98 protein-coding genes and 2 tRNA genes (1 of these 100 cut by a window edge) are annotated in these 115343 nt (G+C 67.7%); 62 read left to right on the top strand and 38 right to left on the bottom strand.

Annotation, left to right across the window (positions count from 1 at the left end; all coding sequences use genetic code 11):
* The 5 genes from H5368_RS06385 to H5368_RS06365 form a co-directional block, all read left to right on the top strand.
* Positions 1-280, top strand: the 3' end of a protein-coding gene (locus tag H5368_RS06385; protein WP_182822491.1) for a S9 family peptidase. 1799 nt of this gene lie to the left of the window's left edge; only the last 280 of its 2079 coding nucleotides appear in the window; the start codon falls outside the window, past its left edge; the stop codon is at positions 278-280.
* Positions 281-362: 82 nt separating this feature from the next.
* Positions 363-1667: a DUF819 family protein gene (locus H5368_RS06380; RefSeq protein WP_182822489.1), complete on the top strand. Its 1305-nt coding sequence runs from the start codon at positions 363-365 to the stop codon at positions 1665-1667.
* The gene (locus H5368_RS06375) at positions 1664-2863 is read left to right on the top strand and encodes a glycosyltransferase family 2 protein (RefSeq protein WP_182822487.1); all 1200 of its coding nucleotides are present in this window, start codon (positions 1664-1666) and stop codon (positions 2861-2863) included. Before H5368_RS06380 ends, H5368_RS06375 begins: the two co-directional genes overlap by 4 nt.
* Positions 2860-3597, top strand: a complete 738-nt coding sequence (locus H5368_RS06370) for a class I SAM-dependent methyltransferase (protein ID WP_182822485.1) — start codon at positions 2860-2862, stop codon at positions 3595-3597. Before H5368_RS06375 ends, H5368_RS06370 begins: the two co-directional genes overlap by 4 nt.
* 31 nt (positions 3598-3628) lie before the next feature.
* On the top strand, positions 3629-5608 hold the full coding sequence (locus tag H5368_RS06365) for a hypothetical protein (protein ID WP_182822483.1): 1980 nt from the start codon (positions 3629-3631) through the stop codon (positions 5606-5608).
* Here H5368_RS06365 and H5368_RS06360 read toward each other — a convergent pair.
* The 5 genes from H5368_RS06360 to H5368_RS06340 form a co-directional block, all read right to left on the bottom strand.
* Positions 5532-5756, bottom strand: a complete 225-nt coding sequence (locus H5368_RS06360) for a CstA-like transporter-associated (seleno)protein (RefSeq protein ID WP_182822480.1) — start codon at positions 5754-5756, stop codon at positions 5532-5534. The two genes, H5368_RS06365 and H5368_RS06360, sit on opposite strands and share 77 nt — an antisense overlap.
* On the bottom strand, positions 5756-7831 hold the full coding sequence (locus tag H5368_RS06355) for a carbon starvation CstA family protein (protein WP_182822478.1): 2076 nt from the start codon (positions 7829-7831) through the stop codon (positions 5756-5758). Before H5368_RS06355 ends, H5368_RS06360 begins: the two co-directional genes overlap by 1 nt.
* Positions 7832-7954: 123 nt before the next feature.
* Positions 7955-8953 carry a magnesium and cobalt transport protein CorA gene (locus H5368_RS06350; protein ID WP_182822476.1) on the bottom strand — a complete coding sequence of 333 codons (999 nt, stop codon included), beginning with the start codon at positions 8951-8953 and terminating at the stop codon, positions 7955-7957.
* Between the two features lie 7 nt (positions 8954-8960).
* Positions 8961-10166 (bottom strand): DUF4105 domain-containing protein, encoded by a 1206-nt coding sequence (locus H5368_RS06345; RefSeq protein ID WP_182822474.1) that lies wholly within the window; start codon positions 10164-10166, stop codon positions 8961-8963.
* A complete protein-coding gene (locus tag H5368_RS06340; RefSeq protein ID WP_182822472.1) occupies positions 10156-11022 on the bottom strand; it encodes a transporter associated domain-containing protein in 867 nt (288 codons plus the stop codon). Before H5368_RS06340 ends, H5368_RS06345 begins: the two co-directional genes overlap by 11 nt.
* A 121-nt stretch (positions 11023-11143) precedes the next feature.
* Between H5368_RS06340 and H5368_RS13495 the strand changes: the two genes are divergently transcribed.
* The gene (locus H5368_RS13495; protein ID WP_255486365.1) at positions 11144-11272 is read left to right on the top strand and encodes a hypothetical protein; all 129 of its coding nucleotides are present in this window, start codon (positions 11144-11146) and stop codon (positions 11270-11272) included.
* A gap of 43 nt (positions 11273-11315) precedes the next feature.
* Here H5368_RS13495 and ybeY read toward each other — a convergent pair whose 3' ends face one another.
* The 4 genes from ybeY to miaB are packed head-to-tail and all read right to left on the bottom strand — an operon-like array spanning position 11316 to position 14548.
* Positions 11316-11804: an rRNA maturation RNase YbeY gene (gene ybeY / locus H5368_RS06335; RefSeq protein ID WP_182822470.1), complete on the bottom strand. Its 489-nt coding sequence runs from the start codon at positions 11802-11804 to the stop codon at positions 11316-11318.
* Positions 11801-12844, bottom strand: a complete 1044-nt coding sequence (locus tag H5368_RS06330) for a PhoH family protein (RefSeq protein ID WP_182822468.1) — start codon at positions 12842-12844, stop codon at positions 11801-11803. Before H5368_RS06330 ends, ybeY begins: the two co-directional genes overlap by 4 nt.
* A 38-nt stretch (positions 12845-12882) precedes the next feature.
* Entirely contained in the window at positions 12883-13089 is a 207-nt protein-coding gene (locus tag H5368_RS06325; RefSeq protein WP_182822466.1) for a hypothetical protein, read from the bottom strand.
* A 25-nt stretch (positions 13090-13114) separates the two neighbouring features.
* Complete coding sequence (miaB, locus tag H5368_RS06320) at positions 13115-14548, bottom strand: tRNA (N6-isopentenyl adenosine(37)-C2)-methylthiotransferase MiaB (RefSeq protein WP_182822464.1); 1434 nt, start codon at positions 14546-14548, stop codon at positions 13115-13117.
* A 232-nt stretch (positions 14549-14780) separates the two neighbouring features.
* Here miaB and H5368_RS06315 point away from each other — a divergent pair, with 232 nt between their 5' ends.
* The 6 genes from H5368_RS06315 to H5368_RS06290 all read left to right on the top strand — a co-directional run bounded on the left by H5368_RS06315 (position 14781) and on the right by H5368_RS06290 (position 19758).
* Complete coding sequence (locus H5368_RS06315) at positions 14781-15740, top strand: lytic transglycosylase domain-containing protein (RefSeq protein ID WP_182822463.1); 960 nt, start codon at positions 14781-14783, stop codon at positions 15738-15740.
* A 142-nt stretch (positions 15741-15882) separates the two neighbouring features.
* Positions 15883-16518, top strand: a complete 636-nt coding sequence (petA, locus tag H5368_RS06310; protein ID WP_182822460.1) for a ubiquinol-cytochrome c reductase iron-sulfur subunit — start codon at positions 15883-15885, stop codon at positions 16516-16518.
* A 3-nt stretch (positions 16519-16521) separates the two neighbouring features.
* Positions 16522-17781, top strand: a complete 1260-nt coding sequence (locus tag H5368_RS06305; protein WP_182822458.1) for a cytochrome bc complex cytochrome b subunit — start codon at positions 16522-16524, stop codon at positions 17779-17781.
* Positions 17774-18529 (top strand): cytochrome c1, encoded by a 756-nt coding sequence (locus tag H5368_RS06300; RefSeq protein ID WP_182822456.1) that lies wholly within the window; start codon positions 17774-17776, stop codon positions 18527-18529. Before H5368_RS06305 ends, H5368_RS06300 begins: the two co-directional genes overlap by 8 nt.
* A gap of 85 nt (positions 18530-18614) precedes the next feature.
* Positions 18615-19250 (top strand): glutathione S-transferase N-terminal domain-containing protein, encoded by a 636-nt coding sequence (locus H5368_RS06295; protein ID WP_182822454.1) that lies wholly within the window; start codon positions 18615-18617, stop codon positions 19248-19250.
* Positions 19251-19278: 28 nt separating this feature from the next.
* On the top strand, positions 19279-19758 hold the full coding sequence (locus H5368_RS06290) for a ClpXP protease specificity-enhancing factor (RefSeq protein WP_182822452.1): 480 nt from the start codon (positions 19279-19281) through the stop codon (positions 19756-19758).
* A gap of 33 nt (positions 19759-19791) precedes the next feature.
* Here H5368_RS06290 and H5368_RS06285 read toward each other — a convergent pair whose 3' ends face one another.
* Complete coding sequence (locus H5368_RS06285) at positions 19792-20124, bottom strand: DUF3301 domain-containing protein (RefSeq protein ID WP_182822449.1); 333 nt, start codon at positions 20122-20124, stop codon at positions 19792-19794.
* Positions 20125-20228: 104 nt separating this feature from the next.
* Here H5368_RS06285 and H5368_RS06280 point away from each other — a divergent pair, with 104 nt between their 5' ends.
* Positions 20229-20705: an FHA domain-containing protein gene (locus tag H5368_RS06280; protein WP_182822447.1), complete on the top strand. Its 477-nt coding sequence runs from the start codon at positions 20229-20231 to the stop codon at positions 20703-20705.
* On the opposite strand, the gene nadC is transcribed toward H5368_RS06280, so the two are convergent.
* Together nadC and H5368_RS06270 are read right to left on the bottom strand one after the other, a co-directional pair.
* Entirely contained in the window at positions 20702-21562 is an 861-nt protein-coding gene (nadC, locus tag H5368_RS06275) for a carboxylating nicotinate-nucleotide diphosphorylase (RefSeq protein ID WP_182822445.1), read from the bottom strand. The two genes, H5368_RS06280 and nadC, sit on opposite strands and share 4 nt — an antisense overlap.
* The gene (locus tag H5368_RS06270; RefSeq protein WP_182822443.1) at positions 21559-21828 is read right to left on the bottom strand and encodes a Trm112 family protein; all 270 of its coding nucleotides are present in this window, start codon (positions 21826-21828) and stop codon (positions 21559-21561) included. The genes nadC and H5368_RS06270 overlap by 4 nt, the downstream gene beginning before the upstream one ends.
* 56 nt (positions 21829-21884) lie before the next feature.
* On the opposite strand from H5368_RS06270, the gene purE reads away from it, so the two are divergent.
* Together purE and H5368_RS06260 are read left to right on the top strand one after the other, a co-directional pair.
* Positions 21885-22391, top strand: coding sequence for a 5-(carboxyamino)imidazole ribonucleotide mutase (gene purE, locus H5368_RS06265; protein WP_182822440.1), 507 nt, complete (start codon positions 21885-21887; stop codon positions 22389-22391).
* Between the two features lie 34 nt (positions 22392-22425).
* Positions 22426-23568 (top strand): 5-(carboxyamino)imidazole ribonucleotide synthase, encoded by a 1143-nt coding sequence (locus H5368_RS06260; protein ID WP_182823824.1) that lies wholly within the window; start codon positions 22426-22428, stop codon positions 23566-23568.
* Here H5368_RS06260 and H5368_RS06255 read toward each other — a convergent pair.
* The gene (locus tag H5368_RS06255; RefSeq protein ID WP_182822438.1) at positions 23561-24145 is read right to left on the bottom strand and encodes a Fe-Mn family superoxide dismutase; all 585 of its coding nucleotides are present in this window, start codon (positions 24143-24145) and stop codon (positions 23561-23563) included. The two genes, H5368_RS06260 and H5368_RS06255, sit on opposite strands and share 8 nt — an antisense overlap.
* A gap of 72 nt (positions 24146-24217) precedes the next feature.
* On the opposite strand from H5368_RS06255, the gene grxD reads away from it, so the two are divergent.
* From grxD to ppnN, 5 genes are all read left to right on the top strand, one after another.
* Complete coding sequence (grxD, locus tag H5368_RS06250) at positions 24218-24544, top strand: Grx4 family monothiol glutaredoxin (protein WP_182822436.1); 327 nt, start codon at positions 24218-24220, stop codon at positions 24542-24544.
* Complete coding sequence (locus tag H5368_RS06245; RefSeq protein ID WP_343203885.1) at positions 24541-25293, top strand: SDR family NAD(P)-dependent oxidoreductase; 753 nt, start codon at positions 24541-24543, stop codon at positions 25291-25293. The genes grxD and H5368_RS06245 overlap by 4 nt, the downstream gene beginning before the upstream one ends.
* A complete protein-coding gene (locus H5368_RS06240; RefSeq protein WP_182822434.1) occupies positions 25290-25886 on the top strand; it encodes a MarC family protein in 597 nt (198 codons plus the stop codon). Before H5368_RS06245 ends, H5368_RS06240 begins: the two co-directional genes overlap by 4 nt.
* Positions 25887-26126: 240 nt before the next feature.
* Positions 26127-29432 (top strand): carboxypeptidase regulatory-like domain-containing protein, encoded by a 3306-nt coding sequence (locus H5368_RS06235; RefSeq protein WP_182822431.1) that lies wholly within the window; start codon positions 26127-26129, stop codon positions 29430-29432.
* A gap of 136 nt (positions 29433-29568) precedes the next feature.
* Entirely contained in the window at positions 29569-30957 is a 1389-nt protein-coding gene (gene ppnN, locus H5368_RS06230; RefSeq protein ID WP_182822429.1) for a nucleotide 5'-monophosphate nucleosidase PpnN, read from the top strand.
* 2 nt (positions 30958-30959) lie between these two features.
* On the opposite strand, the gene H5368_RS06225 is transcribed toward ppnN, so the two are convergent.
* Positions 30960-32018 (bottom strand): histidine kinase, encoded by a 1059-nt coding sequence (locus tag H5368_RS06225; RefSeq protein WP_255486361.1) that lies wholly within the window; start codon positions 32016-32018, stop codon positions 30960-30962.
* 82 nt (positions 32019-32100) lie between these two features.
* Between H5368_RS06225 and H5368_RS06220 the strand changes: the two genes are divergently transcribed.
* The 6 genes from H5368_RS06220 to H5368_RS06195 are packed head-to-tail and all read left to right on the top strand — an operon-like array spanning position 32101 to position 38742.
* Complete coding sequence (locus tag H5368_RS06220; protein WP_343203884.1) at positions 32101-32667, top strand: GspH/FimT family pseudopilin; 567 nt, start codon at positions 32101-32103, stop codon at positions 32665-32667.
* The gene (pilV, locus tag H5368_RS06215; protein ID WP_343203883.1) at positions 32664-33158 is read left to right on the top strand and encodes a type IV pilus modification protein PilV; all 495 of its coding nucleotides are present in this window, start codon (positions 32664-32666) and stop codon (positions 33156-33158) included. Before H5368_RS06220 ends, pilV begins: the two co-directional genes overlap by 4 nt.
* Positions 33155-34033 (top strand): prepilin-type N-terminal cleavage/methylation domain-containing protein, encoded by an 879-nt coding sequence (locus H5368_RS06210; protein ID WP_182822425.1) that lies wholly within the window; start codon positions 33155-33157, stop codon positions 34031-34033. Before pilV ends, H5368_RS06210 begins: the two co-directional genes overlap by 4 nt.
* A complete protein-coding gene (locus H5368_RS06205; protein ID WP_182822423.1) occupies positions 34030-34572 on the top strand; it encodes a PilX N-terminal domain-containing pilus assembly protein in 543 nt (180 codons plus the stop codon). The genes H5368_RS06210 and H5368_RS06205 overlap by 4 nt, the downstream gene beginning before the upstream one ends.
* Before the next feature lie 3 nt (positions 34573-34575).
* Positions 34576-38328: a PilC/PilY family type IV pilus protein gene (locus tag H5368_RS06200; protein WP_182822421.1), complete on the top strand. Its 3753-nt coding sequence runs from the start codon at positions 34576-34578 to the stop codon at positions 38326-38328.
* A 3-nt stretch (positions 38329-38331) separates the two neighbouring features.
* Positions 38332-38742 (top strand): type IV pilin protein, encoded by a 411-nt coding sequence (locus H5368_RS06195; RefSeq protein WP_182822419.1) that lies wholly within the window; start codon positions 38332-38334, stop codon positions 38740-38742.
* Positions 38743-38772: 30 nt separating this feature from the next.
* On the opposite strand, the gene H5368_RS06190 is transcribed toward H5368_RS06195, so the two are convergent.
* The 4 genes from H5368_RS06190 to H5368_RS06175 form a co-directional block, all read right to left on the bottom strand.
* Complete coding sequence (locus H5368_RS06190; protein WP_182822416.1) at positions 38773-39300, bottom strand: GspH/FimT family pseudopilin; 528 nt, start codon at positions 39298-39300, stop codon at positions 38773-38775.
* 220 nt (positions 39301-39520) lie between these two features.
* Positions 39521-39793 carry a hypothetical protein gene (locus H5368_RS06185; protein ID WP_182822414.1) on the bottom strand — a complete coding sequence of 91 codons (273 nt, stop codon included), beginning with the start codon at positions 39791-39793 and terminating at the stop codon, positions 39521-39523.
* Between the two features lie 49 nt (positions 39794-39842).
* Positions 39843-41534, bottom strand: a complete 1692-nt coding sequence (locus H5368_RS06180) for an AarF/UbiB family protein (protein WP_255486358.1) — start codon at positions 41532-41534, stop codon at positions 39843-39845.
* Between the two features lie 67 nt (positions 41535-41601).
* Positions 41602-42765 (bottom strand): zinc-dependent alcohol dehydrogenase, encoded by a 1164-nt coding sequence (locus H5368_RS06175; RefSeq protein ID WP_182822410.1) that lies wholly within the window; start codon positions 42763-42765, stop codon positions 41602-41604.
* Positions 42766-42978: 213 nt separating this feature from the next.
* Between H5368_RS06175 and H5368_RS06170 the strand changes: the two genes are divergently transcribed.
* Positions 42979-43494 (top strand): ferritin-like domain-containing protein, encoded by a 516-nt coding sequence (locus tag H5368_RS06170; protein WP_182823816.1) that lies wholly within the window; start codon positions 42979-42981, stop codon positions 43492-43494.
* 139 nt (positions 43495-43633) lie between these two features.
* Here the strand turns inward: H5368_RS06170 and xth are convergent, their stop codons facing one another.
* A complete protein-coding gene (gene xth, locus H5368_RS06165) occupies positions 43634-44431 on the bottom strand; it encodes an exodeoxyribonuclease III (RefSeq protein WP_182822408.1) in 798 nt (265 codons plus the stop codon).
* 418 nt (positions 44432-44849) lie between these two features.
* On the opposite strand from xth, the gene H5368_RS06160 reads away from it, so the two are divergent.
* Positions 44850-46055: a site-specific integrase gene (locus H5368_RS06160; RefSeq protein WP_182822407.1), complete on the top strand. Its 1206-nt coding sequence runs from the start codon at positions 44850-44852 to the stop codon at positions 46053-46055.
* An 87-nt stretch (positions 46056-46142) separates the two neighbouring features.
* Here the strand turns inward: H5368_RS06160 and H5368_RS06155 are convergent, their stop codons facing one another.
* The gene (locus H5368_RS06155) at positions 46143-47123 is read right to left on the bottom strand and encodes a reverse transcriptase family protein (protein ID WP_182822405.1); all 981 of its coding nucleotides are present in this window, start codon (positions 47121-47123) and stop codon (positions 46143-46145) included.
* Positions 47124-47444: 321 nt separating this feature from the next.
* Positions 47445-47678, bottom strand: coding sequence for a hypothetical protein (locus H5368_RS06145; protein ID WP_182822401.1), 234 nt, complete (start codon positions 47676-47678; stop codon positions 47445-47447).
* 519 nt (positions 47679-48197) lie between these two features.
* On the opposite strand from H5368_RS06145, the gene H5368_RS06140 reads away from it, so the two are divergent.
* The 5 genes from H5368_RS06140 (at position 48198) to H5368_RS06120 (ending at position 51780) form a co-directional block, all read left to right on the top strand.
* A complete protein-coding gene (locus tag H5368_RS06140) occupies positions 48198-48761 on the top strand; it encodes a recombinase family protein (RefSeq protein ID WP_182822399.1) in 564 nt (187 codons plus the stop codon).
* The gene (locus H5368_RS06135; protein ID WP_182822397.1) at positions 48758-49573 is read left to right on the top strand and encodes a hypothetical protein; all 816 of its coding nucleotides are present in this window, start codon (positions 48758-48760) and stop codon (positions 49571-49573) included. The genes H5368_RS06140 and H5368_RS06135 overlap by 4 nt, the downstream gene beginning before the upstream one ends.
* A gap of 88 nt (positions 49574-49661) precedes the next feature.
* A complete protein-coding gene (locus H5368_RS06130) occupies positions 49662-50117 on the top strand; it encodes a hypothetical protein (protein ID WP_182822395.1) in 456 nt (151 codons plus the stop codon).
* Positions 50107-51198 (top strand): DNA-primase RepB domain-containing protein, encoded by a 1092-nt coding sequence (locus H5368_RS06125; RefSeq protein WP_182822393.1) that lies wholly within the window; start codon positions 50107-50109, stop codon positions 51196-51198. Before H5368_RS06130 ends, H5368_RS06125 begins: the two co-directional genes overlap by 11 nt.
* A 297-nt stretch (positions 51199-51495) precedes the next feature.
* Positions 51496-51780, top strand: a complete 285-nt coding sequence (locus H5368_RS06120) for a hypothetical protein (protein ID WP_182822391.1) — start codon at positions 51496-51498, stop codon at positions 51778-51780.
* Positions 51781-51987: 207 nt separating this feature from the next.
* On the opposite strand, the gene H5368_RS06115 is transcribed toward H5368_RS06120, so the two are convergent.
* The 5 genes from H5368_RS06115 to H5368_RS06095 all read right to left on the bottom strand — a co-directional run bounded on the left by H5368_RS06115 (position 51988) and on the right by H5368_RS06095 (position 60510).
* Entirely contained in the window at positions 51988-55152 is a 3165-nt protein-coding gene (locus tag H5368_RS06115) for a DEAD/DEAH box helicase family protein (protein WP_182822389.1), read from the bottom strand.
* Positions 55149-56897, bottom strand: coding sequence for a DUF262 domain-containing protein (locus H5368_RS06110; protein ID WP_182822386.1), 1749 nt, complete (start codon positions 56895-56897; stop codon positions 55149-55151). The genes H5368_RS06115 and H5368_RS06110 overlap by 4 nt, the downstream gene beginning before the upstream one ends.
* The gene (locus H5368_RS06105) at positions 56894-59632 is read right to left on the bottom strand and encodes a site-specific DNA-methyltransferase (RefSeq protein WP_182822384.1); all 2739 of its coding nucleotides are present in this window, start codon (positions 59630-59632) and stop codon (positions 56894-56896) included. The genes H5368_RS06110 and H5368_RS06105 overlap by 4 nt, the downstream gene beginning before the upstream one ends.
* A 228-nt stretch (positions 59633-59860) precedes the next feature.
* Positions 59861-59937 (bottom strand) — tRNA-Asn (locus tag H5368_RS06100).
* A gap of 48 nt (positions 59938-59985) precedes the next feature.
* Positions 59986-60510 (bottom strand): GspH/FimT family pseudopilin, encoded by a 525-nt coding sequence (locus H5368_RS06095; RefSeq protein WP_182822381.1) that lies wholly within the window; start codon positions 60508-60510, stop codon positions 59986-59988.
* Between the two features lie 187 nt (positions 60511-60697).
* On the opposite strand from H5368_RS06095, the gene uvrB reads away from it, so the two are divergent.
* The 3 genes from uvrB to H5368_RS06080 all read left to right on the top strand — a co-directional run bounded on the left by uvrB (position 60698) and on the right by H5368_RS06080 (position 63525).
* Positions 60698-62740, top strand: coding sequence for an excinuclease ABC subunit UvrB (gene uvrB, locus H5368_RS06090; RefSeq protein ID WP_182822379.1), 2043 nt, complete (start codon positions 60698-60700; stop codon positions 62738-62740).
* Between the two features lie 43 nt (positions 62741-62783).
* A tRNA-Val gene (locus H5368_RS06085) sits at positions 62784-62858 on the top strand.
* Positions 62859-63033: 175 nt separating this feature from the next.
* A complete protein-coding gene (locus tag H5368_RS06080; protein ID WP_220486505.1) occupies positions 63034-63525 on the top strand; it encodes an MgtC/SapB family protein in 492 nt (163 codons plus the stop codon).
* A gap of 44 nt (positions 63526-63569) precedes the next feature.
* Here the strand turns inward: H5368_RS06080 and H5368_RS06075 are convergent, their stop codons facing one another.
* Positions 63570-64097, bottom strand: coding sequence for a hypothetical protein (locus H5368_RS06075; RefSeq protein ID WP_182822376.1), 528 nt, complete (start codon positions 64095-64097; stop codon positions 63570-63572).
* Between the two features lie 130 nt (positions 64098-64227).
* On the opposite strand from H5368_RS06075, the gene H5368_RS06070 reads away from it, so the two are divergent.
* The 4 genes from H5368_RS06070 to H5368_RS06055 all read left to right on the top strand — a co-directional run bounded on the left by H5368_RS06070 (position 64228) and on the right by H5368_RS06055 (position 76984).
* Positions 64228-65922: a type IV secretory system conjugative DNA transfer family protein gene (locus H5368_RS06070; RefSeq protein WP_182822374.1), complete on the top strand. Its 1695-nt coding sequence runs from the start codon at positions 64228-64230 to the stop codon at positions 65920-65922.
* Between the two features lie 92 nt (positions 65923-66014).
* Positions 66015-66323 carry a hypothetical protein gene (locus tag H5368_RS06065; protein ID WP_182822372.1) on the top strand — a complete coding sequence of 103 codons (309 nt, stop codon included), beginning with the start codon at positions 66015-66017 and terminating at the stop codon, positions 66321-66323.
* Positions 66324-66415: 92 nt separating this feature from the next.
* Complete coding sequence (gene hutU / locus H5368_RS06060; protein ID WP_182822370.1) at positions 66416-68080, top strand: urocanate hydratase; 1665 nt, start codon at positions 66416-66418, stop codon at positions 68078-68080.
* 225 nt (positions 68081-68305) lie between these two features.
* Positions 68306-76984: a glucoamylase family protein gene (locus H5368_RS06055; RefSeq protein ID WP_182823814.1), complete on the top strand. Its 8679-nt coding sequence runs from the start codon at positions 68306-68308 to the stop codon at positions 76982-76984.
* Positions 76985-77004: 20 nt separating this feature from the next.
* Here the strand turns inward: H5368_RS06055 and htpG are convergent, their stop codons facing one another.
* Both htpG and H5368_RS06045 read right to left on the bottom strand, forming a co-directional pair.
* Positions 77005-78894, bottom strand: coding sequence for a molecular chaperone HtpG (gene htpG / locus H5368_RS06050; RefSeq protein WP_182822368.1), 1890 nt, complete (start codon positions 78892-78894; stop codon positions 77005-77007).
* Between the two features lie 81 nt (positions 78895-78975).
* Positions 78976-79488: a DnrO protein gene (locus H5368_RS06045; RefSeq protein WP_182822366.1), complete on the bottom strand. Its 513-nt coding sequence runs from the start codon at positions 79486-79488 to the stop codon at positions 78976-78978.
* Positions 79489-79658: 170 nt separating this feature from the next.
* Between H5368_RS06045 and H5368_RS06040 the strand changes: the two genes are divergently transcribed.
* The 3 genes from H5368_RS06040 (at position 79659) to H5368_RS06030 (ending at position 82382) form a co-directional block, all read left to right on the top strand.
* The gene (locus H5368_RS06040) at positions 79659-79931 is read left to right on the top strand and encodes a hypothetical protein (RefSeq protein ID WP_182822364.1); all 273 of its coding nucleotides are present in this window, start codon (positions 79659-79661) and stop codon (positions 79929-79931) included.
* Positions 79932-80013: 82 nt separating this feature from the next.
* Positions 80014-81549, top strand: a complete 1536-nt coding sequence (locus tag H5368_RS06035; RefSeq protein ID WP_182822362.1) for an amino acid permease — start codon at positions 80014-80016, stop codon at positions 81547-81549.
* 8 nt (positions 81550-81557) lie between these two features.
* Positions 81558-82382 (top strand): MOSC N-terminal beta barrel domain-containing protein, encoded by an 825-nt coding sequence (locus H5368_RS06030; protein ID WP_255486357.1) that lies wholly within the window; start codon positions 81558-81560, stop codon positions 82380-82382.
* A gap of 48 nt (positions 82383-82430) precedes the next feature.
* Here the strand turns inward: H5368_RS06030 and H5368_RS06025 are convergent, their stop codons facing one another.
* Together H5368_RS06025 and dbpA are read right to left on the bottom strand one after the other, a co-directional pair.
* Positions 82431-83087: an NAD-dependent epimerase/dehydratase family protein gene (locus H5368_RS06025; RefSeq protein ID WP_182822360.1), complete on the bottom strand. Its 657-nt coding sequence runs from the start codon at positions 83085-83087 to the stop codon at positions 82431-82433.
* A 19-nt stretch (positions 83088-83106) separates the two neighbouring features.
* A complete protein-coding gene (gene dbpA / locus H5368_RS06020) occupies positions 83107-84489 on the bottom strand; it encodes an ATP-dependent RNA helicase DbpA (RefSeq protein ID WP_182822358.1) in 1383 nt (460 codons plus the stop codon).
* A gap of 42 nt (positions 84490-84531) precedes the next feature.
* Between dbpA and H5368_RS06015 the strand changes: the two genes are divergently transcribed.
* Complete coding sequence (locus tag H5368_RS06015) at positions 84532-87018, top strand: DEAD/DEAH box helicase (protein WP_182822356.1); 2487 nt, start codon at positions 84532-84534, stop codon at positions 87016-87018.
* Positions 87015-87929, top strand: a complete 915-nt coding sequence (locus tag H5368_RS06010; protein ID WP_182822354.1) for a ribonuclease H-like domain-containing protein — start codon at positions 87015-87017, stop codon at positions 87927-87929. Before H5368_RS06015 ends, H5368_RS06010 begins: the two co-directional genes overlap by 4 nt.
* A 49-nt stretch (positions 87930-87978) precedes the next feature.
* Here the strand turns inward: H5368_RS06010 and H5368_RS06005 are convergent, their stop codons facing one another.
* Positions 87979-88746 carry a BON domain-containing protein gene (locus H5368_RS06005; protein ID WP_182822352.1) on the bottom strand — a complete coding sequence of 256 codons (768 nt, stop codon included), beginning with the start codon at positions 88744-88746 and terminating at the stop codon, positions 87979-87981.
* 190 nt (positions 88747-88936) lie between these two features.
* Here H5368_RS06005 and H5368_RS06000 point away from each other — a divergent pair, with 190 nt between their 5' ends.
* The 6 genes from H5368_RS06000 to H5368_RS05975 are packed head-to-tail and all read left to right on the top strand — an operon-like array spanning position 88937 to position 95745.
* Complete coding sequence (locus H5368_RS06000) at positions 88937-89422, top strand: pyridoxamine 5'-phosphate oxidase family protein (RefSeq protein ID WP_182822350.1); 486 nt, start codon at positions 88937-88939, stop codon at positions 89420-89422.
* A 12-nt stretch (positions 89423-89434) separates the two neighbouring features.
* Entirely contained in the window at positions 89435-90430 is a 996-nt protein-coding gene (locus H5368_RS05995) for a ligase-associated DNA damage response exonuclease (protein ID WP_182822348.1), read from the top strand.
* Complete coding sequence (locus H5368_RS05990; RefSeq protein ID WP_182822346.1) at positions 90430-92043, top strand: ATP-dependent DNA ligase; 1614 nt, start codon at positions 90430-90432, stop codon at positions 92041-92043. Before H5368_RS05995 ends, H5368_RS05990 begins: the two co-directional genes overlap by 1 nt.
* 32 nt (positions 92044-92075) lie before the next feature.
* Positions 92076-94568, top strand: coding sequence for a ligase-associated DNA damage response DEXH box helicase (locus tag H5368_RS05985; protein ID WP_182823810.1), 2493 nt, complete (start codon positions 92076-92078; stop codon positions 94566-94568).
* Entirely contained in the window at positions 94552-95193 is a 642-nt protein-coding gene (gene pdeM / locus H5368_RS05980) for a ligase-associated DNA damage response endonuclease PdeM (RefSeq protein ID WP_182822344.1), read from the top strand. The genes H5368_RS05985 and pdeM overlap by 17 nt, the downstream gene beginning before the upstream one ends.
* A 57-nt stretch (positions 95194-95250) precedes the next feature.
* Positions 95251-95745 carry a TspO/MBR family protein gene (locus tag H5368_RS05975; RefSeq protein WP_182822342.1) on the top strand — a complete coding sequence of 165 codons (495 nt, stop codon included), beginning with the start codon at positions 95251-95253 and terminating at the stop codon, positions 95743-95745.
* Between the two features lie 50 nt (positions 95746-95795).
* Here the strand turns inward: H5368_RS05975 and H5368_RS05970 are convergent, their stop codons facing one another.
* Together H5368_RS05970 and H5368_RS05965 are read right to left on the bottom strand one after the other, a co-directional pair.
* On the bottom strand, positions 95796-96368 hold the full coding sequence (locus H5368_RS05970) for an NADPH-dependent FMN reductase (RefSeq protein ID WP_182822340.1): 573 nt from the start codon (positions 96366-96368) through the stop codon (positions 95796-95798).
* Between the two features lie 46 nt (positions 96369-96414).
* Positions 96415-97773: a PQQ-dependent sugar dehydrogenase gene (locus tag H5368_RS05965; protein ID WP_182822337.1), complete on the bottom strand. Its 1359-nt coding sequence runs from the start codon at positions 97771-97773 to the stop codon at positions 96415-96417.
* Positions 97774-97895: 122 nt separating this feature from the next.
* Between H5368_RS05965 and H5368_RS05960 the strand changes: the two genes are divergently transcribed.
* The 10 genes from H5368_RS05960 to H5368_RS05915 all read left to right on the top strand — a co-directional run bounded on the left by H5368_RS05960 (position 97896) and on the right by H5368_RS05915 (position 110415).
* Positions 97896-99698: a sensor domain-containing diguanylate cyclase gene (locus tag H5368_RS05960; RefSeq protein WP_182822335.1), complete on the top strand. Its 1803-nt coding sequence runs from the start codon at positions 97896-97898 to the stop codon at positions 99696-99698.
* 86 nt (positions 99699-99784) lie between these two features.
* On the top strand, positions 99785-100054 hold the full coding sequence (locus H5368_RS05955) for a hypothetical protein (RefSeq protein ID WP_182822333.1): 270 nt from the start codon (positions 99785-99787) through the stop codon (positions 100052-100054).
* Positions 100055-100210: 156 nt separating this feature from the next.
* Positions 100211-100864, top strand: coding sequence for a L,D-transpeptidase (locus tag H5368_RS05950; protein WP_182823807.1), 654 nt, complete (start codon positions 100211-100213; stop codon positions 100862-100864).
* 98 nt (positions 100865-100962) lie between these two features.
* Positions 100963-102177, top strand: coding sequence for an FAD-dependent oxidoreductase (locus H5368_RS05945; RefSeq protein WP_182822331.1), 1215 nt, complete (start codon positions 100963-100965; stop codon positions 102175-102177).
* Between the two features lie 105 nt (positions 102178-102282).
* Entirely contained in the window at positions 102283-102909 is a 627-nt protein-coding gene (locus H5368_RS05940) for an ATP-binding protein (RefSeq protein WP_182822329.1), read from the top strand.
* Positions 102910-103109: 200 nt separating this feature from the next.
* A complete protein-coding gene (gene lexA / locus H5368_RS05935; RefSeq protein ID WP_182822327.1) occupies positions 103110-103781 on the top strand; it encodes a transcriptional repressor LexA in 672 nt (223 codons plus the stop codon).
* A gap of 29 nt (positions 103782-103810) precedes the next feature.
* Positions 103811-104470 carry a translesion DNA synthesis-associated protein ImuA gene (imuA, locus tag H5368_RS05930; protein WP_182823805.1) on the top strand — a complete coding sequence of 220 codons (660 nt, stop codon included), beginning with the start codon at positions 103811-103813 and terminating at the stop codon, positions 104468-104470.
* Between the two features lie 7 nt (positions 104471-104477).
* Positions 104478-105953 carry a DNA polymerase Y family protein gene (locus tag H5368_RS05925; protein WP_182822325.1) on the top strand — a complete coding sequence of 492 codons (1476 nt, stop codon included), beginning with the start codon at positions 104478-104480 and terminating at the stop codon, positions 105951-105953.
* Positions 105950-109246, top strand: a complete 3297-nt coding sequence (locus H5368_RS05920) for an error-prone DNA polymerase (protein WP_182822323.1) — start codon at positions 105950-105952, stop codon at positions 109244-109246. Before H5368_RS05925 ends, H5368_RS05920 begins: the two co-directional genes overlap by 4 nt.
* An 80-nt stretch (positions 109247-109326) precedes the next feature.
* Positions 109327-110415: a hypothetical protein gene (locus H5368_RS05915; RefSeq protein ID WP_182822321.1), complete on the top strand. Its 1089-nt coding sequence runs from the start codon at positions 109327-109329 to the stop codon at positions 110413-110415.
* Positions 110416-110449: 34 nt separating this feature from the next.
* On the opposite strand, the gene H5368_RS05910 is transcribed toward H5368_RS05915, so the two are convergent.
* The 4 genes from H5368_RS05910 to H5368_RS05895 are packed head-to-tail and all read right to left on the bottom strand — an operon-like array spanning position 110450 to position 114837.
* Positions 110450-112273 carry an ABC transporter ATP-binding protein gene (locus H5368_RS05910; RefSeq protein WP_255486464.1) on the bottom strand — a complete coding sequence of 608 codons (1824 nt, stop codon included), beginning with the start codon at positions 112271-112273 and terminating at the stop codon, positions 110450-110452.
* Positions 112274-112289: 16 nt separating this feature from the next.
* Positions 112290-114056, bottom strand: a complete 1767-nt coding sequence (locus H5368_RS05905; protein ID WP_182822319.1) for a DUF2207 domain-containing protein — start codon at positions 114054-114056, stop codon at positions 112290-112292.
* A complete protein-coding gene (locus H5368_RS05900) occupies positions 114053-114613 on the bottom strand; it encodes a LemA family protein (RefSeq protein ID WP_182822317.1) in 561 nt (186 codons plus the stop codon). The genes H5368_RS05905 and H5368_RS05900 overlap by 4 nt, the downstream gene beginning before the upstream one ends.
* Positions 114610-114837: an RNA-binding S4 domain-containing protein gene (locus H5368_RS05895; RefSeq protein WP_182822315.1), complete on the bottom strand. Its 228-nt coding sequence runs from the start codon at positions 114835-114837 to the stop codon at positions 114610-114612. The genes H5368_RS05900 and H5368_RS05895 overlap by 4 nt, the downstream gene beginning before the upstream one ends.
* Positions 114838-114950: 113 nt before the next feature.
* Here H5368_RS05895 and H5368_RS05890 point away from each other — a divergent pair, with 113 nt between their 5' ends.
* Complete coding sequence (locus tag H5368_RS05890) at positions 114951-115340, top strand: MAPEG family protein (protein ID WP_182822313.1); 390 nt, start codon at positions 114951-114953, stop codon at positions 115338-115340.
* Positions 115341-115343 lie beyond the last annotated feature (3 nt).

Raw genomic sequence — 115343 nt, 5'->3', positions numbered from 1 at the left:
CGGCGGTACGCCGTACGACAACCCGAAGGGCTACGAGAAGTTCAACCCGGTCAACCACGTTGCGAAGTGGAAGGTGCCGATGCTGGTGGTGCAGGGCGAGAAGGACTACCGCGTGCCGGTCGACCAGGGCCTTTCGACGTTCACCGCATTGCAGCGGCGCGGCATCGATTCGCAGCTGCTGTACTTCCCCGACGAGAACCACTGGGTGCTGAAGCCGCAGAACAGCGTGCTCTGGCACGACACGGTCAACGCCTGGCTGAAAAAGCACATCGGCCAGTGACCGCGCCCGCGTGGCCGGCCGCGTGCCGGCCACGCGCGATCCTCCACGACTTCCCCATACCGCTCCGACAGGACTGACGCCGATGGCCCCTGCCTCCGACGCGCCCGCGACTGCCGCCGAAACGGCGCTGGCCGCCGACGCGATTGAAGCCGCTGCACCACTGATCACCAACGACATCGTCGTATTCGGCCTGATCGCCGCCACGCTGGGGCTGATCTTCTGGCTGGCGTCGGGCCCCACGCCGTTCTGGAAGAAGTTCTTCGCCTGGATACCGGCGCTGCTGCTGTGCTACTTCATACCGGCGGTCTACAACACGGTCGGGCTGATCGACGGCACGCAAGGGGCGGTCTACAACCCGATCGGCAGCCGCGTGCTGTTGCCGGTGGCGCTGGTGCTCTTGACCATGACCATTGACCTCAAGGGCGTGCTCAGCCTGGGGCCGAAGCTGTTGTTCGTGTTCTGCATGGGCACGCTCGGCATCGCGCTGGGCGCGGTCGTGTCGTTCCAGCTGTTCGAGTGGTTCAAGCCCGACGTGGTCGCCGGCGACGTGTGGATGGGCATGGCGGCGCTTGCCGGCAGCTGGATCGGCGGTGGCGCCAACATGGTCGCGATCCGCGAGGTCTATGGCGTAGACGCCACGCTGTTCGGGCAATTCGCAGTCGTGGACGTGGCCATCGCCAACCTGTGGATGGCCACCCTGCTGTTCCTTGCCGGCCGCGCGGCGACGATCGATGCGCGCAGCGGCGCCGACACGCGCGCCATCGACGAGATGAAGACGCGCCTCGAGGCGCACGAAGCGGAGCACGCGCGCATCCCCACGCTGACCGACCTGATGGTGATCATCGGCATCGGCTTCGGCATCGTCGGCGCGGCCCACGCGGTGGCCGCTCCCCTGGCGGCGTGGTTCACCGCCAACGTGGAGAACGCCGCGCGCTTCAGCCTCGACTCCAGTTTTGTCTGGGTGGTGTTGTTCTCCACGGGTGCCGGCCTGCTGCTCAGCTTCACGCCGCTGCGGCGGCTGGAAAACGCGGGCATGGCCAAGATCGGCAGTGCCTGCCTGTACTTCCTGATCGCCAGCATCGGCATGCAGATGGATTTCATGCAGCTGGCGGACCGTCCGTGGCTGCTGGCGCTCGCCGCGGTGTGGATGGGCGTGCACATCCTGGTGCTGTGGGCTGCCGCCAGGATGGTGCGTGCGCCGCTGTTCTACTTCGCGGTCGGCTCGCAGGGCAACATCGGCGCCGCGGCGTCGGCGCCGGTGGTGGCCGCCGCGTTCCATCCCACGCTGGCACCGGTCGGCGTGCTGCTCGGCACCATCGGCTATGCCACCGGCACGGTGATCGCCTACGGCATCGGCCAGGTGTTGCGGGTGATGGCGGGGGCATGAGCGCCGCTGCCGACCCGCGCGCGCACCGCGTGGACGCGGCTCCCGCGGGCCTCGAACTCACCATCCTCATGCCGTGCCTGGACGAGGCTGAAACGCTGGCCAGTTGCGTGCGCAAGGCGCAGGCGTTCCTCTCCGGTTCGGGCGTGCGCGGAGAGGTGCTGGTGGCCGACAACGGCAGCGTGGACGGTTCGCAGGCGATCGCGCTGCGCGAGGGCGCGCGCGTCGTCGACGTCGCGGAGCGCGGATACGGCGCGGCGCTGATGGCGGGCATGCAGGCCGCGAGTGGCCGCTACGTGGTCATGGGCGATGCCGACGACTCCTATGATTTCTCGCGGCTCATGCCCTTTGTCGACGGCCTGCGCGGCGGCAGCGACCTGGTGATCGGCAACCGCTTCCGCGGCGGCATCGCACCCGGTGCCATGCCGTTCCTGCATCGCTACCTCGGCAACCCGGTGCTGAGCTTCCTCGGGCGGCTGTTCTTCGGCGTCGGCGTGCGCGATTTCCACTGCGGCCTGCGCGGGTTCGACCGCGAGCGCTTCCTCGCCCTGGGACTGGCCGGGCGCGGCATGGAGTTCGCCAGCGAGATGGTGGTGAAGGCCTCGCTTGCCGGCTACCGGATCACCGAGGTGCCGACCACCCTGCAGCGCGACGGCCGTTCGCGCGCGCCGCACCTGCGCACCTGGCGTGACGGCTGGCGGCACCTCCGCTTCCTGCTGGTGCACAGCCCGCGCTGGCTGTTCATGCTGCCCGGTGCCACGCTGGTGACGGTGGGCGTCGCGGCGATGGCGGTGATCGGCGTGCGCAGCGTGAACATCGGCGGCCTGAACCTCGACGTGCATACGCTGTCCTATGCCGGCGCCGCGATCATCCTCGGCGTGCAGATGGTGCTGTTCGCGGTGCTGGCCAGCTCGATGGGGATCCGCAACGGCTGGTTGCCGGGCGACGCACGCAACCGGCTGCTGTCGGCGATCACGCTGGAGCGTTGCCTGGTCGCCGCGGCGGTGCTGTTCCTGGCCGGGATCGGGATGTCGCTGTATGCGGTGTTCCTGTGGGCCGCGCGCGACTTCGGCGTACTCGACCCGAGCGCCACGATGCGCTGGGTGATCCCGTCGGTGACGCTCATGGGCGTCGGCGGGCAACTCGGCCTGGCGGCATTCTTCCTGGAGGCGCTGCGCCTGCCGGATGCTCCGAGGTGAGCCGCGGGCGCGGCATCGGCGCGCAGTACAACAGCGCGCGCGGCGGCAGCGCCACCGATCGCGTGTCCACGCACATGCGGCGCAGGATGTACGCGCGGTTCATCGCCGCCGGGGTGGCCGACGACGACCACATCCTCGACGTGGGCGTGACCAGCGACCGCGAGCAGCTCGCCTCCAACTACCTGGAGGCCTGGCACCCGCGCAAGGACAGGATCACGGCGTGCGGGATCGACGACGCCGCGTTCCTGGAAGACGCCTACCCGGGCATGCGCTTCGTGCGTGGTGACGGCAAGGACCTTCCGTTCCCCGACGCAAGCTTCGACTGGGTGCATTCCAGCGCGGTGCTCGAGCATGTCGGGTCGGCGGGGGAGCAGGCGCGGTTTGTCTCCGAGCTGTACCGGGTGTGCCGCAAGGGCATCTTCATCACCACGCCAAACCGCTGGTTTCCAGTGGAATTCCACACCGTGCTGCCGGTGGTGCACTGGCTGCCGAAACCCTGGTTCCGCGCGCTGCTGCGCACGCTCGGGCACGACGCGCTGTCCCGCGAGGACAACCTCAACCTGTTGGGGCGACGCGAGCTCGCGCAGGCATGCGCGCAGGCCGGGCTGCCGGCCTGGCGCATCGGCAGCGTCTCGCTGCTTGGTTGGCCCAGCAACCTGCTGCTGGTCGCGCGGCGCGCGCAGGCGCCGCCGCAGGCAGCCGACCCCCACGGGGACGGCGCGCGTGTCCGGTAGCGCCGGCCGCGATGCTTGGGCAGTGCAGGCGATGGCTGTCGCCCTGCTGGTGTCGTCCATCCTGTTCATCACGCTGGTCCACCACCTTCCGGTGTCGATCCTCGCAGGCGCCGGCTACGACGATGCCTGGTTCTGGCAGCGCGCGGAGAGCATCGCCGCCGGAGGCTGGCTGGGCGCATTCGACTCGATGACCCTGATCAAGGGTCCCGGGTATCCACTGTTCCTTGCCGCAAGCCATGTGCTCGGGCTGCCGGCCACCACCCTGCAGGCGGTGCTCTACGCCGTCGCCTGCCTGCTGCTTGGCGGCGCGGTGTACCGCATGTCCGGCCGCCCGCTGCTGGTGCTGGTGCTGGTGCTGGCCGTGCAATGGCATCCCGCGGCACTGGGCTGGAACCGTGTGATCCGCGACAACATCGGTGGCTCGCAGATCCTCCTCGTGCTCGCCTGCCTGCTGTTCTTCCTGCATGGCCCGCGCGCCGGCAGGCACGGGTGGGGATGGGCCGTGTCTGCGGGATTGGCGCTGGCCTGGTTGTGGACCACCCGCGAGGACGCGGTCTGGGTGGTGCCCGGAATCACCTTGCTGCTGCTTGGACACGCGGTTCCCGCCTGGCGCGAGCGCGTCGCGCGCCGCCGCCTGGCGCTCGGGCTGGCGCTCGTCGCGCTGGCATTCGGCGGGGCGCTGTCGGTCGTCGCCGGCATCAACATGGCCCGGTACGGCGTGTTCGCCACCGTCGACACGCGGGGCACGGCGTACCGCGACGCGCTGACGGCGCTGCATCGCGTGCGGGTCGGGCCGCCGGTGCACCAGGTGCCGGTGCCGGAGCCCGTGCGAAGCGCGGTGTACGCCGCCAGCCCGGCCTTCGCGCGACTGCGTCCCTACCTCGAAGCCCCGGATCACCGCGGTGGCGACGCCTGCAGGCTTGCGTCGCATGCCTGCAGCGACTACAGCGGCGGGTGGTTCATGTGGGTGCTGCGTGCCGCCGCGGCGTCGACCGGCGAGTACCGTTCCGCGCCGGCGGCCGAGGCGTATTTCCGCACGCTTGCCGATGAGATCGATCGCGCCTGCGACGACGGCCGCCTGGCATGCACGGGTCGGCTGGCCGCCAGCATCCCGCCGGTCGACCCCGCGCAGTGGACGACCCTGCCGGATCGCCTGGGGAAGGCGGCCCGTCTGCTCGCCTGGCAGGGTGTCGGCGGCGGGCAGCCGCCGAGCGACACCGCGGCAGTCGGCGCCCGGGCGATGTGGAACTTCGTCGGGCGCCCGCCGGTGCGCGACCCCGCCGACGTGCTCGGCACGCAGGTCGCGGGCTGGTTCCATGACGTGCGACCGGGATGGCTGGCCGTGCGCTGCACGGACCCGGACATGCTGTTGCCGGTCGAGCGCCAGCCGAGTCCGGACATCGCGCTGCATTTCGCCGACCCCGCCGCCGGGATGAGCCGCTTCAGGGTCGTGGTGCCTGCCATCGCCGGCTGCGCCTTCGAATCCACCTCGGGTGCCGGCGCCGTCGCGCTCGCGGCCTTTGCCGCTGCGCCGGCAACGTCGGCCCTGGGTTCGGGCACGGTCACCGTCGATTCACTGGTGGAGGGCATCCCGCCCACGGCGCGGGAGCGGGCCTGGCCGCGCGCGGTGCGACATGCGGTGTGGAGCGCGTACGCGCGCGTGCTGCCATGGCTGGCGGCCGCGGGCCTGCTGGGGTTCCTGTGGGCAACATGGCGTGCGGCGCACAGCCGGAGCCTGCAGCCGCTGTACCTGCTGGCGGCCACCGCCTGGTGCCTGGTGGCCGGGCGCGCGGCACTGCTGGTGCTGGTGGACCTCTCGGCGTTCGCCGCCATCCGGGTGGACTACCTGCAGCCGGCATTCGGCCTGCTCGTCGTGGCGATCGTGGCGTCGCTCGCCGCGGCCGGTGCCGGACGCCAGCCTCGCACCCGCACCTTCAGCAGCAGCGGAAGCCGCCGCGCGCGCCGTAGCGCGCATCCTGTCGCTCGCGGAAAAAAGTGGGGTAGTCCATGACGTCGCGGTCCGGGTGCGTCTCGAGCATGTGGCGCACGTAGTTGTCGTAGTCCGGGATTCCGCAGCACAGGCGCGCGGTCTGCACCAGCCTGCGCCACACACGCCGGTGCGTGGCGTAGTACTCGAGCGGGACCAGCGCGCCGGCCATCAGAGCCACATCTTCTGCTGTTCGGGCGTCAGCGCGACATACGGCGTCTCGCGATCGGTGCGCACGTCGCTGCGCCGCGCCTTGCGGACCGCGCCGATCGAATACACCAGGATCGCCACCACCACCAGCATGAACAGCACGGTGAGACCCGCGTTGACGTAATTGTTGATCATGATCTGCTGCATGCCGCCGAAGTCCTTCGACGGGGCGATCAGTTCACCCGCCGCCAGCGCGTCCCGGTACCTGTTGGCCTGCGCCATGAATCCGACTGCCGGGGTGGGGTCGAAGATCTTGATCCAGCCGGCGGTCAGCGTGCACAGCAGCAGCCAGACGGTCGGCACGATCGACACCCACGCGTAGCGGTCCTTCTTCATCTTGAACAGCACCACCGTGCACAGCATCAGCGCGATGCCTGCCAGCATCTGGTTGGCGATGCCGAACAGCGGCCACAGCATGTTGATGCCGCCCAGCGGATCGTTCACGCCCTGGTAGAGGAAGTAGCCCCACAGCGCGACGCAGCCCGCGGTGGCGAGCAGGTTTGGCCCCCAGGATTCGGTCTTGCGCATCACCGGCACGAAGTTGCCCAGAAGGTCCTGCAGCATGAAGCGGCCCGCGCGCGTGCCGGCATCGACGGCGGTGAGGATGAACAGCGCCTCGAACAGGATCGCGAAGTGGTACCAGAACGCCATCATCCCTTCGCCCGGGATCACGGCATGGAAGATCTGCGCGATGCCCACGGCGAGCGTCGGCGCGCCGCCGGCACGCGACAGGATCGAGTTCTCGCCGATGTCCGCGGCGGTCGCGACCAGCACGTCGGGCGTGACCGTGAAGCCCCAGCTGGACACCATTTCAGCCACCGCCACCGGGTCGGTGCCGATGATCGCCGCCGGGCTGTTCATGGCGAAGTACACGCCCGGATCGATCACCGACGCCGCCACCATCGCCATGATCGCCACGAACGACTCCATCAGCATGCCGCCATAACCGATGTAGCGCGCGTGGCCCTCGTTGGCGAGCAGCTTGGGCGTGGTGCCCGAGGCGATCAGCGCGTGGAAGCCCGACACCGCGCCGCAGGCGATGGTGATGAACAGGAACGGGAACATGCTGCCCTTCCACACCGGGCCGGTGCCGTCGGTGAACTGGGTCAGCGCCGGCATGCGCAGCTCCGGCATGACGATGAAGATGCCGATCGCCAGGCCGAGGATGGTGCCGATCTTGAGGAACGTCGACAGGTAGTCGCGCGGCGCCAGCAGCAGCCAGACGGGCAGCACCGCGGCCACGAAGCCGTAGCCGATCAGCATCCAGGTGATCTGCGTGCCGGTGAAGGTGAACGCCGGGCCCCAGGTCGGGTGTGCGCCGACCTTGCCGCCCATCCAGATCGCGCCGACCAGCAGGATGATGCCCACCACCGAGATCTCGCCGATCCTGCCCGGGCGGATGAAACGCATGTAGACGCCCATCATGATCGCGATCGGGATGGTGGCGATGACGGTGAACATGCCCCAGGGGCTGCCTTCCAGCGCCTTGACCACGATCATCGCCAGCACCGCCAGGATGATGATCATGATCAGGAACGCGCCGAACAGCGCGATGGTGCCGGGCACCTGACCCATCTCCTCGCGCACCAGGTCGCCGAGCGAGCGCGCGTCGCGGCGGCTGGATACCACCAGCACCATGAAGTCCTGCACCGCGCCCGCCAGCACCACGCCGGCGATCAGCCAGAGCGTGCCGGGCAGGTAGCCCATCTGTGCCGCCAGCACCGGGCCCACCAGCGGGCCCGCACCCGCGATCGCGGCGAAGTGGTGGCCGAACAGCACATGCTTGTTGGTCGGGACGAAGTCGAGTCCGTCGTTGCGGCGGATCGCAGGCGTCGCGCGCGTCGGGTCGAGGCCCAGCACCTTGTCGGCGATGTACAGCCCGTAGAAGCGGTAGGCCACCAGGTAGATCGACACCGCCGCCACCACGATCCACAGGGCGTTGATGGGTTCGCCGCGGCGCAGGGCCACGGTGCCGAGGCAGAACGCCCCGAGCAGGGCGAGCGCCGCCCAAGCGAGTTTCCCGAGTCCACCCTTCATGCGATTCCCCGTCTGTATTCCGGCTGCGCCAAGGGTCTACCCATGGCCCGGCGCGGTCAATCGCGGGTGCTGCAATGCGTGAACACGCAGCCTACGACTTTGGTCGCAGGCAGCAAGCCGTATTCAGAGCCAGCGCACCCGGCGCAGGTAGACGTACAGCCCGGCCACCACCCCGACCACCACCCCGACCAGCAGCGGATAGCTCCAGCGTCCGGCGAGCTCCGGCATGTGCACGAAGTTCATGCCATACCAGCTTGCAATCAGGGTGGGCGCGGCCAGCAGCGCGGCCCAGCCGGCCAGGCGCTTCACCACCTCGCCCTGGGCCAGCGTCACCAGCGCCTGGTTGACGCTCAGCGCGGTGCCCAGCATGTCGCGCAGCATGTCAATGCTGTCGTTGATCCGCACCGAATGATCCAGCACGTCGCGCAGGTACAGGCGGATCTCGTCGTGCAGCAGCGGGGTGTTGCTGCGCAGCAGCTGTGAAAGCACGTCCTGCATGGGCGTCAGCGCCACGCGCATGTAGGTCAGCTCGCGCTTGAGGTCGTACAGCCGGCGCACGATGCCGCGGTGGAAGGTGTCGCGGAAGATGTCCTGTTCCAGCGCCAGCAACGTGGCCTTGAACTCGTCCACGATCGGCACGTAGTCGTCGACGATGGCATCGAGCACGGCATACAGCGCGAAGCCGGGCCCCAGCGCGAGCAGCCCCGGATTGCGCTCCACGCGTGCGCGGGCGGCTGCATACGACGCCGATGCGCCATGGCGCACCGTCACCAGGTAGCGCGCGCCGAGGAAGGCATGGGTCTCGCCGTAACGGATGTGCTCGTCGACGACCTGGGCGGTGTTGCCGGCGATGAACAGCGAATCGCCGTAGGCTTCCAGCTTGGGGCGCTGGTGGGCGTGGTGGGCGTCCTCGACGGCGAGCGCGTGGAGGTTGAATTCCTCCTGCAGCTTGGCGAGCACCGTTTCGTCAGGCTCGTACAGCCCCACCCAGACAAAGCTGCCGTCGTCGACATCGAGGACGTCGCTGATTTCGTCAAGGCTGATGTCGCGGCGCCGGCCATCGCGGTCGTAGGCGGCGCTGTTTATCACGCAGGCCGGCAGGGCAGGGGCAGGGGCGGTCATTGCCGCATCATGCACCTGTTCGCCGCTGGCGCCAGAGCACCGCGGTCAGCGCCAGCTGCAACGGCAGCATCAGGGCGATCCAGTGGCCGTTGCGCTGCGACTGCAGCGGCATCCACAACAGGAACGGCGACAGCAGCACCAGCACGCCGATGCCCGCCAGCAGCACCCGGAACACCGTGCCGCCATCGCCGCCGCGGGCGATGCGCCAGGCACCGGGGACGAGCAGCAGGCACAGCGGATTGAACAGGATCAGGTTGTGGTTGGCCCAGGCGAAGCGGTGCGCGGTGCCCAGCCAGAGGTAGAGCATCAGCCCGCCGAGCAGTGCGCATGCCAGCCACGTTGCGATCGCCGCCCACGCCACGACCGCGGGGCGCCTGCGCTGCGACCAGGCGAGCGCCGCCAGCACCAGCCCGGCGACCAGCCAGGGGAGCCAGGCCACCGCGCGGGGCTCGGGTTCGGCGCCGATGCGGTGCGGCAGCAGCGCTTCCTCCGACGCCACCAGCGGGCGGCCATCGGCGTGCCGCATGTCGCGCAGCGCGCTGGCCAGGCGCATCGGCACGAAGGCATCTTCCCAGAGCGCGTTCGGGCGGTCGGCGGCCGGCCCGAGCCCGAGGTCGAAGCCCAGCGCCATCCACGCCGCGGGGCGCGCCAGGCGCACCGCTTCGCTGCGGAAGGTGTTGCCCTGCGAGCGGCCCTGCATCTGCCGGCGCAGGGCGCCGCCAAGGGTCGCGTCGAGCGCGTCGCGCACGCGCGTGGAGCAGTTGTCGGTGAAGTAGTCGTAGGCGTAGTGCGCGTTCTCGGGGCGCGCGTTGTCGGCGAGTCGGGCGGCGAGGGATGTCGCCGCGGCCTCATCCAGGTCGAGCCACTGGATCGACACCCCGCGTCCGACATCGCGGTAGTAGGCGAGGTCGTCGGCCAGCGGCAGCGCGGCCAGCCGGTAGCGCATGTCGCCGCGCACGAAGCGCGCCACGAAATCCGGCTCGTCGGGGTCGAAGAAGCCGAAGTTGTACGAGATCGGCGGGCCGGCCGCGGGGTCGTCGACCACGATCGCGTTGTGGCCGAAGCGCTCGAAGAACACCTCGCCCGGCTGCATGGTGGCCACGCCGATGCGTGGCGCCGCCACGGCCGTCGCACACCAGGCGCACAGCAGCAGGAGCAGGGCGGTCGCCGGCCACCGCAGGCGACGGTTGGCGCGCCGGGGGCTATTCGGCATGGATGGCGACGTGCAGCGCGTGCAGGCGGCGGGCGTCGGCGCTGGCCACGCGGAACGTGAAGCGACCGAGCGTGAGCTCTTCTCCCGCCTCGGGCAGGTGGCCGATGGCGGCGGTGACCAGGCCACCGACGGTGTCGTATTCGTCGTCGTCGAAATCGGCGCCGAAGCGGCTGTTGAAATCGCTGATCGGGGTCAGCGCGTCGACCACGTACTGTCCGTCGGCCTGCGCGGCGATCAGGGCCTCGGGGTCTTCGGCGTCGTCGTGCTCGTCGTCGATCTCGCCGACGATCTCCTCCAGCACGTCCTCGATGGTCAACAGCCCCGCCACGCCGCCGTACTCGTCGATCACGATCGCCATGTGGTTGCGCGACTGGCGGAACTCGCGCAGCAACACGTTGAGTTTCTTCGATTCCGGAATTAGCACCGCCGGGCGCAGCAGCTCGCGCACCGTTCCGGGGCCGTTGTCGGCCACCACCCCACGCAGCAGGTCCTTGGCCAGCAGGATGCCGAGGATCTCGTCCTTGTCGTCACCGTGCACCGGGAAGCGCGAGTGGCCGGACTCGACCACCTGCTTCAGCAGGTCCAGGAAGGGCGCGGCCACGGGCAGCGCGACCATCTGCGCCCGCGACACCATCACGTCGCCGACGGTCATGTCGGACACGGAGATCGCGCCTTCCATCATCCGCAGGGTGTCGGACTCGATCAGGCCATTGGCCTGCGCATCGCGCAACAGCTCGACCAGGTCGTCGCGTGAACTGGGATCGCCGGAAATCGCCCAGCTCAGGCGTTCCAGCCAGCTGCGCCGCCGCTCGGGGTGGTCCGGCGCGGGGCCTTGACTACTGTCGTCCTCGGACATCTCGCTCGCATCGTCGCCCCGGGGGGAGGGGCGGCCAGCGCAGTTTACCCCGTCCGGGGGGTGAGGGCCGCGTGCAGCCGCCGGCGGCCGGATTTCGGCGGAGACCCCGGCATGGTTGTGCGTGTCACCGCTGGTCGCGGGCACCACCATCGAGGCGTTGCTGCATGCACTGCAGGGCGAAGAGCCGCTGTATGCGGCATTGCCCGGTACATCACTGACGCTCTACGACGGGCTGGTCGACTGTCTCTGAGTCCCGGTCATCGCCTGTCGGCCCGGATGCGGTCCGGCGTCCGTCAGGCGTCGCGGTAGGGGTCGTCGATGCCCAGGCCGGCGAGGATCTCGCGCTCCAGCTTCTCCATCGCCTCGGCTTCGAGCTCGTCGCCGTGGTCCCAGCCAAGCAGGTGCAGGGTGCCGTGCACGGTCAGGTGGGCGTAGTGGGCCGCCAGTCGCTTGCCCTGCTCGGCGGCTTCGCGCGCGACCACCGGCGCGCACAGCACCACGTCGCCAAGCAGCGGCATGCGCACGCCCTTGGGCAGCTTGATGCTGTCGTCGAGTTCGGCGGGAAAGCTGAGCACGTTGGTGGCGTAGTCGCGGCCGCGGTAGTGGCGGTTCAGGGCACGGCCCTCGGTTTCGTCGACAACGCGGATGGCAAGGTCGGCCTCGCGGATGCGACCGGCCAGCGCCGCGGCGACCCATTTCCGGAAGCTCACCGCGGCAGGCAGGCCGGCGCGCGGCAGCGCATAGCCCACGGCGACGTCAAGGCGCACCGGACCCCTGGTCATGGCGAGGCCTCGCTCCCGGGCGGCGCGGCATTGGCGTTGTCGGCGTCGCGCAGTTCGTAGGCGTTGACGATGCGCGCCACCAGCGGATGGCGCACCACGTCGCGTGACTCGAAGAAGGTGAAGCTCACGCCGTCCACCTCGTGGAGCACCTCGACCGCATCGCGCAGGCCGGATTTCATGTGTTTCGGCAGGTCGATCTGCGACAGGTCGCCAGTGACGACCGCGGTGCTGCCAAAGCCGAGGCGCGTCAGGAACATCTTCATCTGCTCGATGGTGGTGTTCTGCGCCTCGTCGAGGATCACGTAGGCGTCGTTGAGCGTGCGCCCGCGCATGTAGGCCAGCGGCGCGATCTCGATGACGTTCTTTTCCAGCAGCTTCAGCACCTTCTCGACGCCGAGCATTTCGTACAGCGCGTCGTACAACGGCCGCAGGTAGGGATCGACCTTCTGCGAGAGGTCGCCGGGCAGGAAGCCGAGCTTCTCGCCAGCCTCGACCGCCGGGCGGACCAGGATCAGGCGCTGCACCCGGGACTCGTTGAGGGCTTCCACCGCACTGGCCACGGCCAGGAAGGTCTTGCCGGTGCCGGCCGGGCCCACGCCGAAGTTGATGTCGTGGGTGGCGATGGCGTGCAGGTATTTCTGCTGGTTGCCGCCGCGCCCGCGGATGGTGCCGCGCTTGACGCGGATCGCCACGTCCTGCGGCACGAAATCCGGGTCCGACTGCCGCTGCCGCGCGACGCGCCGCGTGGCTTCGACATCCTCGCGCGCCGCGCGCGATGCGCTGACCCGCAGATGGATGCCCTGGCCGTCAAAGGTCTCGGTGGCGGCTTCGAGATACAGGTCCCGGAGCAGGCGTTCGGCTTCGTCGACGCGCTCGGCGTCATCGCCGCTGATGCGGAAGATGTTGCCGCGGTTGGCGATCTCCACGCCAAGCGCAAGCTCGACCTGGCGGAGATGGCCATCGAAGGGGCCGCAGAGGTTCGCGAGGCGCTCGGTGTCGGCGGGCTCGAGGGTGAAGTCGCGCTGGTGTTGGTTCGGCATAGGTGGGCAAGGGTAGCGCGCCGGCGCGGGGCCTGCGTTCACGCCCTGGCGAGGCCGCGACACGCCAGGCCAAGCCCGATGCCGGCCAGCAGCAGCGAGCCGGCCAGCCAGGCCCAGCCCACCGCGCCGGCCGTGCCGCCATCACGCACCAGGTACAGCCATGCGCGCGCCAGCCCCAGCACGGCAAGCCCGCAGAACCACAGGCCGAGCGGGTCGATGCGGCGCCTGTGCGCGGGGCCGGCCATGGGTGGCGTGTCTCCGGCCCGGGCGTCAGGCGGTGGTGGGCGCTTCAATGCCGGCCACGCGCCCGCGCAGTGAATTGCTGAGCGCCTCGGTGATCAGCACATCGACGAACTGTCCCACCAGTCGCGCAGGGCCGGCGAAATTGACCGAGCGCATGTTCTCGGTCTTGCCAGTGAGTTCATTGGCGTCCTTCCGCGACGGGCCGGTGACCAGCACCTTGTGCACGCTGCCCAGCATGGCCCGGGAGATGCCGGCCGCGTGGTCGTTGATGTGCGCCTGCAGCCGCGACAGCCGCGCGTGCTTCTCCTCGCCCGTCACCGTGTCCTCGAGGTCCGCGGCCGGCGTGCCCGGGCGGCGCGAATAGATGAAGGAGAACGACTGGTCGAAGCCGATGTCCTCGATGAGCTTCATGGTCTTGTCGAAATCGGCGTCGGTCTCGCCGGGAAAGCCGACGATGAAGTCGGAGGAGATCGAGATGTCCGGGCGCACCGCGCGCAGCTTGCGGATCTTCTGCTTGAACTCGAGTGCCGTGTAGCCGCGCTTCATCGCCGACAGGATCCGGTCCGAGCCCGACTGCACGGGCAGGTGCAGGTAGTTGGCCAGCTGCGGCACGTCGCGGTAGGCCTCGACCAGCGAGTCGGAAAACTCCAGCGGATGCGAGGTGGTGAAGCGGATGCGGTCGATGCCGTCGATTTCAGCCACCGTGCGGATCAGCAGGCCGAGGTCGGCAAACTGCGGTTCGCCCGAGGCCGCGTTGCCATCGCCGCATTCGGCAGGCGCGATCGGGCCACGGTAGGCGTTGACGTTCTGGCCCAGCAGGTTGACCTCGCGCACGCCCTGCGCGGCGAGCTGCATGACTTCCACCAGCACATCCTCGAACGGCCGGCTGACCTCTTCGCCGCGGGTGTAGGGCACCACGCAGAACGAGCAGTACTTGCTGCAGCCTTCCATGATCGAGACGAAGGCGCTCGGGCCCTCGGCGCGCGGTTCGGGCAGGCGGTCGAACTTCTCGATCTCGGGGAAGCTGATGTCGACCTGCGGCAGGCCGCTCTCGCGGCGGCCGCGGAGCAGCTCGGGGAGGCGGTGCAGGGTCTGCGGGCCGAACACCAGGTCGACGTACGGCGCGCGCTTCACGATCGCCGCGCCTTCCTGGCTGGCCACGCAGCCGCCGACACCGATCAGCACCGGGCGTCCGCCCTGCTTCAGGCGCTTCCAGCGGCCCAGCTGGCTGAACACCTTCTCCTGCGCTTTTTCGCGGATCGAGCAGGTATTGACGAGTATCACGTCGGCTTCGTCGACGTTCGTCGTGAGTTCCAGGCCGTCGGACTCGGCCAGCACGTCAGCCATGCGCGCCGAGTCGTACTCGTTCATCTGGCAGCCGTGGGTCTCGATGAAGAGCTTGCCGGCGGGACGCAGGCGGTCGTCGGGCGCGGTGTCGGTCTGGGGTGGTGGCAGGGTCATGGCATGTCCGGGGCGCGGCGCTGATTCCGGGCCGGAAGGGCGAGGGGCGCCAAAGTGTAGCGCCGGCGTCCGGAACACGCGCGCGGGCGCGTTTGCTGTGACGGTTGGCCCGCGTCGGCCGGCCGTGGCCCGGCGGGGCGTGCGCAACGCGGATCCTCGCCGTCCGTCACGTTCCCGGGCCTTGGCAAGCCCTCCCGAAGATAGGAGACTGCGACGTGATGGAGGGGCAGGGATGAAGCACGTCGGGGCAATCTTGGGTCTTGCCTGCCTGTTGGCGGCGGCGCCTGCCGTGGCCGGCACGATCTACCGCTGCGACGTTGGCGACGGCGTGCAGAGCTACGTCAGCAAGCGCATCCAGGGCGCCACCTGCACGGTGGCCACCACCTACAGTGGCAGCCGCCCCAGTCGTCCCTCATCTCCCAGCAAGCCCTCGCAGGTGGCCGCGGCCGTCGGTGGCGTCAGCGCCTCCAACGTGGTCGAAGGCTCGCCGGTCTCGCTGCATTCCAATGCGCCGGCGACCTTCATGGGTGGCGCGGGCGCGGGCAGTGCCAACGCGGCACCTGCGCCGGTCATGGTCAGTGCGCCTTCCGCCCCGGCCCCCCGCAGCAGCCAGCGGCGCCTGGTGCAGGGCGAGGTGTACTCGTACGTGCAGGACGGCGTGCGCCATTACACCAGCCGCAGGCCCAAGGGCAGCACCGGGGCGACCGCGCTGCGCACGATCCGCTACAGCTTCTTCGAGACCTGCTACGCCTGCGGTTCGCCGGGCGTCAATTTCGGCACGCTGCGCCTCAACACGCAGGCCTTCGATGCGGAAATCAAGGCCGCGGCGAGCGAGTTCGGGGTCGAGGTCGCCATCATCCGCGCGATCATGCACGCCGAATCCGCCTTTAATCCCAATGCCCTGTCGCGCGTCGGCGCGCAGGGACTCATGCAGTTGATGCCGGCCACGGCGCAGCGCTTCGGCGTGGTCAATGCGTTCGACCCGCAGCAGAACATCCGCGGCGGCGTGCAGTACCTCTCGTGGCTGCTGAAGCGCTTCAAGGGAGACCTGACCCTGGCGGCCGCCGGCTACAACGCCGGCGAGGGCGCCGTGGACCGCCACAAGGGCGTGCCGCCGTACAACGAGACGCGCCGCTACGTGGAGCGCGTCGCCGTGCTCGCCGACCGTTATCGGGGCCAGTCGGCCAACTGATTCCGGGTTTCGCCGTCGCCGGCGTTGTCCCCTGAATCGGCGTTCCGCTACACTTCACTGTCTTTGTGGCCGGCGTTCCCTCGTGGAGCGTCGTGCAGTGGCAGCCAATTGATCAGCGACCAGACGGTTTTCGGAGTGGCGGATGGGCAATGAAGGGGTTCTGGATCCTGTCGAAGGGGGCTCGGTCGATCACGGCCGTCGCCGCTTCCTGACAGCCACCACCGCAGTGGTCGGCGCCGTTGGCGCGGGCGTGGCCGCGGTTCCGTTCATCAAGTCGTGGCTTCCCAGCGCGCGGGCCAAGCTCGCCGGCGCGCCGGTGACCGCCGACATCAGCGCGCTGGCCGAGGGCCAGCGCCTGATGCTGGAATGGCGCGGGCAGCCGATCTGGATCGTCAAGCGCTCGCAGGCCATCCTCGCCGCGCTGCCGACCCTCGATGACCAGCTGCGCGATCCGCAGTCGGAGAACGTGGAGCAGCAGCCGGAGTACATCCGCGCGATCAGCCCGGAGCTCCGCTCGTTCAAGCCCGAGATCTCGGTGCTCGTGGGCCTGTGCACGCACCTGGGCTGCTCGCCCGAGATGGTCGCCGAGATCCGTCCGGCCCCGTTCGACGCCGAGTGGAAGGGCGGCTACTTCTGCCCCTGCCACAAGTCGAAGTTCGACATGGCCGGCCGCGTCTACCAGGGTGTCCCGGCCCCGACCAACCTCGTGGTGCCGCCGCACCATTTCGTCGACGACAACACCATTGTCATCGGCGTCGACCCGCAGGGGGCCGCGTAAGCCATGGCCAACGTGATCACGCGCACCGCCAGCAACGTGGCGGACTGGGTCAACGAGCGTGCGCCCGGCATGATGCCGATGTACCGCAAGCACATGACCGAGTACTACGCGCCGAAGAACTTCAACTTCTGGTACTACATGGGCTCGCTGGCCATGCTGGTGCTTGTCAACCAGATCGTCACCGGCATCTTCCTCACGATGCACTACAAGCCGTCCGCGGCCGAGGCGTTTTCCTCGGTCGAGTACATCATGCGCGACGTGGAGTGGGGCTGGCTGATCCGCTACATGCACTCCACGGGTGCGTCGCTGTTCTTCATCGTCGTCTACCTGCACATGTTCCGCGGGCTGATGTACGGCAGCTACCAGAAGCCGCGCGAGCTGGTGTGGATCCTCGGCATGCTGATCTACCTGGTGCTGATGGCCGAAGCCTTCCTCGGCTACGTACTGCCCTGGGGCCAGATGTCGTTCTGGGGCGCCAAGGTGATCATCTCGCTGTTCGGTGCGGTGCCGGTCATCGGCACCGGCCTGACCGAGTGGATCATGGGCGACTACCTGCCGTCCGACGCCACGCTCAACCGGTTCTTCGCCCTGCACGTGATCGCGCTGCCGCTGGTGCTGCTGCTGCTGGTCGTACTGCACCTGGGTGCGCTGCACGAGGTCGGGTCCAACAACCCCGACGGCGTCGACATCAAGAAGGGACCCAAGGGCAACCGCTGGGATCCGAACAAGCCGGCCGACGGCATCCCGTTCCACCCGTACTACACGGTGAAGGACCTGGTGGGAGTGGGCTTCTTCCTGATGATCGCGGCGTTCATCATCTTCTTTGCGCCGGCCTTCGGGGGCTGGTTCCTCGAGCATGACAACTTCACCGAGGCCAACCGGCTGGTGACGCCCGCGCACATCAAGCCGGTCTGGTACTACACGCCGTACTACGCGATGTTGCGCGTGGTGCCGCACAAGCTGTCCGGCGTGCTGGTGATGTTCGGCGCGATTGCCATCCTGTTCCTGGTGCCGTGGCTCGACCGCTGCAAGGTCAAGTCGTACCGCTACCGCGGGCTGATGTCGAAGGTCCTGCTCGGCCTGTTCGCGATCAGCTTCATCTGGCTCGGCAAGATCGGCGCCGGCCCCGGCACCGACCCGGTCGAAACCATCGTCGGCCGCGTGCTGACCTTCTTCTACTTCGCTTTCTTCATCACCATGCCGCTGTGGACCAGGATCGACAGCACCAGGCCGGTACCGGAACGGGTGACGACGCATGACTAATCCGATTGCCACCCTGCTCGCGCGCGCCAGCGTGTTCGCGGCCGCGATGCTGCTGTCGTTCTCCGCGCTGGCCGCCACCGCGGGCCCCCTGCAGCAGGCAGGTACCGATCTGGGCGACCAGGGCTCGCTGCAGCGCGGCGCCAAGCTGTACATGAACTACTGCTCGGCCTGCCACTCGCTGAAGTACCTGCGCTACTCGCGCATCGCCGACGACCTCGGGCTGACCGAAGAAGAGGTGATGGCCAACCTCAACTTCACCGGCGCCAAGTTCGGCGAACCGATCCTCACCGCCATGCCGGCCGAAGGTGCCGCGGGCTGGTTCGGCATCGTGCCGCCGGACCTCAGCGTGACGTCGCGCGTGCGCGGCGGCGACTGGATCTACAGCTACCTCAAGTCTTTCTACATCGACGAATCGCGTCCGCTGGGCTGGAACAACACCGTGTTCCCGAATGCGTCCATGCCCAACGTGCTGTGGGAGATGCAGGGCATCCAGCGCCCGATCCACGGCGATCGCGACGCGGCCACCGGCGAGCCCACGATTGCCGGCCTGGAAGTGTCCACCCCGGGCAGCCAGGACGGCGTGGCGTTCGACCAGACGGTGCGCGACATCACCGCTTTCCTCGAGTACGCCGGCGAGCCTGCCGCCCTCAAGCGCCAGAGCATCGGCGTGTGGGTGTTGCTGTTCCTCGCCCTGCTCACGTTCCTCGCCTGGTTGCTGAAGAAGGAATACTGGCGGGACGTGCACTGACGGGAAGGAAACCGGGCGACCGCCTGCGAGGGGCAGGCGGCGTCGTTGCGGCTGGCGGAATCCGGTCGCGGGAGAAGGTCCGATGATGGCTGCGAGTCCGCGCATGCGTAATGCCCTGACGCTGTTTTCCTCCGCCGACGACGTCCTCTGCCACCGTGTCCGGCTGGTCATGGCGGCCAAGGGCGTGGCCTACGACCTGATCATGGTCGACCCGCAGAATCCTCCCGAGGACCTGCTGGACCTCAACCCCTACCACTCGGTGCCGACCCTGGTCGAGCGCGACCTTGTGCTGTATGCCTCGAGCGTGGTCACCGAGTACCTCGACGAACGCTACCCGCATCCGCCGCTGATGCCGGTCGATCCGCTGTCGCGCGCCCGCTTGCGCCTGGCGATGCTGCGCATCGAGCACGATTGGGTCCCGCAGGTGCAGGCCATCCAGGTGGGGAGCAAGGCGCAGGCCGATGCCGCCCGCAAGCGCCTCAAGGAGCTGGTCACCGCGTCGGTGCCGCTGTTCCAGGCCAGCAAGTTCTTCCTCAATCCGGAGATGAGCCTCGCCGACTGCGCGATGGCGCCGATCATCTGGCGGCTGCAGGCACTGGACATCCCGCTGCCCAGGGACGGCAAGGCGATCGAGGATTACGGCAACCGCATCTTCCGCAACCCGGGATTCGCGCGCAGCCTGACGCCGCAGGAACGCCTCCTGCGCGACCTGCCGGCCTGAGTCCTGCGCCGCGCGGTAAACTGCGTGCATGAGCAACGACGCACCCGTGATGACCAGCCACCGCCCGTACCTGCTGCGGGCGCTCTACGAGTGGATCGCCGACAACGGCATGACGCCGCACCTGCTGGTCGATGCCACGCAGCCCGGCGTGCGGGTACCCGCGCATACGGTCAAGGAAGGCCGGGTGGTGCTGAACGTCGCTGATCGAGCCGTGTCGCGCCTGGAGATGGACAACGACGCCGTGCGTTTCACCGCGCGCTTCGGCGGCGTGAGCCAGCCGGTACTGGTGCCCATCGCGGCGATCCTGGCGATCTATGCGCGCGAGACCGGTCAGGGCATGGCGCTGCCCGAGGATGTCGCGGGTACGCCGCCGCCTGACGACGCGGACGCCAGCGGCCTCGGGGCGAGCGACCAGGGCGATGCGTCCGATGAGGATCCGGATGGCCGTCCGCCGTCCGATGGCGGCACGCCACCGCCCCGGCGCGGCCATCTGCGCGTGGTGAAGTAGCCGCCGATCGAGGCGACCGCTCCGGCCGCCGGATCAGTCGAGCTGCTGCAGCGATTCCACCACGGCCCGGCTGGGCCCGGTGAACGCGACCAGGCGGTCCCCGTGGAACACCATCAGGCCGCGGTTGCGGTCGCTGCCTGCGTGCGAATACTCGAAGCGGAACGTGCGCTCCAGGCCCAGCCGCCCATCATCGCGCCTGCGCAGCCGCAGGCCGATGGCATGCACGGTCTGGTCGAGCAGTTGCACGCCTGCGGCGTGGCAGGCATTGCGGCCGACGTCGATGGCGCGTTCGCTGGCGGCGCGGCCGGCGTTCCACCACGCATAGGCGAACGCGCCGGCTATCATGAGCAGGATCAGGCTGGGCATACGTTCGCAATCTGGGGCAAGCCCTTGCTTTGAGCAAGCCTTTGCGTGGGCTTCACGCACGACGTCGCAGTTTGCGCCCCATGAATTCCATCCGCCGAGCAGACATGTCCCCCACCTCTTTGGCGATCGCACCCGGCGATGGCGATTCCACACTGGCCACCGTGGTGCGCCCCGCACTGCCGCGGTTCGTGCTGCGCGGGGTCGGCGGCGCGGGATTCGGCCGCACCTTCGCGCTGGTCGGGCCGACCGTGCTCGGGCGGGCGCCCGATTGCGGCATCCACCTCGACCATCCCGGTGTCTCGCGCCAGCACGTGCGCCTGACGCCGACCAGCGAGGGGCTGCTGGTCGAGGACCTCGGCTCCACCAATGGCTGGCTGCTCAACGAGTCGGTGCAGCAGCGCGCCTGGGCGCACCATGGCGACGAGCTCGGGTTCGACGTGCTGCGCTTTCGCGTGGTCGCCCCCGGGGTTGCCCCGGCACAGCCGGCCACGCCACCGAAGGCGCGCAAGGCGACGCCCGTCTGGCGCTGGGTCGCGGTCGTCGCGGTGCTGGGTGGCGTGGCGCTGCTGCTGCTGCGCTAGGCTGGAGGCGGCCCTAGCTTCAGCGACAGGTCGACCGCGCGGACATGCTTGGTCAGGCCGCCGATCGAGATGCAGTCCACGCCGTCCTCGGCGATCGCGCGCACGGCGACCAGGTCCACGCCGCCCGACACCTCCAGCGGGATCCGTCCCGCGGTGATCCGCACCGCTTCGCGACGCGTCGCGGCGTCGAAATCGTCGATCAGGATGCGGTCGCAGCCCGCCGCCAGGGCATCGGCCAGTTCGGCCAGCGTCTCGACCTCCACGATCAACGGCAGCGTCGGCTGGCTGGCGCGCGCGGCGGCGATGGCGGCGGCGATCGAACCGGCGGCGCGCACATGGTTCTCCTTCAGCATCACCGCGTCGTACAGGCCCATGCGGTGGTTGCCGCCGCCGCCCACGCGTACCGCGTACTTCTGCGCAAGGCGCAGGCCCGGCAGCGTCTTGCGCGTGTCGAGGATGCGCGCGCCCGTGCCGCACACTGCGGCGACGTGCGCGGCGACCGTGGTCGCGGTGCCACCCAGGGTCTGCAGGAAGTTCAGCGAGCTGCGCTCGGCGCTGACCAGGGCGCGCGTGCGCCCGGCGAGCGTGGCGAGCACCGCGCCGGCGCGGGCGCGATCGCCTTCGGCCACGCGCCAGTCGATCACCACGTCCGGATCGAGCGCGCGGTGGCAGGCGTCGAACCACGGTCGGCCGCAGACCACGGCGTCTTCCTTGCACAGCAGGTAGGCGACTTCGGGTGCGTCGGGCAGCAGCGCCGCGGTGACGTCGCCGGTGCCGATGTCTTCGGCCAGCGCGCGTGCGACGTCGGCGGCGACCATGTCGGCCGGCGGCGGATCGAAGCCCGCGGCGGTGCTCATGCCTTCGGGAAATCCGCGGCCTGGGCGGTGGCGATGGCCTCCTCGACCAGCAGCACCGGGATGCCGTCATCGATGCGGTAGACCGTGCGGCGGTCGCGCGTGACCAGGGCTTCGCGCAGCGGCTCGGCCTGCGGCGACTGGTCGCCGCGCAGCAGCGTGCCGGCGGCGATGGCGCGGTTCAGGGCATCCAGGCCCGCGGGCTCCAGCAGCGCCAGCGACTGGCGCGTGGCGGGGCAGACCAGGATGTCGAGCAGCTTGCGATCCATGGCGATACGTCTCGGCGTTGGCCCGCTAGAATACGTCTTTGCCACGGGGGACGGCCATGACCGCCATCCACACCTCGCCCGTCGTGGGCATCGTGATGGGTTCGCGTTCCGACTGGGACACGATGCAGCATGCCGCGCAGCGGCTCGAGGCGCTGGGCATCGCCCACGAGGTCCGCGTGGTCTCCGCGCACCGCACGCCGGACGTGCTGTTCGAATACGCCGCCACGGCGCGTGAGCGCGGCCTGAAGGCGATCATCGCCGGGGCCGGCGGTGCCGCGCACCTGCCCGGCATGCTGGCGGCCAAGACGCCGGTGCCCGTGCTGGGCGTGCCGGTGCAGTCGAAGGCACTCAACGGCATGGATTCGCTGCTTTCCATCGTGCAGATGCCGGCCGGCATTCCGGTGGCGACGTTCGCCATCGGCAACGCGGGCGCGGCCAACGCCGCGCTGTTCGCGGCGGCGATGCTGGCCGCCGCCGGCGACGCGAGGGTCGCGGATGCGCTGGACGCGTTCCGCCAGCGACAGACCGATGACGTCGCGTCCAGCGACGACCCGCGGCAATGAGCACGCCACGCCACCCCGCCGCGCGGCCGGCGGCATGACCACCGTCGGCATCCTCGGCGGCGGGCAGCTGGCGCGGATGATGGCGCTGGCCGGCGCACCGCTCGGCCTGCGCTTCTCGGTGATGGACACCAGCGCCGACGCCTGCGCGGGCCAGTTCGCACCGTTGGTTGTCGGCGACTATCGCGACCAGGCCGCGCTGGCGGAATTCGCCGCGCGCATCGACGTCGCCACCTTCGATTTCGAGAACATCCCGGCGGTCTCGGCGCAATGGCTGAGCGAGCGCGTGCCGATGTTCCCCAACCCACGCGCGCTCGGCACCAGCCAGGACCGCCTGGCCGAGAAGACCCTGTTCCGCGCGCTGGATATTCCGGTGCCTGACTTCGTTGCCATCGCCACCCGCGACGAACTCGATGCCGCCATCGCCACCGTCGGCGCGCCCTGCATCCTCAAGACCCGGCGCCTTGGCTACGACGGCAAGGGCCAGTTCCGGCTGCGCGCCGCCAGCGACGCCGACGCCGCCTGGGACGCGCTCGGGGCGCAGGCCACCAGTGTGGGGCTGATCCTCGAGGCCTTCGTGCCCTTCGACCGCGAGCTCAGCGTGGTCGCCGTGCGCGGCCGCGACGGCGGCTTCGACACCTGGCCACTCACCGAGAACTGGCACGTCGAGGGCGTCCTGTCGGCAAGCCTGGCGCCGGCCTCGGTGACACCCGCGGTCGAGGCCACGGCGGTCGCGCATGCCCGCGCGCTGGCGGAGGCACTCGACTACGTGGGCGTGTTCGCGCTGGAACTGTTCTGCCGCGACGGCGTGCTGCTGGCCAACGAGCTGGCGCCGCGCGTGCACAACTCGGGCCACTGGACCATCGAAGGTGCCGAGACCTCGCAGTTCGCCAACCACCTGCGCGCCGTGCTCGGCCTGCCGCTGGGCGCGACCCGCGCATTGGGCCACGCCTGCATGCTCAACTGGATCGGCGAGATGCCGCCGCCGCATGCCGTGCTCGCGGAAGCCGGTGGCCACTGGCACGACTACGGCAAGCAGGCACGCCCGGGGCGCAAGGTGGGGCACGCGACGCTGCGTGCCGATGACACCGCGGACCTGGTCGAAGCACTCGCACGCGTCGGCGCGGCGCTGGGGCGGGAGGCGCAGGTGGCGCCGGTGATCGCGCGCCTGGCTACTTGAGGTTCGACGCCGCGAAGCCCCAGTCGGCCACGTTCCAGAACGCTTCGACGTACTTGCCGCGGGCGTCGCGGTAGTCCAGGTAATAGGCGTGTTCCCACAGGCTCAGCGCCAGCAGCGGGCGGTCGTCGCCGGTGATCGGCGATGCGGTGTTGGCGGTCTGCACCAGCGCCAGCTTGCGGTCGGGACGCTGCACCAGCCATAGCCAGCCGGAGCCGAATGTCGCGGTGGCCAGTGCCGCGGCACGCTCGCGGAAACGCGCCGCATCGCCGAAGCGCAGGTTGATGGCATCGGCCAGTGCGCCGCGAGGCTCGCCGCCGGCGGCCGCGGCTGGCTTCAGGCAGCGCCAGTGGAATGCCTGGTTCCAGGCCTGCGCGGCATGCTGCTGCAGGCGGCCCTGCGCGCCGCGCACGATCTCCTCGAGCGTCGCCTCGGCCATGCCGGCCGCGGGCGCCAGCGCGTTCACCGCGTCGACGTGGGCGCGGTAGTGGCGACTGTGGTGGTGATCGAGCGTTTCGCCCGAGATGTGCGGTTCGAGCGCGGTGCGGTCGAAGGGCAGGGCGACGGGTTCGATGGGCATGGCCTTACAATACCGCGATCACAGTCCCCCGCACGCGGGCCCGCGCGGCCTGCAGCGCTTGCCGGAGCCACCATGCCGATCATTGAACGCATCCAGGCCGAAATCGACGGCCACCCCATCGTGCTCTTCATGAAAGGCACGCCGCAGTTTCCGATGTGCGGGTTTTCCAGCCGCACCGTGGGCGCGCTGCGCGCCGCGGGTGCCGACATGGAGACGCTGCACACGGTCAACGTGCTGGAAGCGCCGGAGATCCGCGCCAACCTGCCGCGCTTCTCCAACTGGCCGACGTTCCCGCAGCTGTTCATCCACGGCGAGCTGATCGGCGGCTGTGACATCACCCTGGAGCTGCAGGAGTCCGGCGAACTGGCGCGCATGGTCGCGGAGACGCAGAAGGCGTGAGCGTGCCCGCGGCCGACGACGGGACGCCCGCAGCGCTGGCGGGTCGGGTGGTGCTGGTTACCGGCGCGGCCGGCGGCCTCGGCGCGACCGCGGCGCACGCCTGCGCGCGCGCCGGCGCGATCGTGGTGCTGCTGGGGCGCAAGGTCCCGAAGCTCAACCGCGTGTATGACGCCATCGTCAATGATCCGGCCGGGCTGCCGGAACCGGTCAACTACCCCTTCGACCTCGCCGGTGCCGGCTACGACGACCATGCCGAACTCGCCATGCGCATCCAGGCCCAGCTCGGCCGTCTCGACGGCGTGCTGCACTGCGCCGCCGACTTCGCAGGCCTGACGCCGCTCGAACACACCGACCCGGCGGCCTTCGCGCGCGCCCTGCACGTCGATCTCACTGCGCGCTGGTGGCTCACCCAGGCCTGCCTGCCGATGCTGCGCCAGGCGGGCGACAGCGCGGTGGTCTTCGTGGTCGATGACACCGTGCCCGGCGCTGCCTACCGCGGTGCCTACGGCATCGCGCAGCAGGCCCAGCTTGCGCTGCTGGCGACGCTGCACGCCGAACTGGCGGCTTCGCCGGTGCGGGTGTCGGCCCTGCGCCCGGGCCCGATGCGCACGCCGCTGCGCGCCCGCGCCTACGTCGAGGACCAGGACCTGCGCGCGCGCGATCCGGCGCGTTATGCCGAAGCCTGCGTACGACTGCTGGCGCCGCAGGGAGCCGTACATCGCGGCCAGGTCTGGGCGCCCGCGCCATGACCATCGCCTCGGCGGCGCTGCTGCTGTTCCTCATCCTCGACCCGCTGGGCAACATCCCGGTGTTCCTCAGCATGCTGCGCACGCTGCCGCCGCACCGGCAGCGGGTGGTGCTGGCGCGCGAGCTGCTGATCGCGCTCGGTGTGCTGATGCTGTTCCTGTGGGGCGGCAAGTACGCCCTGGAGCTGATGCACCTGCGCCAGGAGTCGGTCTCGATCGCCGGCGGCATCGTGCTGTTCCTGATCGGCCTGCGGATGATCTTCCCGCCGCCGGAGGGCCTGATGGGCGAGCTGCCGGGGGGCGAACCCTTCATCGTGCCGATGGCCATCCCCCTGGTGGCCGGCCCTTCGGGCATGGCGGCGGTGATGCTGATGGGTACCCGCGAACCCGACCGCCTCGGCGAATGGAGCCTGGCCCTGTTCCTGGCCTGGGTTGCGACCGCCGCGATCCTGTTCTCGGCCACCTATCTCTACAAATTGCTGGGCATCCGCGCCCTGATCGCGGTCGAGCGGCTGATGGGCATGCTGCTGGTGGCGATTTCCGTGCAGATGCTGCTCGACGGTTTGGCCAGCTACCTGGCCAGCCTTCCCGCCTGAGGCAAGCCACGCTTCAATCACTTGCATGGCATGCCTAAGTCATTGCCTGAGCTGGAATCTTGCCTCCCGGCACGCCGCGCCAAAGCGTCATATGACTGTCATCACGGCCGGCTAACGTGTTAATCTGTTGTTAACCCGTGGGCCGCCGCAGCGGCCCTCGGCGTGTGGGGGTCCCAAATATCCTTCGCCTGCCGTGCCGGTGCACGGACCGAATTTTCCTTGCCTACCAAGAGTCCAGCCATGACCCGTCGTAACGCTTTCCGTGTGTCGAAACTGTCGCTCGGCCTGATCGCCGCGCTTGCCGCCGCACCTGTCTTCGCGCAGAGCACGTCCGCCGGTGTCGGTGGCGTGGTCACCAGCAGTGATGGCCAGCCTGTCACCGGTGCGGAAGTCGTCATCACGCACATCGAGTCGGGTACCGTCAGCCGTGCCACCACCGACGCCAGCGGTCGCTACAACGCGCGCGGCCTGCGCGTCGGCGGTCCGTACGAGGTGACCATCACCAAGGCGGGCGCGGGCACGAAGACCGAAGACAACGTCTTCCTCAACCTCAACCAGGTCAACACGGTCAACGCCGCGCTGTCGGGCGACGTCACCACGCTTGGCACCGTCACGGCCATCGGCGTTGCCGGCGGTTCGGAAGTCTTCAGCGCGAGCAAGATGGGCACCGGCACCAGCGTGAACCGCGAAGCCATCGACGCGATGCCGTCGATCGGCCGCAACATCCAGGACCTGATGCGCCTCGATCCGCGCGTCTCGCAGATCAGCAAGGCCGACGGCGCGATCTCGGCCGGCGGCCAGAACACGCGTTACAACGCCATCCGCATCGACGGCGTGGGCACCAACGATCCGTTCGGCCTCGAGTCGAACAACCTGCCGACCGAGCGCCAGCCGGTGTCGATGGACGCGATCCAGGAAGTCAAGATCGACCTCGCCAACTACGACGTCACCACCACCGGCGGCACCGGTGCGGTGGTCAACGCCGTGACCAAGTCCGGCACCAACGAGTTCCACGGCTCCGTGTACGGCGTGTACCGCAGCGACGACATGGTGGGCGAGGACCAGAACGGCAACGACTTCAACGGCTTCAACAAGGAAGAGACCTACGGCTTCACCCTGGGTGGCCCGCTGGTCAAGGACAAGCTGTTCTTCTTCGCGAACTACGAGAAGTTCACGCGCGGCGCCCCGGGTCCGGACCTGGTGAACAGCCCGTACGGCCGTGGCCAGATCACCGATACCGACATCAATGCGATCCGCGCCGCTGCCACCACCTGGGGCTTCGACGCCGGCCAGCTGACGGGTGCCGATACCGCCGATACCGACATCGAGGAATACGCGATCAAGCTCGACTGGAACATCAGCGACGCGCATCGCGCCAGCCTGCGCTACAGCAAGATGGAACAGGACGTCGCCAAGATCCCGCCGTCGAGCTGGAACAGCGCGGTATCGCTGAGCACGCACTGGTACAACCAGAACAAGTCGTTCGAGAGCATCGTCGGCCAGGTCTTCAGTGACTGGAGCGACAACTTCTCCACCGAGATCAAGGTGTCGCAGCGCAACTACGACGCCATCGCCGAGCCGACCGCGAACCTGCCGCACATCCGCATCGACTACGGCAACAACCAGGTCGTGCTGGGTACCGAGCAGAACCGCCACGTGAACATCGTCAACACCGAGGAGAACAGCCTGTTCTTCGCGGCCAACTGGTACGTCGGCGACCATACCCTGAAGTTCGGTGGCGATTACACCGAGAACGACATCTTCAACTACTACGGCCGCAACCAGAACGGCTTCTACCGCTTCGGCAGCCTGGCCCAGTTCATCGCCGGCAACCCGCGCGAGTATGCCTACCGCGCGCCGTTCCCGACCGGCAGCTATGCCGACATCCCGGCGTCGTTCAGCATCAAGAACACCGGCTTCTTCGTGCAGGACACCTGGGCGGTCAATTACAACCTGAGCGTCATGCTCGGCCTGCGCGGAGACAAGCCGTCGTTCGGTGGCAGCCCGCTCGCCAACGACTGCATTTCGTCCGCCCCGAACGCCGCGGGCACCGGCGTCGCGGGCTGCCAGTTCGGCGGCTACGGCTATGACAACACCGCGCTGATCGACGGCACGCTGTGGCAGCCGCGCTTCGGCTTCAACTACACCTTCGACAGCGACCGTCCCACCCAGGTCCGCGGCGGCGTGGGCCTGTTCATGGGCGCGGCGCCCAACGTGTGGCTGTCCGGCGCATACCAGAACACTGGCATGAGCTATGTCGAGTACAGCGGCAACAACGCGTCCGGCCTGGGCCCGATCTTCTCCCCGGATCCCAACAACCAGCCGACCGTCGGCTCGGTGAGCCCGCGCCAGAACGTCGACATCATGCATCCCGACCTGAAGCAGCCGTCGGTGTGGAAGGCCAACCTGGCGTTCGACCATGAACTGCCGTTCGGTGGCCTGGTCGCCTCGGCCGAGCTGCTGCTGACGCAGGTCAAGGATGCGATCTACTTCGAGCGCCTGGACCTGGGCGCGCCGAACACGATCACCGGCCCCGATGGCCGCGTCATGTACTGGAACAACGCAGGTCTCAACCCGGCGGCATGGGGCACCTCGCTGTCGTCCGCCACCGGCGGCGTGCAGCGCTACAACCGCCTGCCGTACGCCGGCGACGTGATGCTCGCCCGCAACACCGACAAGGGCAGCAGCCAGCAGTTCACCGTCTCGCTCGAGAAGCCGCTGGTCGAGAACTGGTCCTGGCTGGTCGGTTACACCTACACGGCCGCCAAGGAAGTCAGCCCGCTGACCAGCTCGCAGAACACCTCGAACTGGAACAACAACCCGATGTTCAACGCGAACGAGCCGGAACTCAGCGACTCGCGTTATGCCATCAAGGATCGCTTCACCGCCGGCCTGACGTTCCAGAAGGCGTTCTTCGGCGACTACAAGACCACCGCCTCGATGTTCTACGAGGGCCGTTCGGGTCGTCCCTTCAGCTACGTGTTCTACAACGACGCCAACGGCGACAGCCGCACGTTCAACGACCTGATGTACGTGCCCACCGGTCGTGGCGATGTGGTGTTCACCAACGTCGTCTCGAACGGCGCGGTGGTCACCGCTGCCGCGCAGGAAGCCGCGTTCTTCGCATGGCTCGACAGCCACCCGGAACTGAAGCGCTTTGCCGGCGGCTACGCCCCGGCGAACGAATTCAAGGCCGGCTGGACCAACAGCTTCGACGTGCGCTTCAGCCAGCAGCTGCCGGGCTTCATGAAGGGCCACAAGTCCGAAGTGATCCTCGACATCATGAACGTCGGCAACCTGATCAATGACGACTGGGGCCAGATCGTGGACGCCGGCTTCAACTCGAACATCGCGGTCGCCAACTTCTCGGGCATCTGCAACACGGGTTCGATCACCTCGGGCATCTGCCCGACCGGTTCCGAGGGCAAGTACGTGTACCACTTCACCGGCGCGCAGGACCTGCAGACGCAGGAAACCAACGGCGACGGCGTGAACACCGGCGTCTCCCGCTGGCAGGCACAGCTGACCTTCCGCTACGAGTTCTGATCGATCAGGACGCGCGCGGAATTCGGAACGGCCGGGGCATGCCCCGGCCGTTTCCGTTTGCGCCGCAGCCTGCGCTAGAGTCTTCGCCTGAACGACGACGACGACGACAACGACAACAAGAAGAATGAGAGACGCCATGAATGACACCGCGAAGCCCGACAGCACCCTGCCCACCGTCAACGCGCGCATCTACCCGCGCGGCGGCCTGGACGTGCTCTCGCGCGAGGAAGTCGCCCGCCTGAAGGACGCCTCCGCCGGCGGCCTGCACGACCTGCTGCGGCGCTGCGCGCTGGCGGTGCTGACCAGCGGCAGCACGTCCGACGACCCGCGCGCCGCCCAGGAGATGTATCCCGACTTCGACATCCAGGTGGCGCAGCAGGACCGCGGCGTGCGCATCGAACTGCAGAACGCGCCGGCCATGGCGTTCGTGGATGGCGAGATCATCCGCGGCGTGGCCGAGCTGCTGTTCGCCACGGTGCGTGACCTGGCCTACATGTCGATCGAGCTCGGCCCCGAGTACGCCAAGGACCTGGAATCGTCGGCCGGCATCACCGACGCCGTATTCGGCCTGCTGCGCAACGCACGCCTGCTGTACCCCACCGATCCCAACCTGGTCGTGTGCTGGGGTGGCCACTCCATCGGCCGCGACGAGTACGAGTACACAAAATTGGTGGGCTACGAGCTCGGCCTGCGCGGCCTGGACATCTGCACCGGCTGCGGCCCCGGCGCCATGAAGGGTCCGATGAAGGGCGCCAACATCGCCCATGCCAAGCAGCGCCAGCGCCGCCCGCGCTACATCGGCATCACCGAGCCCGGCATCATCGCCGCCGAATCGCCGAACCCGATCGTCAACAACCTGGTGATCATGCCGGACATCGAGAAGCGCCTGGAAGCGTTCGTGCGCATCGGCCACGGCATCATCGTGTTCCCCGGCGGCGTGGGCACCGCCGAAGAGATCCTCTACCTGCTCGGCCTGCTGCTGCGCGAAGAAAACATGGAGCTGCCGTTCCCGCTGATCCTCACCGGCCCGGTCGCGTCCGCACCGTACTTCGAGCAGATCGACCGCTTCATCCGCCTAACCCTCGGCGACGCCGCCACCGAACGCTACGAGATCATCATCGGCGACCCGCAGGCCGTCGCCCGGCGCATGGTGGAAGGCGTCAAGCGCGTGCGCAGCTCGCGCATCGCGCACAAGGATTCGTTCTACTTCAACTGGGGCCTGGAAGTGCCGCTGCCGTTCCAGCAGCCGTTCGTGCCGACGCACGAGGCGATGGCCGGGCTGGACCTGCACCACGGCCGCAAACCGCACGAGCTGGCCGCTGACCTGCGCCGGGCGTTCTCCGGGATCGTGGCGGGGAACGTGAAGGAAGACGGGATGAGGCGGATCGAGGCGTTCGGACCGTTCCAGATCCACGGCGACAAGGACATGATGGAGTCGCTGGATGCGCTGCTGCGGGCGTTCGTGGAGCAGCGGCGGATGAAGATCAGTGGGGAGTACCGGCCTTGTTATGAGGTGGTGACCTGAGGTCAGGCGGTCCCTGCCACCTTGGGGATCCTCAAGGTGGCGGTGAACCCGTCGGGTGTGCGCGTGGTTTCAAGCGTGCCACCGCCCCCCGCCATGGCTTCGATCCGTGCCCTGACGGCCGCCACTCCGATTCCGTGCCCCTTGCCCGACCCGCTGGCGCCTTCGGGCACAGAATTTTGCACCGCCACTTTGAGCAATAGTCCTTCGGACGCGACGTCGATCGTCATTGATCCACCGCGGCTGTCCGGCTCTATTCCGTGCCGGATGGCATTTTCCACCAGAGGCTGCACGGAAAGGGAGGGCAGCCTGGTGGCGAGCAGGTCGGCGGGCGAAGCGGTCACATTCCAGCGCAACTCGAGGCGCTCGCCGAAGCGTAATGATTCGATTTCCAGATAACGTCGTGCCAAGGTCAGCTCTTCATCAAGCGTGACTTCAGCCGGTCCGGCCAGCGCTGCCCGGAACAGGTCGGACAGGTCGAGCAGCAGTCGTTCGGCCTCCTCCGGCCGGCTATGCACCAGCGCGATGCCGGTGTTGAGCGTATTGAAGAGGAAATGCGGCCTGAGCCTGGCCTGCAGCGCCTCGAGTTCTGCCTGCTTGGCGCGCACCGCCATCTGGCGGATGTGCCAATGGGCCCGAAAGGCGGCCAGCCCCAGCAAGCCGACGGTCAACGCCATGACGGTCAGCTGCACGGTCAGGCCGAGCCAGCCCGCGCCAGGCTCGTGCCAGATGTCGCGAAGAAAGAACCAGGCCAGGCCGCTGACGAGCCATGTGCTGACCAGCAATGCCACCAGCGCGGCCTGCGCGCCAAGCATCGGGCTGGCCCGGGACAGTCCCCGGCGCCCAAGGAAGAGCATGCCCATCGCCATGAGCGCGATCCATTGCGTGGAAAACGAAGCCATCCCGAAGTAGGTCAGACGATCCCCGGTGACACCAGGCGCCAACGCCAGAACAAGAGCCAGTGCTTCGCCGGCGAGGACGATCCTGATGATCGTGCTGGCCTCCCACAGTGTGTCCAATGGTCGGAGCGGGGCGGGTGTCGGGGCCATGCGGGACTGGTCCATGGGCCGAGTTTAGCCACCCATGCTCCCGATTGGGCCGCTCGTCCCTGTAGCGCTGGAGCCGGGCGCTGGTCCGGAATAGCGTATGCCGTCCACCACGGGGAGTGGTATGTCGATTCAAACAGCAAGCTATGCCGGACCCTGTTCCGGGGCCCGGGCGTCCGCGCCAGGCTTCACGTTGGTGGAGCTCATGGTGACGATGGCAGTCGTGGGCATCCTTGCCGCGATCGCGGTCCCCGCAATGACCGCGATGATCAACGGCAACCGTCTATCGGGGACTGCGGGTGAATTGACGGCATCCCTGCAGCTGGCGCGTTCCGAAGCGCTCCGCAGGAGTGCGCCGGTGACGATCTGCGGCACCACTGATGGCGCGACGTGCAGCGCCGACTGGAGCCGCTGGATGGTGCGCGGCAGGGACAACGTGACTGGCACGACAGACACGATCCGCGACAGCGCGGCGTCCAGCACGGTGCAGATCAGGGGGCCGGCAGGGGGCATCGTGTTCCGGCCGTCGGGTCTGATCGACGCAGGACAGCAGCTGACGGTCTGCGTACCGACTGAATCTCCGGAACAGAACCAGAGGGTCTTGACCGTGATGGTCAGCGGCAACGTAGTCACCGCTAAGGCGAACGGAGGAGGAGCATGTTCATGAGTCGCCATGCTTTGAAGGGCAGCGTGCGGCGCGCTCCGATGGGGGCCTCGGTGTCCCGCGCGCGGGCGATGCGCGGCGTCGGCCTGATTGAAGTGCTGGTCTCGGTTGTCATCATCGCCATCGGTTTGCTGGGTATCGCGGCGATGCAGTCCATGGCGTTGCGTGGCTCACAGAGCTCCCTGGAAAGCAGCCAGGCGGTCATGCAGACCAACGCCATCATGGAGGCCATGCGCGCCAACCGCGCGAACGCGGGTGCCTACAACATGGCCATGACGTGCGCGGTTCCCGCAGGCGGCGGCTCACTTGCGGCCAACGACCAGCGCGACTGGATTACGGCTCTGAAGGCCGTGATCGGGCAAGGCGCGGCCGATGCCACGACTTGCGGCCAGATCACCGGCTGCCCGGGCGCGTGCGTGGTGACGGTGCAGTGGAACGACGAACGCGCAGGCGGCGCCGCAGCGCGCCAGGTAGTCACGGAGACCCGCATATGAGCCCGACGACGGCGGTAATGCGAGCGGCGCGGCGGCCCGCGAGGGCGCGGATGGCAGGCCTGAGCCTCATCGAGCTCATGATCGCCATGGTGCTTGGGTTGATAGTGATGGGCGCGGCGTTCGCGGTGTTCATGTCCAACCAGAGCACCTTCGGTGTAAACGAGGGCCTCAACCGCATGCAGGAAAACTCGCGTGTGGCTTTCGAGCTGATGTCACGCGACATCCGCGCCGCGGGTGGCTCGTCCTGTTCGAACATGTCGGTGGTTGAAAGCACCGACGCACAATCGGTGGCGTTCCGGGATATGCCGGTTACCGGAGCCGCCAACAGCCTGACCGTGGTGTCCGGCGACGACACCTCGTATCGCGTCGTCGACTCGACTTCGACTTCGGTCGAGCTCGATCCTGCCCAGTTCACCCTCGACGCCACCGAAGCTTTCCGCACCGGTGACCGGTTGTTGCTGTGCAACGCGCGCAAGACCTTTCTGGTGACGGCTACTTCGGTTACCGCGGATACGGTGAACTATGCCGCGCTTCCGGGCGGCTACGACCCCACCGACGACGAGTTCGCCCCTCCGGCCGCCGTGGTGCTGGCGCGCTTCCGCGACGTGCGCTGGTTCGTCGGTCCCAATACCCGGGGTGGCAGCTCGCTGTGGGTCAGTCGTCTGGGTGGAGCGGCCGAGGAGGTTGCCGAAGGCATCAGCGCACTGCAGTTCCAGTTTCTGGAAGCAGGCAGCGCCGCGTATACCGCAACCCCAGACTGGAGCAACGTTATTGCAGTGCGCATCAACATGACCCTGCAGGGCGCGAACGTCGATGGGCAGGCGCTGACCCGCACCGCCTCGAACGTGGTCAGCATGAGGAGCCGAACGCTATGAGCCACCCATCCCGACATGCGGGCACCCCGGCACAGGATCGCCAGCGAGGCGTTTCTCTTGTCATCGTGCTCGTGCTCCTGGTGGCCACGTCGATCCTTGGCATTGCGGTCCTGCGGAGCACGGCGATGCAGGAGCGCATGAGCGCGAACCAGCGCGACCGCAGCTTGGCCTTCCAGGCCGCGGAATCCGCACTGCGGTATGCCCAGGATGTGGCGCTGACGTCCGCAGCCTGGGAGACGCAGGTGCCCACTGCAGTCGACTGCACCAACTTCAGCATCTGTCCCGAGGGATCCGCACCGGCGTGGAGGGAGGTGCCTGCTGGCGCGTTCGACTCTGCGCGGTTGGCTGCGCCACCGGAATACTGGATCGAGTACCTGGGCACGGGCCCGGGACGCAAGGGGAGTTGCGATGTACTGCCGCCCACGTTGGACTGCCAAAGCCCGATGTACCGGGTTTCCGCCCGCAGCCGCGCAGCAGGTCGCGCGGATGTCCAGTTGCAAGCCAACATCATCAGCCGCATTCCCGACCCGGGGACTTGAGCCATGAACAACGTGCAGACGATTCGGCGGGACAGCAGGACGCCTCCAAACCAGCGACGCTGGTGGGCCGCGCCGTCGGCGTTCCTCGCCACGATGTTGGCTCTACCGGTGCAGGCGGCGCTGGATATTCCCAACGATCCGTTGACGACGGGGGCGCGCGTGCCTCCGAATGTCCTCTTCATCCTGGATGACTCGGGGTCAATGGCGTTCGATGCTATGCCGGCGGACAGCATTGGCACGGATTGGAAGAATCGTACGTACGTGCACAACTCGGTCTACTACAATCCGGCTAAGACCTATTTGCCATGGATAGGTGCGAATGGCGAGCCGCTGTCAGGCGGAACGTCCTACACCAGCGCGTACGGGAGTTTCAATCTCGTCGGCGGCAGCACCATCAATCTTGGAAATTCGAGTAGCTGCGCCAGATTCAACAAGAACAACACACCGGCTGATACCGACGAGTTCTGGTCGGGAGCTACGGAAGTTTGCGGGGGCGTGCAAACTTACTACGTCCCCAGAAACATGGCGGGCGACCTTTCCGCCCAAGCGAACTATTACCGATATCAGATCGCGGATGCCAGTGCAGATGTCGTCCGCGCGGAATACGGTCAGAAACAGACGACGGAGACCATACTCGTCCAAGGCGTCGCGACATATAACGGGACATTGACAACGAATACTACGGCACAGCTGCATCTTTCTCCCGTTTCGCCTGACGGCGTACTGACCATCTCGATTCGAAATACGACGGGCTCTGGTAACCCCCGCATCATTGGCTATGAAGTATATGGGCCTGATGACAGTCGGGTGTGCAATGGTACGGTGGCTAGAGGCATAACCGTGACGTGCCCAGTTTCACCCAGCGCGGACGGCATCTATCGGGTGGAACTCGAACGACAAAGCGCAAACGATATGGCGTACAGGGTGTCCGCTCAACTCGTTACCACAAAGAGCTGTGACGGCACCACGAACGGTAACGGTTGGATCAATTGCACGTCCGCGACGCCCACCGGTCGAAGCATCGCTGCCGAAAAGACCAATTACGCCACTTGGTTTTCCTATCACCGAACCCGCATGAAGGCTGCGAAAGCGGGAGCCAGCGCAGCGTTCAGCGAGCTTGGCAGCAATGTGCGCGTTGGGTTCCGGACAATCTGGCAGCGCAACGGCAGCCAGACGTCGGGCAACTGGCCGCGACAGAACGTGCCGATCCCGGTGGAGTACAACGACGGCCTGTTCGATGATGTCACAGCGGGGGGAGCCACTATCGACAATCGAAGCAAGTGGTATAACCGTCTGCATGGTGCCATTGGTCAGAACGGCACGCCGCTGCACGGCGCCTTGTACCAGGCCGGGCAATATTTCAGCAGTAACGCAGTAACGGGCCCTTATGGACCCCAGAGCGGCACAGACCAGCTTGCATGCCGTCAGAATTTTTCCATATTGACGACGGATGGTTACTGGAATGACTGGAGTAACTACGCGTCTGGCGTTCGGGTGGGCAACTCGGACGGAGCGAGCGGTACGCAAATCACCGAGCCGAGTACTGGCGCATCGTTCACCTACAGTCCCGGTGCGCCGTACTCCGATTCACATGGCGGAGCGGATGGAACGCTTGCCGACGTGGCAATGCACTATTGGAAGCGTGACCTTCGCGCGGACATGCGCAATATCGTCCCGACGACTGGTGCGAACCCCGCGTTCTGGCAGCACATGGTGACGTTCGGCTTGAGCATTGGATTGTCGGGGAACACGGGATTCACCAGCGTTGGCGACGTGCCGACTGGTTTCACCGGCTGGCCTGATCCGATGCCGACGGCAAATGCTACCCGTATCGATGACCTGCTGCATGCCGCGGTGAATTCAAGAGGTACCTTTGTAGCGGCATCGGATCCCGATGAGTTCACGAGTGGCCTGCAGGCTGCACTTGCTGCCATTGTGGAGCGCACGGGTTCTTTCTCGAACGTGGCAGCCAACTCGACTGCCATCGATACTGGAACGCGTGTATTCCAGGCGAACTACGTCTCCAGCGTCTGGACTGGCGAACTCAGGTCGCAGCCCGTGACGATTCCTGCGGGCGTTGCGAACGTGGATTGTTCGGGTACTGGCCAGCCCGCAAATGGTTGGTGTGCGTCCAAGGGCATCCCGACGTCGGCGCGCAAGATATTTACTTCAAACGGCCACAACAACGGCAATCCGCTTTCGCCGGTGGTCACCAGCGGGACGACGGGACTGGCGTTTCCGTCAGCTGCTACGACCGCCCAGCTCGCCAGCCTGAACCGGCCCGGCCCGACGATCTCGTACCCTGTGACGGGCGCGCAGAACGCTGCCTACATTGCGGGCGCGCGGACGCTTGAGCTGAGCCAGGGCGGCAACTTGCGCAATCGCAACCACCTGTTGGGCGATATCGTCGGTTCTTCGCCCGCCTATGTGCAGGAGACAAACACGATATATGTGGGCGCGAACGACGGCATGCTGCATGCCATCAACGCCACCAACGGCAACGAGCTGTTCACGTTCATCCCCGGCATCATCGACTGGGCAGCGTTGGGAACCCTGAGCCGCCCGGATTACGCACATCGCTACTTTGTCGATGGGGCGATCGTGGTCACCACTCGGCAGCAGACGCCGAACGAGAACATCCTGATTGGCGCGCTGGGCAAGGGTGGAAAGGGTCTCTTCGCCCTGGATGTCACCACGCCGGGAACGTTTGGCACCTCGGACTTCAAGTGGGAGCGGGCGGAAACCGCCGGTGGCCATATGGGTCTTGTGCAGGGCCGGCCGATTCTCTCGAAGGTGTCTGGCGGAACAAACGCTGTAGTAATTGGTAACGGCGTGAACAGCGCCAGCAACAAAGCCGCATTGATCGTGCTCGACGTCGACACCGGTGACGTCATCCGCGAGATCGATACGGGCGTCGGGTCCGCGACGCTCTTGAACGGCCTGTCGGCGCCGACTGGCGTGCTGGGCCCCGATGGCAGGACGCTCAAGTACGTGTATGCCGGTGACATGCTCGGCAACCTGTGGAAATTCGACCTGAGCGCCACCAGCCCGGCCTCATGGTCGGCAACCAGGTTGTTCACAGCCACTGACTCGTCGGGCAATGCGCAGCCGATCAGCGGCGGTGTGACCGTGGCCACGCACCCCACGACCAACAAGCGGTGGCTGTTCTTCGGGACCGGTCGCTACCTGACGACGGGGGACGTGAGCAGCACGGCCGTGCAGGGGATGTACGGGTTCATGGAGCACACTGTCGCGCTCACCCGCGAGGACCTCACTGAGCGCACCGTCACTGCCACCGGAACCACGTCGAATGGTTATCCGGTGCGGTCGTTCGAGGCCCGCGGGCCGCTGCCTACGGGCTCGCATGGCTGGTTCATCGACCTGCCTGCAAGCGGCGAACGCATGGTGCAGGATCCCCAGGTCGTTTCAAGGTTCCTCATCACCGCAACGATGATCCCCAGCGGAGACGCGTGCGAATCGGATGGCTCGGGCTATGTGAATGCCTTGGATGCCTTCACCGGGACCAGTGCGGGGGGATCTTACTTCGACCTGGACCGCGATGGTGATACGAACGATGAGACCCTTGGCAACCTGCCCGTGGGTTCGGTGAACCTCGGCGTAGGCATGCCGACTCTGCCAAACCTGCTGCGTGGCATGCTGGTCGTCGGCGGGTCGAGCGGTTCGGGTCTGGGTTCGCCGCTGACGCTTCAGCCGCGGTGGGATCGCGCGTCCTGGCGCGAAATCAGGGGGGACTGAGCCATGAATCGGAACAACGGACAGCGCCCGTTCGCGGGTCACGCTCGCGGCTTCACCTTGATTGAGCTGATGGTTGTCGTAGCCATCATGGGCATCATCGCGTCCATCGCACTGCCCAGTTACAACGAGCATGTGCGCAAGACCCGGCGCGCAGCCGGCGGCGCGTGCGCGATGGCGGTGGCGCAGCAGATGGAGCGGTGGTACACCGCGAATCTGACGTACGTCGGGGCCGTCGCAAACACGACGACCTGCCAGGACAGCGCCCTGGACTACTACGCAATCAACACCAATCTGGCCGCAAGGACTTACACGATCAGCGCGGTGCCCAGTGGAAGCCATTCAGGCGACGCCTGCGGGACCTTGACTGTCAATCAGGCGGGTGCCAAGGGCGCTGGTGGCGCGAACTGCTGGTAGCCGCGCGGCGGAGTGCCAACGACGGCCTGGTCAGTCCAGACAGGCCGTTCCTGCCGGCCCGCGTTCGATACGTGGCCGGCCGACATTGTTCACGATGACCGCACCCAGGCGCTGCCCCTGCCGGTCGCAGATGTTGATGGTCAGGTTGGTGCCGGCGCTCCGCCCGTCAGGCAGATAACGCAGGTGTGTTCGTCCGGAACTGTAAAGACGCAAGTTCCGGTTCCCCGGCGAGAGATCGATATGCAGCAGGTCGGATGCCACGATCGGCCTGAGCTGTTTGTCCCGGCTGATGAAGATCATCCAACCGTTGGTCCAGTCCCCGCCAGGCAGGCAATGTTCGCCATCGACAGTCGGGCAAAGCACAGTGGGATGGCGGTATTTGACCGCAGCAAGGCGGGCGTGGCTCATCTGGCTGACCAGCGACGACATCGCCGCAGCCGTGCGCTGGTGCTCAAGGAAGGCAGTGAGCGAAGGCAACCCGATAGCGGCCAAGGCTGACAGAACAGAGAGCGAAACCACGGCTTCGATCAGGGTGAAGCCTGCAACCTTGCGAGTCATCGATCCTCCACATCCCGGCGTCCATGCCGGGCAGGAGCAGCATCGATGACATGCGACGCGGTGCAAATCGGGCCTCGCAGAGTTCCGGCGTCGGTGAACTCCGAAGCGGCTTGAGGGCTACACGATCGAGCGTTGTTCTTGCCTCGCAATTGAATTGCTTTTCACCGAGGGGCAAGCTGACGACTCCCGCATGCTTGCGTTGCAGGGAGGTCGAGCATCACTACCGGTGCCCATCACTGCGCCGCCGCCACCAGAGGCTCGTCTGCCCGCCAAGTGCGGTCGCAAGAATGCAACTGTTGGTCACGATGAACACCAGGTTGTCGACCATCACGCTGTAGACGATGAATCCGATAGACGCCGCGCTCTGGCCGATGAACAACCAGCGCGACACCCCGCGTGCATCCGGGTCGCGCATCTGCGCGGCGATCTGGCGAATCAGAGTGGCCAGCAGGATCGCCGATGCCGCCCAGCCCACGATGTCGGGTGACATCAATCCGCTCCCTCTGCAGGGCCGGATGCCGACGGACCGGTCGCCGCATCGCTCACGTACGGGGCCCTCGCTCACCGCGATCCTGCGACCTGTGATCACTGAACAACGCACTGGCCACGATGCCAAGCCCCAGCGCCGACGCGAGCAGGAACATTCCCATCGCGATCGCGGGATAACCGAACAACCGCGGCCCCACCACATCGCCACGCATGAGCGTGGCACTCGCCATGATCAGCGCGGCGATGATCACCCCGGTGGCGACGCGGTTGGCGATCTTCTGCAGGTTCTCGGTCAGCCGCGACTCCTGCAATCCCGTCAACCGCACCTGCATCTTGTTCTCGGCGAGCAGTGACAGCAGGGTCGACACCCGCCTTGGGGCGTCCTGCAGCAACGCCTGCATCTCCATCGCTTCGCTGGCCAGGCTCGCGGGCGAGAACGACTTGCGCAGTCGTTCGCGCAGCATCTGCTGCAGGTGGCCTTCGACCACCTGGCGCATGTCGAGTTTGGGGTCCAACGCACGGCACACGCCTTCGAGGTGCAGCAGGGTCTTGCCGAGGTGCTGCAGTTCCGGAGGCGTGCGCAGGCCGCAGTCCGCGCCGATGCGTGCCAGCTCCAGCATCAGCCAGCCTTCGGTCATGGTCTTGGAGCCATGCGCGGCGTAGCGCGCCACCAGTTGGCCGATCTCGCGGACGTAGCGGTCCTCGTCGAAGTCCTCGAGGCGCACGCCGAGCGCGATCGATTCTTCGGCCACTTCCTCGCCACTGCCGTCGACCGCGGAGAACAGCAGCTTCAGCAGGCGGGCACGCTGCTTGGGCGGCACGTGGGCGACCATGCCGAGGTCGAAGATCGCGAGGCGCTGGTCGTCGGTAACCAGCATGTTGCCGGGGTGCGGGTCGGCGTGGATCTCGCCGTGCACGAAGGTCTGGTCAAGGTAGCCGCGCACCAGGGCGTCGGCCAGGGGCTGGTAGTCGTTCTCGGTGCGGCGCAGGCCGCCCAGTGCGGTGACCTTGGTGCCGCGCACCAGGTCCATGGTCAGCACGCGGCCGGTGGTGAGGTCCCAGACGGGCTGCGGCACGAGCAGCAGGGGATAGGCTTCGAAGTGTTTGCCGAAGCGTTCCAGGTTGTCGGCCTCGATCCGGTAGTCGAGCTCGGCCAGCAGGGTCTTGCGGAACTCGCGGACCCAATCGGCGAAGTGCAGGCGGCGGCCGATGCGCGTGACGAAGTCCGCGCGCGCCGCGATGCCGGCGAGGATGTCGAGGTCGCGGCGGATCTCGGCCTCCACGTCCGGGCGCTGCACTTTGACCGCCACCTCGCGGCCGTCGTTCATCACCGCGCGGTGCACCTGCGCGATCGACGCGTTGCCCAGCGGCTGCTCGTCGAACTCGGCGAACAGCTTGCCGAGGCGCACGCCGAGCTCCGCTTCGACCACGCCGCGCACCGTGTCGAACGGGATCGGGCTCACCTCGTCCTGCATGCGCTCAAGCGCGGGCAGGTAGGCGGGCAGCACCATGTCGGGGCGGGTGGAGAGTGCCTGACCGAGCTTGATGAAGGTGGGCCCGAGGGCTTCAAGGTCGCGGACGAACGTTTCCGGACCGGTGTCGGTGTCGGCATCATCGGCCGGGTCGGTCGCGGTTGGCGATGGATCGGCATCGGCGCTGGCGAAGATGCCGGCGCGTCGGTATTTCATCAGGAAACCGAGGATGCGCGCGCTGCGCGCCAGGCTGCCGCTGGAGGGTTCGTTCATGGGCGCTACGCTAGCGTCCGCGGCGTCAAGGCGGTGCTCACGCGCGGGCGCGCGTACCGGGCAGGTTCTAGGGGACAAGCACCACCTTGCGGCAGTCGTCATGCTTCTCGTCGAACATGACGTAGGCCTCGGCGGCATCCGCCAGCTTCATGCGGTGCGAAATGATCACCTCCGGCGACAGCCGCCCTTCGCCGACATGCTCCAGCAGCTCCGGCATGAATTTCTGCACGTGGGTCTGGCCCATCTTGAAGGTCAGGCCCTTGTCGAACGCGTCGCCGAACATGAAGGCATGGATGAAGCCGGCATAGACGCCGGGGACGCTGACGGTGCCGCAGCGACGCGTGGCGGCGATGGCCTGGCGCAGCACGAAGCCGCTGCCGCCCTCGATCTTCAGCGTGGCCAGCACGGTTTCGGTCTTGCTGCCCTTGGCCTCGAAGCCGACGGCATCGATCGTCGCGTCCACCCCGCGCCCGGCCGTCTGCGACACGATGACTTCGGCCGGATCGTCGACCTTGTCGAAGTTGATCGGGATGACGCCGTAGGTACGGCGCGCGAACTCGAGGCGGAAGTCGTGGTGGTCGACCATGAAGATGGTCTCGGCACCCAGCATGCGCGCGCAGGCGGCGGCCATCAGGCCCACCGGACCGGCGCCGAAGATGGCGACGGTCGAGCCCTCGCCGATGCCGGCATTCAACACCGCCTGGTAACCCGTGGGCAGGATGTCGGACAGGAACAGGACCTGTTCGTCGGAGAGCACGTCGGGCACCTTGATCGGGCCGACATCGCCGTGCGGCACACGCACGTATTCGGCTTGTCCGCCCGGAACGCCGCCATAGAGGTTGCTGAAGCCGAACAGCGCCGCCGGGGGGCGGATGCCCTTCTGGTTGAGCGCAGCGCCCTTGCCGATGTTGGTGGTTTCGCAGGCGGAGTGTTCCTGCAACAGGCAGTGGAAACACTGTCCACAGGCGATGACGAAGGGTACGACGACCCGGTCGCCGGGCTGCAGCGCGCTTACTCCAGAGCCCACCTCTTCGACGATGCCCATGAACTCGTGGCCGAAGATGTCGCCAGACTCCACGCCAGGGACCTTGCCGCGATACAGGTGCAGGTCGGACCCGCAGATCGCGGTTGCGGTGACGCGCAGCAGGATGTCCCTGGCGTCGACGATTGTGGGGTCGGCGACGGTCTCGACGCGTACGTCCTTGGCGCCGTGATAGGTGAGCGCTTGCATGGGAACTCCGGCGGCGTGGGGGAGCCCGGAGTGTGCTCGTGTGACGGCGCACGGGCCCGTGAAAAAAGCGTGCATCCGCCAGGGGTTTTTTCCTGAATAGCGTTGTCGGAAAGCGGCGTCGCCAATCTTTCACATCCGGCGCATGACCGCGGTCCTAGCGTGGTCCGGGCAACTGGCAACGAAATCCATGCCCCCACTCCGGAGATCGAGAAGATGGCTGTCAAGACCCTTGAAGACCTGTTCGTGCATGCGCTTTCCGACATGTACAACGCCGAGAAGCAGTTGACCAAGGCATTGCCGAAGATGGCGAAGGCCGCCGCGAATCCGAAGCTCGCGGATGCGTTCACGACGCATCTCGGCGAAACCGAAGGTCAGATCGAACGCATCGACCGCGTCGTCGAGCTGCTTGAGATCAAGCTCAAGCGCATCAAGTGTGCCGCCATGGAAGGCCTGGTCGAGGAAGGCAAGGAGGCGATCGACGAGGTGGAAGAGGGCCCGGTGCGCGATGCCGCGCTCATCAACGCCGCGCAGAAGGTCGAGCACTACGAGATCGCGAGCTACGGCACGCTGTGTGCGCTCGGCAAGCAGCTGGGCTACACGGACGCGGTGAAGCTCCTGCACGAAACCTTGGCCGAGGAGAAAGCGACGGACGAGAAACTCAGCATCCTTGCCGAGGGCGAGACCAACCGCGACGCGGGCCAGGCGCCGGCGAAGAAGGCCAGCAAGTAGTCGCAGCCTGCGTCGGCGAGCTCGCGGACCATGCGGCAGGACTGCCCCCCATGCAGCCCGGCCTGCCGCGGAACTCTCGGAGCAGCACCCCGAAGCGATCAGCGTGCTGGATTGCGCGCGTGCCCAAGGCACGGCGCGCTCACCGGGTGGCCGCGATCTCGACCCAGGTGGGCGCATGGTCGCTGGCTTTCTCCTGCAGCCTCACCCAGCGGTCCACGCCGGCACCTTTCAGCCGCTTGGCCAGCACGGGATTGAGCAACAGGTGGTCGATGCGCAGGCCTCGATCGCGCTCGGCGTGCTGGCGGAAATAATCCCAGAAGGTGTAGATCCGCCGGTCGCCATGCACGTGCCGCAGGCTGTCGGTCCAGCCCTGTTCGAGCAGTGCGACATACGCCGCGCGAGTCCCGGGCTGGATCAGTGCGTCCTTGCGCCAGGCCTTGGCGTCATAGACGTCGTCGTCGGTCGGGATCACGTTGAAGTCGCCGATGATGGCGACGGGGTGCGGCAGCCCGACCAGGGTCCGCGCATGGCGGGCCAGCCGTGCCATCCATTCCAGCTTGTAGTCGAACTTCGGGCCGGGCTGCGGGTTGCCGTTGGGCAGGTAGATACCGGCCACCACGATGCCGTGCACCGCCGCTTCGATGTAGCGGCTCTGCTCATCGTCAGGATCACCCGGGAGACCGCGCCGGCTCTCGACAGGCATCGTGTCGCGGCCGAGCAGCGCCACCCCGTTCCACGAGCGCTGGCCCTGCCAGATCGCGCCGTAGCCGGCCTTCTCCAGCGCGTCCACGGGAAAGGCGTCGTCAAACGCCTTCAATTCCTGCAGCGCCACGACGTCGGGCTTTTCCTTGTCGAGCCACTCGAGCAGGTGCGGCAGCCGTGTGCCGATGCCGTTGACGTTGAATGTGGCCAGCTTCAGGGTCTTGCCGCGCGGCATGGTGCTTCCTCGGTCCGACGTACGATCACACCGCCGCGCGCACGCGGCCGGAGTGGTGTGGATACCTTGGGATCAGGGTCATCGCGGTGAAGTGAAGCATCCGCCTGGGCGGGACTCAGGGGCTGGAGTGGACGCAGCCGGAACGCGGCGGACGATGGTCCGCGCAAGCAACAGAAAGAATGGCGCCCGAAGTTGGACTCGAACCAACGACCCCCTGATTAACAGTTGCTTCACTCTTCAATTTATCGCCGTGGCCCTCTGATTTCGACGGTCCTAAACCCTTGAAGTCGCAGGATTTGAGTGTCCCTACGGTTACAGTCACGGTCGCTGCAATGGAGCCGAGTTGCCGCAGGGCGCCCCCACAGTGTCCCCACAGATTCGGCTTCTATGTTGGTAGGACGTGTCTGGGGCAGGGTGAATGGCAAAGGCAAAATTTACAGCGCGCATGATTGAGGAAGCCGGACGCGGGGAGTACTGGGATTCCGATGTAACAGGCTTCAAGGTGATTGTCACCCGCGCGGGGCGCAAGTCCTTCGCTATAGAAGGTCGGCTACATGGCAGGAAGGTGAAGCACACCTTCAGTCGTGTTGGGACGATGACGCTCGAACAGGCTCGGAGGCGAGCCAAAGAGCTTCTGTTTGAAATCGTGCAGGGTCGTGACCCTGCTGCCACGGCACTTGCCGCGCGGCGGGAATGGACTTTGAAAGAGCTGGTACGCGAGTACAAGACCGGATACTTCCCGAGCCTGCGGCCTGCAACCCAGCAGCACTACACCGACCACTTCGACCGCTTCATTCTGCCGGAGATGGGGAAGCGCAAGGTTTCTGATATCGCGGCTGCGGATGCCTTGCGACTGTTCCGCTCTGTCGAGACTCGCTGTAGAAGGGTTGATGGGGAAAAAGTCGTCCGGTCCGGAAAGACGACCGCCAACAGGGTTATTGCCACACTGTCGAGCTTACTTAGTGAGTCGGTCAGGCTGGGGCTGAGAACCGATAACCCGTGCAGAGCGGTTCGGCGCAATCAAGAATCGAAGCGGGAAAGGTATCTGTCCGACGACGAGACTGCTCGCCTGCTAGCGGCTTGCGATGCCTCCCCCCATTTGGTCCCGGCAAATCTGATTCGGCTTCTCGTCTTCACCGGCGCAAGGAAGGGCGAAACGCTCGCCGCGAAGTGGAGCGAATTCGACCTTGCCCACGGCATTTGGACGAAGCCGAGTCACCACACTAAACAGAACCGTACACATACCGTGCCGTTGTCACAGGCTGCCTTGGCGCTCCTACGCGACATGCGGCAGGAAGCCGAGCGGGCGGGGGCCGAAGAGTGGCTGTTTCCCGGGGCGCGGACTGGCAGAAGGCTGGTTAGCCCTAAGCGGGCTGTTAGGAGGATTTTCGAACAGGCAGCTCTCACGAGTGACGTGTGCTTACATACGCTCAGGCATAGCTTCGCAGCTCGGGTGGTCTCGTCAGGGCACGGGTTGCACGCTACTGGAAAGCTATTGGGTCATACGCAGGCCGCGACCACTCACCGCTATGCCCACCTTGAGCATGACACGCAACGGCGAGCACTTGCCGACTCGGACCAGCTGTTGAACGCGGCAGTATCTGTGCTGATTTCTAGGACCTAGCCGCTCGAAGACTCGTTGCTTGGGAAAACGGTCAAGAGCAATGCTGCACCACGGGAACCTCAACAGTGGCGCAGTGTGGCGGTGACTTCACGGGGCAATGGCTGAAGTTTGACCATCACTGAGTTGCTGTCGAAGGCTGGCAATGCGGCCCTTCAGCGCAGCCCCGATTACGGGATGGAACTGCGCTAGTCGCACCACCCTGCCGGCGACGCGGTTCAGCTCGGTGGCGAAGGTATCCTCGACATCCCCAGCTGCGAAGCGTGCCTCCAATTGAAATACGGCCGTCCGAATCGCCTTTCGGTCGTTCGGTGGAAGAGCGGGACGGCGGTTAACCACCAACTTTGTCGCGAGCATTCGACCATCGCCGCGCCAAATCTCTTGCTTCCCGCGTTTCGCCTGCATTCCGGCTCCGCGCATCATCCCGTAGATTTGCGCAATGCACCAACTAAGCTCTGGGTTCAGCAAGGCGCGACGAGAAGAAATCGTAATGTCGTCAACGTACCGAGAATAGGCGATTCCGTTCAATTCAAGCTGTTGCTGAAGGATTGGCTCCTTTTTCCAGAAGGCCAAGTTGGCCAAGTACGAGCTGGTCACCGCTCCCTGCGGGAGGCTACCGTTTTTGGTAGTGAGAACAGCTAGCATCTGGGCCACCTCCGGTGAGAATCCGAAGAAGCCTGTCCAGATGGATTCGACCAAGAGGCGAGATGTGCTCGGAAAGAACGATGCAACGTCTTCACAGACAACAACCTTGGCGCCAGCATGAATCGCGGCATTGCGGCGAGCGTCGCGCCCCTTGATGCTGCCCGTTAGGTACGTTGGAAATTGAACCGGCGCCAGCAGACGTGCTTGTATGCGCCTCTGAACATTTTTGAGCAACGGCAACGCATCGTAGGGCTGCCTTATGCTGCCGTCAGCCTTCACTATTGGCTTCGCGAGACGGTACTGGCTATCCGTAACGCTCGCCACGTGCTCAAGCTCTATGCGCGAAATCTGTAAGGCTGCTGATAGCGCATCTAAGCTACCGATTGGCCGGTGCGGATACTCAGGCCGCTTGGGCGGGTTCTTCATTCAGCAGGTCCAACGCCGTCATTGCAAGCTGTCCTGCAAGTTCCTTGTTGATACCTGAGAGTTCGCCCTTGTCCGCGCCTAGGAAGAATAGGATTTCTAGCGGGACACGAAGTGCGTCCGCAATACTCTGGATTGTCGAAAGCGTCGGGTCTCGCTTCGAATTCTCAAGCATCGAAAGGTAGGAAACCGAACAACCAGCTAGTCGGGCCAACTTGGCCTGACTTAGCTGGCGTCTGATTCGGCACATTTGTATTGCGCCGCCTAGGCTCATTGCACCACTCCAAAACTGAAAGGCTTGTTGTGTCGTTTGCCTGTCCCAAGTCAGCTCATCAAGTCAGTGATATTCGTAACAACACGAATCACTTCAGCGACAATTTTCAGCGCCCTCACTCCCCAATCGACAGGGCTTTCGCTTACTGAACAATCGCAGCCCTTTTCAAGCGCGGCGATTACTGCTTCGAGTTCAACGATGACACGAGTATCGAGTTGGCTTTGATACACATCGCGGAGCCTCTTCAGCACGGCGATGCTGTTCTCTTTCGTGTGGTCGTCCATCTGGACAAATCCTTCAATCCGGGCACATGCCCGCCGTCGTTAGCAAGTAGCCGGAAGGAGCCAACCCGATACAACAAGCCAATCACCATTCGACGCTGCAAAGACGCCGTCATACGCCGTCATAACCCGACGTGGACGATGTCCTAGACACGAAACGCCAAGACCTAGGTCCGACCAACGTGACGCGGCAAAAAGCCCCACTCATGGACAGTGAAGCGACCCCAACTACAAGGCCGATTAGCTAGCTACTGCTACCGAAACTGAAGAAACACCGCACTACAGGAACTCAACCGAGCGGTATCACTCGGCCTGATGACAAGGTACGAGGCTCTGTTCATGAAGTCAAGATATTTTCACTGACAGTGAACATGGTCCAGCGCCATCGCAGCGGCCCTCGGGCGGAGCCGATGTGGTGCGTCTCGATTTGTATAGGTTCCGGAACGCCGCCCTGAGGGTCCCATAAACCATTCCAAAATGATATAATCTCAATCCCTTAGGAGTTCTGGGACGCCACCTGCCATGCCTGAAGTCGTCGGCTACGCCCGTGTAAGTAGCGCAGGTCAATCTCTAGATGTGCAGCTAGAGAAACTAGCTGGGGCCGGATGCAGTCGCGTCTTCAAGGAGAAACGGTCCGGGCGGCAGGCAGAGAACCGGCCGGAGTTGCAGGCTTGCCTCTCCTACGTGCGCGAGGGCGACACGCTGGTGGTAAGTCGCCTCGACCGCGCAGCACGGTCCGTCCTGGACTTGGCGAAGATGGCGGACTTACTCCGTCGGAAAGGAGTGACCCTCCGCGTGCTCGACCAAGGGCTGGACACGTCCACGTCGGAGGGCAAGCTGATGTTCAACCTGCTCGGCTCATTTGCCGAATTCGAGGCAGAAATTAGGCGAGAGAGAGCCGCTGACGGCGTGGCGCTCGCGAAGCAGAAGGGCATCAAGTTCGGGCGGCGGAATGCGTTGAACGCGGAGCAGGCCCGAACCTTGCGGCGGCTCCACGCCGACGAGGGCTTCAGCATCGCCCAGCTTCAGGACCGCTTCCATGTGGGGCGAAGTACTGTTTACCGAGCCTTGCAGGTCTGCGAATGACGGCCGGCGAGCTGACGCGAAAACCTTCTCACCTGCGACCATGGGTTTGGGCGCAGTATCGACGCCTCATTTCAGCACGCGACCCTTGGGAATCCGAGCTGTTGCATCCGCCGCATTGGGTGCATTCAAAGATTATGAGCGACCACAAGTGCGATATTGTCTGGAAGGCCATAGAGCGGCGCTGCCCAGAGGCGTGCCAAATCCCTGCCGAACAGGAAACTCGCTCGTATGTCCTCGATGAGGTGCTCGGAGCAGCGCTATCGGCGTGGGCAGGGCCTCGCTCCAAGTACGAGGCAGCCACCGTCACTGAGCGAGAGAGAATCGGCAATCGCGTGGCCCAGTTGGCCGAGGAACTGATAGCTGAGCTGGAAGTGATGCGTGCCATCGACGGTACTCACGGAATTCCCGACGAGATTACCGATGCCTTTGCTCGCCGAATGATGGCCGCCAGCCGGTACGGGGACCGCCACGGTGCGAACCCTTTGCCTACCGACCCGGCGCGTGCGAAATCTGCAATCTACTGGCGCTCGATTGGCTTCCATCGAGCGGCCGCCCTGCTACCTGGTGCGCTTCGACCATTGGCTCGCGGTGCTCGTAGGTGGGCCGCGTCAATCCCGTTGGTTCGTCGCCCAGGGGGGGCAAACCCGGAAAGGCTTTATTTCATGAGGACAATGACCCGCTACTTCCGGTCGGCCTTCGGAACGCCCCTGTATGAAGCCGTGGCGGCTCTCACTTGCGCGGTCTACATCTGCAATGTGAGCGCCGACACCGTCCGCAAGGTGACCGTTGAAGGGAGCGGAGCCAATTCCTGAGAATCGGCATTTTAGCTCCGCAGACCCCATTCCATAATCACGCGACCATCTTCGTCGCCGGATAGAACCCCCCGGCACGGAGAAGAAAATGTACGACGAAGAAACGCAGAACCACCCCCGCGATTCGCAGCCCCCCAGCCCGCCTGACCGGTATTACTCAGATTCCCCACAGCAATGCATCCACGACGCGGCAGAAGCCGTCGTGGCGGCGCGCTTCCGGGACCTTGACGAGGCCAGGTTCATGCGGACCGGAGGTCATAGGCGTTACAAAGTGAAGGGCGTGGATGCACGCGTTGCGCTGGCGGCCACCGTCGCTGAGTGCTTTTACCAGAATGCGAGCGCGAAGCCCGAAGAGATTTGGTGGGCGCTTGCTAACCACGGTCTAGACCTGACCTACTTGCAGCGTGGGGCGGTGGCTTTGCTGACTCGTAAGAATGAGTTGCTTGAAGTAGTCCGCACGATTCACGCCCTCATGCCATATGTTGCACTGTTGGCCGAGCGCGGGGACGACGAGCGAACTTGCGGTGGCAGCGATGGAGGCTGACCTAACCGCTGCGCGCCCCTTCCTTGATGCGTTGGGAGGGGTGTTCACCTTTCAGACCCTGCCGGAGGCGTCGGGCGCTCCGCCGCGAATATTTGAGCCTCTGCATGGCTCGCTGGCTGAGCATCGCTCTACCCTGATGCGGCGGAACCGCCAAGGCGCATCCGTCCTTGTCATGGCGAATGAAGGTGACAGCCGGGGACGTAAGAAGGAGAACGTGACCCGCGTTAGGTGCATCTTCGTGGACCTCGATGGTTCGCCTTTGGAGCCGGTGAATGCGTCCGCAATTCGACCCTCCATGACGGTCGAGTCCTCGCCGGGGCGGTTCCATGCATATTGGCTCGTCCAAGGGATGCCGCTTCATGACTTCACTCCGGCACAACAAGCCTTGGCTGCGAGGTTCAATGGTGACACGCAGGTCTGCGACTTGCCGCGTCTCATGCGGGTACCAGGGTTCCTTCACCAAAAGAAGGAGGTTCCGTTCCAGTCAAGATTGTTGTCGTGCGAACCGGAACTGATTTGGGATTGGAAAACGCTGGCCGAGGGGCTGGATATCCCCCACAGCATGTCACTGCCGATGGTCATCCCAGAGGGTCAGAGGAATGCGCTGCTTTTCAAACTGGCCCAGGTCTCCAACCGACAGGGCATACCCAAGGATGAGCGAATTAAAAGCCTGCTTCAGGTAAACGAGCAGCGTTGCCTTCCCCCATTGCCAGAGCTAGAGGTTCGCGGGCTGGTTGAGCGCGCATACCGCGAAGTTCCCGACGGGTTCCTAAGAATTCCGCTGTGTCTATTGAAAGCGCCAGAGTTCATTGCCCTTGGGTCGGGCGAGAAGTTGCTGCTCATGCTGTCGTATCTGCACATCAGTGGGAAGCCGACGCCGGAAACCCCACTGGTTTGGAGTCAGTTCAAGCATCACTTTCAGCGCGAGAACACCTTCGAGGACTACCGCAAGAGGCTGGTAAAGAGCGGCCTTTTGGTGAAGATTAGTAATGGAAGGCCACCGGCTCCGGGAAGGAAGCCGACCCCAGCAATCTTCAGACTGGCACATACAGGGGCGGCATCCGCCCCTGCGGTAACGTGAGGTAGGGGCGGATACCGTGCTACCTGAGCTTTACGGGCTCCACCCGAGAAAAACTGAAAAGCCTCAAGTTAACTATAAGGCTCTCATTGGGTGTGCACAGCGCAACACATGCACTCCGGTTCACTGCCGCGCTCTCGGTCAGCGGAGTGCGTGCATTAGGTGCGCGTTGCACTGCGAAATCCGACATGGCGCGCGTCTAGGCCGAATGTAAGTTGGCAACACCCCAAGGTCCTATCCTGCAACCGTCCCCATAAATACTCCTAATGGCCCGCATGAACTGCGGCAGGAGCGAGACACATGAAGATAGATGACCTCACAAACGATTCGGTACCCGGCTACGGGGCCAAGCGCAACGCTAACCATCCGGAGGTCGGCGAGCTGCTGAACGCTCGACTGGCCAATATGCTGTTCGATTGTCCGACCCTGGCGCGGGATGAAATCGAGCTAGCAAATTTCATCATCAACAAGCTGGATGTGAATCCGCACTACGTTCCGAGCGAGACGCTACTACAGGCAATCCGAGCTATCAACGACAAGCTCGGAGGAACAAGCTCGGCACACGGCATGATTCGCACCGCTTGATACACCCAAGACGTACAGTTCCGCGCCCTACAATTGGAGAGGTTCGATGGTCACGTATGTCGTCACGATGGGCCGTCCAGGGGGCGGCGCGGGCAGCTTCCAAGTCATCATCCACGCATTGACGCCCGGCATGGCTCGCAACATCGCTATGTCCCAGTATCCCGGCTTCGCAGCGCATGCCGTGCGCACGCACTAGCAAAGGCTGATTTACCCAGCCTTCCGGTGCCGTGTCAGTAGGTGGATGACCTTGAGCAGGTCCGGTGGCTGACGTACCAGATGGTAAGACCAACGGCCGAACCGTCCATCGTTGTTCACAGCGTTACACCAACGCTCCGCGGCCGCTGCCTTGATTTCAGCGTCGCCAAGCTCACCCTTGATTTCGATGATGAGCTGCTCTCCCGTGGTCAGCTCTACGATGAAGTCAGGCAGATAGCGACGCCGCACTCCATCCTTTCGGTAGGGGATGATGAAGCCAAGATGGTCATTCTTGACCCAGCGTCGGACTTCCGTGGCTGCGTCCAAAGCAGTAGCTGCTGCCTGCTCCCACGTCTTGGTATCGGCGACGATGGCATTCAAATGGCACTTGCTGGCAGGCCATGGTTGCCGCCCCGTGTTGAACTCCACGAATCGCGTTGTGCGCTCACCGGCAGGCCCGGGAGCTATGACGGGCCGTTCCTTGGTGCGCCCGCTCTCATCGACCGATTGGAGGGCGTCGTAGAGGATTCCCGCAGCCCGTAGGAAGTAGGGGTTGAGAGCTACGTCCTGCGGAAGGCTGTTTCCCCGACACTCCACCTTGCTCGTCAGGAATTGCTGGGCGTACGTCAGTAACTGCGGGAAAAGGCGATGAGTTGGGATGGTGTCGCCTTGTTCCTGCTGCCATTGCTGAGTGACAACCTTGGCCAACGTGAATGCAACTTGCTGAAGCCGAATACGGGTACGCCATTGGTCGAGAGTGACCACGGCCGACTCACCTGGACCGTAGGCCGCCAGGGCACCGTCAACGGTGGTCAGTCCTTTCATCAGTGTTAGGTCGGGAACCTCCATGGGGTCGAGCACAAGGGTCGGCACCTTCGCCCAATCCAAGACCAGTCGGGTGATGCCGGGGTCCGTGTATCCCTCGACCACGGGGAACGAAATCTCGAACTCCGTCTTGGTAGGAACGGCATAGATTTGATTGGCAGGGGGCGTGGGAGGCTGCTGAGCGCCCCCTTCGACCTTGAACGGAATCAGCTCAAACGGAACGCCAAAGACCTTGGCGGTCTCCTCGCGGAAGAAGCCTGTCGCCTCATCAACGGCATAAGAAGTGCGGCGCAACGCGCGGCCAACCACTTGTTCGCAGAGGAGCTGCGAACCGAACGGGCGCAATCCGACCACATGGGTCACTGTGGTGGCATCCCAGCCTTCGGAGAGCATTGCCACGGAGATGATGCAACGCACGTCTCGACCTGGGGGGACGCTGGCGTCCAACGTCATCAAGCCGTTGTCGTCATCCTCCATCGCTCTGTGATTGTGCTTGTCCACGAGCACCGTGTATTCCTCGGGCGACTTGTTGCCCGGCCACGCCGTCCTGCCGATTGTCTCAAGTACGAACCGGAGGCGGCGGGCCTCGTCATTCTTGCCGCCGCCTTCCGCAATGTCCTCGGCCACCTTGCTGTCAACGCGCACCGTCCACTCTCGGCCGGGCGCGTTTCGGAATTGGTCTGGCGAGGCACCGAACAGTGGATTGCCGTTGGCAAGCCAGTCATACAGTTCCTTTGCCAAAGCGGTATCGCGACACACGATGATGAAGACAGGAGGCACATTGCTCTTTCGGTGTCCCGCCTTGAACTGCGCGTCCCATTCCGCAGCGGTCTTCCGCCACTCGTCCGCCAGTTGAGTGATGGGCTGGGTCGCATAACGCATCATCACGTCGGGGGTGAGCTTCCCGCTCACGCCATCGTTCTCCGCCATTTCCTGGACCCATCGCCATACATTGAAGTAGGCCGGGGTCGCTGTGCCGCCGATATCCTGAGTCGGCAACTGTGGAATCTTCACCAGTCCTGCCTCGATTGCTTCCAGGAGGCTGAAGTCCGATACCACCCATGGGAACGGTTTGCCGACCTCGTTGCCGCTTCCTTGGATGAAGAATGGCGTGGCAGACAGGTCTACGCAGAGGCGAACGCCGTTGGTCTTCCCACCCAGCGCCTTATTGATGCGGTCCAAGCCTTCAATCCAGACCGTTGCCTCGCGAGCATCGGCTTCTGCCGTCTCCTCGTCGATGGAGTAGGCGTCTTCCGAATCCAGCTTGCCCCGGCGGTAGGCGTGGTGAGCTTCGTCGTTCATCACAAGAATGGCGGAACTGCGCCCCTTGCGATTGCCGAGTACTCGCCGGAGGAACGCCGCATCGCTCTCGTAGTAGCGAATCTCGCGGACGTCAAAGCCAGTCAGCTTGCCTTTGGGGTCCCTCAGTTCCCAAACGATTTCGAACGCGCCGGTTAGCGCCTGCTGTCGGATGTCTGCTTCGGTCAAGTTGAGCTTGCCACCGAGCTTGACCGTTCGAGTTTTCTCGACTGGAACACCTCGCTTTACGACTCGCGCAGACGTGCCATTGACGTCTCCCAGCTCGCGACGTTCCAGGTTGTGCCAGTTGGTAATGAAAACCTCGCCACGGCGAAGGTCCTGCATACGGTGCAGCGGAACCAGTTGGCGCGTCCTGTAAAGACTCAGCTCATCGAGGTTCGGGTCCAGCTCGCGCAGTCGGTCACGGATGGTGACGTTCGGGCAGACGATAAGCACCGTATCCGAATAGACAGCCGCTTGGGGCTGCGCGACCTTGTTGATGATGGACCACGCCGACAGCATGCCCATGACGGTGGTCTTGCCACTGCCTGTGGCCATCTTCAAGGCATACCGGACGAACGCCTTGTAGCCTTCTGCCTTGGCGTCGTCACCGGGCTGGTCTGTGGGGATAACAACGCCCTGCTTCAGGTCCTCTGGCCCTTCCACAAGGAACAGCACCGTCTCGACCGCCTCAAGCTGAGCGAAGAACAGGCGCTGCGCTCGGTCCGGGGAGCGCCAGAGTTCCAGGAGTTCCCGAGTAACTTTGGTCGCACCAGAGTAATCCCGAGCACGCCATTCCTGTACGCGTTGCCGCAGGAGGTTGGCCAGGTCGAGCAGGTACTCCTCTCCCTTCGCCGCATCATCGAACAGAGCCGCCTGTTGCTTGCTGTTGCGGCCCCGAGCCGCGCGGTCAGGGACGCGGAAGAAGTAGGACGCCAGACGCCGACCAAGCCGCTTCTCCGGCTGCTTGGCCTCTTCGATATGCCAGTGATGCTTCGGGTCATCGTAGGGCAAATTGATGATGGGAGCTTCTACGGCATTGATTTGGCTCATGCGACCGCCTCTGCGGGGGCGGCGATGCTTTCCGGGTTTACCGTCTTGTTACAGATTTCCCAAATTTTGTTGGCGCGGGCTTCGCGAAACGCGCGGTAGGTCAGCGCGTCGAAGGCCATGCTGCTCGGGACTGCCGAATAGAAGTCAACGAGTAGATGCTTCTCGATAGGAGTTCCTGCCGCTTTCAGGCGGCCGAAGTAGTCCGCGGGAAGCTCGGCCCGCTTGCGAATGTTGTCGGTCGCGCCGACAAACCGGAAGTTGCCGATTGTGTTCACTTCGCTGCTAGGAAGGGCGAGCTTGGTGAGCAGGGCGTGCCGCGGATAGATGTGGTCGATGTGTGGCTCGTTGCCTTTGAACTTGACGTCAAACGGCGACCCGCCCATCTGGTCCACGTAGACCAGGTTGAGAAGAATGTAGCGAAGCCTACTGGTATTGAGGTCCGTGGGATGAAGGTCGGTCTTGTTGCCTCGGCTCCGGAAGAAATTCTTGACCTCGGCCATGGGGAATCCGGCTGGCGAGGCAATGCCAACAATCGAGTGAAGTCCGTTGATGACCGAATCCGTGCTCTGGGAGTACCACCCAAACATCTGAGCCTTGTAGTGGTACGCACGCATGAGCGCCTTACTGCGTTCATTCGGCTTGGGGTTGGCATACAGGTAGTCGAAAAGTGGAATGAAGCTGTTGTAGCTACGGATGACCTTGTCGGCGTAAACCTTGAGGTCGGACTTCAGGAAATCGCGCAGCTCCTGGAACGCCTGCTCAGCGCGGTCCCAGCCGGCTTTCATGTCCTGAAGCAACTTGGTCCCGTCTTCCCCACTGAATTTTTCCGGCGAGGCTTCAGCCCCGCGGCCATGGACGACCAGGAGGCACTTCAGTGGGAACGACTTGTCGAAGTCGAGGTTCGTGCTGTTGAGTAGTTCTGTCGTGTCCTCGATGGCCTCTTCGATTTCGCCCCAGCCTTCCTTCATTGCGGCAAACATCAGGTCCGAGGCATCGAGCTTCGTGCCGCCGGAGTTCACTCGAACAAAGATGTCCAAGACCGTCCGGTACGGGTACTTGTTTGCAACGCCGTCCAGTTCCTGGACCCAAAAATGTTTCTCTTCCCTCAACAGCGAGACCAGTTGGGAGAAGTTCCGGCGGACCTGCTTCTGCCTCGCCTTCTGCTGGTCATCGCTCGGTGCGTACTCGGGAGTCATCGCCGCATCGGATGTGTCGAGCAAGTCGTTCGCGCGGTCTGACAGTTCCTCTGCGTTCTTCTGCGAGTCCTTGCCAAGAAGGTCGGCTACCCGATACCAGGGGAATGGCAACGGTGAATTGGAGAACTTCAGCGAGTATTGCAGGCCGGAGTCAGCAACTGCTTCTCCGCTTGCGACTTCAAAGTACGCTTCAGCACGGTCGCTACCTTCGGGCTTGATTGCGCCAGAGAAAATTGCGAACAACGTCTGAAGGCGCTGCTGTCCATCGAGCACGAAGACCTTCTCGTGGCCCTCCTTGCTTACATTCGGCTCGTAGTAGTCACTGAGGTCCGCGTCCCAGTCAACGACATTCATGAACTGACGGGCTTTGATTTCGTCCTTCGTCCGCCAGAAAAGCAGGGTCTGAATCGGGTAGTTCCGCATCAGGCTATCGAAGAGTTTCACCATCTGCTCTTCTTCCCAGACGAACGGGCGCTGGATATGCGGCAGATACAGCGATGAGTTGATGTCTTCGATGAGACGGAACAGGGTCTTTGGCTTGTAGCTCATACCGCAACCTCCAACACTCGCATCAATTCATTGCCACGCTCGTCGATGACCTTGACGGCTACTCGTTTGGTTTCCCCTGGCACGAAAGGCTCGCTGATGGTCCCTGCCAGATGCGCCCAAACCGACTCGTCGAAGTCCACCTTGAGCGACTTCTTCAAGTTGTCCCATGCGGAAGTCTTCGGGAAGAAGACCTGCGTGGCATAGAAGCTCATTCCGTTGTAATCGGTATCGAGCATCCAAGCAGGCATGTTTTGACCTTCAATAGCCTCCTGCTCCATGGTGCTGGGATTGAATACATCGAGACCCTTTAGCTCGACTTCGTAGAGGGCAGCCCCGTCGTCATTCTCCTTACCGGTCTTGCGGACGACGGCGTCCGGCAGCCCAGTAATCGAGAAAATCTCGCTGGCGCGGCTTGTCTTCAGCAAATCACTCATAGCAACGTCCGGAGTGACGCTCACGTATGTCGATGGAATGCGCAGCTTCTTATGGTCTTCGAGCAGCTCTCTTGCCTTGGCGTTGATTGCAAATCCAAAGAAATAGAGCCGCGTAAACTTTAGGAAATACGCTTCGCGCGCAGCTTCGTAGACAACGCTAGAAGAAATCGCTCCATCCTGAGGCCCAAAGACAACTGCAATCTTGTTGCCATCGCTGTCTTGCCCTTCCGCGTGCAGGTACTCGCCGTCAGTGACCCGGCGAATATCAGCCAAAGATAGTTCCCTATTTCCCGGTAGGCGTAGGGTCCTGGACTGACGCAGTACTTGGGTCATTCGTTCAATGTGCGTCGCTGCGTCGGAATAGCTCGCAAGCTCTTCACCGATGCCATCCTCAAATTGTCCGGTCATCGAACTGCGACCCTGCGCCGGAGCAATCGTCGCCTCAACAACGAATGGGCCAGATACACGGACTATCGACTTCTTGACTTCAGGGCGGTCGCTTATAACTTCCGTGGCAGGCGGTGCTTCATTAGCTATGGATTGCAGCGTTGTATGAGGCACTAGCCCACCAACTTCCTCTCCATTTCGGTTTTGTTTCCTCTGATAGACGAACCCGCCCTGTGGCCCCAGTTGCGGCTCTTTCAGTTCGTAATAGGGAAAGGTAGCGGTTAGCAATCTTTGTCGCGCGAGGGCGAGCGGTACGCGCGATGTGTCGCACGTTATCCATCGGCGGCCCCATTGCTCAGCCACGTACGCCGTTGAGCCAGAACCACAGGTGGGGTCGAACACAAGGTCACCTGGGTCTGTCGTCATCAACATGCACCGCTGTATTACTAGTCTGTCCGTTTGAACAACATAGACCTTGGGGTCAGAGCTGGAATAGCCAGCGCTTCCTGTGTCACTCCATGAGTTTGTCAGAGGGGTGACGGGAAAGTCGGCGAGATAGCGGATGTAGTTCAACTGGCTCGCGAGGCCAATCAGGCGCTTTGCTTCTGCAAGTCTGTCTAAACCACTTGGATTGGTCGTCTTCCAGTGCCGGTGTGCACCACAGTCATATCTCTTGCCATTAAAGGTGTAGAAACGCTCTTCTGGTTTCCCTGCATCTTGCGAAACCGCAAAGCTCAATTGCGCTAGCCGCCAACCCTCGGGCAAAGGTGACGAGCCTTCTCGTTCTTCCTTGGAAATCAAGCGTACGGTCGATGAATCAGGAGCTACTGCGTACTTGTAACTTTTGAAGGTCGTTTGCTCTTTGGGTAAGTACAATTGACGATACTTTGCTCGCTTCTTGTCTTTGGCATACCACAACAGAAAATCCGATTCGGAGCTTAAGAGGTTTGATGCAGTGCTTGCGGTCTTGGAGAACGTTATGATTGATATGGCGTTCTCAGCACCGAACACCTCGTCCAAAATCTCTCGGACATGGTGCAGATTTTCATCCGATATCTGAACAAAAATACTTCCTGTTTCGCTTAGAAGTTCCTTGGCCAATAACAGACGGTCGCGGAGATAAGTCAGATACGAGTGCAGCCCAAGCTCCCAAGTGTCTCGATAGGCTCTAACCATCTCTGGCTCGCGCGTCATCTCAGCATCTACCGCGTGCTTGACTTGTTTACTACGAACAAAAGGCTGGAAATTGGAGCCGAACTTCACGCCGTAGGGTGGGTCCATGTACACCATCTGGACTTGGCCACCCAAGCCCTCAAACTCCAACATGGAGTTCATGATTTGCAGGCTGTCACCGAGCATCATTCGGTTTTGCCACGGCCCCTTGTGCTCGTAGGCGTCGAGCTTGTCCGTAACGTCGAGGCCGCCATCTCCGAACAGGTCCAGTGACGTGCCTTTGGCTTTTCGGTTCTTGATGCCTTCGAGAATCGCTTTCGTCGAATGGCGTTCGTGGACAAAAAGGGGGACGGTAGGCACCTCAATCTGATGCCGTTCCGCCTTGCCTGCCCAGTTCAAGAATGGTTGGGACAGCGTTTGAAGCAAGTTGGCCGCCGCGCCAAGAGACTGGACCTGGACACTGCCACCCGCCCAGACCTGCGCTTCGCCGAATACGTTGGCTTCGCCCTCGGAGGCGCACCGCTGCACAAGACCGATGAGCCATTCGGCCAGCTCGCGCTCGCGGTTCTCGTCCCAACTTAGCGCCGGGTCAAGGCTGCTATCGAATCGGTAGGTCTTCGGGGGCTTCTTGGACTGGAACTGGTCTTGGACCCCAACGTCCGGGCGTTGAGTCGCCTCTTGACTGTGCAGGTAGTCCGTTGCCTGGTTGCGACTGGTCGCCTTCGTACGCTTAATAGCCAAAACCCCACCCCTTCCCCTAGCTCGAAGGTCGAGGATATCAGTGGGTCTTGCGATGCCAAAGGAAGTTCGGTTTGCGCAAATCGCGTCCGGCCCCGAAGCGTCCACCCAACCATTCAAATGAAGGGACGGTAGGTACCCTGGCGAAGGCTGCCGCCCCCACAGTGTCCCCACGGTATAACTCGCCCAAGAAAAAGGGCCGCCGAGGCGACCCTAAGTCATTGATAGATTTGGCGCCCGAAGTTGGACTCGAACCAACGACCCCCTGATTAACAGTCAAGTGCTCTAACCGGCTGAGCTATTCGGGCGGGGACCGGTATTTTAGAGCGTAACTGGCCGCGGTCAAGGAAAACGGCTCACGGGCACGCGGTTTCGCGGATGGGGCGCTCCGCGCGCACGCGTCCGAGACGGTTCACGACCACCTTGCCGCGCAACTGGCCGCGCGCGCAGGCGTTCACGCTCAGGTTGCTGTGCGCGCTCATGCCACTGGCCTGGTAGCGCAGGAAGGGGCGGCTGGAGGTCAGCCGGAGGCGGTCCGGGCCGCCTGCGGGCGCGTCCGTGGCGCGCAGCAGGTCTCCGTGGGCATCGGGCTGGCGGTTGCCGTCCGGGTCGCGGAACACCAGCCATCCCGTGCTCCAGTCGTGGTCGCCGCGGCAGCCGGCATCGGCCACGCCGGGGCACACCACCACCTGTTCGCGGCGCATGATCGCGCTGTTGCGCGCCATCGCCATGTCGGCGGACAACAGGTGCAGGCTCGCCGAAACGCGGTGCCGCTCCAGCGTGCCGTTGAACGAGGGCAGTCCGAGGGTGAGGGTGACGGCGGCGATGGCCGCAACCACCATCGCCTCGATCAGGGTGAAGCCCGCGTCGCGCCATGCCATGCCCAGCCTCCTTGCCGGTACCACGGACCGACAACGCTAGGCGCTCCGCAGGGCCAGGGCCATCGGTGCCCGGAGGTCGGAGGGGTAGGAAGGTCGCCACCGCCGGGGTCGGACACACACACGAGGGCCTGTCCGCCATTCCTGCGTCCTTCGCAGGCCGTTGCACCCGCCCGCCTACAATGGGCCGATGCGATCCGCCACCCATACGCCGTTCCAGCTTGTCTCCCCCTACCAGCCCGCCGGCGACCAGCCGCAGGCGATCAAGCGGCTCATCGACGGCTTCGAGGCGGGCCTGGCCCGGCAGACGCTGCTCGGTGTGACCGGCTCCGGAAAGACCTACACCATCGCCAACGTGGTCCAGGCGGTGCAGAAGCCGACCATCGTCATGGCGCCCAACAAGACGCTGGCGGCGCAGCTGTACGGCGAGTTCAAGTCGTTCTTTCCGCACAACGCGGTCGAGTATTTCGTCAGCTACTACGACTACTACCAGCCGGAGGCGTACATCCCGTCGTCCGACACGTTCATCGACAAGGACAGTGCGATGAACGAGCACATCGAGCAGATGCGCCTGTCGGCGACCAAGGCGCTGCTGTCGCGGCCGGATGCGCTGATCGTGGCCACGGTGTCGGCGATCTATGGCCTTGGCGACCCGGAGGACTACCTGAAGCTGCGCCTGATCCTGGCGCGCGGCGAGCGCATCGAGCAGCGCCAGCTGATCCGCCAGCTTACCGAGCTGCAGTACACCCGCAACGACACCGAGCTGCGCCGCGGCACCTATCGCGTGCGCGGCGAGGTGATCGACGTGCACCCGGCCGAGTCGGAGGCCGAGGCACTGCGCATCGAACTGTTCGACGGCGAGGTCGAGAACCTCAGCCTGTTCGATCCGCTCACCGGCGAAGTGCAGCGCAAGGTGCCACGCTTCACCGTGTACCCGAAGACGCACTATGCGAGCACCCGCGAGAGCGTGCTCACCGCGGTCGAGACCATCAAGATCGAGCTGCGCGAGCGCCTGGAGCAGCTGTACGCGCAGAACAAGCTGGTCGAGGCGCAGCGCCTGCAGCAGCGCACCCAGTTCGACCTGGAGATGATGGCCGAGGTCGGCTACTGCAACGGCATCGAGAACTACTCGCGGCACATGACCCGCCGCGAACCCGGTGCGCCACCGCCGACGCTGTTCGACTACCTGCCGCCCGACGCGCTGCTGGTGGTCGACGAGTCGCACGTCACCGTGCCGCAGATCGGCGGCATGTACCGCGGTGACCGTGCGCGCAAGGAGACGCTGGTGGAGTTCGGCTTCCGGCTGCCGTCGGCGCTCGACAACCGCCCGCTGCGCTTCGAGGAGTGGGAGGCGCGTGCGCCGCGGATGATCTTCGTGTCCGCCACGCCGGGCAAGTACGAGTACGAGCACTGCGAAGGCGAGATGGTGGAGCTGGTGGTGCGCCCCACCGGGCTCATCGACCCTGAAGTCGAGATCCGCCCGGTCGCCACCCAGGTCGACGACGTGCTCGGCGAGATCAACCTGCGCGTTGCGATGGGCGACCGCGTGCTGATCACCACGCTCACCAAGCGCATGGCGGAGAACCTCACCGAGTACCTGTCCGAGCACGACGTGCGCGTGCGCTACCTGCACTCCGACATCGACACCGTCGAGCGCGTGGAGATCATCCGCGACCTGCGGCTGGGCAAGTTCGACGTGCTGGTCGGCATCAACCTGCTGCGCGAGGGCCTGGACATGCCCGAGGTGTCGCTGGTGGCGATCCTCGACGCCGACAAGGAGGGCTTCCTGCGCTCCACCGGCTCGCTGATCCAGACCATCGGCCGCGCCGCGCGCAACCTGCGCGGCAAGGCGATCCTCTACGCCGACCGCGTCACCGACTCGATGAAACGCGCGATCGACGAGACCGACCGCCGCCGCGCCAGGCAGGTCGAATACAACCTCGAGCACGGCATCACCCCGCGCTCGGTCGCGCGCCCGGTCATGGACATCATGGAAGGCGCGCGCAGCGAGCAGGCCGAATCCAAGGGCGGCCGCGGTGGTCGCGGCAAGGTGCGCGCGGTGGCCGAGCGCCCCGAGGATTACGCCAGCCTGGGCCCGGCCAAGGCCGCCGCCAGGCTCAAGGCGCTGGAGCAGCAGATGTACCAGCACGCCCGCGACCTCGAGTTCGAGGCGGCCGCCGGGGTGCGCGACCAGATCCATCGCCTCAAGGAGGCCATGCTCGCATTCCGCTAGGCTTGCCGCCGCCGAATGCAACCGCTAGAATTCGCCTCCCTTCGGGCGGTTAGCTCAGTGGTAGAGCATTACCTTGACATGGTAGGGGTCGGGGGTTCGAAACCCTCACCGCCCACCACGCTTTCCACGCGTGGACAATCGTTGGGATCCACACAAACCCCTGATTATTCGGGGGTTTTGTGTTTCCGGGGTGCGTGCTAGGCTTTTTGGGCGGATCCGCCGCAAGCTGCCAGGAATGATGCCCCGATGACGTTCGCCGTGCCCCGGCCTGACCGGTCGACCGCATGAGCGTGATGGCCGAAATCGGCAGCGCGCTGGGCCGGGAGTACGCGCTCCCCAGCGTGGCCACGCTGACGGTCGTGGTCGCACGCGTGCTCACCGCGGCGGTCCTCGGTGGGCTGATCGGCTACGAGCGCGAACGCAAGGGCCGCTCGGCGGGGTTCAAGACCCACATCCTGGTGTCGATCGGATCCGCCCTGTTTGTCCTGGCGCCGGCCATGGCGGAGGTACCGATGGCCGACATCACGCGCGTGATGCAGGGCATCGTGTCCGGCATCGGCTTCCTCGGCGCGGGCGCCATCATCAAGATGGACAGGGGCGCGCGGGTCGAGGGGCTCACCACGGCCGCGGGCATCTGGATGACCTCCGCCGTCGGCATGGCGGCGGGCATCGGCATGGAGATCGTCGCGCTCATCACCACGCTGTTCGCGCTGGTCGTTGTCGGCGCAATCCCCAGGATCATGGGGCAGGACGGCCCACCTGTGGATCCTCCAGCCAGGGGGTAACCCGGATTGGCGGTCGTACCTTCCCCGGACGCTCGCCGATACCGTCAGCGGCGCGTGGGTCCGGGCACCGCCCGCCGCCGCACTTCATCGCCCCCGACCTCGCGCACGAAGCACGCACGCCAGGTCGCCAGGTCCGGCAGGCCGATCCCGGCCGGGTCGCCCGCGACATACAGGGTGACGTGGGGAATACCGCAGTCCAGCGCCAGGCCGCTCGCCCGCGCAAGCCTGTCGCGGAACGCGGCGAAGGCCGGCATCTGCAGGTGCTCGATCACCGCCCATGCCTGCAGCGGGCCGTCCCACTCGTCCTTGGTCTTGTGCACCAGCGCGTAGCGCTGCGTCGGGATGATCCGCCAGTCGAACGCGGCGAAGGCATCGGCCACGGCAGGCGGATCGAGGCGGTCGAGCACGACGCTGGCCGTGGCGTGGTTGAGCAGGGTGACGTGCAGCTCATGCTTCTGCTCCAGCACCAGGCCGTCGAGCCTGAGGCGCAGCGGCATGTCGGCCGCGAGCAGGTCGCGTTTTTCGAGCGGCAGCAGCAGCGCGCCGTCGGCGTTGAAGCCAGGCCAGTGCATCGTCACCGAACCTCCAGGCTGGGCCAGCGTCCCGAGCTTACGCTAAGCTCGGACGCGCCCGGGACGGGCACGGGGCGGGGCGGCAGGATGCCGCGCCGCATCAGCAGGCAGATCACCAGGGACGGTGGACATGGACAGGATCAGGATCGCGTTGGCGCTGGCGCTGGCGTGCGTGGGCGTCGCATGTGTCGCGGGGCTCTGGCTGTCGGGGTGGCTGGTGCTGAGGCTGCTTGGACTCGGCGATCTCACCGCAGGGCTCGCCACCTGGCCGGCCTACCTGCGTGCCATCGACCTGCCCGGACTGGCGCCGTTCGCCGGCCGCATCCGGATGGCCGGCGCAGTGGGGCTCGGCCTGCCGCTGCTCGCCTCCACCGTGCCGGTGTTCCTGTTGCTGCGACCGTCGCGGCGCGCGATGCACGGCAAGGCGCGTTTCGCCAACGCCTTCGACCTGCTGCGGCACGGCCTGTTCACCTCTTCGGGCGAAGGCATCGTGGTCGGTCGCTATGGCGGGCGCCTGCTGCGCCTGGCCGGCCAGCAATCGGTGGTGCTGGCGGCGCCGACGCGCTCGGGCAAGGGCGTCGGCGTGGTGGTGCCGAACCTGCTCGATTACCGTGGTTCGGTGGTGGTGCTGGACATCAAGCAGGAGAACTTCCAGCTCACCAGCGGCTGGCGCGCGGCGCAGGGGCAGCAGGTGTTCCTGTTCAATCCCTTTGCCGAAGACCGGTGCACGCATCGCTGGAACCCGCTCGTCTACGTGTCCACCGACGCCCTGCAGCGCGTGTCCGACCTGCAGGGCATCGCGGTGATGCTGTACCCGGACGCCGGCGCCGAGCAGAAATTCTGGACCAGCCAGGCGCGCAACGCGTTCATGGCCTTCGCGCTGTTCCTGTTCGACCACTACGAGGCGCAGGCGCGCGAAGGCTTCCCGCCGGAATACCACGTGTTCCCCACCATCGGCCGCCTGTTCCGGCTTTCGTCTGCGGAAGGCACGCCGGCGCGCGCGCACGTGCAGGACCTGGCTGAGCGCCACTTCCTTGGCGAGCATGCGCGCCGCGCGTTCGGCAACCTGCTGTCGCAGGCCGAGGAGACATTCGCGTCCATCCTCGGCAGCTTCCGCGAGCCGCTCAACGCGTGGATCGATCCGGCACTCGACGCCGCCACCAGCGGCAACGACTTCCTCCTCGACGACGTGCGCCGCCGGCCGATGACCATCTACGTCGGCATCCAGCCCAACCGGCTGGCGGAGGGCAGGGCGATCCTCAACCTGTTCTTCAGCCAGCTGATCAACCTCAACACGCGCCTGCTGCCGAAGGACGACCCGACGCTGCGCCAGCAGTGCCTGCTGCTCATGGATGAGTTCACCGCCGTCGGTCGCATCGACATCATCGCCAGCGCCATGGCCTACATGGCCGGCTACAACCTGCGCCTGCTGCCGGTGATCCAGAGCATGGCGCAGCTCGATGCCACCTATGGCAAGGACGTGGCGCGCGCCATCCTCACCAACCACGCCATGCAGGTGGTGTTCGCGCCGCGCGAGCAGCACGATGCCAACGACTACTCGGAAATGCTCGGCTACACCACAGTGCGCCGCCGCAACCTGACCCGCGGGCGACGCCGGGCGGAACTGTCGCGCAGCGAGTCGGAAGAGCGACGCGCGCTGATGCTGCCGCAGGAGCTGAAGGCGATGGGCGTGAAGCGCGAGATCCTGCTGTGCGAGGGCCTGCCGCACCCGGTGCGCTGCCGCAAGATCCGCTACTTCGCCGAGCGCCGCTACCGCGTGCGGCTGCTCCCGGCGGTCGAGGTGCCGCGCCTGCCGGACAGCTGACGATGCGCTAAACGCCTTGCGGGCCACGACACGCCGCCAGCCATCGCGCGCGTATCGTATGCGGTGGAGTCCTCCCTCCGAGAGGTGATGCGATGAAATTCACAGTAATGGCCGGTGCGCTGGTGGCGATGGCGTTCGCGTCGGCGCCGATGCTGGTCCACGCGCAGGACGAGCCTGAAGAGGCCAGCCAGTCGCGCGCCAAGCCGAAGAAGAACGACGACCGGTTCTGCATCCAGGACACCGGCTCGCGCGTCGTGGCGGCGCGCAACGCGCGCTCGAAGTCCGACGAAAAGGAGTGCGTGGCGGCCGGCGGGCGTGTCTACACCCGCGAGGACATCGACCGCACCGGTTCGGTCGACATCCAGGACGCGCTGCGCAAACTCGATCCGTCGATCCGCTGACGGTCCGCCGCCTGACAACGACGCCCGGCCACGTGCCGGGCGTTTCCGTTTGCGGCCATAATCCGGCGGATTCCACGCACCACGGACCCGCCATGTCGAACCGCAACGACCCCTCACGCAGCATCCGCGCGCCGCGCGGCAGCGAACTCGCCTGCCGCTCCTGGCTCACCGAGGCGCCGTATCGGATGCTGCAGAACAACCTCGATCCCGAGGTCGCCGAGAATCCGGCGGAGCTGGTGGTCTACGGCGGCATCGGCCGCGCCGCTCGCGACTGGGACTGCTACGACGCGATCCTCCAATCGTTGCGCACGCTTGGCGACGACGAGACCCTGCTGGTCCAGTCCGGAAAGCCCGTTGGCGTGTTCCCCACCCACGCCGACGCGCCTCGCGTGCTGATCGCCAACTCCAACCTGGTACCGCACTGGGCGAACTGGGAGCACTTCAACGAGCTCGATAAAAAGGGTTTGATGATGTACGGCCAGATGACCGCGGGCTCGTGGATCTACATCGGCTCGCAGGGCATCGTGCAGGGCACCTACGAGACGTTCGTGGAGATGGGCCGCCAGCACTACGGTGGCGACCTGGCCGGCAAGTGGATCCTGACCGCGGGACTCGGCGGCATGGGCGGCGCGCAGCCGCTGGCGGCGTCGCTGGCCGGCGCCAGCAGCCTCAACATCGAGTGCCAGCAGTCGCGCATCGACATGCGCCTGCGCACGCGCTACGTCGACGAGCAGGCCGCCGACCTCGACGACGCGCTGGCGCGCATCGCGAAGTACACGCAGGCAGGCGTGGCGAAGTCGATCGCCCTGCTCGGCAACGCCGCCGAGGTGCTCCCGGAGCTCGTGCGCCGCGGGGTGCGTCCCGATGCCGTCACCGACCAGACCAGCGCGCACGACCCCGTGCACGGCTACCTGCCGATCGGCTGGACGGTGGAGCAGTGGCTGGCGACGCAGGCGTCGGATCCGCAGCGCGTGCGCGACGAAGCCAAGAAGTCGATGCGCGTGCACGTCGAGGCGATGCTGGCGTTCGAGGCGCAGGGCATCCCGACCTTCGACTACGGCAACAACATCCGCCAGATGGCGTTCGATGAAGGCTGCGCCAACGCGTTCGACTTCCCGGGCTTCGTGCCGGCCTACGTGCGCCCGCTGTTCTGTCGCGGCGTGGGGCCGTTCCGCTGGGTCGCGCTCAGCGGCGATCCCGAGGACATCTACAAGACAGACGCCAAGGTCAAGGAACTGATTCCCGACGACGCGCACCTGCACAACTGGCTGGACATGGCGCGCGAGCGCATCGCCTTCCAGGGCCTGCCGGCGCGCATCTGCTGGGTGGGCCTGGGCCTGCGCGACAAGCTTGGCCTGGCGTTCAACGAGATGGTGCGCAAAGGCGAGCTGAAGGCGCCGGTGGTGATCGGCCGCGATCACCTCGACAGCGGCAGCGTCGCCTCGCCCAATCGCGAGACCGAAGCCATGATCGACGGCTCCGATGCCGTCAGCGACTGGCCGCTGCTCAACGCCATGCTCAACGTTGCCGGCGGCGCCACCTGGGTGTCGCTGCACCATGGCGGCGGGGTGGGCATGGGCTACTCGCAGCACAGCGGCGTGGTGATCGTCTGCGACGGCAGCGCTGAGGCCGACCGCCGCATCGCCCGCGTGCTCTGGAACGACCCCGCGACCGGCGTGATGCGCCATGCCGATGCCGGCTACGAGATCGCGAAGGCCTGCGCCCGGGAGCAGGGCCTGAAACTACCGATGCTCTAGCCGGACACGTTGCCGGCGCTTCACGGCCGCGTACCCGCCGCGATGCAATGATCCGCGTCCCGCCTCCTGGCGCGTTCCCCAAGGTCACGCATGCTCCAGGTCTGGCGGGTTCTCGGCCGATGGTTGCGGCTTCGCCGGCGGATTGGCCGTTGGGGCCGCGCGGCCACCGCCAGGCCGTGGCTGGCCGAGCCGCCGCTGCGCTCGCAGCTGTTCAACGCCGAGCAGATGGAAGCGCACGGCCGCGCCCTGGCGCAGGCGCATCGCGTGCACGAGGAGGGTGGTTCCGACCTGCTGGTCGACCGGCTGAAGGACAACGAGGGCGTCCTCGATGGCGCCAGCACGCTGCTCACGGGCATGGTCCAGGACGAGGTGCGCGTGACCCCGGCGGGCGAGTGGCTGCTCGACAACTACTACCTGGTCGAAGAGCAGATCCGCACCGCGCGCAGGCACCTGCCCAAGGGCTACAGCCGCGAGCTGCCCGCGCTGTCGGAGGGGCCGTCCGCCGGCCTGCCGCGCGTCTATGCCCTGGCCATGGAGGCGATCGCGCATGGCGACGGCCGCATCGATGCCGAGTCGATGACCCGCTTCATCGCCGCCTACCAGTCGATCACGCCATTGAAGCTGGGCGAACTGTGGGCCATCCCGATCATGCTGCGGCTGGCGCTGATCGAGAACCTCCGGCGCATGGCCACGCAGGTGATCCGCAATGGCGTGGACCACCGCCTGGCCGGCGAGTGGGCGCGCCTGCTCAACGACGCCGCCGACAAGGACCCGAAGAACGTCGTGCTGGTGGTCGCCGACATGGCGCGCTCGGAGCCGCCGCTGTCGGGCGCGTTCGTCGCCGCGCTCACGCGCGGCCTGCACGGGCGCAGCACCGTGCTGGCCATGCCGCTGGGCTGGATCGAGCAGTGGGTGGCGGATGGCGGGCACAGCGTCGAGACGCTGGTGCACGCCGAGAGCCAGCAGCAGGCCGCCGACCAGGTTTCGATCAGCAACAGCATCGGCAGCCTGCGCTTCCTCGCCAACATGGACTGGCGCGAGTTCGTCGAGGCCATGAGCGTGGTCGACAACACGCTGCGCGAGGATCCCGCCGGCATCTACGCGCTGATGGATTTCGGCACGCGCGACATCTACCGCCACGTGGTGGAGAAGATCGCGCGCCTCAGCGGCGCCAGCGAGCCCGCTGTCGCCGGGCTGGTACTCGACCTCGCACGGTCGCAGGCCATCGCCTCCGACGTCGCGTCGCATGTCGGCTACTACCTGGTCGACGACGGCCTGGCGCGTACCCGTGCCGCGGTCGCCGCGTCGACCGGCGCGCGCAAGCCGGTGCGTATGCGGTCGCGGCGCATACCGCTGCCCGCGTACCTGCTGCCGATCGCCGTGGTCACCGCGGTATCCACGTGGTACCTGCTGGCACAGGCGCAGGCGCAGGCCACCCTGTTGCGCGACCCGCTGGCGTGGCTGCTCGCGGCGCTCGGCGTGATCGCCTTCAGCGAGCTCGGCATCGCACTGGTGAACTGGGCGTCAACCCGGCTGGTCGCGCCCAACCCGCTGCCTCGCCTCGACTACTCCAAGGGCATCCCGGCCGCGGCGCGCAGCCTGGTGGTGGTGCCAAGCATGATTGGCAGCGCCGAGGCGGTGGATGCGCTGGTCGAGGGGCTGGAGGTTCGCTTCCTGGCCAATCGCGATCCGCACCTGCACTTCGCCTTGTTGACCGACTTCCTCGACGCCGATGCGGCGGTCCTGCCGGGCGACGACGCCCTGCTGGCGCATGCCAGGCGCCAGGTGGAAGGCCTCAATGCCCGCTACGCGCCCGGGCGCGACGACCTGTTCTTCCTGTTCCACCGCCCGCGCCTGTGGAACGCGCGCGAGCGCACGTGGATGGGGCTCGAACGCAAGCGCGGCAAGCTCGCGGCGTTGAACGCGCTGCTGCGCGGCGGCGCGCGTGACGCGTTCCTGGCGGTGGTGGGCGACACCGCCGTGCTGCAGGGCGTGCGCTATGTGATCACCCTGGACACCGACACGCGGCTGCCGCGCGATGCCGCGCGGGAGCTGGTGGGAACGCTTTCGCATCCGCTGAACCGCGCGTGCCACGACCCCCGGGGGCGTCGCGTCGCGCGTGGCTATGGCATCCTGCAGCCGAGCGTCGGCAACAGCATGGGCGAGGGCCGCAGCACGCGTTACGCGCGCATGTACGGCAGCGAGGACGGCATCGATCCGTATTCGCGCACCGTGTCCGATGTCTACCAGGACCTGTTCGGCGAAGGCTCGTTCATCGGCAAGGGCATCTACGACGTCGATGCCTTCGAGTGCGCGTTGCAAGGGCGTTTCCCGGAGAACCGCATCCTCAGCCACGACCTGCTCGAGGGGTGCTACGCGCGCGCCGGACTGGTGAGTGACGTGCGCCTGTTCGAGGAGTATCCGTCGCGCTACGCGGCCGACGTGAAGCGTCGCCACCGCTGGATCCGTGGCGACTGGCAGCTGTTGCCCTGGGTGCTGCCGTGGGTGCCGCGGGCAGGTGGCGGCCATGCGCGCAACCCGCTCTCCTGGCTGTCGCGCGGCAAGCTGGTCGACAACCTGCGCCGCAGCCTGGTGCCCGTGGCCGCGCTCGCGCTGCTGGTGCTGGGCTGGACGCTGCTGCCGCAGCCGCTGGCATGGACGTTGGCGCTGCTCGGCCTGTGGGCCCTGCCGGTGCTGGTGCCGGCGCTCTGGGACCTGGTGGCCCGGCCGGCCGACATGACGCCCGAGGCGCACCTGGTGCAGTCGGCGAAATCCACCGCGCGCCAGCTGCAGCGTGCGGCCACCACCCTGGCCTGCCTGCCCTACGAGGCGGGTTTCAGCCTCGACGCGATCCTGCGCAGCCTGTGGCGCGTCGCCGTCAGCCGTCGCCACCTGCTGCAGTGGAATCCCTCCAGCGAAGTCGAGCGCCAGCTTGGCAGCGGCCTCGGCGCGGAGTTGCGCGGGATGTGGTTCGCGCCGGCGTTCTCCGCATCCGTCGCGGTCATGCTGTGGCGGGTCAATCCGGCCGCGTTGTGGACGGCGATGCCCTTGCTGCTGGCGTGGGCGACGTCACCGCTGCTGATGGCCTGGCTTGGCCGCGCCCCCCCGCAGCGGCGCACCGACCTGTCGCAGGCGCAACTGGCATTCCTGGGGCGGTTGGCGCGCCGCACCTGGGCGTTCTTCGAGGTGCATGTGCGCGCCGAGGACCACTGGCTGCCGCCGGACAACATCCAGGAGCACCCCGCGCTGGTGGTCGCGCGCCGCACCTCGCCGACCAATATCGGCCTGTCGCTGCTGGCCAACCTGGCCGCGTACGACTTCGGCTACCTGCAGGCCGGCGCGCTGCTCGAGCGCACCCGCAACGTGCTGGACACGCTGGAAGCGCTGCCGCGCCATCGCGGCCATTTCTACAACTGGTACGACACGGCCACGCTCGAGCCGCTGCCGCCGCGCTACATCTCGACGGTCGACAGCGGCAACCTCGCCGGCCACCTGCTGACGCTGCGCCAGGGGCTGCTCGCGCTCGGTGCCGAGCCGGTGCTGGCCCCGTCGACCTTCGAAGGACTCGCCGACACCCTGGGCGCGGCGGACGACGCCCTGCGCGCGGCGCATGTCGATGGCAGCGCGGCCGAGGCACTGCTCGCGTTCCGCGCGCACCTGGAGGCCGTTCGCGCGCAGCCGCCGGCGTCGCTCGCGGACACCGTGCGCGCGCTGGGCAGGCTTGCGCGGCAGGCGCAGGCGTTGGCGTCGGCATGGCCCGCGCCGCCCGTGGCAGTGGAGGAGACGCCCTGGCACTGGCCGACCGCCCTGCTCGACGCCTGCCGGTCGGCGCACGATGAACTGCTGTACTTCGCGCCGTGGCTGGACGGACCGGAGTTCGTCGACGACGGCTCGCGGGGTGATGCGGCTGACCAGGGCATCCCCAGCCTGCAGGAGCTGCAGCACCACGTGTGCGGATCGCCCGCCCACGACGCGCTGGTGCAGGAGCGCGCGCGCGACCGCCTCGCGCTGCTGGAGCGGCTTGCGCACATCGCCGGCCAGTTCTCGTTGATGGAATACGGATTCCTCTACGACGAGGACCGCCACCTGCTGACGATCGGCTACAACGCCGACGAGCGCCGCGTCGACCCCGGCCACTACGACCTGCTCGCCTCCGAGGCGCGGCTTGGCAGCTTCGTCGCGATCGCCCAGGGGCAGCTGCCGCAGGAGACCTGGTTCGCGCTGGGTCGCCTGCTGACCGAGGTCGACGGCGATGTCACGCTGCTGTCGTGGAGCGGCTCGATGTTCGAGTACCTCATGCCGCAGCTGGTCATGCCCAGCTATCCCGACACGCTGCTCGACCAGGCCGCGCGGCGCGCGGTGCACGCGCAGATCCTGCACGGCCGCGAGCATGGCGTGCCGTGGGGCATCTCCGAGTCCGGCTACAACACGGTCGACGCGCGGATGAACTACCAGTACCGCGCGTTCGGGGTGCCGGGCCTCGCCCTCAAGCGCGGCCTGGGCCAGGACCTGGTGGTCGCGCCCTATGCCAGCGCGATGGCGTTGATGGTGGCGCCGGAAGCCGCGTGCCAGAACCTGCAGCGGCTGTCCGAGGCCGGGTTCGCCGGGCGCTTCGGCCTGTACGAGGCCATCGACTACACGCCATCGCGCGTGCAGCGCGGGCAGGACCATGCGGTCGTGCGCTCGTTCATGGCGCACCACCAGGGCATGAGCCTGCTGTCGCTGGCCTACCTGCTGCGCGACCAGCCAATGCAGAAGCGGTTCGTCGCCGACGCCGGATTCCAGGCCACGCTGCTGCTTTTGCAGGAACGCGTGCCGCGCACCGGCGTGTTCCACCCGCACGAAGCCGAGCAGGGGCAGCGGCTCGCGCCGGCCGCCGCCGAGACGCGGCTGCGCGTGTTCCGCGATCCCGATGCCGGCCGGCCCGCGGTGCAACTGCTGTCCAACGGCCGCTACCACGGCCTGCTGACCAGCGCCGGCGGCGGCTACAGCCGCCTGCGCGACATGGCCATCACCCGCTGGCGCGAGGACGGCACGCGCGACCACTGGGGCAGCTTCTGTTACCTGCGCGACGTCGAAAGCGGCGAGTTCTGGTCGGCGACCCACCAGCCGACCTGCGTGCCCGTGGAGCGCTACGAGGCGATCTTCTCCGACGCCAAGGCGGAGTTCCGCGGGCGCAAGCACCGCTACGAAACCCACCTCGAGATCGCGATCTCGGCCGAGGATGACATCGAGCTGCGCAGGCTGCACATCAGCAACCGCTCGCGGCGGGAGCGCACGATCGAGATCACGACGTATGCCGAGGTGGTGCTGGCGTCGTCGCTGTCCGACGAGCTGCATCCGGCCTTCAGCAACCTGTTCGTGCAGAGCGAGATCGTGCGCGACAAGCAGGCGCTGCTGTGCACGCGGCGCCCGCGCTCGCACGACGAAGTGCCGCCGTGGATGTTCCACCTGGTCGCGGTGCACGACGCCAGTGTCGGCGCGATCTCGTACGAGACCGATCGCGCGCGTTTCCTCGGCCGCGGCAACTCCCCGCGCAGTCCACAGGCGATGACCGCGCGCGACGCGGCGTCGGGAGCCTTGTCCGACACCGCCGGTTCGGTGCTGGACCCGATCGTCGCGATCCGCACCCGCATCGTGCTCGCGCCCGAGCAGACCGCGATCATCGACATGGTCAGCGGCGTCGGCGGCGACCGCGCGGCCTGCGCGGCGCTGATCGACAAGTACCGCGACCGCCGCCTCGCCGACCGTGTGTTCGACCTGGCGTGGACCCACAGCCAGGTGGTCAGGCGCCAGATCGATGCCTCGCAGGCGGACGCGCAGCTGTATGAGCGGCTGGCGGGCCTGATGGTGTACGCGCACCCGTTCCTGCGCGCGGATCCCGCCGTGCTGCTGCAGAACCGCCGCGGGCAGGCGGGGCTGTGGGGGCATTCCATCTCCGGCGACCTGCCGATCGTGCTGCTGGCGATCGCCGATGCCGCCAACATCGCGCTGGTGCGACAGATGGTCCAGGCGCACGCGTACTGGCGCCTCAAAGGGCTCAACGTCGACCTGGTGATCTGGAACGAGGAGCAGGGCGGCTACCGCCAGCACCTGCAGGAAGAGATCCTTGGCCTGGTGTCGGCCGGACCCGAGGGCAACGTGCTGGACCGGCCGGGCGGCATCTTCGTGCGCCAGTCGCAGCAGATGTCGCACGAAGACCGCATCCTGATGCAGGCGGTCGCGCGCGTGTTCGTCAGCGACCGCCACGGCACGCTGGCCGCGCAGGTGACGCGCCACGAGCCGGCGGAACGCGTCATGGCGCCATTGCTGCCCACGGGCGCGGCGACCACGCCGGCCGCGCGCCCGGCGTTGCCGCAGGCCGATGCAGCGCCGTGGATCGGGCTGCCCCCACCGGCCCTGCTGGCGCAAGGCGAGGACCCATGGCCCTTCGAGCCGGTGGCCGACACCTTCCTGTTCGACAACGGCACCGGCGCGTTCTCCGCGGACGGCCGCGAGTACGTCGTGGTGCTGCGCGCGGGCGAGACCACGCCGGCGCCGTGGGCCAACGTCATGGCGAACGCGCAGCTGGGCACGGTGGCGAGCGAAAGCGCGGCGGGCTACACCTGGTTCGAGAACGCGCACGAATTCCGGCTCACGCCGTGGCACAACGATCCGGTTTCGGACACCGGCGGCGAAGCGTTCTACCTGCGCGACGAGGACAGCGGCAGCGTGTGGTCGCCGATGCCGTTGCCATGTCGCGGCACAGGCGCCTACCGCACCCGGCACGGCCTCGGCTACAGCGTCTACGAACACGTCGAGGACGGCATCGCCAGCGAGCTGTGGATCTACGTGGCGCTCGACGACGCGGTGAAGTACTCGGTCCTCAAATTGCGCAACCTGTCGGGGCGCGCGCGGCGACTGTCCGCCACCGGCTACGTGGAATGGGTGCTGGGCGACATCCGCTCCAGGTCGCGGATGCACGTGGTCAGCGAGCTTGATGGCGACGGTGGCGCGCTGACCGCGCGCAACCCCTACAACTCCGAGTCCGGCGGCACCGTGGCCTTCTTCGATGTCGACGGCGCGGCGCGCACGTTCACCGCCGATCGCGGCGAATTCATCGGCCGCAATGGCAGCCTGCGCGATCCCGCGGCGATGCGGCGCATGGCGCTGTCCGGCAGGCTCGGGGTGGGAATGGATCCCTGCGCCGCCATCCAGGTGCCGGTCGCACTGGCGGCCGGCGAGTCGTTCGAGACCGTCTTCCGGCTCGGCGCAGGCGTTGACCAGCGTGAGGCGACACAGCTGGCCAGGCGCATCCGCGGCAGCGGCCCCGCGCACGACGCCCTGGACGCGTTGCGCGTGCACTGGCGGCACACGCTGGGCGCGATCAGCGTCGAGACGCCGGACGCGTCCGTGGACACCCTGGTCAATGGCTGGCTGCCCTACCAGGTGCTGGCCTGCCGCTATACCGCGCGCAGCGGCTACTACCAGTCCGGCGGCGCATTCGGCTTCCGCGACCAGCTGCAGGACACCATGGCCAGCGTGCATGCGGCGCCCGCGTTGACCCGCGAACACCTGCTGCTGAGCGCCGCCCACCAGTTCCCGCAGGGCGACGTGATGCACTGGTGGCACCCGCCGCAGGGGCGCGGCGTGCGCACGCGCTGTTCGGACGACTTTCTCTGGTTGCCACTGGCCGCCTGCCGCTACCTGCAGGTCACCGGTGACCTGGGCGTTCTCGACGAACGCGTGCGGTTCGTCGAAGGCCGTACGGTCAATGCCGACGAGGAGTCGTATTACGACCTGCCGGCGATCTCGGGCCAGCAGCAGACGTTCTACGCGCACTGCGTCCTCGCACTCAGGCGCGGCATGGACCTGCTCGGCGCGCGTGGCCTGCCGCTGATGGGCAGCGGTGACTGGAACGACGGCATGAACCGCGTCGGCGACGGTGGCCGCGGCGAAAGCGTGTGGCTCGGCTTCTTCCTGTTCGATGCGCTCACGCAGTTTGTCGCCGTGGCGCGCACGCGTGGCGACGACGCGTTCGCCGACGACTGCGTGGCGGCGGCGCAGCGGCTGCGCGACAACCTGGAGCTGCACGCCTGGGACGGCGAGTGGTATCGCCGCGCCTGGTTCGACGACGGCACGCCGCTGGGCTCGGCGCAGGGCGACGAGTGCAGGATCGATGCGGTGTCGCAGAGCTGGTCGGTGCTCTCGGGCGCGGCCGATCCGGCGCGCACGCGCCAGGCCATGGACGCGCTCGACCGGCACCTGGTGCGCCGCGACGCCGGGCTGGTGCAGTTGCTGGATCCGCCGTTCGACAAGACCGGCAAGGATCCCGGCTACATCCGCGGCTACGTGCCCGGGGTGCGCGAGAACGGAGGCCAGTACACGCACGCCGCGGTCTGGGCGGCGATGGCGTTCGCCGAGCTGGGCGACGGCGCGCGCGCCTGGGAGCTGGCGCGCATGATCAATCCCATCCACCACGCCCTGGATGCCGAAGCGACCGCGCTCTACAAGGTGGAACCTTACGTGCTGGCCGCCGACGTCTACGGCGTCGCGCCACATACCGGCCGCGGTGGCTGGACCTGGTACACCGGCTCCGCGGGCTGGATGTACCGGCTGCTGGTCGAATCATTGCTTGGCCTGCGGCGCAGTGGCGACAGCATGGCGCTGGCGCCGTGCATTCCGCCGGATTGGCCCGGCTACCGCATCCAGTACCGCTATGGCGAGAGCCGCTACCTGGTCGCCGTGCGGCAGGTCGATGCCGGTCCGGACGCCACGGTGCCCGCACTGTGGCTGGATGGGGTGGCGCAGGCCGGCCTGCATTTCCCGCTGGTGGACGACCGCTCGACGCACCAGGTCGATGTGCTCTGGCTGCGCCCCGCCCAGCTGCCCGTGGCGCCACCGGCAGGCCCGGTGCCGCAGTAAGGCACCGGGCCCTGCATTGGTCAGGCGGTCGCGCCGAGCAGCACCCGGTTCATCCGCTGCACGAACGCCGCCGGGTCATCCAGCTGCGCGCCGGCGGTGATCTCGGCCTGCTCCAGCAGCAGGTTGGCGAGGTCGGCGGCCTTGCCGTCGTCGGCCTCCGCGTCCAGGCGGGCGAGCAGGGCATGCGCGGGATTCACCTCGAGCGTGGGCTTGCTCTCGGGGACCTCCTGGCCGGCTTCGCGCAACAGGCGCGCGAAGTGCGGGGCCACCTCGTGGTCGGACAGCACCAGGCAGGAGGGCGAATCGGTCAGGCGCGCCGAGACGCGCACGTCGGCCACGCGCTCGCCCAGCAGCGCCCTGATGCGCGTGACCAGCGGTCCGGCGGCCTTGCCTGCTTCTTCCTGCCGCTTCTTCGCGTCCTCGTCCAGCGGCAGCTCGCCCTTGGCGACGCTCTGCAGCGACTTTCCGGCGTATTCGCGCAGGTAACCGAGCATCCACTCGTCGATGCGGTCGGACATCAGCAGCACTTCGATGTCGCGCGCCTTGAATGCCTCGAGCTGCGGGCTGCCCGCGGCGGCGGCGTGGCTGTCGGCGGTGACGTACCAGATGGTGTCCTGGCCGGCGGCCATGCGTCCGACGTAGTCGTCCAGCGCCACCGTGCGCGCCGCGCCCTCGCCGCGCGTGGACGCGAAGCGCAGGAGCTTCGCGATGCGTTCGCGGTTCTCGTGGTCTTCGGCGACGCCTTCCTTCAGCGTGTTGCCGAAGGCCTTGATGAAAGTCTCGAACTTGGCCGTGTCGGTGCGCGCCAGGCCTTCGATCAGGTCGAGCACGCGCTTCACGCAGCTGGCGCGGATGCGTTCGAACTGGCGGTTGTGCTGCAGCAGCTCGCGGCTGACGTTGAGCGGCAGGTCGTCGGCATCCACCACGCCGCGCACGAAGCGCAGGTAGTTGGGAAGCAGCTCCTCGGCGGCGTCCATCACGAACACGCGCTTGATGTACAGCTTCAGCCCCTTGCGCTCGTCGCGACCGCCCATCATCAGGTCGAACGGCGGCTGCGCGGGGAGGTAAAGCAGGGTGGTGAAGCTCTGGTTGCCTTCGACGCGGTTGTGGCTCCAGGCCAGCGCGTCGTTGAAGTCGTGGCCGAGCGACTTGTAGAAGCCCTGGTAGTCCTCGTCGCTGATCTCGGCCTTGGGCTTGGTCCACAGCGCGGAGGCCGAGTTGACGGTCTCCCACGCAGTCTCCGCCGGGTCCGCTTCGTCAGCGGCCTTGTCGGCCGGCATGCGGATCGGGAAGGCGACGTGGTCGGAGTAGCGCTGGATCAGGGAGCGGATGCGCCAGCTGTCGAGGAACTCGTCCTCGCCGTCCTTCAGGTGCAGGACCACGCGCGTGCCGCGCGCCGGCAGCTCGACGGTATCCAGCGTGTACTCGCCCTCGCCGGTGCTTTCCCATTTCACGCCCTGGCCGGCATCGGCGCCGGCGCGGCGGGTGAGCACGCTGACGCGGTCGGCCACCACGAACGCCGAGTAGAAGCCCACGCCGAACTGGCCGATCAGGCGCGCGTCGGCCTTCTGCTCGGCGGCCATCGCCGCCAGGAAGCGGCGCGTGCCGGAGCTGGCGATGGTGCCGATGTTGGCCACCACTTCGTCGCGGCCCATGCCGATGCCGTTGTCGGCGATGGTGATCGTGCGCGCCTCGCGGTCCACGCTCACCTCGATGCGCAGCTCGCCGTCGCCGGCGGCAAGGTCGGGGTTGGCGATCGCCTCGAAACGCAGCTTGTCGCAGGCATCGGAGGCGTTGGAGACCAGCTCGCGCAGGAACACGTCCTTGTGCGAGTACAGCGAGTGGGTGACCAGGTGCAGGACCTGGGCGACTTCGGCTTCGAACGGGCGGGTTTCGGTGGTATCGGTCATGGCGGTCCGTGCTGCAGGTGGAGACAGCCCCGGGAGATGGGCTTGGTCGCGCAAAACCCAAGCCCCGCGCCGGCGTTGCGCTCAGTCGCCGGCGTCCTCGTGTGCGTCGTCCTCGCCGCCGGCTTCGGGATCGTCGAACAGCAGGCCGTAATCGGCGACCGCCGCGCGCATGTCGGCCACCGGCGCGGCATTGGCCGGGTCGGCGCGCAATGCCTGCGTGCCCGCCATCAGCCGCGCCAGGAGTCCGTGCAGGGCGATGTCGGGCTCCGCGTCCAGCTTGCAGTTGGCGAACATGTATTCGATCGCCTGATCGATGTCGGTGGCCAGCACGAGCACGTTGCTTTCGCCCAGGTGGCCCATTTCGTGGTGGGCCAGGCCGGTCATCGCTTCCCGCACGCGGGCCATGCCTTCCACCAGGGGAGCGTCCGGCGTCCAGCGCACATGGGCGGCGGGGACCGGGGCATGCGTGGCCTGGCTGCCATGCGTGGCGTGAGCGGCGTGCCCGGCGTGCGGCTCCTGCGCCGCAGCGGTGGCGGGCACCGCGGCAAGGCCAAGGGCAAGGGCCAGGGTGGTCGCTGCGAACAGGGTTTTCATGCGTTTCTCCGGGGTGGATGGATCCACGTCCATGGTAGGCGCTGCAGACGGGGTGCCGTCTGACCGGGGTCAAGCGCCCGTGGGACAGCCTCACTGGTTCACATTGCCCTATTCATAAATGTGCAGGCGTGCTATGATACGCGCCGTAAGCCGTTGTAAATAAAGAACTAATGGAGGAAACAATCAAAAATTACCTGAAGCAGACCATCCTGTCCCTGATTCCCGCGAGCCATCGTCGCACCCGCACCCTGAGTGCCCAGGGCGCGCTTGCCGCCCGCCGCATCGCGCGCATCCAGACGGGCATGCCGCCGCCGGCTTCCACGCCAATCCACGGTGCCCTGGCGCGCCGTCGCGCGCCGCACCACGGCTATGGCCGCAGCCATTACCGCGCGCGCCCGTTGCGTGACGCAGGCATCGTCCAACCGATGTTCCGCATCACCTGACACCCGCGCCGGCGTGACCTTGGGCATTGCCCGGGTTCGAGTTGGCGGCGTAGTGTGGCCGGTCGTCCACACGAGTCGTCGCATGTCCCGCGAAGCCGCCGCCAAGGCCAGCCTGATCCGGAGCCTGCTCCGCACCAAGTCCATCGAGCAGTCGATCGCCGACGCCGCCGAGCCCGGGCGCCAGCTCAGGCGCTCGCTCACCGCCTGGGACCTGATGATCCTCGGCGCGGCGGTGGCGGTGGGCGCCGGCATCTTCTCGGTCGGCGCGCGCGCGGCGGGTGATTTCGCCGGCCCGGCGGTGATGCTGTCGTTCGTGCTGGCGGCGGTGACCTGCGGCCTGGCGATCATGTGCTACGCCGAGTTCGCCTCCAGCATCCCGGTGGCCGGCAGCGCCTACACCTATACCTACGCCACGCTCGGCGAGTTCCTGGCGTGGATCATCGGCTGGGACCTCATCCTCGAACTGCTCACCGCGGGCGCGGTGATCGCCAAGTACTGGGGCATCTACCTCAGCATGGTGTTCGAGCTGTTCGAGGTGCACATACCCACCACGGTCAGCGTGTTCGGGCTGTCGATGGACTGGGGGCCGCTGGTGATCGTGGGGCTGTTCACCGCGCTGCTGATCCAGGGCACCAAGATGTCCGCGCGCGTCAACAACGTGTTTACGCTCATCAAGATCGGCATCGTGCTGTTCGTGATCGTGGTGGGCCTGAGCTACCTCAAGGTGGAGAACTTCACGCCGTTCGTGCCGCCGTCGGCGCCCACCGGCGGCGGCGCGGCGGATGTCTGGTCGCAGTCGCTGTTCTCGTGGGCCACCGGCGCCGTGCCGGCGAAGTACGGCATTCCCGGCGTGCTGTCGGGGGCGGCGCTGGTGTTCTTCGCCTTCATCGGCTTCGACGTGGTCGCCACGTCCGCCGAAGAGGTGAAGGACCCGCAGCGCACGCTGCCGCTGGGCATCTTTGGCGGCCTGGCGCTGGTCACCGTGCTGTACCTGCTGGTGGCGCTGGCCCTGACCGGGATGGTGCCGTACACGGTGCTGGCCGAGGCCGAGAATCCGTCGCTGGCGACCGCTTTCGTCGCGGTCGGCGCGGGCTGGGCGGCGCAGGTGATTTCGGTCGGCATCCTGATCGGCCTGACCACGGTGATCATGGTGCTGCTGATGGGCCTGTCACGCGTGCTGCTGGCGATGAGCCGCGACGGCCTGCTGCCGCGCTGGCTGAGCGTGACATCCGAGACGCACCGCACGCCGGTGCGGCTGCAGTTGATCTGCGGCGTGGCGGTGGCGCTGCTGGCCGGCTTCACCCAGGTCGAGATTCTGGAAGAGATGATCAACATCGGCACGCTGTCGGCGTTCGTGCTGGTGAGCATCGCCGTGGTGGTGCTGCGGCGCACGCGCCCGGACCTGCCGCGCGCGTTCCGGGTGCCGTTCTCGCCGGTGCTGCCGATTGTCTCGGCGGTGCTGTGCTTCTACCTGATGCTCAACCTGACCACGCTCACCTGGGTGCGCTTCGCGGTGTGGCTGCTGGTCGGCACGGCGGTCTACTTCACCTATGGCCGCCGGCACTCGCGCGTCGGGCTGCGCGCGCGCGGCGAGCTGCCGGTCGACGAGGCGCGCTGAGCAGCGGCATGCCGCCGCCCGCGGACCGGCACGGACCGATGCGACTCTCCGGCATCCATGTCTATCCGCTGAAGTCGGCGGCGGGGATCGGACTCGCGGACGCGGTGGTCGAGGGTCGCGGCCTGCGCCACGACCGGCGCTGGATGGCCGTCGACGCGGGTGGCAAGTGCGTCACCGGTCGCGAACTCCCGCGGCTGACCCTGGTGCGCGCAACGCCCGCGGCCGATGGCCTGGTGCTGGAAGCCCCCGGCATGCCGCGGCTGCATGCGGCGATGCCGGTCGACGCCGACACGCTCGCGGTGGATGTGTGGGACAGCAGGCTGCGCGCGCCGCTGCTCGACGCGGAGGCCGACGCCTGGCTGTCCACGTTCCTCGGTACGCCGCTGCGCCTGGTGCACATGGATGCTGCTGCGACGCGCGCCGTGACCTCACCGCGGGCCATGCCGGGCGACGTGGTCAGCTTCGCCGATGCCTTTCCGGTGCTGCTGCTGTCGCAGGCATCGCTGGATGGCCTCAACGCACGCCTGGCGTCGCCGGTATCGATGCAGCGCTTCCGTCCCAACCTGGTGGTCGATGGCGTGCCCGCGCACGCCGAGGACGGCTGGGCGCGGATCCGGATCGGCGAGGTGGAGTTCGAGGTGGCGGAGCCCTGCGTGCGCTGCGTGTTCACCACGGTCGACCCGCTGCGCGGCGAGCGTGACCCCGGCGGCGAGCCGCTGCGCACGCTGGTCGGCTACCGGCGTACGCCGGACGGCGTGGCCTTCGGGCAGCTGCTCTTGCCGCGCTCGGCGGGGACGGTGCGGCGCGGCGACCGCGTCGAAGTGTTCCGCTGACGGCGCCGGCCGATTGCATCTTCGTCGAGCGCGCGATATGCCCGGTTTTCAGCGGCCGAGGCGGTTGATCTCCGCGTTCTCCAGGACCGGCGGCGGATCCGGGTCGCGCAGCACGGCCAGCATCGCGCGACCGACGCGCCCGGTGTCGGTCACCAGGCCGGGCAGGGCCCGCACCCCAAGCCCCATCAATGGGCCAAGCACCGGGTACATGGCAGCCAGTGCGGCATGTGGCGAGCGCTCGCCGCCCACCGGCTGGATGCCGCCGGTGCGCAGCATCACGGTGCGGATCGGCAGCGCGGCCAGCGCCTGTTCGGCCTCGCCCTTGACGCGCAGCTGCATGACCCGGCTGCGCGGATCGCTGCCCAGGCCCGAGATGTACACGAAGGTCAGCCCGGGGTTGCGCGCGGCCAGGGTGCGCGCCACGTTGAGGGTGAGGTCGACGGTGACGCGGCGGTACTCGGCTTCCGGCGTGCCGAGCGGTGGCGCACCGGCGCAGTACAGGCAGCCGTCGAACGGCTGCAGTCGCGTGGCAACGGCATCGAGGTCGCCGAAGTCGGGCACCAGCATGTCCTCGAGCCGGGGATCGGTGACGCCGCTGGGGCGCCGGCCCAGTGCGGCGACGTGGGCCACGTCTTCGGTGGCCAGGCATTCGCGCAGCACGCCCTGGCCGACGAGGCCGGTGGCGCCGGTGATCAGGATGCGCATGCGGGCTCTCCCATGTCGGTTACAACGCGCTGACGCGGAATTTCCGCCCCTTGATCTTGCCCTCGCGCAGCCGCGCCAACGCGTTCGCGGACTGCGCGCGGGCAATGGCCACGTAGGACCGGGTGGCCAGCACGTCGATCTTGCCGATCGCGGCCACCGGCAGCCCGGCATCGCCGGTGAGCGCGCCGACGATGTCGCCCGGGCGCAGCTTGTCGGTCTTGCCGGCATCGATGCGCAGCGTGGCCATCGCCGCCCGCGGCACGCCCCTGGGCTTGCCGTTCACCGGCTGTGCATGCTCGCGCGGCAGGGTGCGGAACTGGTGGTCCTCGATCGCGTTCATGCGCGGCACCTCGCGCGGCGTGCACAGCGTGATCGCGATGCCGCCGCGCCCGGCACGTCCGGTGCGGCCGATGCGGTGCAGGTAGGTGTCGGGATCCGAGGGCACGTCGTAGTTCACCACCGCGGCGAGGTCCTCGATGTCGAGGCCGCGCGCAGCCACGTCGCTGGCCACCAGCACGTTGCAGCTCCGGTTGGCGAAGCGCATCAGGGTCTCGGCGCGGTCGCGCTGTTCCATGTCGCCATGCAGCGCCAGCGCGTCGAAGCCGTAGTGCGCGAGCGATGCCGCCACCTCGTCCACGTCGCGGCGCATGTTGCAGAACACCACGCAGGATTCGGGGCGGTGCTCCAGCAGCAGCGCCGCCAGCAGCGGCGCCTTGCGCTCGGGGTCGGCCTCCACCACCACCTGGTTGATCGCCGGCGCGTCGGCGGCGCCGCGGATGCTGACCTCCGCCGGGTTGCGCAGCGTGGCTTTGGCAAGCGTGCGGATCGCGTCCGGGAACGTGGCCGAGAACAGCAGGCGCTGGCTGGCCGCCGGAATGCGGCGCGCGATGTCGCGGATCTGGTCCTCGAAGCCCATGTCGAGCATGCGGTCGGCTTCGTCCAGCACGAAGCCCAGCACGCCGCCAAGCTGCAACGCGTCGCCGCGCAGCAGCTCCTGGATGCGGCCGGGCGTGCCCACGACCACGTGCGGCGCATGGGCGAGCGAAGCCAGCTGCGGTGCCAGCGGTATGCCGCCGCACAGCACCGACACCTTTACATTGGGCACGCCCAGGGCGAGCTTTCGCAGTTGGCCGCCGACCTGCTCAGCCAGTTCGCGCGTCGGGCACAGCACCAGCGCCTGCGTGCGCACCGCGGTCGGGTCGAGCCGCTGCAGCAGGCCCAGCCCGAAAGCCGCGGTCTTGCCGCTGCCGGTCGGCGCCTGGGCGATGACGTCGCGGCCTTCGAGGATCGGCGGCAGCGACTGCGCCTGCACCGGGGTCATCGCGGTGTAGCCGAGCGCCTCCACCCCGAGCAGCAGGGCGGGCGGGAGGGAAAGGGTGGAGAACGCGAGGGATGTGTCCATGCCGCCATGATCGCAGCATTCGGTCTTAGGCCCGTGGATTGAATGGCGCGAGGTGCGGTCGCACGGGGTGAGACGGCCGCTGCCCAGCATGCCTGCTCAATCACGACGGAGCCCGCCCTGAACGCCATCCCCAAGCCAGCGCAGGCGCTGGCCGCCCCCGGCGCCGGCGGCACGCTCGCCGCCAGGCTCGCCGAGAAGTATCCCGCGCGCATCACCGGCAGCCTGCTGCTGCCGGGCCAGGACGGCCGCTACGCGCCGCTGCCCGGCGACCTGCCGGAGCCGCTGGTGCGCGCGCTGCATGCGCGCGGCATCGACCGGTTGTACAGCCACCAGGCGCAGGCGTGGGCGGAGACGCAGGCCGGCCGCCACGTGGTGGTGGCGACGCCCACGGCGTCGGGCAAGTCGCTCTGCTACACGCTGCCGGTGGTCGCCAGTGCGCTCGAGGCGCGCGGCAAGGCGCTGTACCTGTTTCCCACCAAGGCGCTGGCGCAGGACCAGGTGGCCGAGCTGCTGGAACTCAACGCCGCCGGCGGTCTCGGCCTGCGCGCGGCGACCTTCGACGGTGACACGCCCGGCGATGCGCGCCAGGCGATCCGCCTCAGTGGCGACATCGTGGTCAGCAACCCGGACATGCTCCACCAGGGCATCCTGCCGCACCACACCAAGTGGGCGCAGTTCTTCGAGAACCTGCGCTACGTGGTGATCGACGAGATCCACACCTACCGCGGCGTGTTCGGCAGCCACGTCGCCAACGTGATCCGCAGGCTCAAGCGCGTGTGCGCGTTCTACGGTGTCAGTCCGCAGTTCATCCTGTGCTCGGCGACCATCGGCAACGCTGGCGCGCATGGCCGCGCGCTGATCGAGGCCGCGGAAGCCGACATCGCCGTGATCGACGACAGCGGCGCGCCGCGCGGCGACAAGCATGTGCTGCTGTGGAACCCGCCGATGGTCAACGTCGACCTCGGCATCCGCGCCTCCGCGCGCTCGCAGTCCAACCGCATCGCGCGGCTGGCGATCCGCGCCGGGCTGAAGACGCTGGTGTTCTGCCAGTCGCGGCTGATGGTCGAGGTGCTCACCAAGTACCTGAAGGAAGTCTTCGACCACGACCCGCGCAAGCCCAGGCGCATCCGCGGCTACCGTGGCGGCTACCTCCCCACCGAGCGGCGCGAGGTCGAACGCGAGATGCGCGCCGGGCGGATCGACGGCATCGTGAGCACCTCGGCACTGGAACTCGGCGTCGACATCGGCAGCCTCGACGTGGTGGTGCTCAACGGCTATCCCGGCAGCATCTCCGCCACGTGGCAGCGCTTCGGCCGCGCCGGGCGGCGCCAGCAACCGTCGGTGGGCGTGCTGGTGGCCGGCTCCGACGCGCTCGACCAGTACGTGGTGCGCCATCCCGAGTTCTTCGCCGACGCCAACCCCGAGCACGCGCGCATCGAGGCCGACCAGCCGCTGATCCTGCTCGACCACATCCGCTGCGCGGCGTTCGAACTGCCGTTCCATGATGGCGACGGCTTCGGTCCGGTCGATCCCGCGGCATGGCTCCAAGTGCTGGCCGAAAGCGGCGTGCTGCACCGCGAGGGCGCGCGCTGGGAGTGGATCGCCGACAGCTACCCGGCGCAGGCGGTCAACCTGCGCTCGGTGGCCGACGGCAACTTCGTGGTCGTCGACCGCACCGACGGCCGCCAGGTGATCGTGGCCGAGGTCGACTATTCCGCCGCCGCGCTCACTCTCTACGAGGGCGCGATCCACATGATCCAGTCGGAGCCGTTCCAGGTGGAGAAGCTCGACTGGGAGGGCCGCAAGGCGTTTGTCACCCGCACCCGCGTCGACTACTACACCGACGCCATCGACTACACCAAGCTCAAGGTGCTCGACGACGCCGAGCAGGCCGCGGCCGGGCAGGGCTCGGCGCACCTGGGCGAGGTGCATGTGGTGCGGCGGGTGTCCGGCTACAAGAAGATCCGCTTCCACACCCACGAGAACATCGGCTACGGGCCGGTGAACCTGCCGGACCAGGAACTGCACACCAGCGCGGTGTGGTGGCAGCTGCCGCAGGCGACGCTGGAGGAGGCGTTCGCCATGCGCCACGAGGCGCTGGATGGCTTCCTCGGCGCGGCCTACGCGCTGCACCTGGTCGCGCAGGTGGCGGTGATGGCCGAGAGCCGCGACCTGCTGAAGTCGGTGGGCAGCGGCGACGGCGCCTGGTTCGCCACTGCCGACAACCGCGGCCGCGGCCAGCTGCGCAGCGGCGACGGCACGCCCGACATGGCGGTCGAACTGCTCGGACGCTTCACGCCCACCATCTATCTGTACGACAACTACCCCGGCGGCGTGGGCCTGTCGTCGCCGCTGTTCGAGCGCCATGCCGCACTGCTGGCGCAGGCGCGCGCGCTGGTGGCGGGCTGCGACTGCGGTGCGGGGTGCCCGGCCTGCGTGGGCCCGATCCTTGCCGCCGACGAGACCGCGAGCCTCGCGCCGCGCGCGCTGGCCCTGCGCGTGCTGGACCTGCTCGCGGAAGCACCATGAGCGCGCTGGCGGCGAAGCTCGCGCGGCTGCGCGCGGAGGCGGGTGGAGAGCAGCCAGGGCCGGTTGCGGTTCGCGCGGCGGGCGTCGTTGTGCGCGCGTCGGAACCCGGTGTACGCACGTACGCATCAGCGCTGCCGGCCGCGGATTCACGCCAGGCCACCATCAACCAGCTGCGCACCCTGCTGAAGATCCGCACGCCCGCGCCGCTGATGCAGGCGCGCGCGGCGGATCGCACGCTGCCCGGCGACGAGATCGCCCCCGGCCTGCGCTTCCTCGAACAGTGGACGCCGTGGCCTGCTGGCGAAGACGTGCTGCCGCTGCACGGCATCGGCCAGGACGCGATCGCACGCGGGCACCTGCTCGCGTTCGACACCGAGACCACCGGCCTGGCCGGCGGCACCGGCACGCGTGCGTTCATGATCGGCGCCGCGGATTGGCGCGACGGCGGGCTGCGCATGCGCCAGCTGTGCATCACCACGCTCGGCGCGGAAGCGGCGATGCTGCGCACGTTCGCCGGGTGGCTGGCGCCGGAGACGGTGCTGGTCAGCTACAACGGCAAGAGCTACGACCGTCCGCTGCTGTCGACGCGGTACCGCCTCGCGCGGCTTGCCGATCCCGTCTTCGGGCGCGGCCACGTCGATCTGCTGCATCCGGTGCGCCGCCGTTACCGCGGTGTCTGGGCGAACTGCAGGCTCGCCACCATCGAACGCGAGCTGCTGGGCGTGGTGCGCGAGGACGATTTGCCAGGCTCGGAAGCGCCGGCCGCGTGGCTGTCGTACCTGCGCGGCGGCAGTGCCGCCAACCTGCGCCGCGTCGGCCAGCACAATGCGCAGGACCTGCGCAGCCTCTGCAGCCTGCTGGAGGCGATGGCCGACGCTGCGCCCGCGGTCAGCGCGCACGTCGGGTCCTGAAGGGCGCGGCCGCCTTCACAGGCAGGCCGCACCCCGTGCCGCAGTCGCGTCAGCTGGCGCGGTCCGGGCGGTTGACGCCCGTCGTGCCCGCCCCGGCGGCCGGTGTGGCACCGGTGCCTGTCCCCGTCGTGGCCCCGCCCGGCGTGGTGGCGCCGGGGGTGGTTCCGTAACCGTGGCCCGATGCACCGCCGGGCGTGCTGCCCGCGCTGCCGGTTGCGCTGGCGCCAGACGCCGATGCGCCACCGTAGCCTGCCGAAGACATGCCTGCGCCGGAACTGCTGCCGCTGCTGCCGTACGACGGCGAGCCACCGATCGGATCCACGCCGGCCACCCGGATCGAGTTCTCGATGTCGCGCACGCCGCTGACGGATTCGGCGATGTCCTCGGCGCGGTGCTTCATGGCGCGATTGGGCACGGTGCCCGACAGGCGCACGGTGCCGCTGCCGACGTGCACGTTGATGTCGGCGGCGTCGATGGCGTCGCTGTCGCACAGGCCCTCGCAGACGTCCTCGCGGATGCGCTCGTCGCTGCGGGTGTAGCCGCGCGGCCCGATGCCGCGGTAGCCGCTGCGCCGGCCCGCGCCGCTCGACGTGGTGGATGTGGTCGACGCGTGTTCATCGCGGCCGTAGGTGCGCTCTTCGTCGTCCGCCGGGCCGCCGGGTGTGGTGCGGCGGCTGTAGTAGCCGGCCGGGCGCTCGGCTTCCTGCTTGCGGTTGTCGAACCAGTCGCGGGTGACGCCCACGAAACGCGCGCCAAGCTGCGCCGCCTCGCGGGCGACGGCCTTGAATTCATTCTTCGCCTTGCTGTTGGCAGTCATGTGCTGGAGTCTCCGGGGGTTGGGCGGCGGCGACGCACGCTGGCGTGCCGACATGCGGAGTTTCCGCGCAGCAGTGTTCAAGCAGCGTCATGCCGGCGGCGCGCGGGGGCGTTTGTTCATACGCCGCTGTCACTTTCGCGGTGCTAAACCGCGTGCTTGCCGCATCCCCCCGTGAACAAAGGAGCACTCCGTGACCGACACCCACAAGCTGGAAGAGAAGTTCTGGAAGGCCCTGGAGAGCGACCGCACGGTCATGCTCGGGCTGGACGGCATGGAAGACGGCCACGCCCGTCCCATGACCGCGCAGGCGGAGGACCGCCGCGCGCCGTTGTGGTTCTTCACCTCCAACGACAACGCGCTGGTCCGGCAGCTCGGCGACGGTGGCGGACGCGCGATCGCGGGCTTCGCCTCCAAGGGCCATGACCTGTTCGCCAGCATCCGCGGCACGCTGCACGTCGACACCGACCGCGCTGTGGTCGATCGCCTCTGGAACCCGTTCGTCGCCGCCTGGTTCGAGGGCAAGGACGACCCCAGGCTGCGCCTGCTGCGGCTTGATGCCGAAGACGCCGAAGTGTGGATCGATGCCTCCAGCATGCTGGCCGGCGTGAAGATGATGATCGGCATCGACCCCAAGAAGGACTACAAGGACAAGGTCGGCGAGATCGACCTGCGCTGAGTCCACGCGAAGATGCCGCGCGGCGACCTGGTGGTCTCCACGCCGGAGGGGCTGTATTGCCCCGCCGGTGGTTTCCATATCGATCCGTCGCGCCCGGTGCCGTGCGCGGTGATCACCCACGGCCATGGCGACCACGCGCGCAGCGGAATGGGCCTCTACCACGTGGCCGCGGAAGGCCTGCCGATCCTGCGCTGGCGGCTGGGTGAGCAGGACTACCGCGTGCACGTGCTGGGCGAGCGCGTGCGCATCGGCAACGCGCTGGTGTCGTTCCATCCCGCCGGCCACGTGCTCGGTTCGACCCAGGTACGCATCGAAGTGGATGGCGAGACCTGGGTGGCGTCGGGCGACTACAAGCGCGATCACGACCCGACCTGCCTGCCGTTCGAAGTCGTGCCCTGCGACGTGTTCATCACCGAGGCGACGTTCGGGCTGCCGATCTACCGCTGGACGCCGGCGGCAGATGTGGCCGCCGACATCGTCGCGTGGCGCGAGGAATGCGCGGCCAACGGCGAGGCGGCGATCCTGTACTGCTACGCGCTCGGCAAGGCGCAGCGCGTGCTGGCCGAACTCGCCGCGCACACCGATCGCCCGGCCTTCGTGCACGGCGCGATCGATGCCGGCGTGCAGGTCTACCGCGAAGCCGGCGTGGCGATGCTCGACACCCGGCGCGTGGCAGACGAGGCGCGCGGCACGGCATTCGCCGGAGAGCTGGTGCTGGCGCCGCCGTCGGCCGCCGGCAGCCCGTGGATCCGCCGCTTCAAGCGCGCACAGCAGGGCTTTGCGTCGGGCTGGATGCGCATCCGCGGCAACCGCCGGCGCCGCAACTACGACCGCGGCTTCGTGGTATCCGACCATGCCGACTGGCCGGCGCTGCTGCGCACCGCGCACGAGACCGGCGCGCGCCGGGTGATCGCCACCCACGGCGACACCGACGCGCTGGTGCGCGTGCTGAACGACCGTGGCATCGACACCGGCGTGTTCGCCACGGGCTACGGCGAGGACGACTGATGCGCCGCTTCGCCGCGCTCTACGAGCGGCTCGACCGCAGCACCGGCACCGGCGACAAGCGCCGCGCGCTGGTGGACTACTTCCGCGACGCGCCGCCGCGTGACGCCGCATGGGCGATCTGGTTGCTGGCCGGCGGCAAGATCGGCGGCGCGCGCGCGAAGATCGCCGGCAGCGGCGAATTGCGTGCGTGGATCGGCGCAGAGAGCGGAACGCCCGACTGGCTGGTCGAGGACTGCCATCACCAGGTCGGCGACCTGGCGGAAACGCTGGCGCTGCTGCTGGACGATCCGCCGGCGGGCGCGCAGGCCGGCGGCGACATCGCCCTGGCCGACTGGATCGAGCTGCGCCTGGCGCCGATCGCCAACGACACGCCGGAAGCACGGCGCGCAGTGGTGGTGGAGGCCTGGCGAAGCCTGTGTTTCCGCGAACGCCTGGTGTTCAACAAGCTGCTCACCGGCGCGCTGCGCGTGGGCGTGTCGCAGGGCCTGGTGCAGCAGGCGCTGGCGGAGCTTTCCGGCGTCGACATTGCGCTCATCGCGCAGCGCATGCTCGGGCGCTGGGCGCCGTCGGCGGCGTTCCTCGAAGGCCTGCTGTCGCCTGTGGTTCAACCCGGCGACGCCGCGCTGCCGTATCCGTTCTTCCTCGCCTCGCCGCTGGAGGCGGAGGCCGAAAGCCTGGGCAGCATCGACGACTGGCTGCTGGAGTGGAAGTGGGACGGCATTCGCCTGCAGCTGATCCGCCGCGCCAGCGGGATCGCGCTGTGGTCGCGCGGCGAGGAGCGCATGGACGGGCGCTTCCCCGAGATCGAAGCCGCCGCCGCCGCGCTCGGCCGCGACTGCGTGATCGACGGCGAGCTGCTCGCCTGGCAACCCGGTGGTGCCGAGCCGATGCCGTTCAGTGCGCTGCAGACCCGCATCCAGCGGCTCAAGCCGGGGCCGAAGGCGCTGGCCGCGGCGCCCGCGCGGGTACTGGCGTACGACCTGCTGGAACTGGAGGGCGAGGACCTGCGTGCGCGGCCGCTGGCGGAGCGCCGCGCGCTGCTCGCCGAAGTCCTGGCCGACACAGATCCGGTGCGCCTCGCGCTGTCACCGCGCGTCGTGGCCGACGACTGGACGCATGCCGCGACGCTCCGCGGGGAAGCGCGCGAACGCGGCGTCGAAGGCCTGATGCTCAAGCGTGCCGACTCGCCTTACCGCCATGGCCGCAAGCGCGGCGACTGGTGGAAGTGGAAGATCGATCCGCTCGCCATCGACGCGGTGCTGATCTACGCCCAGTCCGGCCATGGCCGGCGCAGCACGCTGTTCACCGACTACACCTTCGGCCTGTGGGACGGCGATGCGCTGGTGCCGGTGGCCAAGGCGTACTCGGGCCTGGACGACGCCGAGATCCTGCGCCTCGACCGCTGGATCCGCGCGCACACGCTGGAGCGCTTCGGGCCGGTGCGTTCGGTGCAGGCGCTGCATGTGTTCGAACTCGGCTTCGAGGGCGTGAACCGCTCGGCGCGACACAAATCGGGCATTGCGGTGCGCTTCCCGCGCATCCTGCGCTGGCGCGAGGACAAACTGGCGCGCGAGGCGGACACGCTGGACAGCCTGCGGGCGCTGGCGCGATGAGTCCGCAGGCGGAGGCGCAGGCGCCGTCAGCGATGAAGGAAAAACGGCCGGCACGCGGACGCGCCGATGCGCCGCTGACTGCGTGGTTCACCGCGCAGGGCTGGCGGCCGGCGCCGTTCCAGCGCGAAGCCTGGCGGCGCTACCTCGCCGGCGAATCGGGGCTGCTGGTCACGCCCACCGGCAGTGGCAAGACGCTTGCCGCGCTCGGCGGGCCGCTGCTCGAAGCCCTGCGCCTCGGCGACACGCCCGCGCCCAAGCGTGCGCGCCCCCGCGTGCCAGCCGCGCCGCGCCTGCGCGTGCTGTGGATCACACCGCTGCGCGCGCTGGCGGCGGACACGGTGCGCGCCGTGCGCGAGCCGATCGCCGCACTTGGCGTGCCGTGGACGGTGGCCATGCGCACCGGCGACGCCAGTGCGCGCGACAGACGCCTGGCGCGCCAGGGCCTCGCCGACGTGCTGGTCACCACGCCGGAGTCGTTCGCGCTCGCCCTGTCGTATCCCGATGCCGGCGAGCTGCTCGCGGGCGTGCGCGCGGTGGTGGTGGACGAGTGGCACGAGCTGCTCGGCAACAAGCGCGGCGTGCTGCTGCAGCTGTGCCTGGCGCGGCTGCGAGCGCTGGCGCCCACGGCGCGCACCTGGGGGCTGTCGGCCACGCTCGGCAACCTCGGCGAAGCCCGCGACGTGCTGCTGCCGCACCTGCCGGATGCCGCCATCCTCGGCGCACCCAGACCGCGCAGGATGACGCTGGAGACCCTGCTGCCGGGCGAGGGCGAGCGCTTCCCCTGGGCCGGTCATCTCGGCCTGTCGCAGCTGCAGCGGGTGGCCGCGGTGCTGCAGCGCGCACGCAGCAGCCTGCTGTTCACCAACACGCGCTCGCAAGCCGAGCTCTGGCACCGCGCGCTGCAGGCGGTGTGGCTGGACGACCCGGCGACCCTGGCGCTGCACCACGGCTCGCTCGACGCCTCGCTGCGCGCCGCCGCCGAGGCCGGCCTGCGCGACGGCAGTGTGCGCTGCGTGGTCGCCACCTCCAGCCTCGACCTTGGCGTCGACTTCCCGGCCGTCGACCAGGTGCTGCAGGTCGGCAGCCCGAAGGGCATGGCGCGCCTGCTGCAGCGTGGCGGCCGCGCGCGCCACCGGCCGGACGAGGCCGGGCATGTGGTGTGCGTGCCCACGCACGCGCTGGAACTGGCCGAATACGCCGCGGCGCGCGCTGCGCTCGCCGGTGGCCGCATCGAAGCGCGCCCGCCGCCGCGGCTGTCGCTCGACGTGCTGGCGCAGCACTGCGTCACCCTGGCGCTCGGCGGCGGCTTCGCTGCCGACGCGCTGCTGGCCGAGGTGCGCGGCACGCACGCGTTCGCCGACCTGCCGGATGCGGCCTGGCAGGCCGTGCTCGACTTCATCGTCCGCGGTGGTGGTGCGCTCGAGCACTATCCCGACTACCGCCGCGTGCTGCGTGACGACGACGGCGCCTATCGTGTGCACGACCGCCGCGTCGCGTTCCGCCACCGGCTGTCCATCGGCACCATCACCAGCGACGGCAGCGTGCAGGTGCGTTACATGAAGGGCGGGCACCTCGGCGTGGTGGAGGAAGCGTTCGTGTCGCGGCTGCGGCCGCGCGACCGCTTTCAGTTCGCCGGCCGCACGCTTGAGCTGGTGCAGCTGAAGGACATGACCGCCTACGTGCGCGTGGCCACCCGCAACGACGGCATGGTGCCGCGCTGGCAGGGCGGGCGCATGCCGCTGTCGAGTGAACTCGCCGCCGAGGTGGAAGCGATTTTGGCGCAGCCACCGGCGAGCCCGGAGATGCGCGCGCTGTCGCCGCTGCTCGCGCTGCAGACGCAGCTCTCGGCGCTGCCCACGCCCGGCACGCTGCTGGTGGAAGCGTTGAAGACGCGCCAGGGCTGGCACCTGTTCGTGTTTCCGTTCGCCGGCCGTGCCGTGCACGAGGGCCTGGCGCCGCTGCTGGCGCTGCGCTGGGCGCGCGAGGTGCCGAACACGTTCGCCTGGGCGATGAACGACTACGGCCTGGTGCTGAGCGCACAGGCCGAAGCCTGGCCCGACGCGGCGCTGCTTGCACGCATGCTGTCCCCCGACGGCCTGCTCGAAGACCTGCACGCCAGCCTCAACATCGCCGAGCTCGCGCGCCGCCAGTTCCGCGACATCGCCCGCGTCGCCGGCCTGCTGCCGCCGTCGCTGCCCGGCCGCGCCATCCGCTCGCTGCGCCAGCTGCAGGCCTCCAGCGGCCTGCTGTTCGACGTGCTGCGCCGCCACGACCCGGGCCACATGCTGCTCGCCCAGGCCGAACGCGAAGTGCTCGAGGCGCAGCTCGACGTGCGCCGCCTGGGCGACACCCTGCGCCGCTGCCGCGACCGCACGCTCGACCTGCACACGCCGCGCAGCCTCACGCCGCTGGCGTTCCCGCTGTGGGCCGAATCCATGCGCGGCCAGCTCAGCAGCGAAGACTGGCGCACGCGCGTGCAGCGCGCCGCGGCCCAGCTCGAGAAGCGCCATGCCCGACGTGCTTGAGCTCGTCATCGCCGGCGAGCCGATGCGCCTGTACGCCGACCGCGCGCTGTACTGGCCGGCGCGCGGCCGGCTGCTGATCGCCGACCTGCACCTCGGCAAGGGCGACACCCTGCGCGCGGCCGGCATCGCCGTGCCCAGCGGCGGCACCGCGCACGACCTCGCGCGCCTCGACGCGCTGCTGCGTCGGTCGGGTGCCCGCGAGCTGTGGGTCCTCGGCGACTTCCTCCACGGACGCCACCAGCCGCAGGTCGACGCCGCCTGGCGCGCGTTGCTTGCGGCCCACGCCGGCTGCGTGGCCGCGGTGGTGGCCGGCAACCACGACCGCTTGCTGCTGCCCGATGCCGTGGGCGTGGTGCGCCTGCCCGACGACGTGCGCGATGGCCCGTTCCGCTTCCGCCATCACCCGCTGGACATCCCCGATGCCAGGGCAGGGCATGTGCTCTGCGGGCACCTGCATCCGGTGGCACGCCTGCCCGGATTGCCGGGGCGCCATCCCGCGCTCGCGCTCGACGCGCACGAGTCGGTCCTGCCGGCGTTCTCCGCGTTCACCGGCGGCCAGCGCCTCGCCGACACGCTCCACTGGGTGGCTTGCGCGGATGGCGTGCTGGTCGTGAATAGGCCTTGACCCGCGCTCCACCACGCATCGGCTAGCGTCACGGGACCGCACCGGAGACCGCCCGCCATGACCGAACGCACGCGAAGCCCCTGGACCGGCCTCCTTGGCTGGGCCGCGACCACCTTCGCCGCTGCCGCCATCGGCGCGGCGGCCTCGATGCGCTCCGACGATTTCTACCGCCAGCTGGAAACGCCCTCCTGGGCGCCGCCCGGCTCGGTGTTCGGCCCGGTGTGGACGCTGCTGTACATCCTGATGGCGCTCGCCGCGTGGATGGTCTGGCGCCGTGCCGGCTGGGAGGGCGCGCGGCTCGCGCTCGCGCTGTACCTGCTGCAGCTGGTGCTCAACGCACTGTGGACATGGTGCTTCTTCGCCTGGCGCATGGGTGGCCTGGCCTTCGCCGACATCGTGCTGCTGTGGCTGGTGATCGCCGCCACCACGTGGCTGTTCTGGCGGGTGCGGCCGCTGGCCGGCATGTTGATGCTGCCGTACCTCGCATGGGTCACGTTTGCCGCGTTCCTCAACCACGCGTCGTGGCGCATGAACCCGCAGCTGCTGGGCTGATGCGATGCGCCACGGCAACCCCACCGTGGCGCGACGTTTCCGGTCCGGCCTCAGGCGTCGCGCGGCAACACCGTCAGCACGCGCGCGATGAACTCGTGGAACTCCCTGAGGTAGCCGCGCAGGAAATCCGCCGTGGAGCTGTCGGCGATTTCACCGGCGTCGTTGATCATCCCGTCCTTGAACTGGATGTAGGCCTCCGGCGAGTTCATCTGCGGCGAGTTCAGGAAGCCGAGGATGCTGCGCAGGTGCTGCTGGCCCACCGCGGTGCCGATGGCACCGGGCGAGGTGCCGATCACGCCGGACGGAATGTTGGCAAAGGAGTTGGTGCCCCACGGGCGGCTGGCCCAGTCGATGGCATTCTTCAGGCCGCCGGGGATCGATCGGTTGTATTCCGGGGTGATGATCAGGATGGCGTCGGAACCCTTGATCGCCTGCTTGAACGCCTTGCCGGCCTCGGGATAGTCGGCGTCGTAGTCGTAGCTGTAGATCGGCAGGTCCCGGTACGAAATCTCCTTGAACGCGAGCTGCTCCGGCGCAAGCTTGAACAGCGCATTGGCCAGCTTGCGGTTGATCGAGTCCTTGGCGATGCTGCCGATCAGGTACCCGACGTTGTAGGTCTTCATCATCTGCTCCTGCTGCTGGGAACGGTTGGCCGCCCTGCGCGGCGTGTCATTTGCGCGTCACCTTGAAGATCGTCCCGTTGGCGTCATCGCTGACCAGCAGCGCGCCGTCCCGGGTAACGGTCACGCCGGCCGGGCGACCCCAGACGCTTCCGTTGGCAACCACGAAGCCGGTCATGAAATCCTCGTAGACGCCGGTCGGCTGACCGCCCTGCATGCGCACGCGGACCACCTTGTAGCCGGTCATCTGCGGCCGGCTGTGCGAGCCGTGCAACGCGACGAACGCGTCGCCGCGGTACCCGGCCGGGAAGGCGTCATGGTTGTAGAACACCGCACTCAGCGCCGACGAGTGCGCCTGGAACAATACCTCCGGCATGCGCACGTGGTCCTTGAGGTCGGGGCGCTTTCCGGCAAGCGCGGGATCTTCGCGGCCGCCGAGGTGGTACCAGGGCCAGCCGTAGAACGCGCCATCCTCGATGCGCGCCATGAAGTCCGGCGTGACATAGGGGCCAAGGTGGTCGCGTTCGTTGACGATGCACCACAGGTTGCCGGTGGCCGGTTGCATGGCCAGGCCCGAACAGTTGCGCAGGCCGGTGGCGTAATTGCGGATGTTCTTTCCATCGAGGTCGAACACGCGCACCACGGCGCGATCCTTTTCCTCGCCCCACGCAGCGCCACGGCCATCGGTCGCCTCGTGCGCCTGGATCTGCGCGGGCGTCATGTCGGGCATGCCCGCCACGCCGAGGTTGGACGCCGAACCGACCGATACGAACATGTGCTTTCCGTCGCGCGACAGCGCGAGGTCGCGCGTCCAGTGCCGCTTGGTCGGAATGTCCGCGATGATGGTTTCGGCCGGTCCTGAAGCCTTGGTGTCGCCGCTGCCATACGGATAGCGGACCACCTTGTCCGCTGCTGCGACATAGACGTACTGCGGATCGACCGCCGGCACGAAGGCGATGCCGTAGGGCCGGTCGAGGTTTTCGGCGAACACCGTTGGCGTGGCCGGTGCACCTCCCGCGGTGGCATCCGCGGGGAACACCAGCACGCGGCCGGTGCCGCTCTCCGAAAGAAAGATGTCGCCATTCGGTGCGGTGCGCAGCGTCCGCGGCTGCTTGAATCCCGTGGCGAACACCACGGCGCTGAAGCCGTCGGGCACGTCGGGCAGGGCGCCTGCCACCGGAGCGACCACTTTTACATTGCCGGCGATCGACTTCTCGGGGTCGTTGCCGGTCTCCGGCGCCGGGACGTCCGCAGGCCTGATATGCAGCGGGTGGCCCGGCGCGTCCAAGGTCCAGTCAGCCAGGACCGCGGACCCCGTGCGGACATCCCCGGTCTGGCTGCATGCGACCAGGGCCAGTGCGGCCAATGGGACGTGGATGTACCGCGGGACATGCGTCGGGATCTTCATGGGGGCGTTCCTGGGGTAGCCGCGCCGGGGGCGAATTCAGCCATCTTTCGCGCCGGAGCGTAAGCAGACGGTGATTGGCGATGGCCTGGGCTAAAATGGCGGTCCGCCTTCATGAGTGCGCAATGCTCAAACGCCTGAGACTGCCGCGTACCTATTGGGCCGACCGCTCGGTCCTGGCAGTGCTGATCGCAACGACCGCGTGGCTCTCGCTCACGCTGGCGCGTGGCCCTGGCGAACTCGCGGCGATCTGGGTGGGCAATGGCATTCTCACCGGCTGGCTGCTGTCCAGGCGTACGGAAACCTGGCCGGGTTACATCGCAGTCGCGTTCCTGGCCGAGTTTCCGGCACGGATGCTCGCCGGGGACCAGCCTGTGTACGCGCTCGCCATCGCGGCGCTCAATTTGATGGAGGTGCTGGCGGTGGCCGGCTTCGTCCGCAGCCGCGTCCCCGACATCCGCGACCCGAAGAACTGGATGGCACTGGGCTGGATCGCCGCCGGGGCCACGCTGGTGGCCTGTGGCCTGACCGGGCTGATGGCGGCCGGGGTGGCCCACGACATGCACGGCCAGCCGTTCCTGCGCTCGCTGGCCAACTGGTATGCCGCCCACGTCGTGGGCATGGTGATCGTGGCCACGACCACACTGGTGGCGCAGCGCGAAGGGCTGGGATTGTTCATCGCGGAGAACCGGCGCTGGAGCCTCGCCGGCTCCATGGCCGTGCTGGTCTCGGTGGGAGTCGCGGTGTTCCTTGCACCGTATCCCGTGATGTTCCTGACGTATCCCGCGCTCCTGTTTGTCGCGGTCCGCCACCAGTTCGCCGGCGTGGCGCTGGGCGTGATCGCATTGGCGCTGATCGGTGCCGTGGCCACCACGCTCGGCCATGGCCCGCTGTGGCTGCAGCAGGACCTGGCGGGTGCCGGGAGGATCGCGCTGCTGCAGATCTTCCTTGCCGGCGGCTGCGTGATGACCATTCCCGTCTGCCTGGCGATGGCCGAACGCAAGCGCCTCATCGCAGGCCTGGGCGAGAGCGAACGGCGGTACCGCATGCTTGCCGATCATTCGCACGATGTGATCACGCGCATGCGGGCCGATGGCGAACGCCTGTATGTATCGCCGTCGGCCACCGAAATGTTCGGCTGGACACCCGCGGAGATGCTCGGGTCGCGCTGGGACATCCTGCATCCGGACGACCGCGAGAAACAGCGGCGGGCCATGGCCGAAGTACTCGCCACCGGGGAGCCGCGCACCGAGATCTACCGCGTGCGCCACAAGGACGGCCAGTACGTGTGGATCGAGGCGGTGTCGCGGTGCATCCCGGCCAATGACGACGACGGCGGCGGCCAGGCGGACGTCATGCTCACCGCGCGCAACATCAACCGCCGCGTGGCGGCCGAGCAGGCGCTCGCGAAGAGCCGGCTCGAGCTGGAGCGGCTGTCGCGCGTCGACGTGCTCACCGATGTCGCCAACCGGCGCCAGTTCGAGGAACGCCTGGCGCTGGCGCTCAAGCGTCTGCAGCGCCACGGCACGCCGATCGCGCTGATGTACCTGGACATCGATCACTTCAAGCACGTCAACGACCGCCACGGCCACGCCGCCGGCGACGCGGTGCTGCAGGCGTTCGCCAGGCGCCTGTGCGACAGCGTGCGCGAGACCGACCTGGTCGCGCGCCTGGGCGGCGACGAGTTCACGATCCTGATCGAGGACGCCACGCCCGTGTCGGCCGAGACCGTCGCGCGCAAGGTGGTGGAAGCCACCGCGAAAGAGATCGATGCCGGCGGCACTCCGCTCAGCGTCACCACCAGCATCGGCATCGCGTACGCCGCGCGGGCTGTTGATGCCGCGACCTTGATGGAACAGGCGGACGCGGCGCTGTACGCGGCGAAGACGGCGGGGCGCAACGGGTATCACATGGCGGTGCAGGCCTGAGTACCGAATCAAGGCCGCATCTTCACAATCCATGTACGTGAGCCAACGTCAGACTGGGTGCGATTCCCCCACGAAGGAGCATTGAAATGTTTCCGACCAAACAACATCTGGTAATGGCGCGCACGCTCGGCCTGGCGATCGTCGTCACCGTGGGCCTTTCCGCCTGCGCCACCTACGATGACGAGTTTGCAGGGATCAACTCACGCCTCGATCAGCTTGACACGAGGGTGCAGAGCGCGGCGCAGAGCGCCGAATCCGCCAATCAGTCCGCACAGCAGGCCAACCAGCGGTTGGATCAAATGGAAAGCCGCGTCCAGCAGCTTGAAGCGGCGCCGCGCCGCGCGCCGCGCGGTTAGTCTTTTGCAAGGATCGCGACGAGCGGCCTGAGCCGTGACCTGGTGGCCTTTGCTGGCCACCGGTCTCCTTGTCTTCATCCAGTCTTCGTTCCGAGGAAGCGTCCCATCCGTACGTGCACGCGCCCTGCGATCCGGGCCTTTAATTTTGCGCTGGTACTGGCGCTGGCGTTCGCGAGCTTCAGCGTGGCCGGTGCCGAGGATGCCGCCGCGCAGCCGGTCGCCCCTGTCGACCAGCTTCCGTCAGGCCAGGATGTGTCCCCCACGGTGATCGAGCTCGCGGGCTGGGTTGTCGCAGCCAAGGACAGCCAGGGCTATCCGTTCGCGGTCATCGACAAGGCCGCCGCACAGATCTTCGTGTTCGGTGGCGACGGCCGGCTTCGTGGCGCGGCACCCGGGCTCGTTGGCTCGGCGGCCGGCGACCATACCGCCCCCGGCATCGCAGGTCTCGCGCTTCGCGAGATTCCGGGCCGCGATCGCACGACGCCTGCGGGTCGCTTCGTGGGCGGTTACGGTCCGTCAATCGACGCTGGACGCGTGCTGTGGGTTGACTACGATTCCGCAGTCTCCATCCACCCCACCGCGACCGGCGTCCCGGCCGAGAGGCGCCCCGAACGCCTTGCGTCACCTTCGCCGGACGACAACCGCGTCACGCATGGCTGCATCAACGTCTCGCCCGAGTTCTACGAGCAGATCATCCGTCCCACGTTCGAGCGGGGCGGGGTGTTCTACATCCTGCCGGATGCAGAGCCGATGGCGGAGACCTTCCCCGAGTTCGCGCAAAGTCGCGCGACTGCGCAAGGCGACGATTGAGGACGCGCAGGGCCCGCCCGCCAGTGGAAGGCCCTTCTGGCCGCAAGCAGCCATGTCGTTATTGACGCATCGGCAGCCGACGAAGGAACCACTCATCCATGGACCTGAAAAGTGGCTACCCCTGGTGGGCGGTCAAGAATGGGCTGATGCACGCCTTCCCGCCGCTGCAGGCGGACTATCGCTGCGACGTGGCCGTGATCGGTGGCGGCATCACCGGGGCGCTGATTGCCGACGAGTTGGCCGCGCACGGCCACGACGTGGCGGTGTTCGAGCAGCGTGATGTGGGCTGGGGCAGCAGCGCTGCCAGCACGGCGCTGCTGCAGTACGAGATCGACACGCACATGGTCGACCTGGCCAAGCGCCATGGCGAGGACAATGCGGTGCTCGCCTACCGCGCCTGTGCCGAAGCCATTCCGATGCTGCAGGCAAAGGCGGCGCACGTGCGCGACGTGGATTTCGCCCGCGCCGAGAGCCTCTATTACGCCAGCCGCCGCCGCGATGCCCGCGCGCTGCGCGAGGAGTTCGCGCTGCGCCAGCGTCACGGCTTCGAGATGGCGTGGCTGGAGGCGGATGCGGTGCGCGAGCAGTTCGGTTTCGACGCGCCGGCCGCCATCCTCAGCCGGCTGGCCGCGCGCATGGACCCCTACCGCATGGCCTACCGCCTGTTTGCGCGGCTTCGCAAGAGCGGTGGCGCGGTGTTCGACCGCACGACCATCGACACCATCCAGACGCGTTCGCGCGATGTGCTCCTCACCACCGCCGACGGCCATGCGGTGCGCGCCGGGCACGTCGTGGTCGCCGCGGGCTACGCCAGCCAGAAGTGGCTGCGCAAGCGCGTGGCAGCCGATCGCAGCAGCTACGCCGTGATCACCGACCCGATCGGCAAGGACGCCCTCGGCCCGCTGGTCGACACCATGGTGTGGGAGACGGCGCGCCCGTATCTGTACATGCGCAGCACCGGCGACGGGCGCCTGCTGATTGGCGGCGAGGACGACAACGTCGACGTGCCGGCGCGGCGCGATGCACGCGTGGAGAAGAAGGCGCGCAAGCTGCTGGAGAAGGCCGCGGCCCTGTTCCCGCACCTACCGCTGCGGCCGGCGTTCTCCTGGGCCGGCACCTTCGCGGAAACCCGCGACGGCCTGCCGTTCTTCGGCCCCCACCCGCAGCACGGCCCGCGCGTGCATTTCGCCATGGCCTACGGCGGCAACGGCATCACCTATTCGATGATCGGCGCCGGGCTGGTGCGGGCGCTGATCGAGCGGCGCAAGCATCCGTTGGCCGAGTTGTTCTCGTTCGGGCGTGGGGAGGGCTGAACGTCCAGCCCAAACTTCCGTCGGCTGCAGCCAGTCACGTGGCCGAACCTCTCCACCGAGCCCGTTTGGCCGGATGACACCCGTTCGGGCTGGGAAAAGTGCGAAATGGCGCGGAAAGTGCACTCGCGGCTGCTCGATGACCCTGCGCTCCAGGCAATCGTCCCCAGGGCGACGCTGGCGGATCTCGCGCTGCCCGCCTCCGCGATCGACCAGCTGCGGCAGATCGTGGCGCAGGCCAGGCACCGCACGCGTGTGGAAGACGAATCGGGATCCCGCGCACACATGAGCGCCGGGCTAGGCATCAGCGCGCTGTTCGCCGGCGAGAGCGGAACCGGCAAGACGATGGCGGCCGAAGTGATCGCCAGCGAGCTGGGCTTGCCTCTGTATCGCATCGACCTGTCGGCGGTGGTCAGCAAGTACATCGGCGAGACGGAGAAGAACCTCCAGCGCGTCTTCAACGCGGCCGAGGCAGGCGGGGCGATCCTGTTCTTCGACGAGGCGGATGCGCTGTTCGGCAAGCGCAGCGAAGTAAAGGACAGCCACGATCGCTACGCCAATATCGAAGTCAGCTACCTGCGGCGGGGCATCGAGGGACACCAGGGCATTGTCATCCTGGCGGTCAAGGCGCGGTCCGCGCTGGACGCGCCGTTCCTGCGCCGGCTTAGGTTCGTCGTCGACTTCCCGGTCCCTGGTGGCACCGAACGGCGCGGTCTGGCGCAAGGTGCTCCCTGAGACATGGGCACGTGCTTGCCTCGGCCCAGGCCGAGTTCCGCGTCGCCTGGAAGTGTGCGGGCCGCTGAGCCGGTTCGCGTCTGCGATTTCCCCACAAGTCGTTGATTCGGAAAAGGTCTCACCCCTTGAGACCGCCCGGCGCTGGAATCTTCCGACCGCCGGGCTTGCTTATGCCCGCCAAGGTAAATAGATTTTTACCCATGACCGACGACCTCACCCCCCGACAGCGCGACGTGCTCGGCTTCATCCAGGCCCATGCCGGGGCCGAGGGTGCACCGCCCACGCTGCAGCAGATCGCCGATGCCTTCGGCTTCCGCCAGGCCTGCGCGGCGCACAAGCACGTGCGTCGGCTGCAGGCCGCGGGCTACCTGGAGGTGCGGCCCAACGAGGCGCGCGGCATCCGCGTGGTCGCGGGCATGGCGCAGGCCGGCGGCGGCCGGGCGGGGCGTACGCGCCATGTGCCCGGCACGCGGCTGAAGCTGCGCGATGACCGCCTCGAGCTGCCGGTGCTCGGCCGCGTCGCCGCGGGTGCGCCGATCGGTGCCGATGCCGGGGTGGAGCGCCACGTGCTGCTTGACCGCACCCTGTTCACCAGCAAGCCCGATTACCTGTTGCGGGTGAAGGGCGATTCGATGCGCGACGACGGCATTTTCGACGGCGACCTGGTGGCGGTGCAGCGCGCGAGCGATGCGCGCAACGGGCAGGTGGTGGTGGCGCGCGTGGACGGCGAGATCACCATCAAGCGCCTGGAGCGCACGCGCACGCGGCTGCGGCTGCTGCCGCGCAATCCGGACTACGCGCCGATCGAGGTGCCGCCGGGCAGCGACTTCGCCATCGAGGGCCTGTACTGCGGGCTGGTGCGCACGGCATGAACGCGGTCGCGTCCATCGCGCCGCCGTCCATGGGCGTGCCGTCCATAGGCGTGCCGTCCATAGGCGTGCTGCCGGACATCGAGGCCATGCTCTCGGCGCAGACGCTGTGGCGCGCGGGGCGTGCGCCGGCGGTGGCCGCGGGCGGCGAGCCGAGCGGGCACGCCGCACTGGATGCATTGCTGCCGCAGGGCGGCTGGCCACGCGCGGCGCTCACCGAATTGCTGCTGCCGGCCGATGGCGTGGGCGAGATCGCGCTGCTGCTGCCCACGCTGGCGCGGCTGACGCAGGCCGGCGGCGTGGTGGCACTGGTGGCGCCGCCGTACCTGCCGTACGCGCCGGCGTGGCAGGCGGCGGGCGTGGACCTGCGCCATCTGGAAATCATCCAAGCCGATGCGCGCGGCGCGCTGTGGGCGTTCGAGCAGTGCCTGCGCAGCGCGGCCTGCGCGGCGGTGCTGGGTTGGCCGCTGCAGGCGGATGCGCAGGCGCTGCGCCGGCTGCAGGTGGCGGCCGACAGCGGCGACTGCCTGGGCTTCGCGTTCCGCGATGCGAAACACGCGGCCAATCCGTCGCCGGCGGCGCTGCGGCTGGAGTTCGCTGCCGGCAGCGGCATGGCGCAGGGCGGCGCCTGGCACGTGCGCAAATGCCGCGGTGGCCAGCTGCCGTCGCGCGCGTTCGCGACCACGCACTGAGCCCGCCATGCTCTGGGCCTGCATCGCGCTGCCGCGGCTGGCGCTGGACGCCGTCCTCCGGCGCAGAGCCGATCCCTCGCAACCGCTGGCGCTGGTCGGCGGGCCGGCGCAGCTGCGCAGCCTGCATGCGGTCAATGCCGCCGCCACCGCTGCGGGCCTGAAGCCGGGCATGCGCCTCACCGCCGCACATGCACTGTGCAGCGGGGTGGCGCTGGTCGAACACGACGCCAGCGCCGATGCGCGCTGGCAGCGGTTCCTGGCGGCATGGGCGTATCGCCACAGTTCGCTGGTCAGCGCGCAGTGGCCGGGGGCGATCGTGCTGGAGGCGCGCGCGAGTTTCCGCCTGTTCGGGCCGTGGCCGCGCTTCGAGGCGCGGCTGCGCGAGGAACTCGCGGGACTCGGCTTCAGCCACCGCATCGCGCTGGCGCCCACGCCGCGCGCGGCGCTGGCGTTCGCATGGCTGCGGGATGGCTTCGCGGTGACCTCGCTGCCGGCGATGCACGAGGCGCTGGCGCAGGTGCCGGTGCGCCGCGCGGCGCTGCCGGGCACGGCCGGTGCGCGCCTGCACGCGATGGGCGTGCGCACGCTGGGCGCGCTGCGTGCGCTGCCGCGCGACGGCCTGCGGCGGCGCTTCGGCGTGGAGCTGCTCGAGCACCTCGACCGCCTGCATGGCGATGCCGACGATCCGCTGGCGTGCTACGCGCCGCCGGATCATTTCGACGCGCGCATCGAACTCGGCTTCGAGGTGGAAAGCCACCAGGCGCTGCTGTTCCCGCTGCGGCGGATGATCGCCGACCTCGCCACGTATCTCTCGGCGCGCGACGGCGGGGTGCAGCGCTTCACGCTGCGCCTGGAGCACGAGCGCAGCCATGCGCTGCCCTCGCACGCCGCCGACATGGAGCGCGTGCAGGCGCCGGCGCATACCGACGTGGCGGTGGGCCTGCTGGCCGCCGAGCGCGAGGCGACGCTGCTGTTCGAACTCACCCGCAACCGCCTGGAGCAGGTGGCGCTGCCGGCGCCGGTGGTGGCGATGCGCCTGCTGGCGCGCGAGCTGCCGCCGTTCGTGCCGGCCGCGCGCGACCTGTTCGATACCCGCCCGGCGCAGGCGGTGCCGTGGCCGCAGCTGCGCGAGCGCCTGCGCGCACGCCTCGGCGACGAGGCCGTGCACCGCATCGCGCCCAGCGGTGATCCGCGCCCGGAGCGCGCATGGCGACGCGTGGCGGCCGCGGGCGATGACGCGGCCTGCCTGCAGCCGGCGCCGCCGCGCCCGGCGCGCCCGGCGTGGCTGTTGCCGCGCCCGCTGCCGCTGCGCGGCCGGGTGCGCATCGTGTCCGGACCGGAGCGCCTGGAAAGCGGCTGGTGGGATGGCGATGACGCGCGCCGCGACTATTACGTGCTGGAAACCGCGCAGGGCCAGCGCGCCTGGGCGTTCGCCGCGCCGGGCGAGCTCGGCAACTGGATGCTGCACGGCTGGTTCGCATGAACTGGGACGACGACCACGGCCTGCCGCCGGGCGTCGCGCCGGACACGCCCGGTGCGCGGCCACCGCGCAACGTGCGCATGCAGCAGCAGATGCAGCTGGCGCTGGGCCGCGCGGACGCGGGTCGCGGGCTGGTGGTCCCCGGCCTGGGCGCGGCCAACGACGCGTCGGCGGGCGTGGAGCCGCACGGCATCGACGCGCCCGCCTATGCCGAGCTGCACTGCCTGTCCGACTTCAGCTTCCTGCGTGGCGCGGCCAGCGCCGAGCAGCTGTTCGAACGTGCCGCGCTGTGCGGCTACGAGGCACTGGCGATCACCGACGAATGCTCGCTGGCCGGCATCGTGCGCGCCCGCGATGCCGCGCGCATCACCGGGGTGAAGCTGGTGGTCGGTGCCGAGTTCACCCTCGACGACGGCCTGCGCCTGGTGCTGCTGGTCGAGAACCGCGCCGGCTACGCGCAGCTGTGCCGGGTGATCACCACCGCGCGCCGTGCGGCGGGCAAGGGCGCCTACCAGCTGGGCCGCGACGACCTGGCGCGCGACGCCTTCGATGACGGTACGACCGGCCTGTTCGCCCTCTGGCTGCCGGGGCAGCCGGAAGAAGGCGCGTGGCTGCGCGACACGTTCGGCGAACGCGCCTTCCTCGCCGTGGAGCTGCACCGCGACCACGACGACGAGGCGCGCCTCGGCGCATTGCTGGCGCTGGCCGCGCAGGCCGGGCTCACGCCGCTCGCCGCCGGCGACGTGCACATGGCCACGCGCCGCCAGCGGGTGCTGCAGGACACCGTGACCGCGATCCGCCACGGCCTGGCGCTGGCCGACTGCGGCGCGCACCTGTTCCGCAACGGCGAGCGCCACCTGCGCAGCCGGCGCGCGCTGGGCAACATCCATCCGCATGCGCTTCTGACCGAAGCCGTGGCGCTGGCGCGGCGCTGCACGTTCTCGCTGGACGAGGTGCGCTACGACTATCCGGCGGAACTCGTGCCCGCCGGCGAAACGCCCGCCAGCCACCTGCGCAAGCTCACCGAGGCCGGCATGCAATGGCGCTGGCCGGATGGCGTGCCGCTCAAGGTGGCGCGGCAGATCGACGAGGAGCTGGCGCTGGTCGCGGAGCTGAAGTACGAGGCGTTCTTCCTCACCGTGGAGGACATCGTCCGCTTCGCGCGCGGCCGCGACATCCTCTGCCAGGGGCGCGGCTCGGCGGCGAACTCGGCGGTGTGCTTCGCGCTCGGCATCACCTCGGTCGATCCCGCGGAGAGCCGGCTGCTGATGGCGCGCTTCCTGTCGAAGGAGCGCAACGAGCCGCCCGACATCGACGTCGACTTCGAGCACGAGCGCCGCGAGGAGGTCATCCAGTACGTGTACGGCAAGTACGGGCGCAGCCGCGCCGCGCTGGCCGCCACGGTGATCCGCTACCGCGGCAGGAGCGCGGTGCGCGATGTCGCAAAGGCCTTCGGCCTGCCGCCCGACCAGGTGGCGCTGCTGGCCGGCTGCTTCGGCTGGGGCAACGGCGAGACGCCGATGGAGATGCGCCTGGCCGATGCCGGCTTCGACATCGACAACCCCCTCATCGCGCGCGTGCTGGCGGTGACCAACATGCTGCGCGGGCGGCCGCGGCACCTGTCGCAGCACGTCGGCGGCTTCGTGATTTCCGACGCGCCGCTGTGGCAGCTGGTGCCGGTGGAGAACGCGGCCATGGCCGACCGCACCATCATCCAGTGGGAGAAGGACGACCTGGAGTCGATGGGGCTCTTGAAGGTCGACTGCCTGGCGCTGGGCATGCTGACCTGCATCCGCAAGGCGCTCGACCTGGTGCGCGCGCACCGCGGTCGGGATCTCGAACTCGCCACCATCCCGAAGGAAGACAAGCCGACCTACGACATGGTGCAGCTGGCCGACACCGTGGGCGTGTTCCAGATCGAATCACGCGCGCAGATGACCATGCTGCCGCGGCTGAAGCCTGCGACCTTCTACGACCTGGTGATCGAGGTGGCGATCGTGCGCCCGGGGCCGATCCAGGGCGGCATGGTGCATCCCTACCTGCGCCGCCGGCAGGGCCAGGAGGCGGTGTCGTATCCGTCGCCGGGCATCGAGGAGATCCTCGGCCCCACGCTCGGCGTGCCGCTGTTCCAGGAGCAGGTGATGGAGCTGGTGATCCACGCCGGCTACAGCCCGGAAGAGGCCGACGGGCTGCGCCGCTCGATGGCCGCCTGGCGCCACGGCGGCGACATGGAGCCGCACCGCCTGCGCATCCGCAGGCTGATGGAGGACAAGAGTTATTCGTCGGAGTTCATCGACCAGATCTTCGAGCAGATCAAGGGCTTCGGCTCGTACGGATTCCCGCAGAGCCACGCGGCGTCGTTCGCCAAGCTGGTGTACGCCAGTTGCTGGCTGAAGCGCCACGAGCCGGCGGCGTTCGCCTGCGCGCTGCTCAACGCGCAGCCGATGGGTTTCTATTCGCCCAGCCAGATCGTGCAGGACGCGCGCCGCGGCAAGGGCGCGCGCGCAGGCGTGGACGTCCTGCCGGTGGACGTGGCGTGCAGCGCGTGGGATTGCACGCTGGAAGGCGAGGGCGTGGCGGGGCTGATGGCGGCCCCCGCGATCCGCCTCGGCCTGCGCCAGATCGCAGGTCTCTCCGAAGCCGTCGCCAGGGCGATCGTTGCAGCGCGCAGCCAGCGCCCGTTCCGCGACATCGCCGACCTCTGCCGTCGCGCCGCGCTGGATGAAAAGACGCGCAGCGCGCTGGCCGAGGCCGGGGCGCTGGCCTCGCTGGCCGGGCATCGCCACGACGCACGCTGGCAGGTGGCCGGCATCGAACGCCAGCGGCCGCTGCTGCCGGGCAGCCCCGACGAAGACGCGGTGCTGCTGCCGGCGCCCGGCGCCGGGGAGGACGTGCTGTCGGACTACCGCGCGCTGGGCCTGAGCCTGGGCGCGCACCCGCTGGCGCTGCTGCGCGATACCCTGCGCGCGCGGCGGCTGCTGGCCTCGCGCGAGCTGCGCGGCCGCCACCACGGCAGCGCGGTGCGGGTGGCCGGCATCGTCACCCAGCGCCAGAAGCCGCAGACCGCCAGCGGCACGATCTTCGTGACCCTCGAGGACGAGGACGGCATGGTCAACGTGATCGTGTGGCCGCGCGTGGCGGAGCGCGGGCGCAAGGCGCTGCTCGGCGCCACGCTGCTGGAAGTGCGCGGGCGCTGGGAGCGCGTGGACGGCGTGGAGCACCTGATCGCCGGCCACCTCGAGGACCTGTCGGCCCTGCTCGGCGGCCTGCGTTCGGAGTCGCGGGATTTCCGCTGACCGGTTCACCTCGCGTTTGCTCCGCCGCCATGGGCAGCCACTAGACTGGATGGCCGCCCCACGCCCCCGCAGCCGCCTGCATGTCGCTCCCCTTCCGCGCGTCCGTCCTGTGCCTGCTGCTCGCGGCCTGCGGCGCGCCGTCGCAGGACATCGTTCCGGTGCAGCAGGCGATCGAGGTGGAGGCCGAAGCCAACGACGGCGAATTCATTTCCGCCCCGGTCGAGGTCGTGCCCAAGGCCTACGACGTGCGCAAGGGCACCGACTGGCCGCAGGTGGCGCTGGTGGACGGCACCGCCTCGATCAGCTGCGAGCTCGACTATGCCGGCGCCGGTGACGGCGACGCGCTCACCGACCTGTCGTTCTTCAAGGTGGTCGATACGCTCAAGCCCTGCCAGGAGCGCGGCCTGGTGCGCCTGCGCTACGACGGCAAGATCAACGCGGGTTTCCACGCGCTGGTGGAGCGCGTGGCGGTGATCGCCGACCGCATGGAGATCGGCAAGCGCGTGCTCGACATCGACTCCAGCGGCGGCCAGGTGGAAGACGCCATCAAGGCCGGCGACACCATCGGCGCCTCGGGCTGGACGGTCTGGGTGCGCGAAGGCGCGGCCTGCCACAGCGCCTGCGTGCTGATCCTCGGTGCCGGCGACGTGCGCATGATTTCGGGCCCGGTCGGCATCCACCGCATCATCCGCATGAGTTCCACCGCCACCACGCGCGCCGAGCTCAACGCCGAGCTGCAGGCGGTCTACGGCCGGGTCAAGGAATACCTGGAGCGCAACGGCGTGGCGGTGGCGGTGGCTGACCTGATGATGTCGGTGCCCAACCGCAACCTGCGCGTGCTGAGCGCGACCGAACTGCGCGAATACGGCCTGGACGGAACCAACCCGGCGCAGGACGACCTCGACCGGCTGAAGCTGATGCGCAAGTGCGGCGCTGATTTCGTGCGCCGCCGCGACAGCTTCCAGCGCGCCTTCGACCGCCAGTGCAAGGCCCCCGACACCGACATTGAAGAACTCAACAGCTGTGGCCTCGCGCTGCGCGACTCCTTCAGCTTCCCCGACGAGGCCTGTCCCGACGACAGCCCGATGAGCGAGTTCGACGCGGTGCGCAGCGCGTTCTACCAGCGCCGCGGCCAGGCCACCGATACCGGCGCCAGCGGCACGCACTGAGCGCCCCGGAACCCCGCGGCCCGCGGCCCGCCGCTCAGGCCAGGAAACCACCCGACTGCCGCTGCCACAGCTGCGCGTACAGGCCGCCGGCGGCGACCAGCTCGGCATGCGTGCCTTCCTCGACGATCCGCCCCTGGTCCATCACCACCAGCCGGTCCATGGCCGCGATCGTCGACAGGCGGTGGGCGATGGCGATGACGGTCTTGCCCTGCATCAGCCGGTAGAGATTGCCCTGGATGGCGGCCTCGACCTCGGAGTCGAGCGCGGAGGTGGCTTCATCGAGCACCAGGATCGGCGCGTCCTTCAGCAGCACGCGTGCCACGGCGATGCGCTGGCGCTGGCCGCCCGACAGCTTGACGCCGCGCTCGCCGACCTGGGCGTCGTAGCCGTGGCGGCCCTCGGCATCGCCGAGCTGGAGGATGAAGTCGTGCGCCTCGGCCTGGCGCGCGGCCTCGATCATCTCGGCCTCGCTGGCGTCCGGCCGCCCGTAGAGGATGTTCTCGCGCACCGAGCGATGCAGCAGCGAGGTGTCCTGGGTGACCACGCCGATGCGCGCGCGCAGCGTGTCCTGCTGCACGCTGGCGATGTCGATGCCGTCGATGAGGATGCGGCCGCTCTCGACGTCGTGGAAGCGCAGCAGCAGGTTGGCCAGCGTCGACTTGCCGGCGCCGGAGCGGCCGACGATGCCGATCTTCTCGCCGGCGCGCACGTGCAGGTCGAGGCGGTCGATCACGCCGGCGCCCTTGCCGTAGTGGAAGCCCACGCCCTCGAAGCGGATGTCGCCGGCCACCGCGCCGAGCTCCGGCGCGCCGGGCGCGTCGTCGACCGTCGGCGGCAGCGAGATCGAGCTGATGCCGTCCTGCACGGTGCCGATGTTCTCGAACAGCGCCGACAGTTCCCACATGATCCATTGCGACATGCCCACCATGCGCAACGCCAGGGCGACGGCCACCGCGACCGCGCCGGCGCTGATGGCGTCCCCCAGCCACAGCCACACGCCGACGCCGGTCACCGACGCCAGCAGCAGCATGTTGAGCGTGTAGTTGGCCACGCTGACCCGCGTGCCCAGGCGCATCTGCCGATACACGGTGCCGAGGAAGCCGTGCATCGCCTCGCGCGCATAGGCCTGCTCGCGCCGCGAGTGCGAGAACAGCTTGACCACCGCGATGTTGGTGTAGCTGTCGACGATGCGGCCGGTCATGTCCGAGCGCGCATCAGCCTGCTCGCGCGAGACACGCTCCATGCGTGGCACGAAATACCGCATCAACAGGGCGTAGGCGATGATCCAGCCCGCGAAGGGCAGCATGAGTCGCCAGTCCGACGTGGCCGCGGCCAGCATCGCGCCGGTGACGTACACCACGATGTACACGCCGACATCGAGCAGCTTGACCACCGTCTCGCGCACGGCAAGCGAGGTCTGCATCAGCTTGGTGGCGATGCGCCCGGCAAACTCGTCCTGGAAATAGCCCATCGACTGGCGCAGCAGGTAACGGTGCACGTTCCAGCGGATGCGCATCGGGAAATTGCCGAGCAGGGCCTGGTACTGCACCATCGAATCCAGCAGCACCAGCAGCGGCAGGCCCACCAGCACCAGCCCGGCCATCCACGCCAGCCTCGGACCTTCCACGGCCAGGAACGTGGCCGGCGTGTGCGCGCCCAGCCGGTCGACCAGCGCGCCCAGGTACACGTACAGCGCGAGCTCCGCGGCGGCGATGGCCGCGCCGAGCACGGCGAGCGCGATCAGCCACGGGCCGGCGCCGCGCGTGTAGTGCATGCAGAACGCGACCAGCGTGCGCGGCGGCTGGCGCGGCGGTGTGTCGGGGAACGGATCGAGCCTGCGCTCGAACCAGCCGAGCAGGCCGCGGCGCGTGTCGTCAGCGGCCACCGCCACCTCCGCCGCCACCACCGCCGCCGGAGAACCCGCCACCGCCACCACCCGACGAGCTGCCCGGGGGCGACGACGCCGAGGCGATCTGCGTGCCCAGGGCACCGCCGACGGATTTGGTGAAGTTGCCGACGCTGCCGAAGTTGCCGCCCTGGTACCAGCCGATCGCCGCGGTGGCCGCGGCGGCGGCCGCGGCACCGACTGCCAGCGTGAAGCGGCGCGTCCACGCGTCCTCGACGCCCAGCGCCACCGCATACGGCAGCAGGGCCTCGAAGCGCGCGGCGTCGAGCCGGGGCTCGGGGCCGGCACCGCCGGCGCTCGCGGGCCCAGCCAGCCGCGCCAGGTCGTCCTGTTCGGCCACCGACAGATAGCGCTTGAAGCCTTCGATCTCGTCGAGGAGCCTGCGACCCTCGGGCGTGGGCGCGCCGATCACGATGCAGAACGTGATCAGCACCACCAGCGCGAGACCCAACGGCACCAGCGCCCACGGCATGCCGCCGCCGTGGTTGATCGCGGCCAGCACCACGGTGGCCGCAACGGTGACGGCGAAGATGACGCAGGCGATCGCGATGCTGCCACCGTTGTGCGAGAACATCGCCGGCTGGAAGCGCTTGGCAAACGCCTTGCCGTGGGTGGCGATGGCCGCCTGGATGCGCGTGGCGCTGCCCTTTTTCAGCGCGAGCCGCGCGGCGCTGCCGGGCAACAGGGCTTCGAGCAGGCGGCGTTCGTCGTCGTTGTCGATGTGGTGCGGACCGGGATTGCGTTGCAGCGTCCAGGCATCGCCCAGCGTGCGCTCCTCGCGCTCGATGGTGACCGCGCCCTTGACCGCGCAGGCCAGCAGCTCGGACGACAGGCACAGGTTGTCGTAGCCGCGTCGCATCATGTAGCGCAGCGCCGCCGGTGACTCACCTCGCGGCGGATCGTAGCGGGCGATCACCACGCCGGTCGCCGGATCGCGGCCGATGCGGTTCCAGCGCCGCAGGCAGAACGCCGCCAGCAGCAACAGCCCGGCGAACGCCGCGAGCAGCGAGAGGTTGTCGCGCAGCAGCCACCACAGCGTGTCCGAGCGCGTCGGCGCCGCCACCACGCCCTTGGGGAACGACAGCACCGTGGTCAGGCCTTCGCGCGGCGGCAGCGGGCGGGTCAGGGTCCAGCGGGCGACGCCGGGCGCGACGATGCGCGCCTCGAAATCGTCGCCTTGCGCGCCGTATGCGCCCGAGTAGCCTTCCGCCACCAGGTCGTCCTCCGGCACCGGCGCGGGCAGACGCACTTCGACGCTGCCGGTCTCGATGGTGAAGTCCCAGCCGTGACCGATCGCGTTCCAGTACAGCTCGTCGTGGCCGGCGAAGAAGCCCACCTGCCGCGTGGTGCGGAAGCGCAGCGTGTAGGTGTATTCGGCGGGCACCGGCAGCAGGTCGTCGTTGCCGGTGTTGACGCGCACGCCATTGTTGACGCCTTCGGTGAACCACGGCTCGGCGACGCCGTCGCGCGCCACGTCCACCACGTCGAAGCCGACCACCACGTTGTTGCCGTGGCGGTCCTTGTAGCGGGTGGGGAAGTCGCGGTAGATGCCGCGGCGGATGTTGTCGCCCTCGGCGCGCACGCGGATGCGCTCGACCACGTCGAGGCTGCCGTCGGCGTTGACCTGCACTTCGCTGTCGTAGGCAAGGATGCGCTCCTGCGCCTGGGATGCTCCCGCAAGCGCCAGCAGCGCCGCGGCCAGCAACCCACGCAGCGTGGATGCCACGCCGCTCATCGCGACAGCTCCACCACCGGCGCCGCGCGTCCGCCTTCGGCGGCCTGGAAGAATTCGGCGTCGCCGAAGCCGAAGGCGCGCGCCACGACCAGGTCGGGCACGCGCTGCACGCCGTCGTTGAGGTCGCGCACCGCGCCGTTGTAGAACCGGCGCGCGTACTGCAGCTGTTCTTCCACTTCCACCAGTTCACGCTGCAGCTGCGCGAAGTTCTGGTTGGCCTTGAGGTCGGGATAGGCCTCGCGCAGCAGCAGCAGGCGGCCGACCGCCTGTTCCAGCGCCTGCTCCAGCGCGCCGAGCTTCGCCGGGCTGGCCACCGCCATCGCCTGCGCGCGCAGCGCGGTGACGGCCTCGAGCAGGGCGCTCTCGTGCCCGGCATAGCCGCGCACCGCGGCGACCAGCTGCGGCACCAGGTCGTGGCGGCGCTGAAGCTGCACGTCGATATCGGCCCAGGCGGTCTTCACCTGGTTGCGCAGCCGCACCAGGCGGTTGAAGGCGAACACGCCCCACGCGACCAGCGCCGCCGCCAGCAGCAGCGCCGCGACGACCGCGGCGGTCACGGTGCGTCGCCCGCCAGCACCGCGATTTCGGTGTCGCCCAGCAGCACGTATTGGCCGGCGCGGATCTTGGCGGTCTTGCGGCTTTCCACGGTGCCGTCCACGCGCACCGCGCCGGCGGCCACGAGCGCCTTGCCGGCGCCGCCGCTGTCGCACAGCCCGACCAGCTTGAGCAGCTGGTTGAGCTCGACGTGCTCGCCCTGGAGTTCGAATTCGATGCGTGGCATGTGCGGTCCGGCGCGTGTTTTCGGAATGTGGCGAGCCTAGCGCAACCGGGTCGCCATCGGCGTTACCCTTCCGTCAGCCGCGGCACGCCGCCGGGGGGGAAGGAGACGCCGCGATGACCACCGAACTGCAGATCCTGGGCTGGGCGATCGTGCTGGGCCTGGTGCACCTGTTCCTCGACGCCACGCTCAAGACCTCGCAGCGCGGGCTGGCGTGGAACACCGGGCCTCGCGACGGCGCGGTGCCGCCCCTCGACGGCGTGGCGGGCCGCGTCAACCGCAGTTTCGCCAACTTCCTCGAGACCTTCCCGATGTTCGCGGCCGCGGTGCTGGCGGTGGTGGTATCGGGGCAGTCCGGCGAGCGCGCCGTGCTCGGCGCACAGGTCTACTTCTGGGCGCGGGTCGCCTACATCCCGGCATACGCGGCCGGTATTCCCTATGTGCGCAGCCTGATCTGGGGCATCTCGCTGCTTGGCATCCTGATGGTGCTCTCCGCGCTGTTCTGAGCG

The organism is Luteimonas sp. MC1782 (assembly GCF_014164605.1).
Classification (GTDB): Bacteria; Pseudomonadota; Gammaproteobacteria; order Xanthomonadales; family Xanthomonadaceae; genus Luteimonas.
The sequence above is the reverse complement of the archived record's forward strand: the minus strand, read 5'-3'. Positions and strand labels throughout refer to the sequence as shown.

Bases quoted from the DNA above. Each gene is read 5' to 3' on its own strand.
- H5368_RS06330 (WP_182822468.1), bottom strand. From the start codon at position 12,844: ATGCCGAACCAACACCAGCGCGACTTCACCCTCGAGCCCGCCGACACC.
- H5368_RS06005 (WP_182822352.1), bottom strand. From the start codon at position 88,746: ATGACTGCCAACAGCAAGGCGAAGAATGAATTCAAGGCCGTCGCCCGC.
- H5368_RS06225 (WP_255486361.1), bottom strand. From the start codon at position 32,018: ATGGACCAGTCCCGCATGGCCCCGACACCCGCCCCGCTCCGACCATTG.
- H5368_RS06365 (WP_182822483.1), top strand. From the start codon at position 3,629: ATGGCTGTCGCCCTGCTGGTGTCGTCCATCCTGTTCATCACGCTGGTC.
- H5368_RS06345 (WP_182822474.1), bottom strand. From the start codon at position 10,166: ATGCCGAATAGCCCCCGGCGCGCCAACCGTCGCCTGCGGTGGCCGGCG.
- H5368_RS06290 (WP_182822452.1), top strand. From the start codon at position 19,279: ATGAGCAACGACGCACCCGTGATGACCAGCCACCGCCCGTACCTGCTG.
- H5368_RS06380 (WP_182822489.1), top strand. From the start codon at position 363: ATGGCCCCTGCCTCCGACGCGCCCGCGACTGCCGCCGAAACGGCGCTG.
- H5368_RS05975 (WP_182822342.1), top strand. From the start codon at position 95,251: ATGACCGAACGCACGCGAAGCCCCTGGACCGGCCTCCTTGGCTGGGCC.
- H5368_RS06145 (WP_182822401.1), bottom strand. From the start codon at position 47,678: ATGGACGACCACACGAAAGAGAACAGCATCGCCGTGCTGAAGAGGCTC.
- ybeY (WP_182822470.1), bottom strand. From the start codon at position 11,804: ATGACCAGGGGTCCGGTGCGCCTTGACGTCGCCGTGGGCTATGCGCTG.
- H5368_RS06355 (WP_182822478.1), bottom strand. From the start codon at position 7,831: ATGAAGGGTGGACTCGGGAAACTCGCTTGGGCGGCGCTCGCCCTGCTC.
- H5368_RS05945 (WP_182822331.1), top strand. From the start codon at position 100,963: ATGGACCTGAAAAGTGGCTACCCCTGGTGGGCGGTCAAGAATGGGCTG.
- H5368_RS06325 (WP_182822466.1), bottom strand. From the start codon at position 13,089: ATGGCCGGCCCCGCGCACAGGCGCCGCATCGACCCGCTCGGCCTGTGG.
- H5368_RS06195 (WP_182822419.1), top strand. From the start codon at position 38,332: ATGAATCGGAACAACGGACAGCGCCCGTTCGCGGGTCACGCTCGCGGC.
- nadC (WP_182822445.1), bottom strand. From the start codon at position 21,562: ATGAGCACCGCCGCGGGCTTCGATCCGCCGCCGGCCGACATGGTCGCC.
- H5368_RS05895 (WP_182822315.1), bottom strand. From the start codon at position 114,837: ATGCCACGCATCGAATTCGAACTCCAGGGCGAGCACGTCGAGCTCAAC.
- H5368_RS06240 (WP_182822434.1), top strand. From the start codon at position 25,290: ATGACCATCGCCTCGGCGGCGCTGCTGCTGTTCCTCATCCTCGACCCG.
- H5368_RS06375 (WP_182822487.1), top strand. From the start codon at position 1,664: ATGAGCGCCGCTGCCGACCCGCGCGCGCACCGCGTGGACGCGGCTCCC.
- H5368_RS06125 (WP_182822393.1), top strand. From the start codon at position 50,107: ATGGAGGCTGACCTAACCGCTGCGCGCCCCTTCCTTGATGCGTTGGGA.
- H5368_RS06065 (WP_182822372.1), top strand. From the start codon at position 66,015: ATGAAATTCACAGTAATGGCCGGTGCGCTGGTGGCGATGGCGTTCGCG.
- H5368_RS05920 (WP_182822323.1), top strand. From the start codon at position 105,950: ATGAACTGGGACGACGACCACGGCCTGCCGCCGGGCGTCGCGCCGGAC.
- H5368_RS05995 (WP_182822348.1), top strand. From the start codon at position 89,435: ATGCCGCGCGGCGACCTGGTGGTCTCCACGCCGGAGGGGCTGTATTGC.
- H5368_RS06120 (WP_182822391.1), top strand. From the start codon at position 51,496: ATGAAGATAGATGACCTCACAAACGATTCGGTACCCGGCTACGGGGCC.
- ppnN (WP_182822429.1), top strand. From the start codon at position 29,569: ATGAATGACACCGCGAAGCCCGACAGCACCCTGCCCACCGTCAACGCG.
- H5368_RS06350 (WP_182822476.1), bottom strand. From the start codon at position 8,953: ATGACCGCCCCTGCCCCTGCCCTGCCGGCCTGCGTGATAAACAGCGCC.
- H5368_RS05990 (WP_182822346.1), top strand. From the start codon at position 90,430: ATGCGCCGCTTCGCCGCGCTCTACGAGCGGCTCGACCGCAGCACCGGC.
- miaB (WP_182822464.1), bottom strand. From the start codon at position 14,548: ATGACCCTGCCACCACCCCAGACCGACACCGCGCCCGACGACCGCCTG.
- H5368_RS05940 (WP_182822329.1), top strand. From the start codon at position 102,283: ATGGCGCGGAAAGTGCACTCGCGGCTGCTCGATGACCCTGCGCTCCAG.
- H5368_RS06015 (WP_182822356.1), top strand. From the start codon at position 84,532: ATGGCGCGAGGTGCGGTCGCACGGGGTGAGACGGCCGCTGCCCAGCAT.
- purE (WP_182822440.1), top strand. From the start codon at position 21,885: ATGACCGCCATCCACACCTCGCCCGTCGTGGGCATCGTGATGGGTTCG.
- H5368_RS05965 (WP_182822337.1), bottom strand. From the start codon at position 97,773: ATGAAGATCCCGACGCATGTCCCGCGGTACATCCACGTCCCATTGGCC.
- H5368_RS05955 (WP_182822333.1), top strand. From the start codon at position 99,785: ATGTTTCCGACCAAACAACATCTGGTAATGGCGCGCACGCTCGGCCTG.
- H5368_RS06285 (WP_182822449.1), bottom strand. From the start codon at position 20,124: ATGCCCAGCCTGATCCTGCTCATGATAGCCGGCGCGTTCGCCTATGCG.
- H5368_RS05970 (WP_182822340.1), bottom strand. From the start codon at position 96,368: ATGAAGACCTACAACGTCGGGTACCTGATCGGCAGCATCGCCAAGGAC.
- H5368_RS05985 (WP_182823810.1), top strand. From the start codon at position 92,076: ATGAAGGAAAAACGGCCGGCACGCGGACGCGCCGATGCGCCGCTGACT.
- H5368_RS05925 (WP_182822325.1), top strand. From the start codon at position 104,478: ATGCTCTGGGCCTGCATCGCGCTGCCGCGGCTGGCGCTGGACGCCGTC.
- H5368_RS06235 (WP_182822431.1), top strand. From the start codon at position 26,127: ATGACCCGTCGTAACGCTTTCCGTGTGTCGAAACTGTCGCTCGGCCTG.
- hutU (WP_182822370.1), top strand. From the start codon at position 66,416: ATGTCGAACCGCAACGACCCCTCACGCAGCATCCGCGCGCCGCGCGGC.
- xth (WP_182822408.1), bottom strand. From the start codon at position 44,431: ATGCCGCGCGGCAAGACCCTGAAGCTGGCCACATTCAACGTCAACGGC.
- H5368_RS06055 (WP_182823814.1), top strand. From the start codon at position 68,306: ATGGAAGCGCACGGCCGCGCCCTGGCGCAGGCGCATCGCGTGCACGAG.
- H5368_RS06115 (WP_182822389.1), bottom strand. From the start codon at position 55,152: ATGAGCCAAATCAATGCCGTAGAAGCTCCCATCATCAATTTGCCCTAC.
- H5368_RS06220 (WP_343203884.1), top strand. From the start codon at position 32,101: ATGCCGTCCACCACGGGGAGTGGTATGTCGATTCAAACAGCAAGCTAT.
- H5368_RS06140 (WP_182822399.1), top strand. From the start codon at position 48,198: ATGCCTGAAGTCGTCGGCTACGCCCGTGTAAGTAGCGCAGGTCAATCT.
- H5368_RS06080 (WP_220486505.1), top strand. From the start codon at position 63,034: ATGGCCGAAATCGGCAGCGCGCTGGGCCGGGAGTACGCGCTCCCCAGC.
- H5368_RS06295 (WP_182822454.1), top strand. From the start codon at position 18,615: ATGGCTGCGAGTCCGCGCATGCGTAATGCCCTGACGCTGTTTTCCTCC.
- dbpA (WP_182822358.1), bottom strand. From the start codon at position 84,489: ATGGACACATCCCTCGCGTTCTCCACCCTTTCCCTCCCGCCCGCCCTG.
- H5368_RS06340 (WP_182822472.1), bottom strand. From the start codon at position 11,022: ATGTCCGAGGACGACAGTAGTCAAGGCCCCGCGCCGGACCACCCCGAG.
- H5368_RS06075 (WP_182822376.1), bottom strand. From the start codon at position 64,097: ATGCACTGGCCTGGCTTCAACGCCGACGGCGCGCTGCTGCTGCCGCTC.
- H5368_RS06030 (WP_255486357.1), top strand. From the start codon at position 81,558: ATGCCGCCGCCCGCGGACCGGCACGGACCGATGCGACTCTCCGGCATC.
- H5368_RS06170 (WP_182823816.1), top strand. From the start codon at position 42,979: ATGGCTGTCAAGACCCTTGAAGACCTGTTCGTGCATGCGCTTTCCGAC.
- H5368_RS05890 (WP_182822313.1), top strand. From the start codon at position 114,951: ATGACCACCGAACTGCAGATCCTGGGCTGGGCGATCGTGCTGGGCCTG.
- H5368_RS06180 (WP_255486358.1), bottom strand. From the start codon at position 41,534: ATGAACGAACCCTCCAGCGGCAGCCTGGCGCGCAGCGCGCGCATCCTC.
- H5368_RS06040 (WP_182822364.1), top strand. From the start codon at position 79,659: ATGGAGGAAACAATCAAAAATTACCTGAAGCAGACCATCCTGTCCCTG.
- H5368_RS06095 (WP_182822381.1), bottom strand. From the start codon at position 60,510: ATGGCATGGCGCGACGCGGGCTTCACCCTGATCGAGGCGATGGTGGTT.
- H5368_RS06360 (WP_182822480.1), bottom strand. From the start codon at position 5,756: ATGGCCGGCGCGCTGGTCCCGCTCGAGTACTACGCCACGCACCGGCGT.
- H5368_RS06155 (WP_182822405.1), bottom strand. From the start codon at position 47,123: ATGAAGAACCCGCCCAAGCGGCCTGAGTATCCGCACCGGCCAATCGGT.
- H5368_RS06255 (WP_182822438.1), bottom strand. From the start codon at position 24,145: ATGCCCATCGAACCCGTCGCCCTGCCCTTCGACCGCACCGCGCTCGAA.
- H5368_RS06190 (WP_182822416.1), bottom strand. From the start codon at position 39,300: ATGACTCGCAAGGTTGCAGGCTTCACCCTGATCGAAGCCGTGGTTTCG.
- H5368_RS06025 (WP_182822360.1), bottom strand. From the start codon at position 83,087: ATGCGCATCCTGATCACCGGCGCCACCGGCCTCGTCGGCCAGGGCGTG.
- H5368_RS06210 (WP_182822425.1), top strand. From the start codon at position 33,155: ATGAGCCCGACGACGGCGGTAATGCGAGCGGCGCGGCGGCCCGCGAGG.
- H5368_RS06070 (WP_182822374.1), top strand. From the start codon at position 64,228: ATGGACAGGATCAGGATCGCGTTGGCGCTGGCGCTGGCGTGCGTGGGC.
- lexA (WP_182822327.1), top strand. From the start codon at position 103,110: ATGACCGACGACCTCACCCCCCGACAGCGCGACGTGCTCGGCTTCATC.
- petA (WP_182822460.1), top strand. From the start codon at position 15,883: ATGGGCAATGAAGGGGTTCTGGATCCTGTCGAAGGGGGCTCGGTCGAT.
- H5368_RS06035 (WP_182822362.1), top strand. From the start codon at position 80,014: ATGTCCCGCGAAGCCGCCGCCAAGGCCAGCCTGATCCGGAGCCTGCTC.
- H5368_RS05960 (WP_182822335.1), top strand. From the start codon at position 97,896: ATGCTCAAACGCCTGAGACTGCCGCGTACCTATTGGGCCGACCGCTCG.
- pilV (WP_343203883.1), top strand. From the start codon at position 32,664: ATGAGTCGCCATGCTTTGAAGGGCAGCGTGCGGCGCGCTCCGATGGGG.
- H5368_RS06280 (WP_182822447.1), top strand. From the start codon at position 20,229: ATGTCCCCCACCTCTTTGGCGATCGCACCCGGCGATGGCGATTCCACA.
- H5368_RS06045 (WP_182822366.1), bottom strand. From the start codon at position 79,488: ATGAAAACCCTGTTCGCAGCGACCACCCTGGCCCTTGCCCTTGGCCTT.
- H5368_RS06315 (WP_182822463.1), top strand. From the start codon at position 14,781: ATGAAGCACGTCGGGGCAATCTTGGGTCTTGCCTGCCTGTTGGCGGCG.
- imuA (WP_182823805.1), top strand. From the start codon at position 103,811: ATGGGCGTGCCGTCCATAGGCGTGCCGTCCATAGGCGTGCTGCCGGAC.
- H5368_RS06305 (WP_182822458.1), top strand. From the start codon at position 16,522: ATGGCCAACGTGATCACGCGCACCGCCAGCAACGTGGCGGACTGGGTC.
- htpG (WP_182822368.1), bottom strand. From the start codon at position 78,894: ATGACCGATACCACCGAAACCCGCCCGTTCGAAGCCGAAGTCGCCCAG.
- H5368_RS06135 (WP_182822397.1), top strand. From the start codon at position 48,758: ATGACGGCCGGCGAGCTGACGCGAAAACCTTCTCACCTGCGACCATGG.
- uvrB (WP_182822379.1), top strand. From the start codon at position 60,698: ATGCGATCCGCCACCCATACGCCGTTCCAGCTTGTCTCCCCCTACCAG.
- H5368_RS06110 (WP_182822386.1), bottom strand. From the start codon at position 56,897: ATGAGCTACAAGCCAAAGACCCTGTTCCGTCTCATCGAAGACATCAAC.
- grxD (WP_182822436.1), top strand. From the start codon at position 24,218: ATGCCGATCATTGAACGCATCCAGGCCGAAATCGACGGCCACCCCATC.
- H5368_RS06175 (WP_182822410.1), bottom strand. From the start codon at position 42,765: ATGCAAGCGCTCACCTATCACGGCGCCAAGGACGTACGCGTCGAGACC.
- H5368_RS06300 (WP_182822456.1), top strand. From the start codon at position 17,774: ATGACTAATCCGATTGCCACCCTGCTCGCGCGCGCCAGCGTGTTCGCG.
- H5368_RS06270 (WP_182822443.1), bottom strand. From the start codon at position 21,828: ATGGATCGCAAGCTGCTCGACATCCTGGTCTGCCCCGCCACGCGCCAG.
- H5368_RS05905 (WP_182822319.1), bottom strand. From the start codon at position 114,056: ATGAGCGGCGTGGCATCCACGCTGCGTGGGTTGCTGGCCGCGGCGCTG.
- H5368_RS06200 (WP_182822421.1), top strand. From the start codon at position 34,576: ATGAACAACGTGCAGACGATTCGGCGGGACAGCAGGACGCCTCCAAAC.
- H5368_RS06205 (WP_182822423.1), top strand. From the start codon at position 34,030: ATGAGCCACCCATCCCGACATGCGGGCACCCCGGCACAGGATCGCCAG.
- H5368_RS05915 (WP_182822321.1), top strand. From the start codon at position 109,327: ATGTCGCTCCCCTTCCGCGCGTCCGTCCTGTGCCTGCTGCTCGCGGCC.
- H5368_RS06160 (WP_182822407.1), top strand. From the start codon at position 44,850: ATGGCAAAGGCAAAATTTACAGCGCGCATGATTGAGGAAGCCGGACGC.
- H5368_RS06260 (WP_182823824.1), top strand. From the start codon at position 22,426: ATGACCACCGTCGGCATCCTCGGCGGCGGGCAGCTGGCGCGGATGATG.
- H5368_RS06010 (WP_182822354.1), top strand. From the start codon at position 87,015: ATGAGCGCGCTGGCGGCGAAGCTCGCGCGGCTGCGCGCGGAGGCGGGT.
- pdeM (WP_182822344.1), top strand. From the start codon at position 94,552: ATGCCCGACGTGCTTGAGCTCGTCATCGCCGGCGAGCCGATGCGCCTG.
- H5368_RS06130 (WP_182822395.1), top strand. From the start codon at position 49,662: ATGTACGACGAAGAAACGCAGAACCACCCCCGCGATTCGCAGCCCCCC.